The following is a 115,343-nucleotide window of genomic DNA, read 5'->3' as shown; positions in this document are numbered from 1 at the left end:
TCAGCCACTTGAAGACCTTTCCGCAGATGTAGATGCACCAGCAGTTCGGCGTGTTGTACAGAGAATTCTTGTCCGCCTGCGTCTTATATTTCATCATCGTCGGCGTACCCGGCAGACAGCTGTCCGTGATCAGGTCATCGCGGATTACGGTAATAACCATTCCCGCAGGTCCGACATTCTTCTGAACGCCGCCGAAGAAGAGACCGTATTTCTCAACATCGATCGGGCGTGACAGGAAATTGGAGGAAACATCCGCCACAAGGAGTTTGCCCTTCGTGTTCGGAAGCTTCTTGTACTCTGTTCCGTAAATGGTATTGTTTTCGCAGATGTATACATAATCCGCGTCATCATCGATGGGAAGGTCGGAGCAGTCCGGGATATAGGTGTAATTCTGATCCTCGGAGGAAGCAACCGCATTTGCCTTGCCATAGATCTGAGCCTCCTGGTATGCCTTCTTCGCCCAGTTTCCGGTGATGATGTAGTCAGCGACACGGTTCTTCATGAGATTCATCGGAATCTGCGCAAACTGAAGACTTCCGCCGCCCTGTAAGAACAGAATCTTATAATTATCCGGAACTCCGACAAGCTCGCGGAAATCCTGCTCGGCTTCATTGATAATATCATCGAACATTTTAGATCGGTGACTCATCTCCATGACCGACATCCCGCAGCCGCGGTAGTCCATCATCTCTTCCTGTGCTTCCTTCAGAACCTCCTCCGGAAGAACAGCCGGTCCGGCCGAAAAATTATAAACTCTGCTCATTTTGATATCCTCCTGGTAAAATTCTAGTGTGCAGTCTCTCGTATGAAAGACACTTTAATATGATAAACTTCTGACAAACGCTTGTCAATCTCCGAACACGCAAAATCCGGAGATCCGGGGATAACCGGAGATAACAGAACAACCGTGTAATCCCATCCCTGCCATTTACACGTGATCAGCAGGGCAGAATTGCTAAAACTCCGATGAATATAACACGCCTCTGCCGTTTTTTCATGATCAGGCACCTCTTAAACGAGATAAAACACGCTGCGCGAGTTTTATCTCGCTATCGCGACGCTCGCGTAAAAAAACGGCAGAGCCGCAAATACTGCTGCCCTGCCGGATATACAATGCGCAGATTCTATTTGTTCCAGTTCTCCATGTCTTTCTGATCGTAGATTTCATCATTCGGCTTGCCGGCCGGGATCATCGGAGAAACCTTATCGTCCGGATCAATCACGCAGTCGAGCACGACAGGCTTCTGATCAGCAATTGCCTTCTCAAGAGCAGGCGCAAATTCCTCTGCCTTCGTGATGCGTACACCTTCTGCGCCGAGCGCTTCCGCCACCTTGACGAAATCGACCTTGTCATCCAGTATTGTGTTGGAGTAACGCTGTCCGTAGAACAGGTTCTGCCACTGGCGGACCATTCCGAGCACATGGTTGTTGATCACAACCTCAATCACCGGAATGCCGCTCCGAGCAGCCGTGGCAATCTCGTTCATATTCATGCGGAAACAGCCGTCCCCGGCTATGTTGATGACCGTTTTGTCCGGTCTTCCACACTTCGCTCCAATCGCCGCACCGAGTCCATATCCCATCGTTCCAAGTCCTCCGGAGGTAATCAGAGTCCTCGGTTCCGTATACTTGTAATACTGAGCCGCCCACATCTGGTGCTGTCCCACATCAGTGCAGATAATCGCCTGCCCCTTTGTGATCTCATAAATCTTCCGGATGACAAACTGCGCCGTGAGACGGTCCTCCGGCACATAGTCATTGACCAGTTTCTGCTTCCGGTGCATCTCCTCCGTCCACTGCGGATTCGACTTTTCCCTGATCTCCGGAAGGAGTTCATCCAGAACTGTCTTCATATCGCCGGATACGCTCGCATCAACGACAACATTTTTGTTCACTTCTGCAGGATCTACATCAATCTGAAGAATCTTTGCCTGCTTCGCGAAGGTCTTCGGTGAACCCACATCCCTGTCTGAAAAGCGGGCTCCCAGAACGATCAGAAGATCACACTCCGAAGTGAGGAGGTTCGCGCCCTTCGTGCCGTGCATGCCGAGCATTCCCATATACTGATCATCCGTACCCGGGAAGGTTCCCTTTCCCATCAGGGTGTCACAGACAGGCGCCTGAATCCGATGCGCGAGTTCGATAACTTCCTTCTGCGCGCCGGAAATTGCCGCTCCACCTCCGACAAAGAGATACGGCCGCTTTGAAGCATTGATCATTTCCACAGCTCTTGCGAGATCTTTCTGATTTACGTTTCTGTCCGGTTCCGGATTTTCCGGTTCTTTTCTCTCGAAATCACAGACTGCCGCCGTGATATCCTTCGGGATATCTACAAGCACCGGTCCCGGTCTTCCGCTCTTTGCGATGGCAAACGCGCGCCGGATGGTGTCAGCAAGGCGGGTCACATCCTTGACAATTGAGCTGTATTTCGTGATGGGTGTGGTGATTCCGGTGATATCAACCTCCTGAAAGCTGTCTTTTCCGAGGTAGCTGGTTCCGACGTTCGCGGTGATTGCCACGATCGGAACAGAATCCATGTAGGCCGTCGCGATGCCGGTTACCAGGTTTGTCGCTCCGGGTCCGGATGTTGCCATGCATACGCCAACCCTGCCAGTCGCTCTCGCATAGCCGTCCGCTGCGTGAGAGGCTCCCTGCTCATGAGAAGTCAGAATATGATGGATTTCCGGATGTTTATATAATTCGTCATAGATATTCAGAATGGCTCCGCCCGGATATCCGAAGACGGTATCCACTCCCTGCTCCTTCAGGCACTCGATGACGATCTGTGAACCATTTAACTGCATGTCAATATCCCTCTTTCATGTAGCGCTGCACGGGTGCGCCGCACCCGGCAGTCTGCGTCTTTTTCTGTGAGCTTTGTTGAGATTAATTCTATATACAGCAGGATTTATTTCTGATATATCCTGCGTCCGGCGAGATCTATTCCTGAGATTTAAATATATCCTGCGTCCGCGATATCTATTCCTGAGGTTTAAATAAACCCTGCGTCCGCGAGATCTATTCCTGAGATTTATTCTGCATCCGGCGTCTTAAGAATTGCTCCGCGGTTTGCGCTGGTCACCATAGCCGCATAACGCGCAAGATATCCGGTAGTCACATTTGGCTTTCTCGGAACCCACTCTGCCTTTCTTCTGGCGATTTCCTCATCGCTCACCTTCATGTCGAGCTTGTGATTCGGAATATCGATGCTGATGATGTCTCCCTCGTGCACAAAGGCAATCGGTCCTCCAACCGCTGCTTCCGGGCTGACATGACCGATGGAAGCTCCTCTGGAAGCGCCGGAGAAACGCCCGTCTGTGATCAGCGCGACACTGGAGTCAAGACCCATTCCGGCAATCGCCGAGGTCGGGTTCAGCATCTCTCTCATGCCCGGTCCGCCCTTTGGTCCTTCATAGCGAATCACAACCACGTCGCCGGGAACGATTTTCCCGCCCTTGATCGCAGCGATCGCGTCCTCCTCACAGTCGAATACCCTTGCCGGGCCCTCATGCACCATCATCTCCGGAAGTACAGCGGACTGTTTTACGATTGCAGTGTCCGGTGCCAGGTTGCCCTTGAGTACAGCAAGTCCGCCCTTCTCCATAAACGGATGATCGATCGGACGGATGATCTCCGGATCCTTATTGATGCAATTCTTGATATTCTCGCCGACAGTCTTGCCGGTTACGGTCATGCAGTCGAGATTCAGAAGATTCTTCTTGGAAAGCTCATTCATCACCGCATAGACACCGCCCGCCTCGTTCAGATCTTCCATGTAGGTGGCGCCAGCGGGTGCGAGATGGCAGAGATTCGGTGTCTTCTCACTGATCTCGTTTGCCAGTTCTGTGTCAAAATCAAATCCTGCCTCATGTGCGATCGCCGGGATATGAAGCATGGTATTGGTTGAACATCCGAGCGCCATATCAACGGTCAGCGCGTTCAGGAATGCTTCCTTTGTCATGATGTCGCGGGGACGGATATTTTTCTCCAGCATCTCCATGACCTTCATGCCAGCGTGCTTGGCGAGACGGAGCCTCTCGGAATATACCGCCGGGATCGTGCCGTTGCCCTGAAGTCCCATACCAAGCGCCTCGGTGATGCAGTTCATGCTGTTCGCGGTATACATGCCGGAACAGGACCCGCAGGTCGGGCAGACCTTTCTCTCATATTCCGATACCTGTTCCTCGGTGAACTTGCCTGCCGCATAGGAGCCTACCGCCTCAAACATGGAAGAGAGGCTTCTCTTCCTGCCGTAGACATGTCCGGCCATCATCGGGCCGCCGCTGACGAAAACGGTAGGGATGTTGATGCGGGCAGCCGCCATCAGGAGACCCGGAACATTCTTGTCGCAGTTCGGAATCATCACCAGTCCGTCGAACTGATGCGCGATTGCCATGCACTCCGTGGAATCGCAGATCAGATCACGGGTAACCAGCGAATACTTCATTCCAATGTGGCCCATGGCGATACCATCACAGACCGCTATCGCCGGAAACATCACCGGCATTCCGCCGGCCTCGGCGACACCCATCTTCACCGCCTGAGCGATCTTGTCCAGGTTCATGTGGCCCGGAACGATTTCATTGTAGGAGCAGACAATGCCGATTAACGGCTTCTTCATCTCCTCCGGTGTAAATCCAAGTGCATTGAACAGGCTTCTCGCAGGCGCCGCCTGCATACCCTTCGTAACATGATCACTATTCATAATCCGTTCTCCCATCTAATCGTACTTATCTATCCTTTTGCGCCGGAGAAACCCGGCATCTCGATTTTGTTTCTTACGCTTCCTTCAGAATCGCCGTGATGGCATCTCCCATTCCGGAACAGGTCACCTTCGTCGTGCCCTCGGAATAGATGTCTCCTGTCCGGTATCCGTCGGCGAGAACTCTCTCAACCGCCGACTCCACATCATCCGCCTCCTCATCAAGATTCAGGGAATAGCGGAGCATCATTGCCGCCGAGAGAATGGTCGCAATCGGGTTCGCGATATTCTTGCCGGCGATGTCCGGCGCGGAGCCATGCGACGGCTCATACAGGCCGAAGCTCGTCTCGTTCAGGCTGGCGGAGGAAAGCATTCCGATGGATCCGGTCACCATGCTTGCCTCGTCCGAAAGGATGTCGCCGAACATGTTCTCCGTCAGGATGACATCAAACTGCTTCGGGTCGCGGACCAGCTGCATCGCGCAGTTATCGACCAGCATATTCTCATAGGTAACCTCCGGATATTCCTTCGCGACCTCTGCTGTCACCTTTCTCCACAGTCTGGAGGAATCCAGCACATTTGCCTTGTCCACCTCGGTCACCTTCTTGTTCCGTTTCATGGCAATCTCGAAGGCTCTCTTCGCGATCCTCCGGATCTCATTCTCATTGTAGCTGAGTGTATCGACCGCTGTCTCCACGCCGTCAACGTCCTTTGTCTCTCGCGCGCCAAAATAAAGACCTCCGGTGAGTTCCCGCACAATGATCAGATTGAAGCCCTCATCCCCGATGATCTCATCCTTCAGGGGGCAGGCGTCCCGAAGTTCATTGTACAGGTAAGCCGGGCGAAGATTCGCAAAAAGCCCCAGTGCCTTGCGGATACCAAGCAGACCCGCCTCCGGGCGTTTCGACGGCTCCAGCCTGTACCACGGAGAGGTCTTCGCGTATCCTCCAATCGACCCCATCAGGACCGCATCGCATGTCTTTGCCTCCGCCACGGTCTCCTCTGTGAGGGGAAGTCCTGTTGCGTCGATGGATGCTCCTCCGAGCAGAAGATTTGTATAATGAAAGGTGTGATGATACTTCCCGGCAACCGCATCCAGAACCTTCTGTGCCTCATTTACAATTTCGGGTCCGATGCCGTCCCCGTGAATTAAACCAATTTTAAACTCCATGAATCAGGTTCACCTCTTCTTTTGATATTTTGATAATTTAATATAAGTCCTGTTAAACCATCTATGTGTACATTCATTCAACTTATACTTGATTCGTAGTTTATATAATACTTCAATTCAAGTATCATTTCAACCGGCAAAAAAAGCCGAATCTCCGAAATAACCCGACAAAAAAAGAAAAGCACAGAAACCTGCGCTCCTGTGCCTGAAAATCTGATCTTCCGATTATTTCTTTGCGTCCTTCTCCGCAGTCTTTGCCGCAGCAGCCTTTTCTTCCTTCGCTGCAGCCGCCTGCTCCGGCTTCTCAACCTGTGCAATCGCCTCTTTGCGCATCGGAATCCGGCAGTTCTTGTTGTTGCCGAACTCTACGATGACATCGTCCTCGCTGATATCGATGATGATTCCATAGAATCCTCCGGTCGTCACAACAGCGTCGCCGATCTCCATGGCACTGAGCATTGCCTGCATCTTCTTCTGCTCTTTCCGCTGCGGACGGATCATCATAAAATACATCAGCGCGAACATAGCGACCAGCAGGATGATCATGCTCAGCGCGCTGCCTGAACCCGAAGCTGAACTTGCAAAAATCATAACGATTCCTCCCTGTAATTGATTTCGGATATAACTGTCAAAAAATAATAATACATGATATTAAACCGGGTGACAAGCTATTTTATGGAGTTTTCACAAATTTCGCACCCGTCTAAACTGACTTTTGTTCATTTCTCCGTCTCCTGACGGACTGCCTGTTCCTCTTTCATCTGTTCTTCCTTTACGGTATCATGCGGATCCCTCATGGTATCTCCCTGTTCCTTCCGGAATATTCTCTCATTGGCAACCTTCTGGTAATACTTCGGCTGCTTCATCGCCTCATGCTTCTCTTCCTCCTCCCGAAGATCATCCAGTGCTTTTCTCTTCCAGGAATCCCAGCGGTCCTCCTCGATCGCGCTGCGGATCTCCCGGGTCAGATGGTTGTAGAAGTACAGGTTGTGCTCCGTGCAAAGACGCATTCCCAGCATCTCCTTTGCTTTCAGGAGGTGACGGATATAAGCCCGGCTGTACCTGCGGCACACCGGACACTGGCATCCCTCTTCTATTGGCCGGCTGTCCAGCTCATACTGCGCGTTGATCAGATTCAGATGGCCCCTGTGGGTATACACATGCCCGTGACGCCCGTTCCGGCTCGGATAAACGCAGTCGAAGAAATCCACGCCACGGTCCACCGCCTCGATGATGTTCGCAGGCGTGCCGACTCCCATCAGGTATGTTGGCCTGTCCTGCGGAAGCTCCGGCACCACATGATCCAGAATATCATACATCTGCTCATGTGTTTCACCGACCGCCAGTCCACCGACCGCGTAGCCGTCGGCATCCAGCTCCCGGATTCTTTTCGCGTGCTCAATCCGGAGATCCGGATAAACCGCCCCCTGATTGATCGCGAACAGAAGCTGTTCCTTATTAATGGTGTCTTCTCTCTGATTCAGCTCCCTCATTTTCTTCTGGCAGCGGATCAGCCACCGGTACGTCCGGTCAATGGACTCTTTCACATATTTTCTGGTCGCAACGCTGGACGGGCACTCATCAAAGGCCATCGCGATCGTTGAGCCGAGATTCGACTGAATCTGCATGCTCTCCTCCGGCCCCATGAAGATCAGCCTTCCATCCACATGAGAGTGGAAGGTGACGCCCTCTTCCCTGATCTTTCGCGAATCTGCCAGGGAAAAAACCTGAAACCCGCCCGAATCCGTCAGAATCGGTTTGTTCCAGGACATGAACTTATGAAGGCCGCCGAGCTTTTTGACCACCTCGTCTCCCGGACGCACATGAAGGTGATAGGTGTTGGACAGCTCGATCTGCGTCCCGAGACGCTCCAGATCTTCGGTCGAGACAGCCCCCTTGATGGCACCCACCGTACCCACGTTCATGAAAACCGGCGTCTGCACCGTACCATGCACGGTTTTGAACTCCGCCCGCTTCGCTCTGCCGCTTACCTTTATCAATTTATACTCTGCCATAATACTCCGTTTCCGCAGAAAAGACCTGCAATATCATCTGTTTACAATTTATCATAACGGATTTACCCGATGCCCGCAAGTGTCTCACTCCCTTCCCCGGTGTCTGCGCTGGCAATGCCAAGTGCTCCATTATATTGTGCAAAATCAGAACCCCAGTTTTACGGATGTGTCCTAAACCCTGCGTTTCCGCCCATGTTTTTTACCATTTTTTCATTTTTGGCCGATACCCTTGCTGTTGTTTTTAAAAAATCCTTGTCGTATAATCGTTCTGAATATAAAGGAGTAAAATTGTATGTCAGATTTAAACTATACATTAGGTATTGATATCGGTTCCACAACGGTCAAGATTGTCGTCCTGGACCTGGAAAAACACATCCTGTTCTCCGACTACCGGAGACATTTTGCTAAAATTCAGGAGACCCTCGCGGATCTTCTCGAAGAAGCGGAGAAGATAACGGGGAACGTCCAGATTCATCCGGTCATCACCGGATCCGGCGGCCTTGCCCTCGCTCAGAACATCGATGTTCCGTTCATGCAGGAGGTTATCGCCGTTTCCTCCGCCCTGCAGTTCCAGGCTCCTCAGACCGACGTTGCCATCGAGCTCGGCGGCGAGGACGCGAAGATCATCTACTTTGAGAATGGAAATATCGAGCAGAGAATGAACGGCGTCTGCGCCGGAGGAACCGGTTCTTTTATTGACCAGATGGCCTCTCTTCTGCAGACGGACGCAACCGGACTTAACGAATACGCCAAGCACTATCAGGCAATCTACCCGATCGCCGCACGCTGTGGTGTCTTCGCCAAGACAGATATTCAGCCGCTGATCAATGAGGGCGCGACCAAGGAAGATCTGTCTGTATCCATTTTTCAGGCGGTGGTAAACCAGACCATCTCCGGTCTTGCCTGCGGCAAACCGATCCGCGGCCATGTTGCCTTCCTCGGAGGTCCGCTCCACTTCCTCTCCGAGCTTCGCAAATGCTTCATCCGCACTCTGAACCTCGACGAGGAACATACCATCGTTCCGGAAAATTCCCATCTTTTTGCTGCTCTGGGTTCTGCCCTGAATGCAAAGGAAGACGTGGAATATTCTCTGACTGATATGAAGGAGCGCCTGCGCCACGGTGTCAAGATGCAGATGGAAGTTGCCCGCATGGCTCCGCTCTTCGCCAATAAAGACGAATACCGGGAATTTATTGAACGCCACAACCGGGATAAGGTCGAAACCGGCAATCTCGAGGATTATAAGGGAAACTGTTATCTCGGCATCGATGCCGGATCCACCACAACAAAGGCGGCGCTGATCTCCGAGGACGGAAAGCTCCTTTACTCCTTCTACGACAATAACCACGGAAATCCTCTGGCCACCTCGATCCGCGCCATCCAGGACATCTACAGCAAGCTTCCTGAGGGCGCGCGGATTGCCTATTCCTGCTCCACCGGTTACGGGGAACAGCTGATCAAATCCGGCCTCATGCTGGACGAGGGCGAAGTCGAAACCATCGCGCACTATACTGCCGCTTCCTTCTTTGATCCGGATGTGGACTGCATCCTGGATATCGGCGGTCAGGACATGAAATGCATCAAGATCCGCGATCACGCCGTCGACAGCGTCCAGCTGAACGAGGCCTGCTCCTCCGGCTGCGGGTCTTTTATCGAGAACTTCGCGAATTCTCTGGGCTATGACGTCAAGGACTTTGCGCAGGAGGCTCTGTTCGCAGAGAACCCGATTGACCTCGGAACACGATGCACGGTATTCATGAACTCCCGCGTGAAGCAGGCCCAGAAGGAGGGCGCGACCGTAGCCGACATCTCTGCCGGACTCGCGTATTCCGTCATCCGGAACGCTCTTTATAAGGTAATAAAGGTCTCCGACGCGAAAGAGCTTGGCCGCCACATCGTCGTACAGGGAGGTACCTTCTACAACAACGCAGTGCTCAGAAGCTTTGAGCGCATTGCGGACTGCGAGGCAGTCCGCCCGGACATCGCCGGAATCATGGGTGCCTTCGGCGCCGCCCTGATCGCCCGCGACCGCTGCGAAGGCAGGGAAACCACAATGCTTCCCATCGACAAGATCAATACTCTGCAGTACTCCACAAAGAGCGCCTACTGCAAGGGCTGCACAAACCACTGCCGCCTGACCATCAACCGCTTCTCCGGCGGCCGCCAGTACATCAGCGGAAACCGCTGCGAGCGGGGAATCGGAAAGCAGAAAAACGCGCACCATATCCCGAATATGTACGAGTGGAAATACAACCGCATCTTCGGCTACACGCCACTGACCGCGGATGAGGCTCCGCGCGGAAAAATCGGAATCCCGCGTGTTTTGAACATGTATGAGAATTACCCGCTGTGGTTCACCTTCTTCACAAAGCTCGGATACAGCGTTGTCCTGTCCCCGACCTCCACGAGGAAGATCTATGAGCTTGGCATCGAGTCCATCCCAAGTGATACCGCCTGCTATCCCGCCAAGATCAGCCACGGCCACATCACCTGGCTGATCCGTCAGGGTGTGAAGAATATTTTCTATCCATGTATTCCCTATGAACGTCAGGAATTCGCGGAAGCCGTAAATCACTACAACTGCCCGATCGTTACCTCGTACGCCGAAAACATCAAGAACAACGTCGACGAGCTGAAGGATCCGTCCATCCACTTCATGAATCCGTTCCTGGCCATGACCACGGAACAGACCCTGGCAGACGAACTGGTAAAGGTCTTTCATGACATTCCCGAGAAGGAAGTCCGCGAGGCCTGCCACGCCGGATGGGTCGAGATGGCAAATGTCCGCGATGAAGTACGCAAGAAGGGAAGGGAAGTCCTCAAATGGATGGAAGAAACCCATCATCACGGCATTGTTCTCGCCGGACGTCCGTATCATATTGACCCGGAGATTCACCATGGAATCCCGGATATGATTACCTCCTACGACGTCGCTGTCCTGACCGAGGATTCGATCTCCGACCTTGCTCCGATCGAACGGCCTCTGCGCGTAAACGACCAGTGGATGTACCACACCCGGCTTTATGCCGCCGCCAACTTCGTCAAGACAAGAGACGACCTGGAGCTGATCCAGCTGAACTCCTTCGGCTGCGGTCTGGATGCTGTAACGACGGACCAGGTGTACGAGATTCTCTCCGGCAGCAACAAGATCTACACCGTTCTGAAGATCGATGAGGTGAACAACCTGGGAGCTGTCCGGATCCGGATCCGTTCCCTTCTCGCCGCCGTTCGTGCGAGAGAGAAAAATCCACAGCCGCGCGAGATTCACAACTCTGCCGCGGAGCGGGTCGTATTCACAAAGCAGATGAAGGAGGAGGGATATACCATCCTGGCTCCGCAGATGTCGCCGATACACTTCAGTCTGCTTGAGGCCGCCTTCAACACCGGAGGTTATCATCTCCACGTCCTGGACAACGACAACCGGCACTCCATTGATGAGGGCCTGCGCTATGTAAACAACGATGCCTGCTACCCCTCTCTTCTGGTCGTCGGGCAGTTCATGGATGCCCTGGATTCCGGAAAGTATGATCCGGATCATACAGCTATCATCATGAGCCAGACCGGAGGCGGCTGCCGCGCGTCGAACTATATTGCTTTCATCCGCCGCGCACTGAAGAAGGGCGGATATCCGCAGGTGCCGGTTATCTCCCTGAACCTTGTGGGCCTGGAAGACAATCCGGGATTCAAGATTACACCTGATATGGCGATCCGGATCGTTTATGCCGCAATCTTCGGTGATATCTTCATGAAGTGCCTGTACCGCATGAGGCCGTATGAGAAGGTTCCCGGCTCCGCGAACCGCCTGCATAAAAAATGGGAAAAAATCTGCATCAACTATCTGACCAACAAGAGGGTCGGATGGCACAGCTACACCAATCTCTGCCGCTCGATCATCCGTGACTTCGACCGCCTGCCGGTTGATGAGAGTCTTCGCAAGCCGCGGGTCGGCATCGTCGGAGAAATCCTTGTGAAATATGCTCCTGCCGCCAACAATCATCTGGTCGATCAGCTGGAGAAGGAAGGCGCCGAGGCCGTCGTGCCCGACTTTGTAGATTTCTTCATGTACAGCTTCTACAATGCGAAGTTCAAATACCGCCATTATGGCACAAAGAAGAAATCCATGCTTCTGACACAGGCCGGAATTGCCGCGGTCAACGTGCTGCGCAAGGCTGCAAACGATGAATTCATCCGGAGCACGCATTTCACGCCGTCCGCGAAAATCGATGAGCTCGCTCATTACGCGTCTCCGATCGTCTCCGTCGGCAACCAGACCGGCGAGGGATGGTTCCTGACCGGCGAGATGATGGAGCTCATTCACGGTGGTGTCAACAACATCGTATGTATTCAGCCGTTTGGCTGTCTCCCGAACCACATCGTCGGCAAGGGCGTCATCAAGGAAATCCGCGCCGAATACCCGAAGGCAAATATCGTCGCCATCGACTTCGATCCCGGCGCTTCCGAGGTCAACCAGCTCAACCGGATCAAGATGATGCTGACAAATGCTATGAAAAATATGCAGGCCGAAAACTGATCTGAAAATTTTGTTCATGCAAGTGGCTGCCACACTATTTCGTGTGACAGCCACTTGTTTATCTTTCACTAAAACGATTCCTCCTTGCCATTCACCGAAACGGTTCCTCCTTGCCATATTTGACAATCGGCGCACAGATAACCGCCTTCTTCTGCTTTATCCCTCCCTTTACAAATGGAAAACAAGCCTTATCCCAAAGCCTGTATCGAACGAAATCCCCTTTAAGGCTTCCGTCCTGCTCTCTCCTTTTCCATATGTCTTTTTCAGACGGTCCACCTGTAAAATATTGCTCATAATGTTCACCGCCATCCTTTCATATTATCTATTGTAATGATGGCGCACCTCATATACCACTTACAGTTGATGTAAGGTTTCTATTTCAAACAGCCTTTCTGAAAGATACCCTCTTCTTGATTTTCCGCACAGTACAAAAAAGCGCCAGCTTCGTGACAACTATGCCACTGACTGACGCTCCTTCAGAAAATCCTGTTTTATTCTGTCTTGCCAATTACCTTTGCAGTCTCTCTTAACTTTGAGCGGATTGCCTCGAAATCACCATCATCCAGCTCTTTCTGCGGAACCATCCAGCTTCCACCGACAGCAAAAACCTTTTCATAATCAAGATATTCACGCATATTTACCTGCGTTACACCTCCCGTCGGCATGAATGCCATGTCCGGATACGGTGCACTCAACGCGCGGATCATCGGCAGGCCTCCTAATACTCCTGCCGGAAAAATTTTAACTGCCCGATAGCCCATTTCAAATGCCTTCTGCAGCTCAGTAGCCGTCGCAATACCCGGGATGTATGGAATTCCTGCCGCCTTACAATACTCCCCTACTTTATTATTGAAGCCTGGAGATACAACAAACCTGGCGCCTGCTCTTCTCGCCAGTTCCGCCTGATCCACTGTAAGAACGGTCCCCGCGCCAGCCATAAAATCTGGCCTTTTCTTTAACATCCTTGCGATCATCTCATCAGCTCTGCCTGCACGAAACGTCACTTCCGCAACCGGGAAGCCCTCCTCGGCAAGAACATCCGCCAGTCTTTCCGCTCTTCCCGGTTCGCTCGATGTAATGACCGGAATCGCCCGAAACCGATGGAATTTTTCTACCATCTCAATTTCTGTCTCTTCAAAATATTGATCACCAGTGTACATGCGTTGCCTCCTCATTCGATGTGTGATCCCTGCGGCTCAGCATAAGGCAAACTGCATCCAACGTAATATGAAGACTCTGGTCAAAAAGAGAACTGAGCAGCTGAATTGATTTTCTTGCATTTCCGGAATCACCCTTGACCGTTCCCGGAATAATCAAAGTTGTTTCTGCTGCTGCTGCAAGCGGGGAGTCTTTTTTACTCGTGACCGCAAGAATAGTACAACCATGGTCCTTTGCCTTTTGGGCATCATTCAAAACGACAGCGCTTGCACCGGAGCCGGAGACACCGATGAAAACGTCTCCTTCTCCCATTGCCGGTGTTATAGTCTCACCGACAAAAAACACCTCATATCCTATGTGCATCAGCCGCATAGCGAAACCTCTCGCAGAGAATCCAGAGCGGCCTTCTCCGTCAACGAAAATCCTATGCCCCTTACGGATATTATCCATAAACGCCTGAAGCTCCACTTCTTTTACCTGATCGATGGTTTCTTCGATCTCATCCATAATCTGACGCAATGTCTCTGTCATACCTGTTCCTCCCAAATCTCATACTCTAATCAGATCCGCAAACACCGCAGCCGCTGTCCTAGGATCTTCAGCCTTTGTAACTGCACTTCCGACAACAACAATGTCCACATTGTTTTCCTTCAAAACCGGGACTGATTCTGGTTTTATTCCGCCCGCTGCTGAAATTTCGATTCCGTCCGGGAACTGCCCGCACATATTCCGCACGAGATCATCCAGCCCCTGGCCATGGCTGTCAGATGGAAGATGGACGCCGAACACCGCATCTGGAAAACAGCTTTGAAGTTCTAATACACGGTTCTCGTCAACCCCCATCATATCAATAACATATTTTTTCCCAAATATTCTCGCTTGTTTTCTGCAGGCATCAATAGTTGCATCGCTTGAAAACCCCATAACAGTCGCCAAATCAGCTCCGGCCTCATAGCATTTCCGGAATTCGTATTCTCCTTCATCACAGGTCTTGATATCGGCGAGAATCACCTGTTCCGGAAGCTCCTTTTTGAAATAGCCAACACTGCCGGACAATCCATAATCCTTAATGAGTGAAGTCCCGACTTCCACAATATCCGCATACCGGGTTATGCTTTGAATCATCTCTTCTGCATCATTGATCGTCATCCGATCAATCGCGATCTGAAGTTTCATTTCCGATTACCCTCCTGAAATTCTGACAGCTCATCTCTGGTCGGAAGCCCCTCGTTATCACTCTGTACCGAAACCTGAATGGCCCCGATTGCATTCCCCCGATCTGCTATTTCCTCAAGAGAAAGCCCTTCAAGACAACCGCTCAGCACACCAACGGCAAATCCGTCACCGGCACCGACCGTGTCTACCACTTCTGCGACATGATATCCCGGGCGGATGAATGCCCTGTCCCCAGTTGCCACATAAGCGCCCCTCGGTCCGTCCTTCACGATTACGGTTTTGGCCCCATTTTTTAAATAAAAATCCGCAATTGCAGAAGGATCGCTGCTGCCCATCAGCATTTTACCCTCTCCTGTACCAGGAAGAACAAGATCTGCCCGGAAGGCAAGATCGTTGACCACCTGTATCATGGTCTCTTCATTTTCCCACAGAGAAGGCCGTAAATTCGGATCGAAGCTAATCTTCATTCCATTTTCACGCGCCCGCTCGATCAGCCGGTATGTAGCCTTTCTACAATCTGCCGAAAGTGCCGGCGGGATCCCTGTGACGTGCAGCACTTTTGCATCCTCCAGATTTACTTTTTCAATGTCCTCGGTTGTAATGTGAGATGCTGCACTGTTTTTACGGAAATACACCACTTTGGGATCTCCCTTTGACACCTTGCTTTTCATCTGGAACCCGGTCCAGTGCTCCGAATCATACGAAATATCTGGATTGATCCCTTCTTTTCTCAGTTTTTTCTCAATATAACGTCCGAACGGATCCTTTCCGAGCTTCGTAACATAAGAAACACTGTGCCCCAGACGTTTCAGGCCGATCGCCACATTAACCTCCGCCCCGGCAAGCAGCTTTACAAAATTTTCAACGTCTGCAAGATCGCCCTCACTCTGCGCTACAAACATTGCCATCGGTTCTCCAAATAAAATAACTTCCGCCATAATTTCCTCCAATGCAAGATTGCGGAACTGACGGAAGTCTGAAAACATCTATATAGGCAATTGGCGTTACCGGGCTGTATCAGCTTGTACAGCAGCGCCTCAGGAGGTCTCTCTTACGACGAGCTCCGGGATTACCATAATAGAAGCTTTTTCTTCATTTCCCGTCAGCAGATCAATTAACAGTTTTACTGTCAGTTCAGAGAGTACTTTTCCTTTATTGTCAACACTTGTAAGCATCGGATTGCATACCGTAGCATATTCGGAATTATTGCAACCCGTCACAGCGATTTGTTCCGGCACCTTTATACCGTGGTTAACCAGTTCATGAACCGCGCCGACGGCAGTAAGGTCTTCGCCAAAGACAATTCCGTCATAACCCTTTGCGGCGATTTCTGCCGCAGCATGCTGGCCTCCCTCCATACCATACTTCGTATGAAAGACATCTTTTTCTGGATGCGCCACACCAAGAATCTTCATCTCGTCCAGAAAGCCCTTCAGCTTTCGGTCTGCGGATTCGGTATCAAGATCTCGAACAAATGCAATCTTCCGCTTCCCTCGGTTATGAAGATGCTCCGCAGCCAAAGCCATCCCTCTTCCCTCGTCAACAAGAACCGAATAGAATCCCGGCCTATCGAGATACCCATTCGCCATGACGATTGGAATATTCTGGATGTTCTTCGGAATATCGTCTATGGTCAGCCTTTCATAAATCGATCCAGTAAGCACAATACCATCTACATGCCGTTCAGCAAGCTGTGTAAGGTACTTCTTCCATCCTTCCGGTCGCTCCCCTGTGTTGCAGAGCAGAACCATATATCCCAGTTTTGACATCATTTCCTCCATGACGTAGGAAGTCATGGCATAATGTGGTACTCGGACATCAACCGTCAGAATGGCAACCGTTTTCATGGAACCGGCCACGAGCCCTCTTGCTATGGCGTTCGGCTGATAATCATTCCTGTCTAAAACATCCTGAATTTTCTTTTGTGTTTTTTCGCTTACATTTCCTTTGTTGTTTAGGACTCTCGAAACTGTTGCAATTGAAACGCCGGCTTGCTGCGCAATATCATAAATGTTCATGTGTATGGATCCTCATTTTCCGGAAACAGTTTGCTGTTTCATCGATCCCCATGATACATAATCCTGAAAATTTTTTCAAGAAATCCGGCGTCCGGAATTCTCAGTCAACAGCTACTTTTACCACAATTTTCTTCACCTTCTGCCTCATGCTGCAGATACTTCTCGGCATATGCCCATCGTCCGGTGATACGACAGCAAAATCACCTGTCCGAAGCAAAATCCTGCCATAATCCTTCGGCATATGATAAAACTGCAGATCATTCTTATCATCATAGGATGTATCTTCCTCCAGGTATTTCAGAGGGTAAAATCCCATGTACTCCTCACCATCCGCCATAAACTGAATATCAAAGTATTTTCTGTGTGCTTCAAACCGGCACTCCTCTGCAGGCTTTGTTTCATAGACCTGAACCTGTGCAAACACATAGTCCCCGTCAATTGGAATCACCCCTTCCAACAGCCTGCTGAAATCCGTATTTTTCAGAAAATCAAAAGCTTTCTGAAAGCGCTCTGACAGGTAATCATATTTCTCAGCAATATCAATCGTCGTTGTCAGCATTTTTTCTCTCCTTGATCCCGGCCGCTTCCAACATTTCCTCATATAAAGCCGATGCAGCCTTTTTGTTATAACCATAAATAAGAAGCACATCCAGAACATACGGGCTATATGGCAGATCGAGTAATTCTTTTGCAAAGGCCATCGCAGCCATCTCACTCAATGCAACAATCCGTGACCGGTTTGAAAACGGTCTTTTCAACAATTCAATTGTCTCGGTCATCGTATAAATAGATTCTCTTTTCTGATATTCCATAGCGTGAAAGAATTCATGGGCGAGAAGAATCTTCTCCAGATCTTTTCCCTTCAAAAGCCCTTCCAGATGCTCATTCTGGATAAGTGCCGCAGCCTTTTTTGTGCAGTCTCTGAAAACTGTAATCTTATCCGGTTCGGTAAATTGAGCAAATATCACATGTCCTCCGCCATTCGGCATGTCCGGAAATTCCATATTGAAGCCATGTTTTTTTATCAGAGCCAGAATTCCATACTGCTCTAATTCCGCTTTCAGCACCCCCGCCTCTTTCCGTCCACAGGTATTCGCTTCTGCAATATAATGTTTTCGCGCTTCCGCGTCAAATTTTCTCTCAAGCGGCTCATGGTAAAAGGCATATTCTCCCCACTGCTCATCCGTCAGTTGCACAAGCACGCTGATCATTTCGCGGATCGGATAAACCGTCTGTTCTTGTTCTTTATTTCGATACGTATGAATGAAACTGATTATTTTTTTCATGGATTATATCTGCGCTTTTGCACCGACCACGATGATGTCATCATCACCTTCAAAAGATTGCATTTCAACTTCCATCAACATCAGGACCTGATCGAGATCTGTACCTGTAAAATCCATCACACGGCCACCTGCACAAATGTAAAAATCTGGTCTCAAAATAGCATCTGCTGTGTAAACTGCAAGGCTTTCCCAAAAAGCAGACACAACATTCCGATAGCCTGATGCCTTACAAATCTGTGCATCACCGTCTGCGCGCTGTACACGGATAAATCCTTTCTTATCAATAATCCGTATCAGAACATGTCCTTTCTCATCCCTATGCTGGAATACCCAGAAATTTCGAATCTGTGCAGCCATCATGACATCCTCTTTGCTGCATCTCATATCCTTCGCTGCAATCCCCACAGCTTCTTCTTCTGTGCACGCAGCCATAAGATCCTGTGTCTTGACCTCTGTAGACCCAGTCGCAATAGCGGTCAACTTAGACGTCTGAGAATCAATTTCAATGTGCACCTCGACCGTCTCCGGCGCTGCACCGCTCTCAACGGCTTTTTCAATCGCTTCTCTCTTAATTACACGGATATCACCTGCCGTCGGGTTCGGAACTACTCTCTCCACGACATCTCTTACCATCGCCAGTGCTACACCGATCGAGGAAATAACCTCCGCATTCTCCGGCACACTATAATGGATATCCATTTTTTTGGAAATAAACCCGATCAGAGACGTCGCTCCTCCGCCGACACCGACTAGAGAAATCTGATCATGTTCAAGCTTGTATTTAGCCGCGAGTTCCAAAATGATCGGACTGATTTTCTCATATGCTCTTGTCAGAATCTGCTCTGCGACATCCTCAACCGTCGTACCAAGGTAATCGGCAACCGGCTGCATCGCTTTCCGGCAAGAAGCGACATTTCCGTAGGAATAATCCTTCTCTGTGACAAGTCCGAGCACATTGGCAGCACAAGTATTGGTAATTGTAATCCGCTTTCCGTTCTTTAGGCGGATTGCTACATAATCTGACGGATCGCTTTCCTTCGGAGAAAAGAGTTCAAGTTTGGGATCTATAATCTCTTCTTCCGGCGTAAATGCGGAATAATCAAGCCCTGCGATATGTGCGGACCTTGGTCCGACATCTTCAACACGATTTTTACTCAGACGGATCATCGATCCTCCTGCCACACCAAGGACACGAACATCCAGAGATGATATATATGTGCGATGTCCGCCGACAATGGAATAGTCGATCGCGGGCCGTCCATCCTTGATGACACCGATATTTGTCGTTGTACCGCCGACCTCAAAATACACCCCATTAGAAGCTCGAAGATACATCAAGGATCCCATGACAGAAGCTGCCGGACCAGAGAGCATAGTCAACACCGGTCTTTTCTTCATCTCATTGATCTCCATGACACCGCCGTCGCCCCGCATAATCATAAGCGGAACCTTAACGCCAGCCTCACGCACACTGTTCTCCGTGTCGTTTGCTGTATTGAGCATTTTGGGCAGGATACTAGCATTAATAGCAGCTGTTCTCGTACGCCGTGTCAACCCGTAAAGTTTCGTGATATCCGAAGCGACGGTTGTCTCCATACCCATCTCACCTTTCGTGATCTCCTCTATGTTCTGTTCTGCAACCGAGTCATCTACTCCAAACGCACAGCTTGCGACGAATACCTTTGCTCCTTTTTCTTTCAGGTGTTTTGCCGCTGTTCGGACATTTTCCGGTGTAAATTTTTTATTTGGAATATATTCACTACAAATCTCAATCTTTTTTCCGGAACCAAGGTCGATATCTTTCAGATAGGTCTGTGCCCTGGCCATTAGTCCTTCAACCCCTCCCAGAGAAGTGCTTATAATGCCAACCTTTGTTACGTCACCTTCAATAAGCGCATTCGTTGCCTGTGTCGTACTATGAGCAACAAACACAACATCCTCGGGTTTAATGTTGTTTTCTTTCATGCATTTTTTAAACGCCAAAACAACGCCGGAGGAAACACCTTTTTTATCGTCGTGGGTTGTTTTTACTGTTGCTTTTCCGATAATCTCCTGTGTATCATTATCAATTGCGACTGCCTTTGTATGGGTTCCGCCAACATCAATACCCATTCTTACTTTTCTGCTCATCCTAATCCTCCCGCTTGTTAACCAAACATAAAGTAAACCATGATCTGCAGTACCGCGCAGACGATCCATCCCGCAACCGCACTCACCTTAAGGAAATCCCTTGTCGTAACCTTCGTGTAATTAACCCCCCATACGATCCAGGACTGTGTGATACAACAGGAAACATTCATCCCTGTACTTGGAATAACCATCAGCGGTGCCAAATATGCAGTTGAGAAACCAAGGCCTTTCAGTATTCCGAGCGTTGCGGCTCCACATCCGAACAGAGTGAGCGGGCCACGGAACAGACCCAGCGGAGAAAGAATCGCAAAAACAATACTGATGATCAGTGTATTATTTGGTATTATGTTTCCGAGCAGAGCATTAAAATAGGGCACACAGAGTTCCGCAGATTTATTAAACATCGGAAGAATCAGTAAAAATCCGACAAGCGGAGCTGTATCGACAACACCGTCGAAGAAATCTTTATTGATCATACGGCACAACTGAGACCATCCCTTGATCTTTTTGCATGTAATCATAGCGTAAAAGCTTCCGATAACAAATCCGAGGATAATCGGAATTTTGAAAATAATCAGGAGCAGAACCGGAAGAACCGGTGTGATCAACGAAATACCAGGAGCGTTCTCACCCCTTCGAGCTCTTACTTCATCCGGTGTCGTCGCACCCCAGGTATGAACCTTTTTCCTTCTGGTAAGGATAAGAACCATGATTACAACAACAGCCATTTGTATCAGTAATGCGTAAATGCCCCAGCTTGTGTGCATTTCATAGGAATATGTCGTTTTTCCATCATCACCAAGGAAGAACGCTGAGTACTGCTGATAAAGAACCGGATTCACATACATACCTGCACCGACGCTCATCATAAAAGCGACAGTTGCCAGCACTTTCGGAATCCCAAGAGAAAGAAAAATCGGAAGAACGATAACACCAATTGCAACAACGGCTCCCGCTCCGAAAATTGATGAGAAACATGCCGTCGTTACGATACAGAGAAGAATGCACGTTATCTGCGGCTTATCTCCGCCAAGCTCTGTTACACTTTTGATCAGCGTCGATGCGATACCCGTTTTCATAAGAACACGTCCAAACCAAGCACCGAAAACAACATTGACAAGAGTCGCACCCCATCCTTCCGGACCGCTCTGGAATACCAATGTCAGAGCATCCTTCCAGGACCGATGGAGGATATCCTTGTTGGCTGCAATAAAATCTGGGTTGGTGACAAACTGATTACCCAACATAGGAAGTACTGTCCAAATGATCGCCATGACAAAAATACCCATCATAAGGTTTCCACCACGAACTGCGTAAACCACCAGCCCGAAAAATGAAACCAACAGCAGAATACCAATAACATATTCCATTATTAACCCTCCTCATACATCCAACACCGGCGCAACGCCGGAATTACACCGAATCTCCCGCAGACAGCATTAACGGATGCCAATGTGTTCTATTGTAACCTACGTACTATTAATAGCATAAACGAAATGTAAGCGCTTTCATATTTTTCATTATAATTATTTTTATACATACGTCAATATATATTTGTTGTTTCGCCAAATATTTATGCATGTCCTACAATTATATGCCATTCTTTTGGTTGTTTTGACTGTTTAACAGCCTTTGTCGCCCTTCATATAATGTAAGCGTTTACATTTATGTCCCATGCAAAAAAGATTCCACAGTCCATTATCTTTAGTGATGCTTTTTTATTTCTCCAGCATAATGCCGCAAATCCACCAATCAGATCAATATTCATTTATTGTTCGTGCTCCGTCATTAATACTTGTTACCCCAACCGTAGCAACGTATAATGGAAAAAAGGAGTACAAACTATGTTTAAATTGAAAAGGTGGATAACCATACTAGATTCAAGAAATAAGGATGAGATTAACAGAGCCGAGGATCGTTTAAAAAATGCCGGGCTGCGCATAAAGACTTGGGCTTCCGAACCCATGCCCGTCGGAGGGTGCGGGGCACAGATGCGGCCCGCGGACTGGAGCGGGATAAAGCCGGCAGTCCGGCCGCGAAACGAGATGCTCTATCATCTCGCCGTTACCGCCGATGAGGAAGAACATGCACGTAAACTGCTAGAATCTTCTAACGAAAAAGGTGACAGTCATGACCTTTCTCTCTGATATTCATGTCAATATTACGGATTGTTTATCTTAAAAAAGGAGGTGTTTTCCATGAAATTTTATATGCCCGTAAAGCTTTATCAGGAAGTGAATTGCGTAAAGAATCACGCATCAGAAATAGCCTCGCTGGGCAGCAGGGCTGTCCTCGTTACCGGCGGCAGCTCTTCCAAGAAGAACGGATCGCTCTCAGATGTTGAAGGTGTTCTCAATGATTCCGGAATCCCCTTCACACTTTTTGACGGTGTTGAGCAGAATCCTTCGACAGATACCGTGATGAAAATCCGGGATCAGGCCGTAGATTTCGGCGCCGATCTCTGTATCGGCATCGGCGGCGGCTCCTCGCTTGACGCGGCAAAGGCCGCAGCGCTGATGATCAAAAACCACGACAAGGGAATCGACTATCTCTACGAAAAAGGAAACCCTGTCGATACCATTCCCGTCATCGAAGTTCCCACCACATGCGGAACCGGTTCAGAGGTCACGGCAGTATCTGTCCTTACGAACCATAAGACCAATACCAAGGGCTCCATTCCATACAAGATTTTTCCGTCGCTTGGCCTTGCTGATCCGGGATATCTCAAATCGCTTCCTCTATCCGTACTGAGAAATACCGCTGTCGATGCGCTGGCTCATCTGTGGGAGAGCCTGATCAACGCACACTCTGACACCTACAGCAACATGACGGCGGAAGCCGGCCTGAAGGCATGGTCATTGAACAGAGATATTCTCTCCGGAATGGTCCGGGCGTCCGACAGGGATTTTTCGAACCTAATGACCGCATCTGTCCTGGGAGGAATGTCGATCGCCCAGGTCGGGACCACAATTCCTCACGGTCTTTCCTATGCGCTCACCTTAAACGCCGGTATCCCTCACGGACAGGCATGCGGATATTTTGAGGCCGGCTATCTGTCTCACGCAGATAAGGATCTCCGAGATAAGGCTCTCTCCCTCGCCGGATTCAAGGATCTCGACGACTGGCGCGAATTTTATTCTGAAGTAAGTGAGCAGCTCACCGTAAGTGATGATGTTCTCTCCCGTGCCGTCGATGAGCTCCAGGAATCCAAGATGGCACTCGCCCCGTTTCACTGCGACAGGAAAATCCTTAACGAGATAGCAAGGGATCTTTAATCTGCTCCGAAAAAGACTACTCAGGTTATAGACATACAGAACATAGCTATGCTGATCAATACCATGATGCGCATTGATGTGAGCCGCATGGATACGAAGTGCCTGAATACAAAGCGCATTGATATAAAGAGATAATTTTTAATGCCCTGTCCGGAATCGCTTCGTTTAACGATTCCGGACAGGGCATTTCCTTTATACGGACACCGCGAAATGTCGCGTTTTATCTCGTTGTCACGACTTTTTATCAAAATACGGTGCCAGCAGTGCTGCGACATTGGAAATGGGCATGGTCTGAAGGATAATTTTGCCCGGACCGCGGACCACCGTATTAAAGACGCCCTCTCCTCCCAGCAGCATATTTTTCACGCCGGGTACCGTCACCACTTCCATACTGCAGCTTTCATCCATGGCTGCAAGATAACCGGTATCTACAATCATTTCCTGTCCTTCCTGCAGGATGTATTCACAGCCGAAACCGTCGATCTCAATAAATGCGATTCCCTGTCCGGAAAGCTTCTGCATGACAAAACCTTCTCCCCCAAAGAGACCTTTGCCAAGGCTTTTCTGGAAGTACATAGACAGCTCCACACTTTCCTGTGCGGCAAGATATGCCTTTTTCTGCACGATTACGCTTTTACCCGGTGAAATCTCAATTGCATTGATAGATCCTGGAAAGCTGGACGCAAAGGCAATCATACCTTCTCCATTCTGCGCCGTATAACGATTCTGAAAGATGTTTTCACCAGAAAACATTCTTCCAAACATTTTCTTGATCCCTCCGCCGGAAGTCGTTTCCATTTTCATATTCGGACTCATCCAGCTCATGCTTCCGCTCTCTGTCATCATAGACTCTCCGGCCTGAAGATAACACTCTACCACAGGAAGACTTCCGCCTTTTATTTCATACCTCATAAATCTTTCCTCTCTCAGAATCCACTGACTCTGTAAACGATAAACTCTGTCGCGGAATTGTCCGCTCTGTCCTCCGTCATACCTACAAGCACGGTGCCGTCTGACAGTCTTGCAGCTGTACTGATCCAGGGATAGTTAGTTCCGAAAAGCTCACTGTCCTCTGCCGATCCCAGAAAACTGCCGTCGCTCTTCCAGAATAACAGGTTCCGCATATTTCCATCCAGACCGATAAATCCTTTTTCCGTCTCCTGGATATCTGTAATACTGCCCAGAGACTGTTCTCCTCCAAATTCCTGGTTTCCAAGCTCCATCTGTTGATTTCCTTCGGTGTTCAAAACCCAGATGGCTTCATTCTGCGTATCCGGATCCTCGCCTGCAATGAAGATGTGATTTTCACTCAGGCTCACAGTATTGATACTCTCGTTGGAAAAACCGGACCATGCTTCTTTCGAGGCCTTATTTCCGTCAAAGACTACTTTCTCCGGTTCTGACCCGAAAAACCAGGAAAGACCCCAGGTTCCGCTGCTGTGTATAACCGCCTTGTCAATATCGTCGTTTGCCGCAATGATCTGACCATCTTTTACCGTAAGCATCGGAGACATAAAGCCTGTCAGGTACAGATTTCCGTTCTGGTCAGCGGAAAGTTCTTCATAATCATCCTCCAGCTTCATGGTATTCTTCAGTGTCAGTGAGTCTCCCAGTGTGTATTCATACAAAACATTATCCAGTAATATAAACACTCTGTCACCAACCGTAGCCATTCTTCCGCTGAAAATGTCATGCGCCAGAAGCGGTTCCTCAACCGGAACCCATACAGAGGTTATCGTAGTATCCGCGATCATCTTGGAATGCTCATGATCCGTAGTGAAGGCCTCTCCCTCCCACGGCCAGGGATAATCCTCATTTCCGGTATCCTTCAGATGAAATGCCAGGTTGCTTATCAGCTTCTCCACCGCAGGATCGGAATATTCACCGGATATACTTACCTTTACCGTGGTTCCGGAACCAACATCTCTCCCCATATAGGTCAGAACCGGTTCGCCCCAGCTCGTCGTTTCAGAGAAAACACAGGGAACCCCGCCGATGTTCTTCTGCTCCACGGTCTTATCGACTGCCAGCGCGTGTGCGTCAATACCGGACGTATGGAGAAAATCCCGATAATCGTTGCAGTCTTCTACTGTCGCAGAAATATTCACAGCCGCCAGAACAGTATCCCCCTGCTTATAATCCAGCCGTCCATAGCTGCTGGTCTCGCTGTCTCCCTTGTAATCTTCGTTCTCTGTCCACCCTTCCGGATAATAGATATCCCAGAGCTTCATTTCCAGATGTGTACCGCTTGTATCCCGGCTGCCGTCTGCCTCTGATTGCGGCCCTGACACACCGGCAGAAGTGCTGTCTGCTGCGGTCACACTTTGAGAAGAGGTGCTCTCCGTTGCTATTTCGCTTACCGATTTTGACGATGAGCCTGAGCTGACGCCTTCACTCCCCTCTTTTTCAAAATGAAAGCTGACTCCCTCATATTCAATATACAGGTCTCCATCCTTATCGGTTAAGTCCATCGTGTCCGTGGAGTCTTTAATTTTTACCCCGGTCTCTGTCTCCTCCCACTTTCCTTTCTCTACTTCATCATCGATATGTGCCTCGCAGGTCCCATCTTCTTTAAATACGAAAGAAAATTCATCCATGAAATCCGACACGGCAAATTCCATCCCCGACATTTCGGCTGAGACAGCATTCCACTTCCCCAGATATTTGCTTCCCTTCATATTTTTTCCGCCGCAGCCGGCAAGAATCATTGTCGAGAGAATCAGAATACCAGCCACCAGGATAGCACAACCATTTTGTAAATATTTTCTCTTCCGTTTCATTGCAATACCTCCTTCCACATTTTTCATTCCTCGTGTATAATAGATTCAGAATCTTTAATCAGTCGTATGCGCGCTTCCGTCTTATGATTTAAATATACTGATATCAGCAGATTTGTCCCCATCTGTTTCCCCCGTTTTGATGGGAAATACTAAAAATAATAACGATTCACTCACTATCTCGATAACCTCCAGTTTTCTCAATCTCCGGAATCGTTACAAAGATTGATTCACAGGTATATGCGTATGAAAAAGCACTCAATTTTTTCTTTACTCCTCACCATGCTGCTGTTGATTGGTCAGCCGCTCCTGTCCGCCTGCTCGGGAGGCAGCCGCCTGAATCCATCGGACCCGGTAACGCTCACCTTCTGGCATGTGTACGGAGAACAGGTAGACTCTCCGATGAATCTTCTGGTGCAGCAATTTAATGAAACCATCGGTATGAAAAAAGGAATTGTCATCAACGTGACCCGGATGTCCAATGCTTCCGAGATCGGAGAACAGCTTCTGGCAGCGCAGGAGGGAAAGCCCGGTGCCGGCACCATGCCCGACCTGTTTCTGTGCTACCCCGGAACGGCTTCTCTTCTGGGACCGGAGAATCTGGTTGACTGGTCGGAATTTTTTTCACAGGACAAGCTGGATTCCTACGTGGATGCCTTCGTAGAGGAAGGGATCCTGCAGAACCGCCTCTGTGTCTTTCCTGTCTGTAAATCCACCCGTCTTCTTTATGTAAATGGAACGGAGTTTGAGCGATTTCAGGAGGATACCGGCATCACCTACAGCAGCCTCCGAACCTGGGACGGCTTTTTCCGCACGGCAGCGAAATACAGGGAATGGTCGAAGGGAAAGCCCTTCTGCGCTTTTGATTACCTGGTGCAGAATGTAGATCTCAGCGCACGCGAAATGGGAGGAACGCAGATCATAAAGAACGGCTGTTACGACTGCTCCGACCCGGTGCTGCGTAGTTCCTGGAAGCAGTTTGCGGATGCACTGATCAGAGGGGACATCATCGTCTCTGATCTTTACGCCAATACACAGATGATGACCGGCGAGGTTCCTGCCGGTACCGGTTCCAGCGCAGCCATTCTGTACTTTAATGACATTGTTACCTATTCTGACAACACAACCGAGCCCATGAATCTGAAGGTGCTTCCTCTTCCCGTATCGGACCGGCCGGAAGTCGCCTCCGCTCCACTGGCTCCACAGACCGGCTGCGGAATCTGTGCCCTCAAGACAGACAGCCTGAAGGCGGAAGCCGCCTCCGTTTTTGTTCACTGGCTGACAGAGAGCGAACGGAATCTGGATTTTGCGGCGAAGACGGGCTATTTTCCGGTAACAGAAGAAGCTTTCCAGGCAATCGACAGCTACCGCTTTCAGAGCCCCTCCTATCGTTCTGTATACAACGCCATCCGGGTCGTGAAGAACACCTGCCATTTTACTCCGCTCCCTTCGGACAGCGGGTTTATCGAAAAAACCAACCATCTTTATGACATGCTTCGTTCTATGCAGTCTTCCCTGAACAAACGCTATCTCGACGGCGAGGATCCGGACACCCTTGAGCTTGAAACCTGGGAGCAGTTCTGTTCCTGCCTGGGGTCTCCGGAAAACTGAAAGGAGATGTCTGTGAAGATGACATTTTTCTCTTTTTTACATCGTAAACCAGGCGAAAGCAGCGAACTGACCAGAAAAAGGAACAGCTTGCGCTATAAGCTCTTCCAGTATATGTTTCTTCTCGCCGTACTTCTGATGGCTGCGTTCCTGATCGGACTGTCCGTCATCGTTACCGCGCTGAGGCAAAGGAACACTTTTCGTTCTTCCCTGCAAATGCAGATGACGGTCTTTTCACAGGATATCTCTTCCGAATTTGAGACATTGGAGGCAACTGGGTTTCAGATGTCGCTTTCTGTTACAGAACAGATCCGAAACTACCTCAACGGAAGACATATCTCTTTTTCGGAGATCAATGACTCCGAAACAGATCTGAAAGCACTCCAGGAATTTTTGTTCGATACGATAAGAGATAAGCTTCTTCAGACAGACAGTTCCGGCGCATTTCTGCTGCTTGACGCTACCGTCAATACAAGCCTGACCGAAGCGGATTGCTCAAGGTCAGGCCTGTATATACGCAAAAGCTCTCCCGACTCCGATTCTGAGCTTCTTCTCTATCGCGGAATCACGGAAATCGGCAAGAAAAACAATGTCATGCCACATCGGAAATGGACCCTGGAATTTCACACACAGAACTTCCCCGGGTATGACACCTGGAAAAGCAGCGTGCAGCCGGACACCTGCAGCTTCAGTGATATTTTTGTCCTGCCCGGAACCTCGGATAAGGTACTGCTCCTGCTGTTTCCGCTTTTTTCTCCTGACGGAACTTTTATCGGCGTCTGCGGCTTTGAGGTGAATGACAGCTTTTTTCGACAGAAAATAGCCCAGCCCACTACCCTGAGTCATCTCACCTGCATTCTTGCAGATATTCACAATGCTCCGGAAGGACAGAACTCCGGCACTCTGAAAATTGATCCAGCAAATTCTATGTCCTGCGGAACCACCGACGGATACTACCTTGCCCCTGCCGGTACGCTGACCGTCACCAAAAAGCTCTCCGAAAAGCAGGTACTCTGTACGGACCGCGTTACTTCCTATCTTGGAATCACAGAGAAGGTAAAGCTTGCCGGGCTCAATGAGTGGTTCCGCGCTTATATCCTCATTCCGCTTCGTGATTATCAGCAGATGGTTTTCCGTGAAGCCGCCGAGGTCCTTCTGATCTTCGCTGTCCTCCTTTGTCTCTCTCTGCTCTGCTGCCGTTATTTCAGCCGGCGTCTTTTGAACCCGATTCTGAAAAACCTCGAACAGCTGAAGAACAGAGAGCAAACAGACACAGCTGAAATGATTCCCGAAATCGCTGAGCTATTTACTCTGTTCTCGGAAATAGAAAATGACAGGAAAGCGGAAACCTCCGCGTTGGAAAATGAAATAGAAAACGCCCGCAAAGAGCTCAGCCGTGTGAACAGGGAATATGATGATGCCAAGCGGGAACTCTCCCGCCTGGTGTACGCACGTAAAAAAGAAGTGGATCCGGAAAGCTATCAGCTGTTTCTGAACGGACTGAACACCTTAACACGGACCGAAAAGAAAATTTTCCTCCTCTATCTGTCCGGAAAGGGAACCAAAGAGATTATGGAGGAAAACAACATCAAGGAAAGCACCCTCCGCTACCATAACCGCAATATCTACAGCAAGCTCGGAATAAATTCTATGAAGCAGCTTCTGCGTTACGCTGCTATTATGAACGGAGATACTTCCGATTAATTCCAACCGCCGGTAATGATCATCTCTTACAGCATCATTACCGGTCATAAGAACGTCTTGTGAAAAAAGCTGCCCTTTATTCCTTCCTGTAGTTCATACGCAAATTCTTCAGCATCGCAATATCTGTAACCTGTATTCTTCCTCTGCCGGCGCGGATCACTCCTTCGTCAGCGAGCCGCTTCAGCATCCGCGCCACGACCTCTCTGGAAGAATTGATATCTTTTGCAATCTGATCGTGTGTGACCGTGATTTCCGTGCTCCCGGTCTGTTCACATATCTCCACGATCCAGGCGGCTATGCGCTGGTCGATACGCAGGAACAGCACTTCCTGAAAGGTCCATGTCACGTCCGAAAAGCGCCTTGAAAGCAGCTCGTAAATCATACACCGGACATAGATATTACTCTCCTTCAGCCTTGCCAGCACATGGGCAGGAACAATCAGAATCCGGCATCTTTCCTCTGCCTCCATCTGCGTGTCAAAGGTAATTTGCGACACAACGCAGGACGCGGAGAGGACATCATCCTCTCCGGTACGCAGGTGATATAGTGTAATCTCCCGTCCCTCTTCTGACGTCAGAAATGTCCGGACAGATCCGGAAAGGATACGTATAAAACCCAGGCACTCATTTCCACGTGAAAAAACCGTGCTGCCTTTATCGAAAATGCGGAGTATGATATGCTCACGAACCAGTTCTTGCTCCGCTTTTGTCAGCCTGCTCCAAAACGGCAGCGCAGCTATCAATTCTGCATTTTTCATTTTTGCAGGTATATCCTGCTTCTGTCCGTTATTCTCCATATACGCTGCTCCCTTTCACATACTCTTCCGGCATTTCTCGCTAACAGACTCTTTCTGTTTCAAATACTCTTCCAGCTTCCGTGATTATATGAAAAGATTCACATTCGACTCCTCAGCATCTCCAAGGTAAGTGCCAACCCCGCCGATTTCCACACCGTCAATCAGCTCCTCTTTCCGTATCCCCATCACATCCATGCTCATCGAACAGGCTATGATTTTTACGCCGTTTTCCATAGCCTTTTTCATCATGTCCTCTAAGGAATCAATGTTCTTATCCTGCATAATCCGGCGCATCATGGCTGTTCCGACCCCGCCCATGTTCATATGGGACAGCTTCAGCTTTCCTGCCCCCTTCGGAAGCATTTTTCCAAACATCGCCTCTGCAGGTGCCTTTTTGATACCGGGCGCCTCCGGCTTCCGCAGTGCCGTAAGTCCCCAGAAAGTGAAGAACATGGTGACCGGGCGTCCCATAGCCAGGGCCCCGTTGGCAATGATAAACGCAGCCAGAACCTTATCCATATCACCGTCGAAAACGATGATCGTCTTTCCCTGCGGTGTATTATTCATTATAACATGATCCTCGGATGTGGGAACACTGCTTCCCGGAACCGGCACAGCCGACCCTGTGCTGTTTCCCCTGCACAAAACAGCCACATAGTCCGTCCCCTTTTTCTCATTGGACAGTAGTGTATTCCCCGTGCGGCGGCACCATGAAATAATATCCTTTGCAAAGCCCGGATCCGATGCAGTCACCTCCAGAAGGTCACCATTTTCCATCTTTTCCATGGCGCGATAGACTTCCATAATCGGTCCCGGACACTGAAGCCCCGAACAGTTAATGCGGATCTGCTTCGCCTGTTTCCTCTTCTTGCAGCCCTCTGTCTCGTTCGCGCCGGATTCCGCTTCCGCCTGTCCTGTTTTTCTATCTGTGTGCATGGTTTCCGGGTTTCTGTCATCCAACGCATCGAAACGGTCCTTTGCTCTTCCATTGCCGGCATTGCCCCCGTCTTCGCAGTCCGGATGAAGAGAACGGAAAAGTCTGGCGCCTCCCGGATAAACCTTAATATGCTCAAACCCGTGCTGTGAAAGGATTCTCGCCGCTGTATACGCCCGCACGCCAACCGCGCACATCACAATATACGATTTCTTCCGATCCAGCTCATTCAGCCTACCTCGAAGCTCTCCCAGAGGAATGTTCACGGATTCCGCCGGAGCCCACGCAAGTCTCTCCGCCTCTTCCCTGACATCCAGAATGATCTCCCCGGCATCCGGTTTGGGATCGTCCCATTCAGAAAAAGCCACCAGCTTTCGGATCACGTTTTCCGCCGCAAAAGCTGCCATATTCACCGGATCCTTGGCGGAGGAATAAGGCGGCGCATACGCCAGTTCCAGATTTTTCAGCTCTGCAATTCCGCCTCCCAGCTGCATGACCGTCCCAATGGTATCAATTCTCTTGTCAACACCCTCTCCGCCTGCGATCTGGGCTCCAAAAATCTTCTTTCCGTCCGGAGAGAACAACAGCTTCAGGATCATAGGAATCGCGCCGGGATAATATCCTGCGTGAGAATTCTGGGTGATCACAACCTTCTCATAGTCCTTTCCCCGGACCATACCGCGGCGAATCAGCTTCTTTTCTCCTGCCCCGACAGAAGCAGCCGTAAGATCAAACACACGGGCAACGGAAGCTCCCTGTGTTCCTCTGTAGCTCTCCTTTCCCCCGGCGATATTGTCCGCCACAATCCTGGCCTGCCGATTGGCCGGACCCGCCAGCGGAATCATTGTCTTCTCTCCGAAGACCGGATCGGTAACCTCTATCACATCCCCGGCAGCATAAATATCCGGATCCGATGTATGAAGCTGCTCATCTACGCAGATTCCTCCTCTTTCATTGCACATCAGCCCGGCCTGTATGGCAAGCTGACTGTTCGGGCGCACGCCTATAGAAAGAACCACAAAATCCGCAGAAAGCTCTTTTCCGCTCGACAGCTTTACAAATACCGTCTGCTCCTCCGTCCGGAACGAAGCGACCCCATCAGACAGATAAAGATCCACCCCGTTCTCCCGGATATTTTCTTCCAGAAGCATTGCCATTTCCCGGTCAAATGGGGCCATAACCTGATCAAGCGCTTCCACAATAGAGACCTGCAGGCCTTCCTTTCGCAAATTCTCTGCTGTCTCCAGTCCGATAAATCCTCCGCCTACCACAATAGCCCTGCTGCTGCGGCCGTCTGCAGCCATCTCACGAATCTTTTCTGCATCTGGAACTGTCCAGAGCGTGAAAATCCGTTCCGAATCAATTCCCGGAATTCGAGGGCGCACCGGAGAAGATCCTGTCGCAATGACCAGCTTGTCGTAGTCCTCCTCATACGTACGGTTCGAAGCCAGATCAGTCACCGCAATCTTCTTCTGCTTCCTATCAATTGCTGTTACTTCATTCCGAGTTCTTACATCTACCCGGAATCTCTCCCGAAGAACCTCTTCCTTTGTCACCAGAAGCGCATCCTTTGATTTGATCACATCTCCGACATAATACGGCAGCCCACAGTTTGCGTAGGAAATATACGGTCCTCTTTCCAGAAGAACAATCTCCGCGTTCTCATCCAGTCTTCGCAGGCGGGCAGCACAGCCTGCGCCTGCTGCCACTCCTCCGATAATCACAGTTTTATTCATTTTTGTCTCCTTTTCTACCGGCTTCATACCATACTTTTTTCTTCGGGTATTGCCACAGTCCGTCTGTTTTCTTTGTCTCCGTGCAGCATTACAGACCAAGCAAATCTTCAATATTCTCCCTGGGCTGGACACCAACTGCGCTCGCCACTGCCTTTCCGCTCTTAAGAACAAGCAGGGTAGGAATACTGGAAATCCGATATGCCGATGCCAGCTCCGGTTCCTCATCCACATTTACCTTGCCGACCTTGTATTTTCCCTCTGCCTGCGCAGCCACTTCCGAAATAACCCCGGAAAGCATCCGGCAGGGTCCACACCAGGCTGCCCAGAAATCCAACAAAACCGGTACCTCGGACTGCAAAACCTCTCTCTGAAAATTATTCTTCGTGATTTTTATTTCCGCCATGATAAGCTCCTTTCTGCCCGACCGGGTCTTGAATAGGATTCAACGCTTTCTGATACACTTACTCTATACCTTCTTGCGGGACATTTCTGTGACAAGGTCACATAACAGAAAAAAGATAACAAATGATGCCGCCGGACCCTGACGGGTCCGGCGGCATCTTAAAACAATCTATCATTCAGTTTATATGATTCATTCTCATTCAATGGTATTCAGATCCACGGTATAGTCTCCCGGATCCTTGGAATGAAAGAAGACCTTTACACGCTTGCCAATGATCTCCTTTCCGGGATATTCCTTCATGGAACGGCTTGTGAAGGTGTGCTCTACATGTTCCTTGAAATCGCGATATCTGCAGATCACATAGTACTCAACCCCGGAAGAGGCATCTGCACGGAGGTTTCTCGTGATTCCGATTACGTCCGCAAAGATCCAGCCCCCGACAGGAATCCAGCTCGTATCCTCCTGCACCTGCTCTGCTCCGGAAGAATAAGAATTCTGCTCCGCAGCGCTGTTCTCCCCGTATTGCTGACGGTAAAGAATCGCCGGCGTGATTCCCAGCAACAGGAGAACCGCACCGATCATCTGAAATCCGATGTATCTTACAGTACTGATACCCGCCTCACGAAATCCAAGAACAATCAGGCCTATACCGACCGCTCCCGCTATTCCTCCGAGAACTCTTAACCTTTCTAATCTCTTCTGCTTATTATCCAAAGTCTGCTCCTCTTCTTCTGGAAATTCCTCGTATTAAACGCGGAATAAATTGTACGCTATCTATTCGTGTTAAATAATAATATAGCATCCTGCGAAAAAAAGTCAAGCCGACCGGTTCCATTTCACAATTTGTTCAGAAGCCGCTGTTCCGGCAAGGTCAAAAGAACGCCGTGTTTATCGCGATTCATCCCGCCACCTACTATAGAGGTAGGAATTTCCTGCTCACGGCGTGTTAGATTCAGCCAATCCCGGCCAGCACACCGATTCCGTGAATCAGGAGCGCCATCAGCCAGGCAATGACGCACTGGAAAATCACCATTCCAACCGCCCATTTTCCTCCGAGTTCCCTGCGAACCGATGTGATGGCGGCAACACAGGGTGTATACAAAAGGCAGAACACCAGAAGCGAAGCAGCCGCCAACGGTGTAAGCGTTTTAAGCAGAGCAGCTGTACTTCCAAACAGCACATTCAACGTCGAAACCACACTCTCCTTTGCGAGGAAACCGGAAATAAGCGCTGTAGAAATTCTCCAGTCGCCGAATCCGAGCGGCGCAAAAATCGGTGCAATTCCTCCGGCAATAATCGCGAGGATACTCCTGGATGAATCCGCCGCAACCTGAAACTGCGGGGTAAAGGTCTGAAGGAACCAGATCACAATGCTCGCAATAAAGATAATGGAAAATGCTCTCTGCAGGAAATCCTTTGCCTTCTCCCAGAGAAGCTGCAGAACGCTCTTGGCGCCGGGCATCCGGTAATTCGGAAGCTCCATGACAAACGGAACCGGTTCTCCCCGGAACAGCGTGCCCTTTGAAAGCAGTGCGACAAGAATACCGGTAAGCACTCCCAGAAAATACAGTCCGACCATGATCAGACCGCCTTTCCCCGGGAAAAATGCCGCGGTGAAGAATCCGTAGATCGGGAGCTTTGCCGTACAGCTCATAAACGGTGTGAGCATGATGGTCATCTTCCGGTCACGGTCTGACGGAAGCGTACGGCTCGCCATGACACCAGGCACCGTACAGCCGAATCCGATCAGCATCGGAACAATGCTTCGGCCTGAAAGTCCCAGCTTCCGCAGCAGCTTATCCATGACAAAGGCAATCCGTGCCATATATCCCGTATCCTCCAGAAGAGACAGGAAAAAGAATAATGTCACAATAATAGGAAGAAAGCTCAGCACACTTCCGACACCCGTGAAAATACCGTCGATGACAAGAGAATGCACGACCTCGTTGACATGGGCTGCAGTCATCGCATGATCAACCACTACAGTCAGAGCGTCTATTCCCCTTGCCATCGCATCCTGAAGAAACGCTCCGATCACATTGAATGTAAGCCAGAAAATCAATGCCATTATACCGACAAATGCCGGTATCGCTGTGTATTTTCCCGTCAGGATCCGGTCAATCTTCTGACTTCTGAGCCGCTCTTTGCTCTCTCTCGGCTTAACTACTGTCTCATCTACCAGATGCCGGATGAAATCAAACCGCATATCGGCAATCGCTGCCTTGCGGTCCAGACCCCTTTCCTTTTCCATCTGAATGATGATGTGCTCGATCATCTCCTTTTCATTCTGCTCCAGCTTCAGGGCATTCTCAATTCTCTGATCTCCTTCCACCAGCTTCGTTGCCGCGAACCGCATCGGTATACCGGCTGCCTCCGCATGGTCCTCGATCAGATGCATGATTCCATGGATGCATCTGTGTACCGCTCCGCCGTCCTCGTCCTCACTGCAGAAGTCCTGCCTTCCGGGCCGCTCCTGATATTTTGCCACATGCAGTGCATGCTCGATCAGCTCCTCAATACCCTCATTCTTCGCGGCAGAGATCGGCACAACCGGAATTCCAAGCATCTCCTCCATCTTGTTGATATGGATGGAGCCGCCGTTTCCCTGTACCTCATCCATCATATTCAAGGCAAGAACCATCGGAACATCGAGCTCCATCAGCTGCATCGTGAGATACAGATTCCGCTCGATGTTCGTAGCATCTACGATGTTGATGATGCCCGTGGGATGCTCATTCAGAATAAACTGCCGGGAAACGATCTCTTCGCTTGTATAAGGCGAAAGGGAATAGATCCCGGGAAGATCTGTGACACTCGTGTTCGGATGATTCCGGATTGGCCCGCTCTTCTGGTCCACTGTAACCCCGGGAAAATTCCCCACGTGCTGGTTCGCCCCGGTCAGCTGATTGAACAATGTTGTCTTGCCGCAGTTCTGATTTCCGGCCAGCGCAAAGGTCAGGGTTCTATCAGCCGGGAGCGGATGCTCTCCGGCCTTCACATGGTACTTGCCTCCCTCTCCGAGTCCCGGGTGCTCATATCTGCGCTGCTCTTCCCGTCTTCTCTTCGCCTCGTCATCCGCGGATACCGCGCGATTCACCGGTACCAGATCGATCTGCTCTGCATCCGAAAGCCGGATTGTCAGCTCATACCCGTGAATCTTCACCTCCATAGGATCGCCCATCGGCGCGTACTTCACCAGCGTGACCTCTGCATCCGGAATCAGTCCCATATCCAGAAAATGCTGCCGAAGCGCACCTTCACCTCCAACTCTGGTGATCCGCCCGGTTTCGCCGATCTCCAGATCTCTCAGTGTCTTTCTCTTTTCTTTTTCTATGCTTGTCTTATCAGTTTTTGCTGCCATACGAATTCCTGCTCATCTCCTGTAAAAATGTTAGCTTAAACTTACTTTTGTAAAAATCCTACAACAAGATCCTATATAAGTCAAGCCACGAATACAGGAAACAGCCATGCAATATATCGCACTGCACGCTGAATAAGCCACGGATCCATACGCTCAGCTGATTCTCCACCTCACATGACTTCCATTGTCATCCTTCACCACCTGCAGCTGATCCTCGATCTCCTGTCTCAGTTCTGTCACATGCGAAATGATGCCGATCAGCTTCGTTCCGCCGTCCATCTCCTTGAGAACACGCACTGCCTGGTCCCTGGCATGGTCATCCAGCGATCCGAACCCTTCGTCGATGAACATGATGTCCGGATGGATCGAGGCGGAGCTTTCCTGAATCTGATCCGCGAGGCCGAGTGCCAGTGAAAGAGCTGCCATAAAGGATTCCCCTCCGGAAAGTGTCCGCACCTCCCGTTCCTGACCGTTGATAAAGGAGTAGACCATGAGGTCCAGCCCACGGTTTCTCCCCTCTCCCGCCATCGAATCCTCTACCATCCGCAGCTCGTACTGTCCCGCTGACATTTCCGAGAACCGGATGTTCGCCGCGTGCAGAATCCTGCGAAGATAATATCTCTGAACAAAGGTTTCGATATCCATTCTCGCACCGGTCACCTTCCCCGCAAGGCGATTGTACAGGCTGTCAATCCGCGAAAATTCCTCCGCGATTCTTCCTCGCTCCCGCAGAACGGACGCAAGCTTCCGGTATGCCGCAGAATCCGCCCGGAAGATCTCCCTGACACGTTCTCTCTCTGCCTGAACCCTGCGATACCTCTCTTCTTCCTGATCTCTCTTCCTGCCAAGCGCATCCAGATCCGGTTTCGTCTGACCGCCGACCGCCTTGCGGGCAGTATCCAGCGCGCCCTGTGCAGATGCCTTCTCGCGCTGGAAACGTTCGATCTTCTCCTGAAGACGGGAGGCTTCCTCACGCGTATGTTCTTCCAGAACGTTCATCCATTCCTTTTCCGTCAGATTCTTCTCCTTGAGCAGCGTCCGGTAACTCACTTCCCGCTCCTTCGCTGTTTTCTTCTGCTGCGGAAGAGATCGTTCAAGCCGCGCGATCAGCGTCTCTGTCTTTTCTTTTTCTGCTCTGGCTCTCAGAGCCCCGTCTCTTGCCAGCTGATAGCCCTCTTCCGCCTTCTGCTTCTTCTCCTCTGCCTCTCGAAGAACACGCGCGGCATCTTCCTCCGTTTCGAAATCCCTGCGCTCCATCAGCTGCTGGTACTGAGCCTTCGCCGCGGCGAGAGCCGCCCTGTCGTCGGATGCCCTTCGAACAGCCTCATCCTTGATCTGAAGGAGGGCTTTGCTCTGCTCCTCCCAGGCTTCCAGAGACTGATTCAGCTCCGCAAGTCTCCGATACGACCGCTCCAGCTCTTCCTTCTTCGTTTCCAGTTCCCTCCGCCACCGCTTCATCGCTTCTGACATCTCCATAAATGACGGCTTCTCTGATAGTGACACCTCCGGGATCACCTCGATCAGATGCTTACGGAATTCTTCAAGCCCGGCGCGCGCCTGCTTTCTTTTTTCTTCCAGAAGATCCGCGGCCGCCTTCGCAGCCGCTGCCCTTTCTGTCATGATCCGGCTGCTATTCCCGACCTCCTCCGCGAGAGTGTCAATATCCTCTTTCGTCAGATTCGTATGCCGTTCCGGCAGCCGGCAAGGATCTGGGTGAATTCTTGACCCGCAGACGGGACAGGGTTCGCCCTCGACAAGCCTGGCGGCAAGAAAACCTGCCTGATCGTTCAGGAACTCTGTCTGCCGCTGGTTGTATTCACTGTTCTTTTTCTGATACTCCTGCCAGGCATCTCTGTATTCCTCCGCGGCTTTTTCCGCTGTTTTCTTCTGCTCTGAATACTCACCCGCTGCCTCTGATACCCTGGTTTTCTCCTCGAGGAGCCGGTTATATCCGGTCAGAGTATTCTCCCGGAAGAGATTCCACCGCACATCCGCATCCGCAAGACGTGATTTCTCCCCGGTCCACTTCTCCTTCTGCGTTTCAAGTCTCTTCCGTTCTTCTTCCGCCGCGACTGCTGCCTTATTTGATGCGGCTGCCTTCTTCTCCCGATCCGCTACGGCTTCCCCTGCCTCCGTAATCTGACGAAAAAGATCCCTCGCTTTTGACACATGTTCCCTTATCTTTGTAAACCGGTCCGCCTCCTGCCGGCGGTTATCATCCGCCGTCTTCTCCAGATCCATCGTCTTCTCATATGCCGTTCTTTGATCCGGCAGCGCCGCCTCAAGCCGGTTCAGCTCCTTCCCGGTTTCTTCCGCCGTCTGAGCGGCTTCCTGAAGGCTCCTGAAGACCTGTCTGACCTCGATGGCATTCTGAATCGACCGGATCAGCTCACCTTCCGCGCGGATCTCCTCCTCATGCGCCCGGCATCCGGCCAGCACCTTCTCCGCATCCTCCATCTGCCGGAATGATCGCAGAATTCCCTCGGCCTTCGCATAGGCTTCCCGCGTCAGATCTCTCGAGGTACATGAGTCCCTGTAATCCTTTTCCAGCTCTTCCTTCCTCGAGTTCATATATTCGTTCAGAAGAGAAAGTTCCTCCAGAAGGCTCTCCGCTTCCGCGACATTCAGTCTGTCGCCGTCGATCACCTGCTGTTTATCCGCCTGTATCACTCCGGCGCGCACGTATTCTTCCGGCACCTCGATGTGTCCGGCCTCCAGACGGCAGGCCGTCCGGACCTCTGCGATATCGGAGAGCTTCTCCTTCCTTCTCCTGGCCAGCTCGTCGACGATGTTCTGATATTTTTCGGTCCGGAAAAGTTTCCGGAAGATTTCTTTTTTCTTATTCGAGTCCGCCCGCAGAACCTCCATGAATTCTCCCTGCGCGATCATGGCGACCTGCGTGAACTGCGTCTTTGTAAGGCCGATAATATCGACAAGCTTCGCGTCGGTTTCCTTCTGCGGATATACGGATCCGTCCGGCATCTCCAGCGATACGGATTCCGATTCCATGCGGCTTCCCTTACCGCGCTTCAGCGCTCGGAGGTGACGGGGAACCCGGCGCACCCGGTACTCCTCAGAAACGGTCCCCGCCTTTTCTGAAAAGGTCAGCTCCACATAGGGCTCTGTCCGGATATCAGAATACTGGCTTTGCAGTTCCTCACCGTCCTTACGGTTCCGGTTTGAGCTTGCCTCTCCGTACAGAGCAAAGACAATCGCGTCGAATATGGTGGTCTTTCCGGACCCGGTATCCCCGGTAATCAGAAAGAGATTCTGGTCCGGCTTTGTGAAATCTATCTCCGTTCTCTGTCCGTACGACCCGAACGATTGCATGACGAGTCTGATCGGTCTCATGGCAGTTCCTCCCCCACTGTATTGATGACATCCTCCAGAAGGCTTCTCTCCCCCTCATCCGGGTTGCCCAGGAATGAACAGCAGAGATCATAGGTATCCATGACAGCCTCTCCTGTATATTCCGCCTGATAATCAACCCCCGGCAGTCCCTCTCTCCTGATTTCCAGAAGATTAGGAAATGCGCTTCGTATACGGTCCTGCAGATCCAGCGCATCCGCCTCCTGTATATCCGTGAGCGTCACAACCGCGTAGTCCTCGCATCCCTGCCGGAGAACCTCCTCCAGATCTCCCCGCACAATGCGGATCTGCCTCAGCGGCGTAAGCGGAAGAACGGAGACAGACCGCTCTCCCTTCCTCCCCAGATTCACCTCGACAATTCCTTTCTGCTGACCGGCCTCACTGACCGAGCACGCCATCGGCGTCCCGCAGTACCGCGCATACTCACTGCCGACCCGCATCGGCTTGTGGATATGTCCAAGCGCCGCATAATCAAATCTCTGAAGAACATCCGCCGTTACACGGTCGATATTTCCGATCGTCAGGATCTCGGAATCCATGCGCTCAACATCCGTTGCATTCGCTCCCTTCGGAAGGTAGAACTGATGACTCACGAGAACATTCCGTTCCCGTGTGTCAATCTCCTCTCTGTCCAGCAGCCGGTGTATCGTCTCGTCGTAGCTGAATCCGCTTCCGTCTTCCTTCACCCCGATAACATTCCGCACCATGGAGGGCCGCACAAAAGGAAGCAGGTAAAAATGGACCGCACCGTATTCATCCCGGAGGGTCACCTGCTCCACATGATCCTCTTCCCTCTGTGGAGGAATTCCGATCATGTGGATTCGCTCTCTGTTCAGGATTCTCCGGAACAGATTCACGCGGGGCGCGCTGTCGTGGTTCCCGCTGATCATCATAATCTCAGCATCCGGAACTGCCTTCCGGAGCCCGGAGATGAAGTCATCAAATATCTCCACTGCTTCTGCCGATGGCACAGACTTGTCATAGATATCTCCGGCGATCAGAACGGCGTCCGGCTTCTCGGCCTCCGCCTTTTCAACAATCTCCCGGAGAATAAACCGCTGATCTTCACCGAGATCCCGATTGATCAGCTTCAGACCGATATGAAGATCCGATAAATGAAAAAATTTCAAGATTCCGCTCCTTCCTTCTTTCTTGTCCTTTCCCCTGAAATTTCCAGCACGGCATCATACCGCTCCGCGACCTGCCCCAAATACTCCAGATACGCCCGTCTGGTCCTCTCGGGACGCAGAATCTGAATGCCGCTCCCAAGCGCTGTCAGCCACCCGAAAAACTGAGGGCTTACTGTAACCGGAACCATCACCGTGAATCGGTCCGCACCCGCCGGGATCAGTATTGAATCGATGCCGAACCGGTCGATGATCACACCCGCAAACCGGTTGTCGCAGATCAGTGTCACCCTGACATCCTCCCCGGAGAACATCCCGAAGGTCTTCTTCTCAAAGACTGCAGGATCAAAATCCTTCGCCAGATTCTTCCCCTCTCTCGGCTCAGGTTCGATCTCAAGATTCATCATCTTGTCCACCCGATAGTGACGCATCATGTCACTTTCCTTTTCATACGCGATCAGATAATAGTTCTCATCATCCCAGATCAATGCCCACGGGCTGACGCGGTAGCGGGCGCCGTTTCTTCTGAAGCGATATTCCTTCCGCACCGTCCATTCCACGTACTGAAAGGTAATCTGCCGGTTTTCATAGATCGCGCTGTGAATGGCATCCGTCACGTAGAAAACTGTCTCATTCTTTGCTTTCGGACGGTTGTACAGAATAATCTGTTTCTCAAGCAGCTTTCGCTGAGGCTCTCCGACGAAGCCGATCAACTTCTCAATCAGCTCCCCGGATTTCTTCTCGGTGATCGACTTCGACACCTGAACCGCGTCCACCAGCATACGCAGTTCCGGAATCTCAAATTCACGCTCACCAATAAAATACCCGTGGTCTCTGCCCTTCCGTATGACAATGTCTGCGCCCCATTCTCTCAGCGTATCAATATCACTGTATATACTCCTCCTGTCGGTCTCTATATTGTAGCGCCCCTTCAGAATATTCCCCAGCTCCGAAGCGGACAGGATGTGGTCCTCATCTGTCATCTCCCGCAGAATCGAATAAATATAGAGCATTCTGAGCTTCTGTCTCTGTACAGCCATAGTACCTCCATAAAATCGAACATGTATTCTTCTAAATTATATCATCCCACTTTCCCTTCTGTCTGCATATTTTTGTACAATGTAACTAGTATATTCTTCGAATACACAGGCAGAGGCGGCGCACGCAAGAAGCGTACAGGACCCCTTCCTGACCCGCTGTTCCTGCCGTCTCCAAAGAAAGGAGCTTCACGCATCAAGCGCCCGCAGGAGCCTCAATATGAATATCCGGATCGCAGAAGGCAGGAGGCTGTCTCCTTCAGGGAAACAGCCTCCTGCCATATCATCTGATCATCCATATTTTTCCATCCGTACCGGATTCTGTACCAGATATCATGCACATCCTCTGATATGCCTGTCCGGTCTGAAACCGGCATCATGATACAATATCCCGAAAATGGAACTCCTTCTTACCGGACGCATAGTCCCCGACGATCTGGCCGTGACCGTACAGCTTGTATTTGTAGGTCACCAGCCCATCGAGTCCAACCGGCCCTCTCGCGTGAATTTTTCCGGTGCTGATCCCGACCTCCGCCCCGAACCCATAGCGGAACCCGTCCGCGAATCTCGTAGAGCAGTTCTGGTATACGCCGGCAGAGTCCACCAGTTCCATGAATCGCTCCGCCGTCTCATCATTCTCCGTAATGATGCAGTCGGTGTGATGAGATCCGAAGCGGTTGATGTGGTCGACCGCTTCTTCCAGATCATTCACCAGTTTCACGGAAACGATGAGATCCAGATACTCCCGGAACTGATCCTCGTCGATGGTCTCACCCCCGATCATCGAAGTGACCTCTTCGGTCCCGCGGATCTCCACACCCTCCTTCCGCAGTGCCTCCGCAAGCTTCGGAAGAAATGCCGGCGCAACCGACCGGTTCACAAGCAGCGTCTCCACCGCATTGCAGGCGGCAGTATACTGCGTCTTCGCGTCGATGATGATCGGAATTGCCTTCTCAAAATCCGCGTCCTTGTCCACGTAAATATGACAGATACCGTCGGCGTGCCCCATGACCGGAATCTTTGTGTGATCCATAATATAGCGCACAAAACGGTTTGATCCTCTCGGAATCAGAAGATCCACGCAGTCATCACAATCCAGAAGCTCATCGATCTCATTGTGCTGTTCCGCCTGTATCATGCAGTATTCCGGGAGTCCTCCGGCGACCGCGGCTTCGTGAATCACCCGGAAGAGGACACGGTTAGTCTCCGCCGTCTCACGTCCGCCCTTCAGGACCGCACAGTTTCCGCTCTTGATACAGAGCGATGAAATCTGAACCAGCGCATCGGGACGGGCTTCGAAGATAACACCGATGACACCAATCGGACAGGTGACGCGCTTCAGCAGCAGTCCCTTATCCAGTTCCCGTACCAGCGTTTCCCGATGGATCGGATCCGGAAGGCTTATCAGGAGCCGGATTCCCTTTTCCACATCCGCAAGCTTTTCTTCACTGAATTTCAGTCTCTTCCGAATCGCCGGCGCGACCTGTTCCGCATCGGCTCTCTCAAGATCCTTCCGGTTCGCCGCGAAAATCTCTTCCTTATGACGTTCCAGACTCTCCCCGATCAATTTCAGAACATGATTTCTCTGTTCCAGGGTAGACGAAGCGACTTGCGGCGCGACCCGCTTCATTTTGCGAACTTCTTCTCTGATCTCCATTTCTCTGACCTCTTTTCTGTCAAACTGACCGCTCCCGCAGGCGAATCCGCAGCGCCAGCCTTCCCGCCGTCCCGCGGACCTTTGAACACGGACCGCTCCCGCAGGCTTCCGGTTCATACGTGCAGCCATCCAATCATACATCATTTTCAAACGCTGGAATGACCGTCGCCGCGCGGCTGACAAGACCGACAAGCCAGCGGTTCTGCAAGGCACTGCTTTCCCGTCCGGATCTTTACAACAGTCTCTCACTCCAGATGCTTCTCGAAATTACCCGAGATATTGACACCGGAATTTTCAACGACAAAGGCATCCGGATCAAATTCACGGACCAGCCGTCTCAGTCTCGGTGCCTCGTACTTGTCTACAATTACATAGAGAATATTTACATCATTTCCGCTGAATCCGCCTTTTCCCTCCCATCTCGTCACCGATCTGCGAAGCTCCCGGATGATGCTTTTTTCCAGAGCCTCTACATCCTGCTGTGTGATGATGTGAAATTCTTCCTTGATGTTCTGCGAATAGAACCGGTCAAGCGCATACGATGTGATAAACGCGGAAAAAAGCGAATAGATCAGAATGTCAATCGGATAATTGAAGGCCATAATGGCAAATACGACAATATTGACGTACAGGTTAGCATGTCCAACGCTGGCCCCGTTTCTCTGATGTACAATCAGCACACCGATCAGATCCATTCCTCCGTCACAGGCTCCCATCCTCAGCATCAGTCCCATCATCGCGCCGCAGATTACCCCTCCGATCAGAGCGGCAGCCAGACGGTTGTCCACCAGCGCCTGCCTGGGAACCGGAAGCAGTACAAGGAACACGGATTCCGCTGTAATACCGAGAATTGTCTTCGCGAAATAGAGCTTTCCCATCAGCTTGTGTGCCAGAATCAGAAACGGAATATTGACCAGATAATAGAGGATACCCGCAACGTCAACGCTCCCGAATCTGAGTCCGACAACCGATGTCAGGAAGGAACGCAGCAGCTGACACAGTCCCAGAACTCCGCCGGTATAAAGACCCGCAGGCACGATGAAAAAATTAATACCCACCGCGTAAATAAATGTACCAAGAAGAAGCACCATAATCCGCTGAGCCTCATATCTCTTCCCGCTCTGTGATAGATGAATCCTGTGCATTCCGGCATCTCTCCTCTCATTAATCAGTTCCGTCCCGCGTCTCGAAATCCCAGCCTGCCCCGGCCGTTACAGCATTGCAAATTTGAAAACAGTCTACCATAAACCGCCATAAACTTCCATACCAAAACCTGCGCATACACCTGCCGCCCGCCCCGGCTGTTTCTGTTAACGATTATCCGGTACGGGGAATAATATCCTGCCTTTATCCGGACAGTACCTGCCTTCAGAAGTCTGCGGACGGACCGTGTCATCAAACTGTACTTTCCCCGCCTTTCAGACAAGCCGTAAATCCGTGTGCAGCAGCAAAAAATGACTGATATCGGGATGATTTTGACAAGACATTCATATATTCGTCATATATATTCGTAAAGCAGAGCAAAAGGTCTATAGACTGCCGTTATAATCCGCACGACAAAGAGAGGATAAGAGATGAAAATCAATAACATCACGAATGTTGAGAAATTTTTTGAAATCGTAGACAGCTGCAAGGGAAGAGTGGAACTGGTTACTGCCGAGGGTGACACGCTGAACCTGAAATCAAAGCTCAGCCAGTATGTATCCCTGGCAAACATTTTTTCCAATGAGGCTGCTATTCCGGAGCTCGAGATCATCGCTTCTGATCCGGAAGATATCCGCAAGCTCATGAACTTCATGATCGACGGAAATGCGTAAGAAACGCGTGCAGGAAGCCCTATGCGGCTATCTGTCCAAAAACGGCAGGATCTCCGAAAAGGCGATCCTGCCGTTTTTCTGCGTGTGCCCACATAGTGGATAAAGCCATCCGCTCTGCTACTTATCAGCTCTCACCACTGCCGCACGCGCCGGCTTCGTTAGTCTGTCGCGGCATTAGCCTCGCCGTTTCACACCCCAAAAACCCCTCTGACTTTCGAATACCGCTCTGAATATCGAATACTCTTCCGAATTCCGAATACCCCTCTGACTTTCGAATATCTCTCTGAATATCGAATATCCCTCTGAGTATTATTCAGGACAGCGCAGATGTCCCGGCAGTGTCTCCGTCCTTCACGGAACTGCCGCCGGAGAGCGAATAGGAATAAGAATAATAGCGCAGTACATGTTCCACATAATCCGGATCACCGTAGGAGCTCCATCCATTTTCATATGCCTTCATATTTGAGAATGTGGAAGCATTCTCCTCAGAGTAGCCGCCGTAATTCTTCCTGGCCCATTCAATGTAACCGGTACCGAAGTTGTATCCCTGCACAGCCAGCGAAATCCCCTTAATGTCGTCCGGTCCACGGACATCGGCAGCATCAAGAGCCGCCGCAAGTTCCCGGACACCGGCCCGGATTGAATAATCCGGATCTGTAATTGTCTGTCCGGCATAGCGCTCATTATAAAAGGAAGCGGACGCCTGCATGGGATCTGTTCCGTCACCCCTTGATTCCTGCATCATGATTGCCTTGATCAGCCCGGTATACTCGCCAATAGAGTATTCGTCTGCATATTTCCGGATTACATCCGAATAATTCTCCACCTGGTCGCTCACCAGATCCTTGCGGATCGTAATCGTGGTATCCTTTTTCGTTACTTTCCGCACATTAGCCATCTGTTCGTTCTGTTCCATTGTCCCCACAGCGATAAACACCACAATCAGGGCTGCCACAGGGATCACGACCCTGCCGCCTGCATGATAGAGATAGACGACAGCCCGCCCGAACATTCTCCAGAAACGAATAAACTTTCTCCAGAAACGTTTCTTTCTGCTGCGCCGTCTGCGTCTGGTATTCGTTTTTCTGTATCCGGATTTCTCACTCATAACATCTCTCCCCGGGTTTTAATTCCCGGTTTCTTATCTGTAACGACGCGGGAGCACGAAGGTGCGGAGCGCGCACAGCTTATACAGGAGACTAATTTTCAATCTGCCTGAGCAGATATCTCCCCACGGTGTTCGAAAAATGGTCGATTGACCGGATATACGCAAAATCCTTCCCGAAGATTTTCCGCTCTGCGGCAAGCTCGCTCTCCTCTCCTACAAAAACGCCAAGCACCGCCACATTGTTCTGTCTCAGCCGGCGGACCTCGGTGCCCGCGTCAAGGGCTGCCCTGTGACCCGCGTAAGGCTCCGGATTTCTCGCGTTCGGCCGGTTGATCATTACATCATACGGTTTCCCGTCACTCAACACAATCAGGACCTTGTTGCTCTCCTCTCTCTCCAGGAGCCCCTGCCCCACAGTCCGTATCGCCAGGCCGTCCCGGTTGTTGGAGCTTGTAGTGAACTCAAAGATATTTTCATTCGCGCTCCGGTCATCCCCATACTCCCGGAATCTGCGAAGCACCGTGTAATCCCAGAACGTACAGAAGCTCATCACGCGCATGGGAATTCCAAGATTCGACATTGCCTCGCAGATAATATACGCCTGCATTGCCACTTCCCTCTGCCGCTTTCTCTGCGATCCACTCGCGTCGATCAGAAAATCAACCACAAAATCCATGCTGTCCCTTCGCAGAACTCTCCGAAACAGCCTCGCGTCCTCCGATCTCCCTGCCTTCCACAGCTGCCGCGGATCGATCTGACCGGAATCGGACAGGCTGCTGTCCTCCTCGTTTCGAAGCGCGAATGCGCGCTTCAGCATATCCGTGAGAATCTGAATATTGTGTCGGATTGTCCTGTAATTCGTCCGGAAGTATTCCAGTGTTTTCTCTTTATTTCCCCTCGCGAGCACATACTGATTGTTCCGGACCACGGGGTTCTTCAGGATCCCGTCTGTAAAAAAAAGCCCGCAGTCGGAATGCATTCCCCTGCACATCCGGCTTGTGATTCTTTTCTCCTCTGAGAGCGAAAGATAGGATTTCCCGAAATTCCGCTGCACATACTCCCTGGATTTTTCCAGAACGCTGTCATCGATCAGTAAAAGCTTCCGGATCTTGTCTCCCCCTTCCGACGGAGCCTGCTCATCCGTTTTTCCCTCCCGGGAAGGCTCATCCGAACTCAGCATCTCCGCGGTAACTCTCTCGATAACATAGCGGACGGAATCATCCTCCAGCTCCTCCTTCAGGTAATCGCTCCAGGAAAACTCGGTAAGTTCTTCCGGTGTTACCTGAAGCACCTCCGTCAGCGTCATTGAAAAAGAAGGATCCACCACATCGTTATACAGACTGTCAATCGTGCCGATGATTTCTTCCGAAGTTTCCACGTAACGGAGGCGGTGAATCCGGTCCAGCTGACGCATGATCTGCTCCGGGCCGTGATAGCTGCCATCCAGCTTTTCTCTCCAGCTCGCCGCCATCAGCCGTCCCAGCGGATACGCGGACATTCTTCCGAAGTCCTGGTACAGCCATTTCTCCAGAGCTTTTTTCCGCAGAGACCGTACTCCCTCGCGCTCCCGGTCAAGTCTCCATCCCACCGCTTCCTCAATACACAGCCTGGCGGTGTCCATCAGTGCTCTCTGATCCGCATGACAGTAAATCTTCTTCAGAAGATACATCGCGATGGCATCCTGATCAAAATATTTCGCCAGAGCCCCCTGCTTGATCCCGTTATAGATAGCGATCTCCGGCGATCGGGAAAACTCCGCAAGATCCGGTTTCACCTCAAGACTATAATCCCCGCTGACCGTCCAGATCAGGTTCCGTATTCTGTTTTCCAGCTCGTAGGGATAGGATTCCCATACATCCATGCCAGTCTTCAAGCAAAAACATCCTTCCTCGTCCATTCCGCAGGAATCCGCGTACTCAGAACATCGCGAACGATTTCCTTTTCAAAGGTATCAAAGCATTTGTTGACAACCCCCATCTGCAGCGCCAGAAACGGAGAGATACCCTGGCGGATTGTTCGTGCCGCCGCGACAATACCACGGAGATCCAGACTCCTGGCCGAGATTTCGCCGTGCTCTGCTTTTGTCTGCAGATCGAGAAACAGCCCCGACAGCTGCTCTCTCGCCCTGTCCGTCATGTCCGGAAAAATGCGGCTGAGAATATACTCCAGTGAACTTTCTGTCTGCGGAGGCATGTCGATGACAAGGAACCGGGATACCAGCGCCTCGTTCAGCTCCTTTGTTCCGGCGTACCCGTAGTTCATCGTTCCGATAAATCTTGCCGCAGGATGAAGGTCAATCTTCTCATAACCCGGGATATCGATGCTGCGCCGGTAATCAAGCGTCGAATGCAGGACAGAAACCGCGTCATTTTTTGCCATATTGATCTCATCGAGAATGCCGAACCCTCCATGCCGGGCACAAAGGCTGATGCTTCCTTCCCGAAGCTCCACCTGATTATTCCGGAAGGTATCGGTACCGATCAGTTCTGCGCTGCTCGTATTCACATGAAAGGACACATTGTACACCGGTCTTCCGAATAAAAAAGCAAGATTCTCCGCCAGAACATTCTTGCCCGTTGCCTTTGCGCCCGTGAGCAACAGATTCTGTCCCTCCAGAAGAGCGGCGATCGCCATTTCCAGCACCTCTTTCCCGTAGAACGGAAGTGCAGGTTTTACCACACGGCTGCGGACAGCGTCATCTACGGTATAAGTCTCCCGGAATCTCTCCACGCCGCGGATCAGCTCCGGGCTCACATCCTGCTCCTCCAGAATCCTTTTCTGTTCCAGTGTCATATCTTTCCTCTCTCCGGTTCTTTCTCTCCGGAATACTCCCGGATATACCGTTTCATCAGCCCTGATGTAAACTCCATCTCGAGATCTGTATATCTTTGGACATTCGTCAGATAGCTGATTCCGTGGGCGCCGCCCCGGAATATCTCCAGTCGGACGGGAACTCCCGCTTCCTCTGCCGCCTTATACAGCTCCCGGCTCATCCGCACCGGCACATACCGGTCCGCGTCACCGTGAATCAAAAGTACCGGAACCCTGGATTTCCGGATTGAGCTTATGGCACCGCAGCTTGCGAGATCCACATGGCCAAAAAGCTTTGCCCCGGTCTTCACCAGCCACCAGACCACTCCCTCCGGATACCTCCTTGCCCTTCCAACATCCCGGACAATTGCCTCCGGTGAGGTATACCCGCAGTCCGCGATAATCCCGACAACGTTATCCGGAAGCTTCAGATCCGCCGCCATCAGAACCGTTGCGGCGCCCATTGACACACCGGACAGAATGACCGGTGTCTGCAGGCCGAACCTCTTCGCCGCGTATCTGGCCCACGTCAGACAGTCCTGCCGTTCCTTCACCCCGAAGGTTGTAACATTCCCGCCGCTTTTCCCGTGCGCCCTCTGATCCACAACCAGAGTGTTCTGCCCATGTTCCCTGGCGACACGATTTCCGCCTGCCATATCGCGGATCGCTTCACCCCGGTATCCGTGGAACTGAATCTGGAGCGGTGCTCCCTTTTTCACCTCATAATACCTGCCATACAGGGTCAGGTTGTCGAAGCTCCGAACGCTTACCTCTTCATACGGAATCTCCTTCATCAGGTCCACCAGCTCCTGCATGCTCTCCTGATGCTGATCATATCCCTCTCCGGTCGGGAGCGGAACATGACCGGACTTCCGTTCATTCGTATTGTAGAGCACGGCGCGAAATACCGCGTAAAGCCCAAAATATATAAGAACCGCTATACTGAGAATAAAAGCCACAAGAATTCCTGCAATGATACGAAACATATGATCTCCATTTTAAACCGGAACCGGTACTGCGCACACCTGCTGTTGTTTATATTCTACGGATTGCATCGCTTACAGGGTGTGTAGCCCCTGCCGATTAGTTCATCCCTGGATCCGGTCCATTCCATTCGGTTTCCCGGAGCAATGTCTTCCACTGACGAACAGGTCGGATAATGAAATCTGCCTGTATTCGTATTGACGACATAGCTGACTGTCCCGCCCGAAACGGATGGCTCCGAAGCAGGTGTCTCTGACACTTCCGTCTGCTTCGCTGTCTCTTTCCCTCCGGATGCAGAATCGGAACCGGTAAATTCCGGACCGCTGCTGTCACCGGTCGCATAGTCAATCGTGATCCCCGGCTGTACATTGTAGCAGTAGACGCAGAACCGGATTCGCTCTCCCCTGTCTTCTACGGATTCCGCCTCCATCAGAACACCGGAGGCAAGCAGATTATTGCCCTCAAAAACCGGTGTAACCCGATAAAGTACATGAAAATTAAAGTCGGTGACCGCGTAGCTCACCTCGTTTTCATAGGGAAGCATTCCCTCTACATTCATATAGCGGGTACCTGTGATCAGATTTTTTTTGTTCGCGTTCTCTCCCGCCAGCTGATATCCGATCAGATGACAGCGATTATACAGATAATTGCCGTCAATCCCATTGTACTTTACCGTGTGCCATCCGGTCGGCTTTACCGATCCGATCTTTCCCCTCTCCTCCACAGGCATTGTATCGACACAGATATCCGCCCAGGCGGTTCCGCACCGCCCGAGACTGTCCATGTCGCTGTAGAATTCAAATTCCTGTGTCCGGAGGTCCTCATCCGTGAAAAAAGGAACATTCCCGTTGACCTCTACCGACGGCGAGCCGCTGTACGCCGGAATCTCATCCGGATCAAAGGCTGTGAGCTCTTCCGCCGCTCTTTTCTCCTCGGAAGGCAGCGCCCCTCCGACAGAGGCGGTTGTCCCGTTCCGAATCCGGTCGATGACGGTCCCAACAGCTCCCGTCCGGTTCTCTCCAGTACCGGTCTGAACGCCTCCCGGGAGAACACCGACAAGAATCGTTCCGATGACAATCACCGTCATCGATCCGATCATCCATATCCGGGACCCTCGCCGGTCGCCGCTGCGTCTCTTTTTCACAATACCCGCGATCAGCGACACCGGAAATATCACAAGCGCTGCCAGAAGCAGCAGTTCTATCACAAGCATATCAAATCCCCTCAGCAGGAAACTCAAAAACCGTTCCGCCTCCGATTATAACACAGAACACACGTTTTGTGAAAATTCGCATCCTGGCCCTTACACACGCTTCGCGTGTGTCGAGCCCGTCTGCGTTTTCCTAGAGCTCTCTTTGATACTACATAAGCTACGGGATTGCTTCCCCCTTCTAATAATTTTACTAAAAAGGGCTAATGTATTGTGTGAATATTGCCTATATATAAGCAAAATAATCCATGGTATTGTCATCATATAAGAAGTAGTCAAATATTAAAATAAACGCCGAATCATTCGTCGTGAAACGACGATTATAGGTGAAAGATTAATACCAGAGAAAAGAGTTCCCATGACTATTTTAACGACCATATCCATTATAAGAATAGGAGGAAAACCAATTGGATGAAGATAAAAAGACTCAGACTAATTGCTGTTTCTGGTTTGTTGCATTAGCACAAGGAATGGTCTTCATTGACTTGTTGTGTCGTTCGCCTATCAATTTATTGATAAAAAATAATCCAATTACAATTCTTCCGTTTCTTTTAATAATGTACGATGTTTTTCCAGGACTGCTAACCGGTGTGTTCCTATTTCTGTCTGCACAGTATTATCAAAAGGCGCCGATAAAATGTAAGTTTCTAAGTGGTATCTTTACAATCTGTATAAATATCGTAATCCTTGCGGTGGCCTTTTATACCTTTAAATTAGAAATTTTTAGACATCCGCTCATTTTTGTTATGATCGGTTTTGGTATAGTTACACTGATCATTTCTGGAAAAAAGAAACGAATGGACAAAACGAATGAATCGGCGTGACTCTCTTTCATACTGTATAAGCTACGGATTGCTCCGTGCTTCGCACTCCCACAATCCTACAGGCATTCGGATTCCGCGCCTTCGCGCTTCATCCTCATACCTGTTGCCTTCGAAATCGCATCCTCGCTCTTTCATACGCTTCGCGTATGTCGAGCCCGTCTGCGTTTTCGAAGAGCTTATACAGTAAAGATCTCAGTCAATACCTCCTGTATCTTCTCCTTTTCTGCCTTGAAAGAGCCCTGGATCATCTCTGGGCTTCCGCCGCCGCGACCTTCAAGACTGGAATTGATGCTTTTCGTGAGGTTCCTGAGATTGACGGCTGAGCTGCAGATGCAGTATGCATAGACGCCCTTTTCGTCTTCCTGCGCCGTAATTACGGCACAGGTAGGCGCCATGGATTCCTTCACAAGCCTGTCGCAGAACTTCCGGCAGCTGTTCCTGTCGATATTTTCCTCAAAGTCGATCAGAAAGGACTCCTGCTTTTCGAGTTCCTTCATCTTCCCGTCAAAGTACCGACCGATCCAGTCGTTGAGCTTCTGATTCGCCTCCGCCAGCTCCTGCTGTACTCTCGCGACAGCCTCTGCTGTCTCATGGGGCTTCGCGGAGAGCATATGGGAGATCTCCGTGTTCTGGTCCACCTTCCGCTCATAATCGAGAAGGGCCTTTCTGCCGCAGACCAGCTCGATCCGCACGCCTTTCTTATAATGAATCATGCTGAGACATTTCACCATGCCGATCTCGCCGGTTCTCATCACATGGGTCCCGCAGCAGGCGCAGATATCCGCTCCCGGAATCGTGATGATCCTCACCTTCCCGGTCAGCTCCTTCTTGCTCCGGTAATCCAGTGTCTCCAGTTCCTGTCCCTCCGGAAAGCTTTCTTCTACAGGAACATCGCTGCGGATCACTGCATTTGTGTCACGCTCCACCTCCATCAGTTCTTCCCAGGTCATGACTCCGCTGATATCAATGGTGACGCATTCCTCAGTCATATGGAATCCGACATTCTCGTATCCGAAACGTCTGTGAATCAGACCAGATAGGATATGCTCACCCGAATGTGCCGTAGTATAATCCATTCGGCGCTGCCAGTCAATGACCCCGTGTACCTGAGTTCCAACGGCGATTTCCCGATCCGTCGTATGAACAATGTGATCCCCATGCTTCTGAACATCCCGCACCGGAATAACCGTCTGTGCGTCAGTCCGGAGGATGCCGCGGTCTGAAGGCTGACCGCCGCCTTCCGGATAAAATGCCGTCCGGTTTAGCTCCACGTGATAGCCCTTCCCGCACGATTCGCAGGAGATCACCTCCGCGTCAAACTCTTTCAGATATGGTCTCTGATAGTATAATTCATCGAAATTTTCCATCGTTTTCCTTTTCCTTTCCTGACAGGTGTGGAGCACTGCCCGCGCATATTCGCACTTCCGTGCAGCTTACGCGTCACTTCGTGCTCATTCCTGTTGCCTTCGAAATCGCATACAGTTTCTTACGCACGCTTCGCGGCAGGCGGCCTGTCTGCGTATTCGAAGAGCTGTTCAGTTATGCTATTGTATAAGTCCCCGCGTCACTTCGCTGCTTCGCAGCTTCCGTGCCGCTTATTATTATATCGTGCCGCATACTGTATAAAGCCAGCTGCTCCGTTGCTTCGCAACTCCCGCAGCTGCCACATGTGACCGACTTCGTCGGTCTGCCGCGGCGTTCGCCCCACCGCTTCACACTTCGTGTGAGCGGGTGTGGCTCACTGCCCGCGCATATTCGCATTCTCGCGGTGTTTCACACCGCTCCATGCTCATACATGTTAGCGTCGTTCAAGCATGCAGTTTTCTGTGCATGCTTCGCATGCCCAAAAACTGCCCGCTTGACGACGGCTTTATACAGTAAATCGGCAGATATTTATCCTTTTCCGAACAAATATCTGCCGATCTTTTAGGTCTGTTTAACACACTTTCTGAACGCTGATTATAATGCGTACGCGCTCAGATACTCTTCCATCTGTGAATTGCCCTCCGTGAACTCAATCTCTATTGGTTCAAATCCCAGAGCAAATACTCCCATGATTGATTTTCCGTCCGTCTCACTTCTGCCCTTCCGGACCGTGACATCCTCTGCGCATTCTCCGGCAAGTTTAACAAATGCTACGATATCCTCGACCCGGTTGAATTTCACCTTTGCCTTTTTCATCTCTCATGCCTCTCCTCAGATTCAATTTCGGTCTTCGATATCTACGGCCGACTTCCAAATAAATATTGTCACAGGCTCCGTGAAAACTGATGCGGTATGCTATCCTTCCGTGACCCGCGGTTCTCCGGAGACCTTACATAGATATTTTATCCTCTTGACACTGAAATGCAAATCTTTCGGGAGCTTCTGCATGAAATTCAGGACTTACTTCTATAATTTTTGTGAAAATACCGGGAAATTTTGTGCATATCTGCTACGCATTCTCATCCCTCATAATCAAATATCGCCTTCTTCTCAAGGTATTTTCCGTAGTTTCTTTTCCAGGTTTTGTGGATTTCACTGTCGTCATAGACAGGCAACGCCTCCGGTGTCATCCGGATCCGGATCAGAACATCGTACCGGTTTGCCCGGTCAATCACATTTGGAAATACCTCAACCGATTCAATTCCTTCAATTCCGGTGAGACCCGCGAACAGTTCCCGGATCTCCGGCAGAAGATTTTCCTTCTGCTTTTTGGATATTTCCGCATTATATTTGGCCAGTATGCAATGATACATTCTATTACCTCCAAAATCGAAAACTATATGTGCTTCGAAAACGCAGACAAACCGCAGCTTATACATTTTGTGGCAAGATTATCGTATGACCGTTTACCACATGCCTGCGAAGCTGCCATTACCGCCCGGATTCTGTCCCGCGAACGGATTTTTCTCGATCTTGATGGCATCGTACAGCGCGGCGCTCGTCTGCGCCATATAGGGATCTACATAGAAAATACCGACCAGCCCGAAGGTAATGCTCGAAAGAATCACCCACAGAAGAAACGAAAGGTCCAGCACAAATGCCTTCCATTTATTTCCATACATCATGTTTCTGCTGATCTGGAACGCTTCCTCCATCGGCATGTCCGGATATTCAGCCAGAAGATACGGGATCATCCGGTATTCATACCCTTTCACGATTCCCGGAATCACGAAAAGCAATGACCAGAGGAAGGTATAGAGATCACGGAAGAACATCACCTTTACCACGTTCTTGTAGGAGTGATCAAATCCGTACATGATTTCGCGAAGCTCCGCTTTCTGGTGAAGATTCGTATAAAAGAATCTCCGCACCCCGACTTCCAGCGGATTCAGCAGAAATACATCGGCCACAATCGCGATAACGGCGATCACCAGTGTCACCAAAAAGATGATTCCGGCAGCCATCAGCCACACACCAAACATCCCGCCGGGAATGCCGCCCGGTCCCGCATGAAATCCGAAAATATCCGTGTCTCTGCCGGAAACGATATCATAATTCAAAATTACGTTGCAAAATCCGGATAACGCTCCTCCGCCTGATCTGCTGTAAGATCCTCCGATCGCCAGCGAAAGAAGAAGTCCGGCAAGAACAGCTTTCCAGTAATTGCCCCTGAATACCTCTTTTGACCGGTTTTTTAATCCGATCCTAGTCCACATACTGCTCCTCCTTTTCTGTGCTGCGGCAAATATTGCAGTATATTCCAACATCCGCGGCAGCCCTGTGGCAGCTTCCGCCTCGCGGCGAAATCTGTAACCATGATTCTCAACCTTAAGTATACAGAATCCAGTGCCGGTAGGAAAGCATTTTCTTTTTTATTTATGCGACAGAAAAAAACAGGGATTTCACAGAACCTCTGTCCGGTGCTGCCGGCTGCTGACCTTAAGTCAGCCCCAGGATAACGGCAGGCTTGTGAAATCCCCGCATAATATCCTCTGATCAGAGGATATCGATATATTAGAGAATATCGATATATTCTCCCGCCAGCGCTTTATTCATGCTCCGCACCGCGCAGAACTTTCCGCACATGGAGCAGGTGTCACTGTGATCATCCTCTGGCGCCCGGCTGTCCCGAATGGACTTCGCAGTATTCGGATCAAGCGCCTCCTTGAACTGAGCATCCCAGTCAAGCTTCCGCCTTGCATCCGCCATCCGATCGTCCTGTTCCCGCGCACCCGGAATGCCCTTGGCGATATCTGCCGCGTGAGCCGCGATCCGGCTCGCTATTATTCCCTGACGTACATCGTCTATGTTCGGAAGCGCAAGATGCTCCGCCGGTGTCACATAACAGAGAAAAGCAGCGCCGCTCATCGCCGCAATCGCCCCGCCGATCGCAGCTGTGATGTGGTCGTAGCCTGGCGCGATATCTGTTACCAGAGGTCCGAGTACGTAGAAGGGCGCTCCCTTGCAGATGGTCTGCTGAACCTTCATGTTTGCGGCGATCTGATCCATCGGCACATGGCCTGGTCCTTCCACCATGACCTGGACATCCCGGTCCCACGCCCTCTGCGTCAACTCACCAAGCCTGAGCAGCTCGCCAATCTGACAGCTGTCCGTCGCGTCCGCAAGGCATCCCGGCCGGCAGGCATCACCGAGGCTGATGGTCACATCATGCTCCCGGCAGATCTCCAGAATCTCATCATAATATTCGTAGAAGGGATTTTCGTTGCCGGTCATCGCCATCCACGCGAATACCAGACTTCCTCCTCGGCTGACTATGTTCATTTTCCTCCTGCCGGCCTTGATTTCCTCAATCGTCTTTCTGGTGATCCCACAGTGCAGCGTCACGAAGTCCACACCGTCCTCTGCGTGCAGACGCACGACATCCACAAAATCCTTTGCACAGAGGGTCGCAAGATCCCTCTGATAATGAATCACGGAATCATAAATCGGAACCGTGCCGATCATCGCCGGACATTCACTGGTCAACTTTCTGCGGAACGGCTGGGTGTTGCCATGACTGGAAAGATCCATGATTGCTTCAGCGCCGAGATCGACGGCACTGAGAACCTTCTTCATCTCCACATCATAATCCTTCACATCACGGCTGATACCGAGATTTACATTAATTTTCGTCTTCAGCATACTGCCGATGCCGTTCGGATCAAGCCCCTTGTGCGCCGGATTCGCTGGGATAACCACCTTTCCCTCTGCTACCCAGTTCCGGATTTCCTCCTCCGTTCTTCTCTCTTTCCCTGCCACAGCCTTCATCTCCGGAGTGACGATCCCTTTTCTCGCCGCCTCCATCTGCGTATGATACTCTCTCATCTGTAACCTTGTCCTTCCTTTCGAATTCTCTAAAATAGAATAAAGTCACTGGCGCTTTTCGCGTGTGACGCTCCTGTCTGCGGTTTCGAAGAGCTGTTCTGGTATAATACTATATAAACTGCGGATTTCTCCGTGCTTCGTGGTTTCGAAGAGCTTATACACAAAAAAAGACGATACCCAAATGGATACCGCCTAACAGACTACATAAAAAACACCAGTGCTCGCACTTCCCTACGTTGGCATTATCCAAATCAGGTTCTCGGGTCGTATCTCATGTGATACCTCTCAGCCTTCCGGCTCCCCATGTTTTTCTATTCTATTGTTCTGTGCCGGCCCGGATGTTTCCCTGAAGCCAGGAGCAATGAGCCTCACAATGGGTTCATGATAACACATTCCCTTATTTTCATCAAGCGTACTTTTGCGCGGAAAATCAACCATTTTCAAAATTCTTTTTGATAGCCGATCTGGATTAACGACTTCCGGCACTTAGTCATACATATGCCTGTTATCTCTATTGACAACACTCAAAATCGCTAAAGGCGCATTTCATTCAGGCATTTTTCCTCAATGCAAAGTGGGGATAACCGAGAATTTTCTCCCGGTAATAACCGGTCATTGAATACACGACTTCGCGGTTCTCCACGATGCTCTTCCCCAGAACACGAAGTACAAGTCCATAACGATCAAGCAGAGACAATCCGAACCGGACCTCCTCGGAACCGGTGAATTTCTGATTCAGAAAATTTCTCAGTTCCTCCAGCATAGCCTCGTCGACACCTTCATCAATGATGACAGCGGAATTGTAGTTCATGGATCCCTCAAAGCATCCGATTTCATGCATATGATCCTCTTCCGGGTTGACGAGCAGAAAGTCATGGAACAGAAGCCGACCATCCATCCGGATATCGGTCTTCAGCCCGATATCCCGGTACTGGAATGGTTCCTCGTCCTCCGACCACCCGGCAGTCAGACCGTCGGTCATAATCAGTCTGGATCCCGAAGCCATCTGGATCTCCGTGTTCTGACGAAATCTTGCCCTGGCATATGGAATCGTCTCATCAATATAATACTCCAGGAAGGAATCCTTTCCGATCTTCACCCGATTGTTCTGACTCGTCAGTCTTCCCCCGTCGCACTTGTAGATATAGTTCGGGGTCTGTGTCGTCACAATCGCATGACACTGTTCCTCAAGCGAAACCTTCTGAAGGTACGTCTCCCCCTCGGTAAAACCGCCGCCGGTGCTGATCAGAAAGTAATAGGGAACGTCGCCTGCAGCCGGAATATTCCCGGAAATCCTGGAATTTCCCCTGCGATAGGTCGACTGTGCCACAGTTCTCCCATTTCGGTTTGTAAATCCGAGGCGGATTTCTCCGTCAAATTGACTTTTCATTCAAGGTCCTCCAGAAGACAATCCTTCTTCAGCCACCGCACAACATCCTCGAGACCTTCGTCCGTTTTCAGATTCGTAAACACAAAGGTACCGTCTCCGCGAAACTTTCGGGACGTCTCCCGCATGTTCTCCAGATTTGCTCCGACATAGGGCGCGAGATCGATCTTGTTGATGATAAACAAATCCGACTTGATCATTCCCTGTCCTGCCTTTGCCGGGATTTTCTCGCCCTCCGCGCAGTCAATGATGTAAATGGAAAAATCTACCAGCTCGGGGCTGAAGGTTGCCGCGAGGTTATCGCCTCCGCTCTCAATGAACATCAGATCGAGGGTGTGGTTGAAACGCTTCTCCAGCTTCTCCACCGCCGCAAAATTCATGGACGCATCCTCACGGATCGCCGTGTGCGGGCATCCGCCGGTCTCCACCCCGATGATTCTGTCTGCATCCAGTACAGAATGGGATACCATATACTCAGCGTCCCACTTCGTATAGATATCATTGGTGATAACCGCCATGCTGTATTCATCCTTAAGCCTTCTGGTAAGCCTCTCGATCAGCTGCGTTTTTCCGGATCCTACCGGACCTCCGACTCCGATTCTTACTGCCCGTTTCATGATTCATTGTCCTTTCTCTGTGATGCGCTGCCGGATCATATTCCTGTCAGATGATTCCGGTATCCTGATTCTCTGATTCACTGCTCCTCGAATTCCTGCTTCTCGCATATACTACGACATGAACAATCTCGCTTCCTGTGTCTCGTGACAGATCTGCGCCAGTTCGAGACCGGGAATGTTCGCCCCCAGATATTCCTCATCCAGATCCGACGTTCGGTCATAAAGATCCGTGATCAGGAGCATGACGTCATGCAAAATCACCTGTCCTTCTCTCTGACCGAGGGGGACGGAGCGGACCGCGTTCTGCACAAGCGTGGAAGCCACACTGTAGCCGTACAGCTCAAAAGCATCCCGGCAGTCAATTCCCTTTTCATGGGCAAAAACAGAAAAAACGATCGCGGGGCTGCCGAAGTATTCGTCCTCATCCATCATCTCCGCGTATCGGTTTAAAAATGCATATCTGTCCCCGTAAATTTTCCGGATCAGCGCCGCCATCTGTACAGCGATCATCCGGCTTCCCTCGCGCGTCTCTCTTGCTGCCACGGACCGGTTGATGATGTCATCGTATCTCAGAAGCTCCTCCTCACGTCCCTCATCCAGAGCGCGGCTGCATAAAATGACCAGCAGTCCCTCTCCATAGCGGTACTGAGAGCGGAAATAGTTCTCCAACCACTCCCGAAACTGCGGCGCCTTACGGATGACCCGCCTCGACAGATAATTTTCCATTCCGAAGGAGTGATTAAAGGTACCGATCGGAAAGGTCGAATCACAGATCTGAAATGCCTCCAGCAACTCTTTTTTCATTCTGCTATTGTCCTCTCTGCAATATCTAATAAAAACTCTGCTGCATCCGGTCTGCAAAAGGCAGAGATACTGTAAAGCCTTGCCTTTCAAGCAAGCCCGGGCAGAAACCTTTAATGCTCTTCCGCGTGGTGCGCATGTGTATGCGCGCCCGGCGTCAGGTTTGCGTACTGCATGGGTTTGTCCAGCTGCACTTTCTCCACGGTAAACTCTGTTCCGTTATCCTTCAGCGTCTTCAGCACAACCGGATCCATCAGAAGCGTAATCCTGCCGTCTCTGATCTGCACCGGCTTATGCAGGTTGCCGAGCATATGCGCTGTTTTTCCCATTTCATCCATATCTGAGGGAGTAATCACGATCACCTCATCCGGAATGACACTCAGTACAAGAAGTTTTCCCGGCTCCAGCATAAAGGCAGATCCGTTCTCCAGCTTCTGTGATTCATCCCCAAGCCGGATTCCATAGTCACGCCCGTGATCAGAGGTTACCCGCAGGATTGATTTCAGAAGATCATCACTCTTCACCAGAGCGGTCTCCACATGCCAGGATGCCAGATCCGGAATATCCTGGATATTCCCGTATACTTCTGTCAAAATCATGATTCTATACAGCTCCTCTCTGTCAGACTGTCCAGCTGTAACCGAGGCATGACGCATATTACGGGCGATGTCTCCCTGTCATAGTGTCCGCCCATATAGGGAAACCGGTTCCTGCGATTGCCCCAATATCCGTCTGATCATCATCGTCACAGCGTCCTCCCATATATGGAGATCGGTCCGGCTGTCATTACCGACAGTCCGGACCGCCCCATGCCGGCACATATCACGCCGGAATATCATACCTGTTTCTGTACTTCTCAGAAGAAGTAGTACCGCTGTGCCAGTGAAATGGTATCTACCGGCTCACAGCTGATCAGCTCGTCATCAATTGTCACATTGAAGGTCTGCGGATCAATCCTGATCGTCTTCGGCGCATAATTGTTCAGCTTCATATCTCTCTTTGTGAGATTGCGCGTGTTATGAACCGGGAGAACAATCTTGTTCAGGCCAAGTTTTTCCTTAATTCCGTGTGTGTACGCATAGGTGGATACAAAAGTGATGCTTGTGCTCTGCACTGCCTTGCCGAAAGCACCGTAGAGATCTCTCATCATTCTTGGTTCAGGCGTCGGAAGACTTGAGGAAGCATCTCCGACAACGCCATATACGATCATTCCGGATTTCAGAACCAGCTTCGGTTTTGCGCCGAAAAACTTCGGATCCCAGATGACCAGATCCGCGTACTTGCCGACCTCGACGGATCCCACATAATCGGAAATGCCGTTGACAATGGCCGGGTTGATGGTATATTTTGCCACATACCGCTTGATCCGGTTATTATCGTCATATTCGGAATCACCCTCGAGCGGTCCTCTCTGCTGTTTCATCTTGTCTGCCAGCTGCCAGCAGCGCATCGCCACCTCACCGACACGGCCCATTGCCATGGCATCAGAGGTCATGACGCTGAGTGCGCCCATATCATGAAGAACATCCTCTGCCGCCACCGTCTGCTTTCTGACACGGGACTCCGCAAAAGCGACATCCTCCGGAACCTTCGGATCCAGATTGTGACAGACCATGGTCATATCAAAGAGCTCATCGATAACGTTCTGCGTATATGGATTGGTCGGATTTGTAGAGGACGGAAGAATGTTCTCATCACCGGCAACAATCATGATATCCGGTGCATGTCCGCCGCCGGCGCCCTCTGTATGGAAGGTATGAACCGTGCGTCCTGCAAAGGCATTAATTGTATTCTCAACGAATCCGCCTTCATTCAGGGAATCTGTGTGCACCGCGTACTGAACATCATACTTGTCCGCTGCCTTGATGGAATTGTCAATTCCCGCCGCCGTAGCGCCCCAGTCCTCATGCGTCTTGATTGCCGCGGCACCTGCCTCGACCTGCTCTGCAATGGTCTCCGGTGTCGCGCCGGCGCCCTTTGCCATAAATCCATAGTTCAGAGGATCGTTTTCAACCGCTTCGATCATACGCTGAATATGCCATGCGCCCGGCGTGGTTGTGGCAGAGTTGGAACCGTCTGCCGGCCCTGTTCCGCCTCCAAAGAGCGTCGTAATACCATTGTCGAGAGCGGCATGAGCCAGGCCTGTGGAAAGATAATGAACATGAAGATCGATACCTCCCGCGGTAAGAATCAGCCCTTCACCTGAGATCGCCTCCGTGCTTGCTCCGACGATGAAATCGATGTTGTCCATGATATCCGGGTTTCCGCCCTTGCCGATAGCGAGGATCTTCCCGTCACGGATACCGATATCCGCTTTGTAGATTCCTGTATAATCGATGACCGTAATTCCCGTGATAATCGTATCCGCGACCTTCGGATTATCCTTTCTGGTCTGCGTCGCACTGACGCCCATTCCGTCACGAAGGACCTTGCCGCCGCCGAATTTGCTCTCCTGTCCGTGTACGGTATAATCCTTCTCTATCTTTGCGAACAGATTGGTATCTCCCAGCCGGACACTGTCTCCCTCCGCCGGTCCGAACATCTGTGTATACTGCTTCCGGTCCATTTCAAAGCTCATACCGTCACCTCCAGATCTGTGCTGTGGGCTTTCTTGTTCTTGTCCAGATACCCGTTCACACGGTTATTGAAGCCAAAGACTCTGCGTTTTCCGCCGAAATCAATCAGGCGTACCGTTCTAGTCTCGCCGGGCTCAAAGCGGATTGCCGTTCCCGCAGCGATATCAAGACGCTTTCCATATGCCTTCGCGCGGTCAAACTTCAGTCCCTGCTCGTTTGCCTCATAAAAATGGTATTCCGATCCGACCTGAACCGCTCTGTCTCCTACATTCTTTACTTCCAGCTCGATTGCATCATAGCCTTCATTGTAAGGAACCGGTTTATCTGTCGCAAAATGAACCTCTCCTGGAATCATAGACTGCTCCTTTCTGCTGTGCTCAGTAAGTCTGCATGCCCCGTGTCCGGGACATCAAAATGTATAAGTCCCCGCGTCACTGTCTTCGTGCCGCTTTCCCTAAGGAGAATCCTCCGGTCAGCGGATCGGGTCATGGATCGTGACAAGCTTTGTGCCGTCCACAAAGGTCGCCTCGACCTGAATCATCGGAATCATCTCCGGCACGCCTTCCATGACGTCATCCCTGGTCAGAATCCGTGCTCCCTCATCCATAAGTTCCGCCACGGTCTTTCCGTCTCTGGCACCCTCCAGAATATAACTGGTGATAATTGCAACGCTCTCCGGATGGTTCAGCTTTACTCCTCTGTCCTTCCGCTTCTGCGCGATCATTGCTGCCAGACTGATCATCATTTTTTCGCGCTCACGCTCTGTCAGTTGCATAAATACCTCCTTTTCTCACAGCCGGCTGTCAATTCACCGGCTTTTCAGGATGAAAACTCTGCTGCTCTATCTCTGTATCCGTTACCGGATACCTCTGTCGAAAACCGGCGTCGGAATATCTTCCGCCGGTCCGAACAGACCATTGATAAAATCTGCGCCGGAATCTGAAGAGACCGTTTATGACGGCCACATATTCACGAGCATCAGGAAGCCGGGAATCCAGGCCGTAACCACGCCCTCAATCACTCCAAGCCATGCCGGGAATTTTCCAAGATTCTTCTTCAGACCGCAGGTCAGGAATCCTGTGAACCACAGAAGTCCCCATGCCCACCAGATCAGTCCGTAGATCCAGTTCCCGCCGTATCCGACAAAGCAGAGCGCTCCCGCCGGAATCGCGTTGATGGCTACAAACAGACTGAACCATCCATACAGACGCTGATCAAATCCGAAGATCGTATTGATTGCGGAGTAAAGATAGGTGAATGCGAACAGAAGCCCCGTTGCACTTCCGTAAAACCAGAGCATGCCCTGATTGCTGACTACCCCGTATCCCAGTGCAATGATGTTCAGTACCAGACTGAGCCCGCCGGTGAAAATGTTCATGACAACCATGGACTTGTCCTTCACCTCAAGAACCCCGGCCAGGCCATTGCTGATCAGAACAATTCCCACATAAAGTAAAATGGTACCTAGCATGATTCGTTCCTTCCTTTCTGCTGTACATATGCCGGATGTCATTTCTTTGTATAAGGCCGTGCTGTGAACACCGTCCGAAAATACATAAGGGAGAAACAGGAGCTTTCTAACGCTCACCTATTTCCCCCTCGAAATGACTGATCCATTTACTTTTCAATGAGTACTATACCCTGCCGGATCCGCAATCGTAAATACTTATTTTTCAGCATGAGCGCCAGACTTAAACCTTTCCGGATTCGCTTACGGTCTTGCGCTCTGATCTACTTAGCTCATGCATGAACGGAACGATGAACGGTACTGTGACCGCTGCCGTAATTACATCCGCGAGCGGCTGTGCCAGAATAATTCCGTTAATTCCCCAGAGCCTCGGAAGGATACATACCAGCGGAATAAAGCAGAAGCCGCTTTTCAGACCGGCAAGGAATGAGGCCCGAAAGCTCTTTCCAATGCTCTGAAAAAGCATGTTGGAGCTGATGATCCATGCCTGAAGGAGGCAGGTCGCACACTGCCAGCGAAGTGCCGGCGCTCCGATCTTCACCACATCCGCATCAGGCCGGAACCAGGCGATCACAGGCGCAGCAAAAACGGCCATGACAAGGGCGATGACTCCCAGGACAACCGTCCCCGCCGCCACGGTAAATCCGTAACCGCGTTTCACTCTCCGATACTTTCCCGCGCCGTAATTAAACGCTGCTACCGGCTGGAGCCCCTGTCCGATTCCGATTGCGACGGATGCCATCAGGAACACCACTCTTCCCACGATGCTCATGCCGGCGATCGCCGCATCTCCGTAGGCAGATGCCTGAGACGTCAGAAATCCCGTCGATACACTGTTCAGCGTCTGACGCACAAAGCTCGCGAATCCCGTCCTTACAATATCCGCGGTATCCCTTCCGAGAACTCTCCACCGGAACAGTCCGGAAGCCGCCCTCCCGACCGTCCGGAGAGAGAAATAGGTCACGGTCTTTCCGCTGTAAAACATATGGAGAAGAATCAGAAAACTGATAATCTGAGATACAGCCGTCGATATTCCTGCGCCGCTGACCCCCAGATGGAAGCCGAACATCAGAATCGGGTCGCCGATCAGATTCAGGATGCCTCCCGTCGTAAGACCTATCATCGCATAAAATGCCCGTCCCTCATAGCGGAGGATGTTGTTCAGCACACAGCTTGTCGCCAGAAATGGCCCCGACAGAAAAATCCAGAACGCGTATTCTCTCGCGTATGGAAGAATCGTATCCGTCGCTCCAAGAAGGCGGAGGATCGGATTCATGAAAATCATACAGAACAGTGCGGCAAGAATACCAACGCCAAAGCTGACGAAAAAAGACGTAGACGCGAACTTTACTGCGGCATCCGGATCCTCTGCGCCCAGGTGTCTGGATATGATGCTTCCGGCGCCATGACCGAACATGAAACCCAGTGCCTGGAAAATTGCCATCAGCGCAAATACAATTCCGACCGCCCCGGACGCCGATGTTCCGATCCGGCTGACGAAATACGTGTCGCCGGTGTTATAGATGTTCGTGATCAGCATACTGATGATCGTCGGAACCGCCAGCTGCAGAATCAGCTTCGAGACCGGCGTCTCCGTCATCCTCCGGTACTGTTTCTCCTCATTTTCTTTTTCTATTGTCTCTGATTTACTAATATTTTTCATAACCAATCCGTAGCTTATACCGTATGTGACGCTGGTTACAGCATGTGGTTTATTCTTTTATCTCTTCGAAAACGCAGACAGGCCGCCTGCCGCAAAGCGTGTGTCAGAAAATCCCGATCTGCTTCAGCTTCACGCATTCCTCCTCCGTGAAGAGCTCCGCAATCTTCAATCCTCCGTTTTGCAGGATCCGGCAATAATTCTGCGCTTCCTCCATATCCTTGTTCCCAACGATATTTCCATTTACAAATCCCGCCAGATGACATTCCTCTACAGGATAATTTTCCAGAATCCTCTTCACGGCACTCACCGTCATATCACGATTTCTGTCATCGGAAACGGTCAGCAGACCGTCATCATTGTATATCCATCCGGCAGAGAAATTCTCAGGATCCCCGCTTTCTTCAGGCTCTCCACTTTCTTCAGGATCCACGCTTTCTTCTCCGTCATCCGTCTCCGTGCTCCCTCTCTTCATGTCACAGCGTGCTTCCTTCTCTTCTCTCTGTCGAATTTCTTCTTGCCGATTCAATCTGTCGGTATCCCGACAGCCTTCAGATTTATCTGCTCCCTGCATGCCGCTGTCGCCGGAACGCGCTCCCTCAACGTCTGTCTGATCTTCATCAGACTTATTGATCCACAAATAAGCCTCTGTATCCGTATCGGTGAAAACATAATCCCGCATCCTGCCAAGCGCTTCCATGAGTTTTGTCTTTGGCAGAGCCAGATTGACGCGAATATGACTGTTACCGCCGAATGCATGACCCGTCTGCCACCCGACGCCTACATTCCAGCCCGCTCTGAGAACCTCATCGATCGTTCTTCCGGTTCTTCTGCAGAAGCCGGTGCAGTCCAGAAACAGCATATAGGTGCCCTCCGGCATTGAAACATCCACGCCCTCGAAATTTTCCTGTATGAAATCAACTGCCGTGCGGCAGTTATCCTCGAGAACACTTCTGAGCTCATTGGTCCATTCCGCTCCCTCGCGGCTGTATGCCGCGATCAGTGCGTGCTCACTGAAGACATTCATTTCATTGTAATGGGTATTTGCCGAAAAATCCGTGATTCTCTGATTGAGCTTCTGATTATATATGATATGGTAGCTCCCGACAAGCCCCGCCAGATTGAAGGTCTTGCTCGGCGCATACGCCGCCATAACATGCTCACGGGCCCATTCACTGACCATCTGAGCCGGTACATGGGAATGCCCGGTATAGGTAAGATCCGACCAGATCTCATCACTGATCACGAGGCAGTCATTTCTTCGGAAAACCTCCATTGCCTTTTCGATTTCCTCTGCTGTCCAGACTCTCCCGCACGGATTATGCGGAGAGCAGAAAATTGCAAGCCGGACCTGATTCTCACGGATCTGACGCTCCATGTCCTCATAGTCCATCCGCCAGATCCCACTTTCATCCTTCTTCAGATCGCTGAACACCGGACGCCGCCCCTTGCCGATAATATCTCCGATAAAACCGACATAATATGGCCGATGAAGAAATATCCGATCTCCGGGCTGTGTCAGTACATCAATCACGCTCGAGATAAATCCGTGCACACCATTTTCATATCCGATATGTTCCCGCGAGAGTCCTGTCACATGATTGCGTTCTTCCTGCCATCGGATAATCGAGTCGTAGTAAGTGTCCTTTGGTACAAAATATCCAAACAACGGATGCTGCGCACGCCTGATGATCGCGTCTGTAATCGCCGGGCAGGTCTTGAAATTCATATCCGCCACCCACATTGGGATAAAATCGAATCCCCTCATCGGCGCTCCCGGCTCAAATCCCCAGACCCGCTTTCCGGCGGCATCCACCGCGGTGGCATCCTGTCCCCGCCTGTCAATAATCGACGTAAAATCGTACTTCATTCTTTCTCCGTCTCCACACAAAATTCGAATTATTCTCCGATGCACACCGCAGCAGCGCATTTTTCCGTATATTCCATTCATAAAAATGAGGTTTCTGCCACACTGCAGGACATTACGTCTGCCATTGTATCATATCCGGAAGGATTCTGAAATACGGTCATTTTTGGTCCTGTGAAGGAGAACACGGTTCTTTGTTTTCTCTCCCAAACGCGGTGCCTGCAAAGGTATCCGCACCTTACGCGCGTATCCTGCTGTCAGTATCCATTCAAGAGCGTGGCACTTAGAAAAGATAACCGCACCTTGCGCGCTGTATCATGCTGTCAGTATCCTTTCAAGAGCGTGGCGATTACAAATAAAACACGCTGCGCGAGTTTTATCTCGCTATCGCGACGCTCGCCGCACACGAATACTTCGCATTCGGCTGCGGCTCACTGTTCGCGTAAAAAAACAGTGCCCCCAGAGGGGCACTGAAATATCAGCTATGATCTTATGAAAAAAATCCGTTCCTGTCATTTCTCTCTCAGAATTTCGAAGCCGCCCGATACAGGAAGGTTACAGCATCTGCCCTGCTGCAGGTGATCTCCGGTGAGAATGTAGATGCCGATGTACCGCTCGTGATTCCATTCTGTACAGCCCATCCTACCGCGTTATAATAATAGGCATCTGCCGATACGTCACTGAAGTTGCTGCTGTAGCTTCCGCTGCCGGACGCATAACAGCGATAGATCATCGTGATGATCTGCGCCCTGGTGCAGTTAGCCCCTGCGCCAAACGATCCATCTGAGAATCCCACAGCGATTCCATGCGCATCCGCCCAGTTCACCGCCTGATAGTAATAGGAGGATGGAGCAACATCCGTAAAGCCGGCACTCCCGCTGACCTCTCCATTTCCGAGCAGACGGTAGATCCACGTGACAATCTGCGCCCGTGTCGTTGTATTCGACGGACTGAACGTCGTACTGCTCGTCCCGCTGGTCACCCCATTCTGATAAGCCCAGTAAACCGGCTCATAATAATACCGGGATGTATTCTGAACGTCCGTGAACACGCCATTTTCCTGAGGATCCGCCGGCTGAAGATAGGTTTGAATCCATTGATAAAAAAGACTGTGCCTGGTATTATACACAGCGCCGCTTACCGAATAAGGATTTGTACTTGCCTTCTGATCATCCGCCAGCGCTGCCATGATATTGTCCAGACTGAAATTCGATGAATAATCATTCACCACCCTGTTAAAGATCCGATTCGCCGCTGCCTCCCCGCCCAGCATGCCGATTTCCGCATACATCATGCAGGCGGCTACATCATCTGTATAGGACGACTGACAGTCCTCAATATATATCTTCGCAAATTCCTTAAATGCCTCATCCTGGCATTTCTTTCCGGTATCTGTCGTGATCAGACGTACAATCACATCCTTCTGAGCAGCTGACGGCTCCCATTTCAGCTTCTCCCAGTCCTGACTGAGCATGGCCTGAATCGATCCGTCCGTATCAATGCTCTGGAACAGAGCCGGATCCGCATTGTAAATCCTGTTCAGAAGAGCACGTCCGTTATTCCCGTAAGCCGACCACCAGCCGATGGTAATTGTCTGCTCCGCTCCCCAGCTGTCTGCCAGAGAAAGGTAAGTTGCGTAATCCCGCTGTCCGTATACCAGTCCTCCGGACTCACACGCCCCGATCATATTGATGAAAATATTAAAATCCGCATCTGTAAAATTTCCGACAGATACATCCGCATACACCGGCACCGCGGAAGATACCGCTGTCGCTGCAGGCGCAGCGAACGAAATCACACCGGTTATGCACAGACACAGTAATTTCTTGACGAGTTTGTTCATATACCTTCTCCGTTTCATTATTTCATTTTGAATCTTAAATTTTTAAACGAAATTTTAAAGGTATTGTAACATATTCTTCTTATTTCTGCAACTTCAGCAGATTTTCACCCCGCACAGGCAGATTCATCAATTAATATCTCAGGCTGATTTCGTTAATAATTGTCTCAAACCGGTCAGATCACTTTTGATACGGCACCGCTCCCTCATACATGGCGGACTGCCAGATTATCGACACCGTTCTGCTCACGCAGGCCTTCAGGTCTTCCGGTGAAAGCGTCCCGTTGTCCAGTGCCTTCCCGATTTCCTCATAATCCGACGCAGCTCCCGGCATGATCATGTCATTGCCGGCACGCATACATCCGTCCGCGGTCGCTCCCTTCGGATCCTGGAGCTGCATCGTCGTCGTCCAGTCCGTCATGACAGCACCCCGGAAACCCCATTCATTCCGCAGAACATCTGTGATCAGGTCACGGCAGTTGGCTGCATGCACGCCGTTCACCAGATTATAGCTGGTCATAAGCGACATCGGCTGTGATTTTTTCACCGCGATCTCAAATCCCCGAAGATAAATCTCCCGCAGCGTTCTTTCCGAGAGGACCGAGTCCGATCTCATGCGGTTGTCTTCCTGGTTGTTGCACGCAAAATGCTTGATGGTCGTTCCGACGCCCGGATTCCTCTGCACCCCGTTCGTCATTGCCGCGGCAATTTCTCCGGTCAGCACCGGATCTTCTGAATAGTATTCAAAATTCCTTCCGCAAAGCGGATTTCTGTGAATGCACATGCCGGGAGCCAGCCAGAGCGTCACCCCGAACCTGAGCATCTCTTTTCCGATAATCTCACCCACCTCGGAAACCAGATCCGTATCCCAGGTCTGCGCCAGTACAGTCCCCGTCGGGATTGCCGTGCAGTACTGATAATATTTATCGTCCTTCATCTCCCCCGCTTCCGGCGCGAAGAATCCGCCCTCCAGACTGAATTCAAAGGGCATGGGAACGACCTTTCCGTCCCGGACAAAATAATAGCGCATCAAACGCAGTCCTGCAGGTCCGTCCGCAAGCACGATGCTCGCAAGATTCCGATCCTCTGCGGCACGGCTTGTCTGCGCCGCAGAGCCCGGAACCGTAAACCCAGCAGAACCGAGGCTGCTGCTCCCCTGCGCCTGACCGGGATCTCCCGCCGACAGACGAATCAGCTGCTCTCTTGTCAGCGTATCCGTAAAGGAGCGCGCCTCCGTTTCGACAAGCTCCGCGTTGCTGCGGTACGTAACGGTCTTTCTCCGGATTTCAGACGCATGCAGAAGAACAACAGGAAGCCTCTTCTCGGCCGCCTCATTCCTCCATCCCTGATACTGTCTCTTCATCAGCTCCGGATCTCTGTGAAATTCCTCCAGATCTGTCTTCAGCGGACAGATGTTTCTGACCTTCTCAAGCACAGCGGTCTCATCCAGCCGGACGGCTCCGACGAGCCGGGATCCTTCCAGGCTGTTTCCGACCCAGATTCCGTAATCGCCCTCCTCCATAATCCACGCAGCACATTTCTCGTCGTAGGATGCCAGCGTCTTCAGCGGAATTTCAACCATAACCTTCTGCTCTTCCCCCGGCTTCAGCTCATCGGTTTTAATAAAACCAGCCAGGCGTCGATACTCCTTCTCCAGTTTTCCATACGGAAGCGACGCATACACCTGAACGACCTCGCGACCCGCAGTTTCTCCCGTATTTCTGACCGTCGCCGTCACACTGATTTCCTGTGTGTCCCCGCCTTCCGCCTTACAGATCTCGCCGGCACGGATGGAAAAGGAGGTGTATGAAAGCCCGCAGCCAAACCCGTAGCGAACCGGAATCTCATAGCTGTCAAAATAGCGATATCCGACATAGAGGCCTTCGTTATACTCCTCTGTGTCAGTATTACCGTTATTGTGGGAATAATTCTGTTCATTCGGGTAGTCCTCATAGCGAAACGCATAGCTGTCCGCCAGCTTTCCCGATGGATTGATTCTTCCGGAGACCAGATCCGCGAAGGCATTTCCTCCCTCCATTCCCGGCTGTGCCATCTGAATCAGCCCCCGGATGTTTGCAAATTCATCCAGGAATGACAGATCCACCTGTCCTCCCGCATTGAGCACCACAATCACATCCTTATAAATCCCGCAGATATCCCGCAGCATGTGATGCTCCTCATCCGTCAGATAATAGTCGCCCTTTTCACAGAAACGATCCGCTCCCTCTCCACACACCCGGCTGAGGATATAGAATGCCGTATTCCTGTCTTCTGCAAGATCCCTCGAAGGATCAATCGGCCGTCCCGCAGGCATATGGAACGGATGCTCCGAATAATCGCTGAAGAAATCATATTCTCCCCCGTTTGCCTTCTTCCTGCCGAGCAGATCATCTCTCCAGCGAAGCCTCGCCTCAGTATAGGTTTTTTCAAAATCACGGATCCATGCTTCATTTGTGATCACAAATCCGGCGTTTCTCATTCCTTCATAGATGCTGACGCTGGAACGCTCATTCACGTCACCGGAACCCGTTCCTCCCTTGATGGTATGGGATGCTCCGACACCGTACAGCGCGACACCGCTGCCCTTTCGAAGCGGGAGTATGTGATTTTCATTTTTCAGAAGTACCATACCGGCCGCGGCAGCCTTCCTGGCCACCGCGCGTCCGATGCGCTCCTCTGCGGTCTCTTCGGGTTCGCGTGTCCCGGAAAATCCGCGCTGTATCATTTTTCTCTCCATTTCGACATCCTCCTGTCATTTTTTCAAAAAGAGAAGCCGGCATCCTTTTCCGGTGACCGGCTTCTCGTTCTAACGCTCATGCGTGCATATTCTCGACGGTAAAATCCATATACATCTTGATTCGCTCATCGATGTCAAAGGCGAGCTCCATAGCCTCGAGCGGTACGCCCGTGCTTTCCACAAAATCCTGGAAATTATCCTTCTGCTTGTATCGCTCCCATACAAGCTCCTTGGTTCTGTTCGAATGAGATTCCCTGTGGAGCTCCCTGGCAGTCTCCGCATCCTCCGTGCTTCCTTCCACCGCTTCTACGACATTGTCCGCGTAGCGGTTCCGCACTGCCTCTCTCAGCCATCCGAAATAATTCCGGATCGTCATTCCTCCGGTCTTCGCGTAGTCGATCTCTCTCTTGATCTCGTCTGTATCTCCATTGGCATCCTGAAGCAGACGATCGTAATACTCCATCGTAAATCCGCTCGTAGCGCGGATTCCGCTCTTCTTCAGATATGTCAGTATATCCGAATATTCCCGCAGCTTCTTCGCTCCGCTCTTCTTGTCCTCAGCGGCGACTTTTTCGAACGGATCCGGTTCAGCGACCTTCACGTACTCCGGACTCAGCTGCTCAATCTTCACCTTGTTCTTGTGAATGGTCTCGAGATTCGCCTCCGGAATATTCCAGGAAATCATAAACATGATGTCGGTCGCCCGGCCTCTGTTTCCTCTCTCCACGGTGTACTCGAACGTGATGTCTGCCTTCTCGTCCATCTCGATCTTTGCTTCGTCAAGCACCTTTGTGCGGAAATCCGTAAACCGCTCATACTGCTTGTCCTCCTTCTTTGCCAGACGAACCAACTCCGACCACGTCGCGCCATCGGAAACCGCTCTCTGAAGATAGGAGGCATCCAGATTCACGAGTCCGAGCGTGCAGCGAAGTTCATCCACACTGTACACCTTCGTAACGAACTTTGATTTCGTCGTATCAATCTTGTATGCTTCCTTCTTCAGAAGCTCATAGAGACGGAAGGAGCTGTTCTTCTCGAAGGAGACAAGCGTCGCAAGTTCCATGGAAGTATAACTCTTCTGAAGACTCGTGATATGCGGTGTCATTTCCCGGTTATAGATGATCTCCAGCTTCTGGTCTTTATAGGATACGTTGGTAATCATCGTAAAGGTATGGAAATTTCCGAGACCGTCTTCAATCGTGATGATATTCCCGGCAAGCTGCTTGCTGACGCTCTTCAGCTTCTTATAAATATTGGTATCTGTCTCATTACCAAGGATACGTTTGATCTCACTCGGATACAGCGTCGCCATTACCTGCTTCGATCCCGGCTCCTGCTGCAGCTTTGTGAGAGAAACAGCGATGATCTTGTTCCCGAGAATCGAGGTTTTATATTTCGCATTGATCAGCGAATTACTCTTCCGGACGACAACGCCCTCGATCAGGTCGTTCCGTACACTGGTACTTGTCATTTCAATATCCCCTTTGTTTTGTCAGAAAGCGACAAAAATACTTTAACAGGATAATAACCTATTCTTTCCCATTTGTCTCTCAGATAACGAAAAAGTTACTGATTAACTTTTCATTAAATTTCAGTATTTTATTCGTCATCTCGCTCTCATATGGCGAAAAAAGTACTTGCCCCATTTACATAAGTCGTTTTTTCGTCTTCTGACCGCCTCTCGTTTACAGTATTTTTTTCGTCTTCTGGTTCCGTGCAATGCCTGTTTTCCCTGGAAAAACAGCCCTTAGGAAGGAAACAGCGGCTGATTTCAGTATATTATTCGTCATCAGGAAACCTTCGCGATCTATGATGATTCAGTACAAATGTCGTCATCTGAATAATTGTCCTTCCTGTTGATCTGCCTTTGCTGCTTGATTTCAGTACTTTATTCGTCATCAGTCAGTAATTTTTTCGTTTTCTTTCACCCGGTCTGCCTTCTGAATCCGGTCTGAAAAGTATTTTTTTCGCTTTCTGAGCGGAGTATTTTTTTCGTTGTCTGACATCATCACTCCTGATCATAACGACTCAGATACTTATCGGGACCGTCCGGTATTTTTTTCGTCATCTGTACCGGCATCGCTTTCTGAAGTATTCTTTTCGTCATCTGACTTAGCGGCTGAATCCGGCCGTCTGTATCTGCATTCCCCCAATCGTTGCCTCCACTCTCCGTTTTTTCGCCTTCTGACTTATCCGGAATGTTATCTGTCAGTTAATTTGATGTTCGACAGCAGTAGCTTTTTCGTTTTCTGAACCCGGAGAATCCTTTATTTGCAGGGATTTCCGGCTCTCTAAAATAAAAGAAATATAAATGTTGTTATTATATATAATATAAAGCGGCCGGATCGCTTATCTCACTTCAGCCAGATAGCGAAAAATATACTTACAACAACTGAATAGAAAACAAAAGGGAAACTTGGATGCTGTATTTTTCTATGTTCCGCAATCTGTTTTCCAGTTAGATCTGATGATCGACGAGAAAAATCAGCAGCAAAATGATAACCTTTAACAAGACATCTGACAGGATTATGCAAGAACAATGATTTTTGATGAATAAAAAGGCAGAACTTCCGGATAACCGGTTATAAAAGCCCACTTCAGCAGAGAATCATCGCAGGAATTGGTTCGGATAAATTTCAGATAACGAAAAAAGTACCTGATGAATCAGGTACTTTTTTCGTTATCTGCTGTTTGTGGATCAGGTGTCAGATCTGGAATAGGAATTCTTCATCTGATTGCTCAGTTCATAGAGAACCTTATCAAGCGTATCCGCAGCTGCTTCCTTTAATGCATCTGCCATTTCCTGGTTTGCCTGCTCGGCAAGCGCATGAATACGATCATTTCTTTCGGATCTGTCTGAGGAGGAAGCTGCAGCGGGGATTGCAGCCACTGGATCACCGAGTGCGTCCATCATCTTAGCGTCGTATTTACGGATAAGCTCATGGCCTTTTGCTCCAACCGCAAGCTGATATCGCTCAATGTGGAAGAGGCTCTTTCCATAGGAGGCATCTGTCATCGCGGCGATCATACGGCTTGTCCAGTAGAAGTTATCTGTGGAAGCGTGCTTTCCGGTGTTGGAAAGATACGCCGGGGTTCTGGTGACATTGGCGTACATCGGAGCCCATGTATTGAACGCATTCGAAGCGAATGCGAGCCATTCGATGGTCCGGAACTCCTCCGGCTGGTACGGACGGATCTGAATCAGAGCGAGGAAATCGTTGCGGTTAATACCGATAGAGCGGTATGCTCCTCTTCTGCTGCTGTCTCCATATGAGGCGTAGGGATCGTACGGAGTGCCCTGATAATGAGAGGAAAGGAGATATTTCACGTCCTCGGGCGTGACCTTCCGCTCCGGAGTCAGGCTCCATGGAATATCATCCGAATCCGGTCGATAGTCCGCGTGAGGGCCGTCCCAGGAAGCAAAATGGGGGTTCAGGTAACGGGCCATATACCATCCGCGCGGTGTATTGTATACATGATCTGCATCATCGTGACTTCCGAATGCATCTCTGGGATTGAAGGTCCAGTGCTTTGCCGCGTGAGTTCCGGAATCGGAAGCGGTGTCTGACTGTGACGGAGAATCTCCGGATGATCTGCTGAATCCGACTTCGAAATCCTGTGCCTCGTCCTTTACGGTGAGATCCAGATGATTCCAGGTAATAAATTCACGAAGATCTGCGGAGCACATATAATTCTTCTGCTCGCCAAAGGCGTCGTCCATGTCGAACTCATCGATTCCCAGCTGATTCGGCATGATGACGTACCGGTCGTCCGGTACTCTTCGGGCAATCCAGTGATGACCGCCGATGCTTTCGAGCCACCAGATTTCGTCCTTGTCCTGAAAAGCCATTCCATTGGATTCATAGGTACCGTACTTCTCGAGAAGACTTCCCATACGGGTTACTCCCTCGCGTGCGGTGTGGATATAGGGAAGGGTGAGAACCACGAGGTCCTCCTCGCCGATTCCTCCTGGAACTTCCGGCCTTCCGTCCGTTGCCGGAACAAATTCGACAAGCGGATCTGCGCCGAGTACGCGTTCGTTGGTTGTGATGGTCTCCGTGGCGGTCATGGCCACATTGGCTTCATTCACCCCGCTGGCAGCCCAGATTCCTTCGCCTTCCAGTGCATTCGGCACCGCGGTGTAGCGCATCGGATTGTCGGGAAGGTCGATTTCTACATGAGAAAGAACCGAGCGATATTTGCGCGGCTGTTCCTCGGGATGGACGACCGTGAATTTCTTCGGGGTGTATTTCCCGGAGGGAGAGTCATCATTTCGTGCAATAAAGGTAGAACCGTCATAGGTGGCCTTCCGGCCGACCAGTATAGTAGTACAGGGCATCTTATTATTCCTTTCTGTCTGCTTCAGGGATCATTATTTCTTCTTCTTCGCGTTTTTGCGCGCCAGAGCTGCAAGCTGCTGCTTCATCTTCTTCTCTGCTGCCTTCTTGCTGTCTTTGTTCTTTCCACCAAGCTTACTCATTGTATAACCTTCTTTCTTATCTATGATCTGATGTGTATTTTATCACAATTCGATGCTGTGCGTCGGCAAAAAAGAAAGCCGCACCCCTGTAAGGGATCCGGCTGCCTTCGGGATCTTCTGTGAAAAATCCGGGACGTTGATATGTCCGATCAAAGTTCTACAAAGTTATCGGCATCTCCGTCCGCAACGTAGTAAGCGCGGTTTTCCTCGGGCTTTACATAGATGGTGAGATCCTTCGCCTTGGGAGCGGCTGCCTTTACTCTGTCGATGATATCCTTCTCGGTATACTGTCTGCCGCCGTACTGAAGAATTACATCTGCCTTAACTGTGCTTTTTCTAACTGCCATTTCCATTTACCTCTTTCACTTATTTCGGTTTACAGTTGATGCCATATCATATGCAGAATATCTTAAATGATATGGTATATATAACTTTAGTAGACCATTACATTGGAAAGTGTAACACAAATATGTTCGTAATGTATACATTATTTTCCCGAATTTTGCAGGATACTATGTGCACACTGAACAAATGTCAGAGAGCTTGTGGAATGAATGGATGAAAACAGGCGGTTCAGTTGAGAGAGGATTCCTCGTCTTCCTCTTCAATATAATCTATATACTCGGATTCACACGCAAAAAGCATATACCCACCGTCAACATATCCCATAAAGCCATCGCTGATTGAATAACCTTTCATAAAAATCCTCCTTATCGTAAATGTCATCATTTGAAAAGAATTATGAATGAAGAGATGAAAAGACAGATCTTGATGTCTCTTCGTGATTAAGGATGATTTTATTATGACAGATAGCAAATGCAAAAATACGCACAATGGGCAGCAAAATATACAATTATGTAAATGCGAATTCGAACGTATCATTCAACCCGGCCGTTTCCGAAGACCGGGTTCCGGAAAAAATATTCTTATCATTTTGGATAAGATAATGGTTACAGTGAGATGTCCTTAGAAGGCCGAAGGAATCAATGGATGCAGAGGAATTTGTCAGCGTTCATGCAGGGCCGGCTGCTGTCAGACGTCCGGAATCCGGATTTTTGAGATGCCGAACGGTCCTTCTGCCTGAATGGTGAGTGTTTTTACACCGAGAATAACTTCTTCCGATCCGGGAACAATCTCCTGTTTCTCGGCGTTTTCAAGCACAGTGGAGAGAAATTCTCTGGGAAGAGCTTTCGTCGTATGACTTCCGAGGTATGTATCAAAGGGGAGGTGAAGAGCCTTTTTCAGGGATTCCTGCAGAGCCTCCATGGAGTCATGATTATCCCAGAACATAAAGCAGTCGTCACTGAAAGAATCGCCCGAGAGGAGCAGCCGGTCCTCTTCCACGAGCAGCCCGATCTCACCTCTGGTATGTCCGGGAAAATGGTGAACAGAGACATGGACGCCGCCCAGATCAAAGCGTTCGTTGCCCTGCAGAGGATGGATGACGGTGCGTGGCGCGGCGATATAGGCGTCCTTCCGCTCCCTGGGTACGCCGTAGGACGCTGTATACTGGTAAAAGGTTGAGATCCTCTGTATCCTGCTGCAGGCTCTTTCATAGGCTGGCTGGTCCGCCGGATGCATCCAGGCTTCGTCAAATTGCCAGTTTCCCTGCACGTGATCTGCATGGCCATGGGTATTGATAACGATGTAAGGGGTATTTATATGAGCTTCGATAAAACCACGGTTGTCCCCAATCCCGTAGGCAGTATCTGAGATGATCGCGAGCTTGTCTCCGTGTATGATGCTGAAAAACGTGCCGTCTGTTTCCTGAATATGAAGAACATGTCTGCCTGCCTGATAGATTTCGTGCATATCTCGTACTCCTTGTCTGCTTCAATACAGTTAACTTTAAACTCCCAACATGAAAAGTGGGCGTATTTCTTGAAAACTCAACCGTTTAACCGGGAGAATGACTCATTTTCTGACCCTATTATACCAAAGACAAAGGACTTATGCCTTTTTTATCGGCTAAACGATTGAGTTTTCAACTGAACTTTCCACGGTGGGAAGTTTATGTTTATAGTTCTCCATATCATCAACGGGTCTGCCGGTCAGGTTCCGCTCTGTCAACAAACTGTGCGCATTACCGTTTGTGTCTCCGCTTATAATCTTCACGGATTGGTGCAAGCAGCCCTTCCTTATCAAGGGCACATTCCATATCTGCTGCGGAAGGGGCGCTCCTGGCATAGCTGACCGCCTTTGACATGACTTCATAATTGAGTCTCGTACCGACCCCATCGTGTTCATACCGGACAGCACGGTTTGCCTTGATTCCAAATCTGCCGGCAACCTGGACAGCGTCGATATTTGCCCCCAGGAACAGGAACTCCAAAAGGCAGGGATCCGGTATCTGCACGGACCAGGCTCCGTGACTTTTTTCGGCGCGGTATTCTATAACCGGAGCTGAAAGAAATATTCTACCCATAAGGTTATAGGCAGGTGAATCTTAATCCTCATTGGATAAAACCGAAAATCATCCTATAATAATTAAAAAAGCCTTTTTCAACATACTTTCTCCTGTAAACAGGAGTACATTTATCTGCTGTTTAGTAGATATAGGTACATTCTTTCTTCGGGAGAATCCAGCTTAAACGGTAATAAAAAACAAGATAGGGAAACATAACATGGATGACTTATGGAAAACAATTACAGCTCTTAGACATAAACTGCATAAATATCCGGAATTATCGGGGCAGGAGTTTCAAACGAAAGAATGTCTGAAAAGCTTTATCTGTATGAACACACATCTGAAAATCAGGGATAAAGGAACCTGGTTCTATGCCCTGTATGAACCAAAATTAAATAACGGAGCATCACCAATCGCCTTCCGCGCGGATATGGATGCCCTTCCCATACCAGAAACTATTTCCCTGCCCTATGGATCGGCCAAACCCAATATCGCACATAAATGCGGGCACGACGGCCATTGTGCTGTATTGGCAGCTGTGGCCGTACTTCTGGAACAGGATGCGGCTGTCCGCTGTCCTGTGTATCTGATTTTCCAGTCTGCGGAAGAAACCGGCCAAGGAGGAAAAATCTGTGCTGATTTCGTAAGCGAGACAGGTATCAGTGAAGTATATGCTTTTCATAACCTGAGCGGTTATCCGGAAAATGCCGTGATGGTTCGTGACCGTCTGACGCAATGTGCCTCCAAAGGTCTGCTGGTGCAGTTTACCGGTGAAAGTGCTCATGCCGGAACTCCCGAAAATGGTCGCAACCCGGCTTCTGCACTTGGTTCTATGGCTCTCTATGCGGAAAAAATCAATAAAGAATCCTCTTCGTGCCTCTGCACAGTCGTCAGCATACAGGAAGGCAGCCGGGATTTTGGCATTTCTCCGGGACAAGGTGAAATTGCTTTTACACTGAGAGCAGAAGCAGATGATGTTCTGGAAAATATGGATCTCACTTTGCGCACACAGGCAGAAAAACTGGCAGATCAGTATGGGCTGACAGTCTCGTTTGAAGAATTTGATCCCTTTCCCGCCACGATCAATCATCCCCGCTGCGCAGAGAAGATTCGCAGGGCAGCGGTGAAAGCCGGCTGCTCCTGCGTAAACATGAAGCAGCCATGGAGACCCTCGGAAGATTTCGGATGGTACACGAAAATCCGCCCCGGCGCTATGTTCTACGTCGGAAACGGCACCAACTGGCCTATGCCGCATCAGCCTGCGTATGATTTTAACGATCACATTCTGCCGACAGCCGCAACTGTTTTTCTGAAACTGGCTGAAAGCGAAACGTGAAAGATGAAGTCATAAATAATAACGAGCCGTGGGAAAATCATCCTGCTTATGATACAACAGAAACAAGATTTTGTATTGTGGACGCCAATACGGGCGAAGTGCTTGATGACGCTCAAGGATATGGGTATAAGACAGCCCAAAAAGCATATGCTGGATACTCTTACAAGAACAGAGATAAGAGTAAAGATAATGAGCGTCTTGCCAAAAAGAAGCATATAAAAAATTGGATGAAACAAAATAAATCATTCGTAAAACTGATGGATGATTATGCCTTTGAAATGGCAAAAGGCACTATGGCTCCTGATGATAAATTCGATGCAGAGTTTGTAAAAAATCTGCTGAAATCAGAAGGCTTAGAGCATGATTTTACAGCAAATGAACTTTTGAAAGCATGGAGGAATTATAAATAATGGCACGTTCTAAAAGTAATAACGTACAAATCAATATTTCTATCCCGTCTGAATGGAAGACCCAGCTTGAGAACCTTGCACGCATCTATTCTGTCGAGGAAGGTGAAACCATTACATTTCTTGACCTGATGCGCAGAGGGATTCAGGAAAAATATCAATTAGGAGAAAAAGACAATGAGCGAGGAACAATATCATAGTGCTTCGCATTGTAAATATCTGACGCAGTATCATATCATCTGGTGCCCTAAGTTCAGATTTTCTGTCTTGTAGAAAGGTGCTGACGATAAACTAAAAAACATCCTTGCTGACATCTGCAATCAATACAGATATGAAATCAAAGCATTGGAAGTGATGCCAGACCATATACATATATTCGTGGATTGCTCGCAGACAGTTGCTCCCTGTGATATAGTAAGGACGCTTAAAAGTATCAGCGCTATTGAAATGTTTAAGGTTTTCCCGCAGTTGAAACAGTTTTACTCCCGTTGTGGAGTATTATGGTCAAGGGGATATTTTGTATCAACGTCAGGACATATAAGCGAAGCTACAGTTAAGAAATATATCGAGGAACAGAAAATTCATGACTGAAGAAGATAGGAAAATATTGAAGCAATTTCATAAACTTTCCGACAGGCATATCCTTGTTGCTGAAACTGATATGCCATATTCTGATGTCGTGAAGGTAGTTACTCTTTCTGATAAGATACGCAAAGCAGGCAATGAACTTGTCGGGCTTATGAGAAAGAATTATGACCAGCTCCTGCGTACGAAAAGATACCGTAAACTGCTTAAATTATATGGCAATACTCAAGACAAAGATAAACGTAGGGTTTTGGCAAAACAGCTTAATAAAATGCAGTCTGAATATAACGTCACATGGGATTTTTGCAGAAAGTCCATGATTCCGATAGGCAAGAAATATGGTATAGATGCTATATTCGCCCTCACCAAAGCTGAGGATGTATGGCGTGGTATCGAAAAATGCCTCTATGATAATGGCAAAACAATACATTTTTCAAAATATGGAGATTTACCCTGCATCAGGGCAAAACAGATAAACCGTGGCATCTCAATGTCCGTTAAGGATAATAAACTGCAATTCAGGCTTGGTAAAACTATGTTTGGAATACAGGTAAATGACAGATTTCAACAGGATGAAGTAGCTGCCGTTTTATCTTATCTTGCCGAACCAGAGAACATAAATAATAAAGCTGTTAATACACTTATCGAAGATGCCTGCTGCATAGACACATACAGACCATGCTATGCTACTCTCGTGCCTAAGCTGATAAGAGGTAAATACAGACTATATCTACATCTAACCATCGAAGGAAAAGCGATGCCTAAATATGACAAGTACGGCAATCCCCGTCACATATACGGCAAAGGTACGATAGGCGCTGATATCGGAACGCAGACGGTTGCATATACATCAGATACCGAGGTTGGCTTAAAAAATCTTTCGGAGCGTGGTAACAGTATCCAGACATCCGAAAGAAAGGAACGGCTCCTTTACCGCGCCATGGAGAGGTCAAGGCGGGCAGCGAATCCACAGAATTATAATGATGATGGCACTATTAAGAAAGGTCGTAAGACCTGGAAATATTCAAATCATTATAAGAAGCTGAAATCTAAACATGCTGAATTGTGCCGTATCAATGCAGTAAACAGGCAGCTCGCAATAAATGAGGATTCTAACCATTTGCGAAGTCTCGGAGACATATTTGTGACAGAGCCTAAAAATGCAGGCAAGCTGATGAAACGAACTAAAGAAACTACCATTAATAACAAAGGAAAGTTCAATAAGAAAAAGCGTTTCGGTAAATCCATAAAGAACCGCTGCCCCTCTGGATTTCAGACTACAGTAGAAAAGAAGTTTAAGGTCACAGGTGGTACATATATAGAAGTTCCGAACAATTACAGAGCAAGCCAGTACGACCATACGGCTGATGATTACATTAAAAAGAAATTGTCTGACAGGCTGTATAAACTTCGTGATGGTACTGAAGTACAAAGAGACTGGTATTCATCATATCTGCTTTACTGCTACGATTATAGAACACAGAACATAGATAAAGAAAAATGTATTACAGAATTTAAGGCTCAATACAACAAAGAAAAAGCCCTAATCACATGGATTAAGGCTAATAAAATCAAGATACTGAATAGCGGAATTAAAGTAGCTTAACAATTCAATATCAGGGAGATTGACTGTACTTCCTTGCTGAAAAGCAGAAATTTACCGCTAATGTGGTCGTTGGACTGCTTGGTAATGAAAGTCCTGATTCAAACAGATTTACACTTGTAACTCCAAGGCCTGAAAATGGTGTACGATTACAAGCTAAACTTGGCAACCAGAACCCCACGGGCTTGCCCGTGGGAGCAGTCAGGATACACTGCAGGTATCTGATTATTCAAAGTTTAATATGGGCAGCTTTGATGAGGCCAAAAAGAAATTATCACATGAAAAGAATTTCCCTGTGGACCTGAAAAATGCATATCAGATTGGACAGAAGCTCAGTTCAGAAACAATAGATTGACATTTTGTGTGCACTTTCTGAATGGATTGTGTTATAATAGCACCGTTAAAGCAGAACGCTTTAGAAAAATCAAGAGAAACAGACTGGGGAGCCCGATGCATCGGGCTGAGAGGACGGATTTCAGCTGTCGACCCATTAACCTGATTTGGATAATGCCAACGTAGGGAGCATCGCTGTGATCATGCGTAATTATGCAGACTGTCGTTTGGCAGTCTGTTTTTTTATGCGAGCGTCGCGATAGCGAGATAAAACTCGCACAGCGTGTTTTATCTCGTTTCGCGTCCGGACCGGTGATCATAGTGACAATCAGCCGGCGCGTCATCAATTTCTTTAAATCTTAAAAAGGAAGGGATATGATCATGAAAAACAAATGGAACACAACCACGGTTTCTGCAAAGAATGCAGCTTCTGCTGCTGCCTCGCTTCCGGAAGGGTCACGGGCAGGAAAGCTGTCTCTGAAGAAAATGGTATTTACCGCGATGCTCGCGTGTCTCGGATTTGTGCTGAATACCTTTGTATGGTTTCCGCACATGGCTCCGTTTCAGCACTTCTGCAACGTTATGGGGGCGGTTTTTCTGGGCCCGTGGTATAATTTCATCGCAGCTCTTCTGACGGGCTGCATGCGGGTGGCTCTGGTCGGCTGTGATTTTCAGGCTGTGATCGGCGCGATTTTTGGTGCCCTGCTTTCCGGTATTCTGTATAGAAAAACGCATAAGCTCTGGGCAGCATGGGTCGGAGAAGTCATCGGAACCGGATTCATCAGCGCGGTACTGGCAAGCGTGATTTTCAATCTGGCACTTCACATTAAATACGCGATTTTTTATCTTATCCCCTACTACGGCCCAGCATCTGCGATGGGGGCAACCCTCGCCATTGCGGTTCTCCTGGTGCTGAAGCGATCCAAGGCGCTGCCGAAGATGCAGGCGCAGCTGAACAAATGAAAAATTTTCCGCGGCCGGGAAGTCCACTGAAAAAATGATGAAGCATTTTATGGAAGGAATCATAACAGATGGAGTATGGAGAATCTCTTCGAAAAGTGCAGGAAACGAAGCCTGCGGTGCAGTGTATCACAAATTTTGTCACGGTCAATGACTGCGCGAATATCATTCTTGCGGCAGGAGGAACACCGGCGATGACGATGGATGTTCGCGAGGTCCGCGAGGGAGTGGAGGGAATGAATGCCCTTGTCTGCAATCTCGGAGCGATTGAATCGGTAGACAGCATGATCATTGCCGGACAGCATGCGAATGAGCTGGGAATCCCGGTTGTTCTGGATCCGGTCGCTGCCGGCAGCACAACGCTGCGGCGGTACAGCATCCGGGAGCTTCTGGAGACGGTCCATTTTACCGCAATCCGGGGAAATGCCTCTGAGATCCGTGCGATTGAGACAGGAGGCCTTGAGGCGAAAACCGGGAGGGGCGTGGATGTCAGCGCGGAGGATGAGATTACCGCAGATAATCTCGAGAAGAGTATTGTGATGGCCGAAAAACTGGCTCTGCGGATCCGAAGCGTCATAGCCGTATCCGGAGAGACAGATATCGTGACTGACGGAGAACAGACAGTGATTCTCCATAATGGGTGCGCAACGATGGCACGGATTACCGGAAGCGGATGCATGCTTACTTCGCTGATCGGAGCGTTCTGCGGTGCCGACAGAGAGAATTCCTTCCGCGCTGTCGTGAGTGCAATGACGGTGATGGGCCTTGCGGGAGAGATCGCGGAACAGAAGCGTCTGGAGAAGGGAACCGGAAACGCCACCTTCCGCACAGATCTGATCGATGCCGTCTTCAATATGACTCCGGAGAAGGTGGATCAGGGCATCCGGTGTCAGGAGGAACAGAGAAATGCGGAAAAAGTACGCGATTTTTGATGTGGACGGCACGCTGGCGGATTCGATGCGGTACTGGGATCATCTCGCGGAGGATTATCTCGGCGGTCTGGGCATTCATGCATCCCGGGAGGATCTTGCGCCGATCGAAACCATGACAATGTCCGAAAGCTCGGCGTATTTCATTCACAGATACAGTCTTGCGAAAACGCCCGGAGAAGTGATGGAAGAAATGTTCGCTCTGATACGAAAGCACTACGAGGAGGACATTCCGCTGAAGGAGGGAGCCGCCGCTTATCTCCGAAGCCTCCGGGAACGGGGTGTGCGCATGTGCGTCGCAACGGCAAATGACACCGCGCTTTCCAGGGCGTGTTTCCGGCGGAACGGAATTCTGGAATATTTTGACTTTTTTGTGAGCTGTGAGGAAATCGGCAGGGGAAAGCGGGATCCGGACATCTATGATTTCTGCAGGGAGAAAATGGCCGATGAGACAGGCACCTCTCTCCTGCCGTCCGATGTGGCGGTGTTTGAGGATGCTGCCTATTGTCTGGAAACCGCTTCAGGTGCCGGGTATTATACCGTTGCGATGTTCGAGAGCAGCTATGAAAAGGACTGGGACAGAATCCGGGGGATTGCTGACGAATCCTATGTGAGCTGGAACGACGCGATGCAGCAGGCTGGCAGAATACCGTGTGATAAGGCGGAAGGGCGCGGTGTAATAGTCTGCCAGAAAATACAGCGTGATAAGCTGTAAATACGTGATGCGAGTGGCTTTGACGGATGTATTGTAAGAAGGTGGAGAAATGCTCCCTGGAAAGTCAAAAGTACACAGCGTGAAAAATGCAAAGAGATAAAACACGCTGCGCGAGTTTTATCTCGCTATCGCGACGCTCGCCGCACACGAATACTTCACATTCGGCTGCGGCTCACTGTTCGCGTAAAAAAAGGCTGCCGCAGCGATGTGATCCGTACAGGAAAACAAGCTGCGGCAGCCTTTCTGACTGTGTCAGAATATTTGTGTCAAAATATTATATTCAGATTCTTGCGACTCCGCTCTCACGGGCTGCCTTAGCGACAGCTTCGGCAACGGCAGTCTTTACTCTCGGATCAAATGCCTTCGGAAGAATGTAATCTGCGGAAAGCTCCTTGTCGGAGACAAGGCCGGCGATTGCCTTTGCAGCGGCGATCTTCATCTCGTCATTGATGTCGGATGCGCGTACATCCAGAGCTCCGCGGAAGATGCCCGGGAAGCAGAGAACGTTGTTGATCTGGTTCGGGAAGTCACTTCTTCCGGTCGATACAACTGCTGCGCCTGCAGCCTTTGCGTCATCCGGATAAATTTCCGGTACCGGGTTTGCGCACGCAAAAATGATCGGATCCTTTGCCATGCTGCGAACCATATCCTGAGTCAGTGTGCCGGGTGCGGAAACACCGATAAATACATCAGCTCCCTTGATGACGTCTGCCAGAGTGCCGGACTCATGTGAGCGGTTTGTGATCTTCGCCATCTCTTCCTTGACCGGGTTCAGTCCTTCACGGCCCTCATAGATTGCGCCCTTGCGGTCAGTCATGATAACATTCTTGAGACCCATGGAGATCAGAAGCTTGATGATAGCGATTCCGGCAGCGCCGGCACCGGATGTGACGATCTTGATATCCTCGATGTTCTTGCCGACAACTTTGAGCGCATTCATCAGGCCTGCAAGGGTGATAACCGCGGTTCCATGCTGGTCATCATGGAAAATCGGAATATCGGTGCACTTCTTCAGCTTCTCTTCGATCTCAAAGCATCTCGGAGCAGCGATGTCCTCGAGGTTGATGCCGCCGAAGGATCCGGAAATGAGAGAAACGGTCTTTACGATCTCGTCTACATCATGTGTTTTTACACAGATCGGGATTGCGTCTACATCGCCGAAAGCTTTGAAGAGCGCGCATTTTCCTTCCATAACCGGCATTCCTGCCTCCGGTCCGATGTCGCCCAGGCCGAGTACTGCGGAGCCGTCTGTTACAACTGCGACGGTGTTCCATCTTCTGGTCAGCTCGTAACTTTTATTGATATCCTTCTGGATCTCAAGACAGGGCTGCGCAACACCCGGGGTGTATGCAAGGCTCAGCGCCTCGGCGCTGTCTACTTCAGCTCTCAGCTTGATTTCAATTTTACCCTTCCACTCATAGTGCTTTTTCAGGGATTCCTTTGCGTAATCCATTTGATTATCCTCCATATATGAATATGAATTTATGAATATGAATTGAAATTGTTACCGAATAAGAATTGCTGCTGTACAAAAATATTGGTTATCGTCAAATTAATGGTTATTGTGTGGAAACCGTTACCGTACAGAATTTGTCCAGCCGCAATATGCCTTCCGGAACAGGTTACCACTCCGGAGGCATTGCTGTAAAGGAAATCAGTAATTGCCGGCGAAGAATTTGGAATCTTTGTTGACCTGATATCCCTCAAAGTATTTGCTGAAGTCCATGTGCAGGTAGGAGCAGAGGTTGCTGAGCTCTACCATGGTATTGTCGTTTACCGGAATACCGTTTTCTCTTCTGTCTTTTTCTGCAAAAATTTCTTTTTCTCCATGCGTATAGATCTGTTCCTGACCTTCTGCCTTCGGGCTCTCACGAAGTCTCTGAAGGTAATCGGAGAAGTTCTTCTTGATGGCTTCCGCATCTCCGAAGAAGGCGGGATTGATCGCGATGAAGCCATGGCAGATTCCGGTTTTATCCTTGAAGGTGCAGCACTGATCCGAGTTCACGCCGTTTGAGAGGATGGAACTGAGGATTTCGCAGACCATGCCCCATCCGTAACCCTTGTGGCTTCCGGTCAGAGGATCATTTCCACCAAGCGGCATGATGCCGCCGCCCTTCTTTGCTACGATATTGGACAGAACGGTCGGCGCGTCGCTGCACGGATTACCGTTGGCGTCGAGAGCCCATCTTTCCGGAAGCGGTTTTCCGGCTTTATTGTACATCTCCAGCTTTCCTCTGGTGACAACTGTTGTAGATGCATCGAAAAGGAAGGGGAACGGGTCGGCAGGAACGGCAACCGCAATCGGATTGGAGCCGATCATTGCCTTTCTTCCGAACGTGGGAACCATGATCGCCTCAGAGTTTGTCGCGGCGACACCGATCAGTCCCTGGTCACTTGCCATCTTTGCGTAGTATCCGGCAATTCCGAAATGATTGGATTCGCGGACGGATACGATTCCGACACCGGTGGTCTTTGCCTTCTCGATTGCCTTATTCATTGCAAAATAAGCATTGAGCTGGCCCATTCCATTATGTCCGTCAATAACTGCGGATACGGGTGTCTCAAATACAACTTCGGGCTTTGCGGTCGGATGAATTGTTCCCTTTTCAATTCCCTTGTGGTAGCGGACCATCCTCTGCATGCCGTGGCTTTCAATTCCGTAGAGATCAGCGGTCAGCAGAACATCCTTGATGATTTTTCCCTCTTCATCGGAAAATCCGAAATTGTGAAAAACATCGGCGCAAAAACGATTCAGTGTTTCATAGCTCCATTTAACGTACCCCATTGTACTGCTCCTTCTGGTATATTTACCATGATTGTTGCTTTGATTGGTAATACCAATATAACACCGCACATATTGAAATTCAATGATGATTTCCCGGATGAACAAGACAAAAACAGCGACTGTGACCGTCTGCGTTCTGCCCGGGATCCTGGAAGCTGAAGATCAATGAGAGTAAGGAAAGCCCGAGAAGGACGAACGGAGACATGCCGGAAATGAAGCTCCCAAAGGGCCCCGAAACGAAAAAACAGAAGGAGCTCTTCTCGAAATCGGGAAATTTTGTGGTAATATAAGTAAGCGTAGAGGATATGAATCTAAACAGAAAATATGTAAACCTGCATGTCCTGCAAGGCAGGGCGTCACAGATAATATTCTGCGAAGCACGGAGCAATCCGCAGCTTATACAGTGTGTGACGCGGGGACGTATACAGTTTGTGGCACGACTTATCGCATGGGGGTTTATTGTATAAAGACAGGATGTAAAACGGGGAGAAACAGATGACAGAGCAGGTCGTTTTTCAAAAAGTAAATAAAGAAGATGCGGTGAATGATATACTCGATCAGATCATAAAGGCAATCGAAGATGGCCTGCTTCATGAGGGAGATGCGCTCCCCACGGAGAGGAAGATGGCGGAGCAGATGGCTGTGTCCCGGCCGGTGGTGCGTGAGGCACTTCATTCTCTCCGGCTGCTCGGCATCATTCATTCGGTGCAGGGGGGCGCGAATTATATTACAGACGACTTCAATCAGTGTATGATCACACCGCTTACGCTTCTGTTCCGGATGAACCGGAGCACAGTAACGCAGGTGCAGCAGCTGCGTTCTTCACTTGAAGTGGAATCCGCCTCTCTTGCGGCCGAAAAATGTACCGAGGAGGACACTGCCGAGCTGGAATGGTATCTCAAAAGGCTGGACCAGGAGGAGAATGACCGGGAGCGTGCGTCTCTTGACCGGGAGCTTCATCTGAAGATCGCCTCAATTGCGGATAATCCCATGATCTATCAGGTACTGTGCGCATCCTCCGTATTGATTGAGAACATGATCACGGATATCCGGGCTCTGGTCATGCAGAAGGAAAAATCCACAAAAGGCATTGATCAGGAGCACCGGAATCTGGTTCGGGCGATAATGTCGCACGATACGCGGGATGCTCGACGTCGGATGAACGAGCACATGTGGACGGTGACCGGCTATGTCAGAACGATTGAAGAGAATAAACGTTCCTGCGGGGAAGGCTGATATATTTACGTCCTTTACGAAGCCTCCATCACAGGAAATGCAGTCAATGAAAATCTAAAACGTAAATTCAAAATGTAAAATCAAAACGTAAATCAAGGGCGATGACAGATGTGGGCCTATTTTTATTTTACGGGGAAGTGTGAACCGGTACCGCCCTCTGCTCCACGCTGGTTGAGAAGACGATCTGGGTCTTGGTGCGGCCGAATTTCTGGAGCTCATTGATGAAATGATCCAGTTCTGTCGTACTCTGGAACATGACCTCGATGAGCATCGAGTAATCACCCGTCACACAGTTGCACTCCACCACGTTCGGGATCGACTTGATATAGGGATAAAACTCCGGTTTCTGATTTGGTTCGACCTCCAGATTGATGAACGCTTTGATATGATAATCCAGCATCATAGGGTTGATCTGTGCGTGATATCCCAGGATCACGCCCTGTTCCTCCAGCTTTTCCAGCCTTGCAGAGACGGAGGGCGAGGACAGAAAAACCTTTGCTGCCAGATCTTTGAGAGGAATTCTGCCGTCTTTCTGCAGGATATTCAATATCTTGATGTCGATGGCATCCAGCTTTTTCAAAATTTCACCTCCACGAAATCCATCCAAATACATAATTCAGGAAAAAATTCCATCTATAAAATTCAGAAAAGAAGTTCATCCATGAAATTGAGGAAAATAATCCATCTACAAAGAAATTGAGGAAAATAATCCATCTACAAAATTCAGGAAGAAAATCCATTCACAAAACAGAACAGCAATCCATCCGTGGAATCCAGGGAAATAGAAAAAGAGGCACCGGCTGATCTTTTCAGCTGGTACCTCTCTGTACTGCCCTAATTATAAACCTTCCGGCGTCAGATGCAAGTGAGAAGTTTACAAACGGCTTTATATTATTCGTCATAACGGAAATTAACTTTATTTATTTCGTGAGAACGCCCTGGATTTCTTCTCTTTCAATCTTTTCAACTTAAGATATTTACATCGGGTTTTCAGGGTGCTATTCTCGCGTCATCCGGAAGGACAGTCGGTGAAGACGTCCGAAAAGTTTAATGAGTGCTCAAATTTCATTCAGGACATTTGGAGGGAAACATCATGGAGATTTTTGAGAAGATCGCAGCAGGAACTCGTCTGGAAGCTGATTCCATCGGCACACTGGAGGTGCCGGAGGATGCCTATTACGGAGTGCAGTCTCTTCGGGCAAAGAGGAATTTTCCGATCACCGGCACCGGACTCCATCCCCTGTTTATTCGGAACCTGGCGAGAATCAAGCTCGCGGCGGCCGAGACAAACAAGAAAAGCGGAAAGCTGAAGCCGGAAAAGGCAGATGCCATCGCAAAGGCATGCCGTGAGATCATGAGAGGCAGGCTTACAGAGTCTTTCATCGTGGACGGAATTCAGGGCGGAGCCGGAACCAGTGCAAACATGAACGCGAATGAGGTTGTGGCCAACAGGGCAATCGAGCTGCTTGGAGGCAAAAAAGGCGATTATTCCGTCATTCATCCAAATGATGACGTGAACATGTGCCAGTCAACCAACGATGTGATTCCGACATGCGGCAAGCTGACTGCTCTCGATCTTCTCTCCGTCCTTGACGGTGAGCTGGAAGCGCTTGCAGACAGCCTCTCTGAAAAATCTGAAGAATTTGATCATATTCTCAAAATCGGACGCACACAGCTCCAGGATGCTGTCCCCATGCGTCTCGGTCAGACCTTCCATTCCTATGCATCGATGGTTTCCAGAGACCGCGATCGTCTTCTGCATCTCAAGAAAGAACTCTACACGGTGAATATGGGCGCGACAGCCATAGGTACCGCGATCAATACCTCCGATTTTTATTTTTACAATATTGTCCCGACACTTGCAAAAATCACCGGTTATCCGCTTACGCAGGCAGCGGATCTGTTTGACGCGACCGAAAATCTCGACAGCTTCGTGACGATTTCCTCCGGACTGAAAACCTGTGCGGTTGACCTCTCCAAGATGTGCAATGACCTTCGTCTGCTCTCCAGCGGACCACGGGCGGGAATCGGCGAGATCTCTCTTCCGGCGATGCAGAACGGATCTTCGATCATGCCCGGAAAGGTCAACCCGGTAATTCCCGAGGTTGTGACGCAGGTGGCATTTGAGGTCGCCGGCAATGATACGACCATCACCATGGCAGCAGAAGCCGGGCAGATGGAGCTGAATGCGTTTGAGCCTGTTCTGTTCTACAATCTGTTTGACTCTGTTTCTGAGCTGACGCACGCGGTGAACACGCTGCGTGTGAACTGCATCGATGGAATCACAGCGAATGAGGAAAGATGCGGGGAGCTTCTGAATGCAAGCGTTGGAATTGCCACTGCTTTGAATCCGTATATCGGATACAGGAAAGCCGCGGAAATCGCAAAGAAATCCCTGAAGACCAGCGTGCCGGTGAAGGAGCTGGTGCTTCAGGAAAAGCTGATGACAGCAGGCGATCTCGAGCAGGTGCTTGATGCCTACAGTCTGACGTCAATCCATACGGGAAGAACCGCAAGCAGCGCAGTCTGAAAACGTGATAGACGAAAAGTCCGTAAACAGGAGCGGGGCCTGAACCAATACTGATGAGAAGGGCCGCAAGCAGCACAGGCCTGGCCAGGGAAGGTGGGAGGGACCGCGGCTGCTCAGCTCCTGTCGAAAACGATCGAGAGAACCACAAAGATCAGGAGCAGGAAGGGATAGAATAAATAAGGAATGATCGATACGGTGGAGACTCCGGAGAGGCTGGCTGCAATCAGAAGCTGCGCGCCGTAGGGGATAATGCCCTGAAAGATGCAGGAGCAGGTGTCCAGAAGGGACGCGGTCTTCTGCGGCCGTATCTGATATTCGGTGCTTACGGTTTTTGCGATAGGCGCGGCGACGACGATGGCAACGGTATTGTTTGCTGTCGCGATATCCATCAGGCCGGTAAGAAAGGCAATGCCGAACATGGCACCCCGCTTGCTGTGGGAAAATTTCCGGATCAGCTCCAGGATCGCCTCAAAGCCTCCGTACTCTTCCATCAGCGCGCTGATGGAGGCGACAAGAATGGTGACGATCATGGTTTCGAACATCGACGATGTGCCGGTACCCATGGAGGAAAACGCGGTGGCAAAACTGAGTTCTCCGAGCAGACCGCCCATGATCAGGAACAGGAGAATCCCGACTCCAAGGACAACGAAGACATTGGTTCCGAGAAGGGCCATGACAAGAACCGCAAAATATGGGAGCGCAAGGCCGAACTGGAAAGGATAATTTCCGAGTTCGGCTTTTCCGCCGTTCAGGGCAATGACGCAGAGAATTGCCAGCGTGAGTACGGCGGCCGGGAGGGCGATCCGGATATTCGCGCGGAATTTATCCTTCATCTCAACGCCCTGTGTCTTGGTGGCCGCAATCGTCGTGTCGGAAATGAAGGAGAGATTGTCTCCGAACATGGCACCGCCCACGACGGTACCGACACAGAGAGGCAGGTAAAACCCGGCTGTTTTTGCGACGGAAGCGGCGATCGGCACCAGTACGGTTATCGTGCCGACACTGGTACCCATTGACATGGAAATCAGGCAGGCAATGACGAAAAGACCGGGAATGGCAAATCGGCCCGGTATGATATTCAGAAGCAGGTTGGCGGTACTCTCCACTCCGCCCGCCTGGTTGGCAATTCCGCTGAAAGCGCCTGCCATCAGGAAAATAAAGAGCATGATCGTGATGTTGTCATCGCCGATTCCTCTGGCGCAGATATGGATCTTCTCATCAAAGGAAAGAGAAGGATTCTGGAGAAAGGCGACGATCAGCGCCAGACCAAAAGCCACGACGACAGACATGATATAGAAGCCCATTTCTCCCTTAACAGGGTGGATATATTCAAAATAAATACCAGATCCCAGGTACAGGACGAGAAATACCAGGATGGGGATGAGTGCCTTTGGGTTTGACTGCTTCTTCCTGTGATTTGCAGTGTTGTTTTGTTCAGACATTTTCTTTCTCCCGAAATAAGTTAATGGTGAATACGAATATTACAGATACAGGTTTACCGATACGGGTTTACAAATACGGATATATTAATAATATTTCATAAGGAGGCGATGTTCAAGAAAAACGGCTGTTGTTCCAGCCGTTTTTTCATGAATTTTTCCTGATATTCAGCATTCTTTGGCCAGTACTTTCAGGACTTCGTACATCGACAAATTCCGGTAAAACTGTTATGATGGTTCGTTGTCAAGTTAAAAGTGTTGAATCACTGGGTTAAATCATTGCGCCAGACATGTTAAATCTGCCATAATGCAGAAGGCCACGTGAAAAATCTGCCGAAATGCAGAAGCTTACGTGAGCAAGCTTCTGAAACGCAGAAGCTCACGTGAAAAATCTGCCGATATGCATAAGCTTACGTGAGCAAGCTGCTGAAACGCAGAAGCTGAGCAGAAAGAATTTGTCTATGCACATAACAGATGTCTGGAACGGAGGAAATTATGAGTATAAAGGAAGTCCTCGGAAAGGGGAAGCACTGGTTTCTGAAGGCAGTAAGGCCGGAACCAAAACCGCCGCGGCATCCGAAACTGGTGCAGTTTCTGAACCGCTATGCCCTTATTTTTCATTTTGCCGCATCGTTTTTCGGATATCTGCTTATTGAGGCGCTGTCGAGACATTCCTTCGGGGCGGCGGTAACATTTCTGGATGATCACACCAAGGTTTTCCTGTATAATACACTGCTGATCTTTCTAAGTTCACTGATCGTATTTCTGTTCCGGAGACGAACCTTCTGGAGAATACTGGTTCTGACCTTCTGGATGCTCCTTGGAATCAGCAACAGCATATTGCTGGCGAACCGTGTGACACCGCTGACCGGACCTGATCTGACGGCGCTGAGCGAAGGAGCTTCTGTAGTCACCAAGTATCTGTCCGGCTGGGAGATCGGTGTGATATACGCGCTTATCATTGCTCTTGTGGCTGGTCTTATTGTGCTGCTGTGCCGCTCTCCGCGCTATCAGGGAAAGACGCACAGGATTCCGGTGCTGATCGGGATTGTACTCTCCTGCTTCGGTTTCTGGGGACTGACCCGGGAGATGGTGAATGTGCGCCTGCTTTCCGCTTATTTTGAAAACATTGCCTATGCGTATGAGGATTACGGTTTTCCGTACTGTCTGACGGTTACGGTTCTGGATACCGGAATATCAAAGCCGGATAATTACTCCAAGGCGATGGTGGATCAGATCATTGCGGATGAGCATGATGAGGAGAAAACCACCTCGGATACGGAAAATCTTCCGAATATTATTATTGTGCAGTGCGAGACATTTTTTGACCCGACCCGTATGAAAAATCTCACGTTCTCCGAGGACCCGCTTCCGAACTGGCATAAGCTGGAAAAGGAATACACCTCCGGTCTGTATCAGGTGCCGGTCGTGGGTGCCGGCACGGTGAACACCGAATTTGAGACCCTGACCGGAATGAGCATGCGGTTCTTCGGAGCCGGTGAGTATCCTTATAAGGGCATCCTCAGGGAAGAAACCTGTGAGAGTGCGGCTACCGTGCTGAAAAATCTGGGATTCTCCGCGCATGCGGTCCATGACAATGAGGCGAACTTTTACAGCCGCCGCAAGGTGTACGCGGATTTCGGATTCGATACGTTTACTTCGGGCGAGTACATGGACACGCAGAATGACGTGAATGAGAACGGATGGATGCGCGATGAGAATCTGATCACTCCGATCAACGACGCGCTGGATTCCACATCCGGGAAGGATTTTGTCTTTACTGTTTCTGTTCAGCCTCATGGCTCCTATCCGAGTGAGCATATCATTGATAATCCGGAGATTACAGTGACGGGGACTGACACAGACGCGGAGAACGCCGCGTGGGAGTATTACGTGAATCAGCTACACGAGGAGGATCAGTTCATCGCGGACCTGATTCAGGATGTGGAGAACCGGGGTGAACCTGCAGTGATTCTGTTCTACGGGGATCATCTCCCAACGATGGGCCTTTCCGATGAGGATCTGAATTACGGTTCGATCTACCAGACCAATTACCTTCTGTGGGACAATATCGGCCTGAAGAGGGAAAGTAAAGATATCACAGCATATCAGGCGGCAGCGGATCTGTTTGACAAGCTTGATATTCATGACGGCGTGATGTTTCGGTATCAGCAGACGATGCAGAACAGCGAGAGCTATACCTTCGACATGCAGACGCTTCAGTACGATATACTGTACGGAAAACGATATGTGTACAACAAGACAAATCCGTTTAAAAAGTCCGATCTCCGGCTGGGCGTGAAGCCGATTGTTATAAATGGAATTACAAAGCTGGCGAACGGAACGTATTACATCAGCGGTGAAAATTTCACACAGTCATGTAAGGCGGTTATTGACGGAAAGCTGGACAACGATACGATCTATGTGAACAACCAGACGCTGATGGTAAATGATCAGGATCTGAATGAAGACAGCATGATAAAGGTAGCGGTTCAGTCAAATTCCAGCACACACAAGGTATTGAGCAGCACGTACGCATATAAATATAGTTGGTTCACTGGCTAAGGATTGCGGGAGTGCGAAGCAAGGAGCAATCCGCAGCTTATCCGGTATCATAACAGAACAGCTCTTCGAAAACCCAGACAGAATAAAGATAAGAAAAGAAAAAGGGGGTGCCGCACCAGATTCGTGCGACACCCCCTTTTTAACGAATGAAATCCGGCTGGGAGTTCTGATTTTTATGAATTTTTCAGAGCCATTCAGACGTCTACGCGCACATCGGCCTCCGCTTCTGCTTCCGCCTTGAAGTCCGCGATCTGTCCGGGACTGAGCTCCGGGAGCTGATCTGTCGATTCCACACCGAAGTAGCGGAGAAATTTTTCTGTGGTGCCCAGAAGAATCGGCCGGCCCGGAACATTAAGGCGTCCGAGCTCCTGAATCAGATCATATTCCAGAAGCTTGTTGACCGCGTGCTCGGAGCTGACGCCGCGGATCTGTTCGATCTGCGCCTTTGTGACCGGCTGTTTGTATGCGATGATGGAGAGGGTCTCCAGAATGACATCGGTAAGCTGGGGTTTCTTTGGATGTCTGGCGAGCGTGATCAGCTGGCCGTAATACTGTTTCTTTGTGGAAAGCTGCCAGGAGTTGTCGAGATCGAGAAGCTGAATGCCGGATTCCGGCCGGCTCAGTCTTTCCTGCAGGGAGCGCAGAGCCTTCTCGGTCTGCGAGGAGGTGCGGCCTACGGCAGAGGCGAGACGCGACAGCTCAACGGAATCTCCCATCGCAAAGAGAAGAGCCTCAAGGGCTCCCTCCAGAGTTGTGTCCTCCGTTTCGGTGAAGCGAAGGTTATCGTCCTGCCGGGAGTCGGAGTTTTCCGGACCGGATCCGGTATCTTTACGCATATTGGGAGCGGAATGTTGTGAGTCGGAGTTTTCCGGACCGGATCCGGTATCCTTACGCATATCGGGAGCGGACTGCCGGGAGGAATCCGCTGAGTGACCGGGTTCGGAACGGGGAGCTGTATCAGCTGTTGTTTCAGGTGTAGTATCCGGGTCTGTTTCTTTATTTTCGCTTGCTTTTTTTGTTTCTATTTCTTCTGCCATCTGCAATTACCATTTTCTCAGAACAGTTCATTAAAAGGTTTGTTGCCTGCGTCCTCCCGGTAGGCGTCTCCGGCGAGGGCGGTTTCGTGTTCATTCTCCAGGGATTCAATTTCAATATCGCCGAAGAGCTCATCCTGGGTGCAGTGAATCTTGCCGAGTTTCATGAGCTCAAGCACTGCCAGAAACGTAACGACAGCGTTCATTTTCGTCGGCTGTTTTTCCAGCAGTCTCCGGAAGGAGACTTTTCTCTTCTTGCGGGTCACGATCTGGACATAATCCAGCTTGTCGGGGAGAGAAACCTCATCTCTTTCAATATGGCCGAATTTACTCCGGATCGGGTCGATTTTGTCCTTCTGCCGTTTCAGGACGAATTCGAAGATTTCGTGAAGCCTTTCCAGTGTGACGCCGTCCAGAAGCTGCGCCGGATCTACCGGCGGCGAATAGCGTGCCACCTCCTTCGGAAGGTGCTGCCTTCGCGTGACGAGCTCTCCCGCATCTTCCGCATATTCGCGCAGATGCCTGGAAATCTCCTTGTATTCCTTGTATTCAAGAAGCTGCTGAACGAGGTTTTCGCGCGGATCAATCTCCTCGCCGGTTTCTTTATCGACCTCTCTGGGAAGGAGCATCCGGCATTTGATGTCGATCAGCGTTGCCGCCATCACCATGAATTCACTGGTGACATTCATGTCTTCGTGGTCCATCTGCCGGACATATTCCAGATACTGATCGGTAATTTCAGAAATGGGAATATCATAGATATCTATTTTGTTTTTGTCAATGAGATGCAGGAGAAGATCCAGAGGACCTTGAAATACCTGGAGATTTACAGATATTGCCACTTCGAAGAGATTTCCTTTCTGAATGAAAGCTGTCAGGACTGAGAATTCTCATTTACATGAATTACTACGGTCACGATCTCCCTCGGATTATTGATCCTGACGGGGATGGTGTGTTCTCCGCAGCCGGAACTTACTATAACACTTTTTCCGTTTTTTTGGAATAAGCCGTAGGCTTTTCCGGTAAGAAGACAGAGATCAGGGCTGATCAGCCCTCCGTGCTTTCCAAAACGTGCGACTCCCCCGTGGTAATGTCCGCAGAGAGTCAGATCAGCGCCCCATTCCAGATAGGCATCCATACCGGATGGGTTGTGTGCGAGAAGAATACTGATCCGGTCTGCAGGAGGCGTCCCGGGATTCTGATCTGTGCGGAAAGCCTCTGTAATCGCGGAACAGGGGAGCTTTTCGTGATGGATTCTGCCATAGTAGCGGCGATCCATGCTGAAGCCGCAGATGCAGACCGGGAGGCCGTGCACGGTGAACCCGCGCGATTCGTTCTGGAGCAGAATGAGGTGTCCGGATTGCTGCAGAGCGCGCTGGTAGCGGGTATACATGTCGCCGTACACCTCCGGGTAGATCCGTGTGCGATATTCGTGATTGCCCATGGCGAGATAGATATTTCCTGCAGGATCTCCGTTCTCATGAACAGAGGCCCATTTCCCGGCAAGACAGGTGAGAAAATCAGCCGCGGGAGCGACAGGGTATCCGGGCTTCCCGATAATGCTGTCTCCGCCGCACAGAATGAGATCCGGGCGGTTTTTCTGCAGAATGGTTTCGATGCGGGAGATTTCCTCAGGACTGCAGCAATTGTGCATGTCAGTGAAAAAGCAGACGGTAAGCGTGCCTGAGGGAAGTCCGGGTTTTTTGAGATTGAGGTTGTAGCGGGTATCTTTGTATCTTTTCATGAATATGAATAAAACGAAGAAAGCTCTGGCATTTACATGTCAGAGCTTTTCATGTGCAAATTAATTATATTTACGTTTTCTTGCTGCTTCGGATTTCTTCTTGCGACGAACACTCGGCTTCTCGTAGTGCTCTCTCTTACGGATCTCCTGCTGGATTCCAGCCTTAGCGCAGCTTCTCTTGAAACGACGTAACGCGCTATCCAGTGTTTCGTTCTCTTTTACGATAACGTTTGCCATATGCCCAAACCTAACCTCCCTCCAGTTGTAAGATTGTGCTAAATACAACTGTTTGGGTATTTTTGCACTCACTTTATTATAGCAAATTTTTTATTTTCGTCAAGGGAAAATTTAATTTTGATGGGTTGACGGATGGGGTGTTTTTTTATTGCATATTTAACTATGCCCGGATCGGATCATTCAGCTTCATAGGACATGCCGCTTCATCCCATTCTTCCAGGGAACGGCATCCGTCTACTCGTCCGCCCCCTGTCCTTCCTGTTTCCATCCTTCAGCAATGGAAAAAAGATAATGTTCATATGCTCTTTTTGCGGCAAAAAAACCCTGTCGGTGAATATGAACCTGTTCGCCGCCCTGCATGACAAAGGTCAGCAGCTCGCGGTCTATACCGCAAATCTTCGAGAGGTTGACCAGAAAGCTCTTATGGCAGCGGAAAAAATACTTCTCCGGGAATTTGTTTATCTCGTCATCCAGTTTTCCGCGGAAGATCAGTTCTTTTCCGTCATCCATGTGCAGACAGATGCTTTTCCCTCTCTGTTCTGCAAAGAGAATGCAGTCAAAAGGCACTCGTATCCTCTCACGTACCGATTCACATTCGAAATGAGGCTCAGATTCCTTCTTGTGAATAACATCCTGGATCAGTTCCCGGATATCCTCCGGTTTTACAGGTTTCTCCAGATAACGGGCGGCACGAAGACGATAGGATTCCAGCGCAAAATCCTGACTGGTTGTGGCAATGGCTGCCACTACGCGTGTATCTTTTCTGCGGATCTGTTCCAGCGCGTCAATTCCGGTCATCCGTTCCATATAGATGTCAAGTATCAGAAGATCGAATTTCCCGGGAAAAAAATGATCCAGCAGATCTTCAGCGCTTTCAAACGCCTCTGCGGTTATTTTTTCTGCGGAATCCGTCACCATATTCAGAAGCCGGACGCGTGATTCCTTATTATCTTCACATATGCCTATCCGAAGCTGCTCCATTTGTCAACCGTTCCTTTTCGGGACTTTTATCTCGTTCACGCAGGCAGGCAAGTCTGCCTGCTGTGTATTATATTACATTTTGCTAAGTCCGACCAGTACAGCATCTATAATAAACGCGGCAGCAATAATACTGATAATTCCTGCGATCACTGTGAGGATAGACCCTTTTTTATTTACGCGAACAGTGAGCCGCAGCCGAATGCGAAGTATTCGTGTGCGGCGAGCGTCGCGATAGCGAGATAAAACTCGCGCAGCGAGTTTTATCTCGTTTTCAGATTTCCGGTTTCTTCTTGTGTGAACCGAATTTAATTGATTTACTCGGCCTCGATTTCCTTAATGATACATTCATTTCCCCTGAGGAGCCATGTCTCTCCGCTCTGACAGTAGGGGCATTCCCGGCCGTACTCTACGGTCGGGTAGGTTCTTCTGCAGTGATTGCACCAGGTCACTGCAGGGATCGTCTCAAGCTTCAGTTCTGCCGACTTTAATACGGGATGGCGCACCTTGAAGTAGTCCCAGCAGTCGGTGAAATAGTCCGTCATGATGCCGGAAACCTCTCCGACCTGCAGTGTGACAGAACCGATTTTCGTAATGTTTTGTTCCTTTGCGAGATCATCCAGTGTCTTCGCGAGATGAGTTACGATTCCCATTTCATGCATAGCCGTTCTCCGTCACCTGCGCGCTGCCTTTTTTTCGCGGGCTTCCTTTCGGATGATCTTAATCTCCCGCTTCATTGCATAAGGCGCGATCGCCTTCATCTTATCTTCAGAACGGAAGAAGCTGCTGCAGTCCGGAAGGTCCCGCTCCAGATGGATCGCATCGAATTCACAGCGGGTGGTGCACAGGCCGCATCCGATGCAGCGGTTGATATCGACTGTTGTTGCGCCGCATCCGAGACAGCGGTCCGCCTCCTGATGTACCTGCTCTTCGGTCAGCGGAAGTCTTGTATCGTCGAAACGGTCCTCGACCTTACGGGATCCGGGGACGCAGCGTTTGGCATGATCATAGCCGAGAGGAACGGTGATATCCTCTTTGTCGAGCTCGATGAATTCCCGGAGATCACGGGCAATCGTGAGAGACTGACCTTCATGTACGAAGCGGTGCATAGATTCCGCTCCCTTCTTGCCGTCGGCAATGGCGTCAATGGCGAAACGGGCGCCGTGGTTGATATCGCCTCCGGCGAAAATGTCCGGTTCTCCGGTCTGGAAGGTAACCGGGTCGCAGATAATGGTGCCGCCTCGCCGTGTCTGTGCTTTTGTACCTTTCAGAAGATCGCCCCAGACAGCAGACTGGCCGATTGCCTCCAGTACGTTCTTGCAGGGAACGGTGATTGTCGTTTCTTCGTCATACTGGGGATCAAAGCGTCCGTCGGGGTTCTTGACCCGGGTGCATTTCCTGAACACAACGCCGGTTACCTTTCCATCTTCTGTCAGGATCTCTTTCGGACCCCATCCGTTCTTCACTTCAATGCCCTCGGCCTTTGCGTCTTCAACCTCATCGGCAGCGGCAGGCATTTCATCTGCGCCTTCCAGACAGATCATGGTGATGTGTCCGTCTGTCGTACGCTGTGCTGTCCTTGCTACATCGACGGCTACGTTGCCGCCGCCTACCACCACGACATCTCCGGTCAGTTTTACGCTGTGATCGCGATTCACGCGATTCAGGAAGCCTATACCGGACTCTACACCCGCGGCATCCTCTCCGGGCACACCGGCGCTTCTGCCGCCTGAGAGACCAATGGATACGTAGAAGGCGCGATATCCCTGCGCTCTGAGATCGGCTATGCTGACATCCCTTCCGATCTCTACACCGCAGCGGAACTCAATTCCCATTTCGCGGAGCATATCGATCTCTGCATCGACAAGATCCTTTGAGAGACGGAAGGACGGCATGCCGTACGTGAGCATTCCACCGGGCTTTTTTTCTTTTTCAAAAATTGTGACCGGATATCCTTTGGTCCGGAGGTAATAAGCACAGGACATGCCGGCAGGACCGGAGCCGATCACTGCCATTTTATAATTATCGTCCCAGAAGCCGCCCTCGTCACGCTCGCATACGGGAAGGATAGATTTGCGGAAAGCGGGATCGATCTCCTGCTGCGCGACGAATTTCTTGATCTCGTCGATCGCGACAGGACTGTCCACCGTACCTCTCGTGCAGGCATCCTCACAGCGGCGGTTACAGATGGCTCCGCAGACAGCCGGGAACGGATTATCCTGACGGATCAGCTTCAGCGCGTCCTCGTACCTGCCTTCTTTTGCCATTTTCACATAGCCCTGCACCGCGATATGCGCCGGACAAGCTGTCTTACAGGGGGAAGTTCCGGTGTCATAACAATTAATCTTCGCGTCCTCCCGGTAATGAATGTTCCAGTTGTCAGCGGTCCAGCGGGTTTCATCCGGCAGCAGCGTCAGCGGGTATTTCACCTCACTTCCGTCCTTTTTGCAGAGCTTCTGACCAAGTTTGGCTGCGCCGACCGGACATACCTCCACACACTTTCCGCAGGCTACGCAGTTTTCTTTTTTTACATGCGCACGATATGCGGAACGGGACATATTGGGGGTATTGTAGAGCTGAGAGGTGCGGATCGCATTGCAGACACCGGGCGCACAGTTGCAGAGTCCGACGATTTTATCTTCGCCGTCAATATTTGTTGTCTGATGGACAAAGCCATGCCGCTCTGCCCTCTCGCAGGCCTCCAGCGCCTCCTCCTTCGTAATATAATGGCCGCGGCCGGTATTCACGCACCACTCAGCGAGATCGCCAAGGCCGATGCAGCACTCCTGCTCGATGGAACCGTCGCCCTCTCCGCGGATCCGCTGCTGCCGGCGGCAGGTGCAGACACCGATGGAAAGCTTGCCCTCATATTTATCCAGCCAATGCGAGATGTGCTCAAGCGGTACGGATGTGGAAACGGATTCGATCGCTTTTTCTACGGGGATGACATGCATGCCGATGCCCGCGCCGCCCATGGGAACCATGGGCGTAATGCCCTCCAGGGGCATCTGGGTCATCAGGTTAAAAAATGTCGCGATATTCGGGTGCTCTGCCATCAGCTTATCGTTCATGACCATGAACTCGGCGATGCCCGGAACAAAAATCGGCACATCGTACCACAGCTCTTTTGCCGGGTTCTCACGATTCGTCTCAATGCAGCCGACCCACATCAGGTGTTCCAGCATTTGATTGATCTGCGTCTCTGTAAACGCAGGGTTCATTTTCACGAGCTGCGCGTGGCTGTAGTTTGTCCTGGGTTTCTTGAAACTGAGCATGAACTTTACTTCATCCTTGTTCATGACCTCATCGAGGCACCAGACCTCCGGGTCGTCCGGACGAATGGTATGGGTGTATTTTGCCACATAACGGTCCGTAATCATACCAGCCAGACGAATCAGCAGCTTCAGCTTTTCTCTGTCCGGATAGACAAAATTTTCCGGAAGCCGGTAATCACGTTCGTTCGTCATTCGGTTCTTCTGTTCGTTCATATAAAATCCTCTCCTTTTCTTCTCTTGTGCGCGGCATTCCCCCGAAAGCCGGCACTGTTTCTGATCCGGCGGCTGTGTAAATCAGACGCTTAGATATAAGTCAGACACGGAATATCTGGCCATGAGGACTTCAGACACAGGATATCTGGTCATCAGGTTTTCAGATACAGGATATCTCCGGTCATAAGTGCTTCAGACGCCGGATTTCCAGCTATCTACGGCGTTTCGAAGCCATTCCTCCCATGCAGCCATCCCCTCTCCGGTTTTCGCGGATACGGGAAAGATCTGTATTGCGGGATGAAGAGCTTTTGCCCGCTGTACGCAGGCGTCCATGTCAAAATCAAAATATGGCAGCGCGTCAATCTTGGAGATGACGAGCGCATCGCTGGTTCGGAACATCAGCGGATACTTCAGTGGTTTGTCGTCGCCCTCCGGGACGCTGAGTATCATGACACTTTTTCCTGCTCCGGTATCGAATTCGGCCGGGCAGATCAGGTTTCCGACATTTTCCAGGAAAGCCAGATCGATGCCCTCATATCCCAGTTCATCAAGTCCCCTTGCCGTCATTCCTGCGTCCATGTGACACATGCCGTCGGTGTGGACCTGAATTGTCTTCGCTCCCAGACGGTCTATCCGCCTGGCATCCACATCGGAATCGATATCGGCCTCCAGCACGGCGATCTTCAGCTTGTCATCCGCTCTTCGGTTTCCAGCATCGCCACTGCACTCGCCCTGGAGATCGCGGATCGTTCGCGCCAGCAGTGTCGTCTTGCCGGAACCCGGACTGCTCATCAAATTGATCAGCAGCGTCCCTCTTCTCTTCATCTCTTCACGAAGTGCTTCTGCATCACGGTCATTTGACGCGGTTACGCTCTCGTGCAGTTCGATTACCTTCATCGCGCATTCACCTCCCGCTTCAGCCAGCTGATCCAGGCACCAAAGCCCTCTCCCGTCTTTGCTGAAAGAGGAAGAACCGGCATCTCCGCTGAGCGCCGGTCTGCTTTTTTCCGCTGTGCGGAGACATTTTCGCGGAGCCTGTCAAAATCAAAATCGAAGATCGTTGCCGTATCCGACTTGCTGACCACAAGTAAGTCGCTTACCTGGAACATCAGCGGATACTTCAGCGGTTTGTCATCGCCTTCCGGCACGCTGAGAATCATCACCCGCTTATCCGCACCCACATCGAACTCTGCCGGGCAGACAAGATTACCGACATTTTCGAGAAATACAAGATCCAGGCCGTCCACGCCCATCTCATCAAGGCCTTTTTGTGTCATCAAGGCATCCATGTGACAGGAGCCTCCGGTATGAACCTGAATGACCTTTGCGCCGGCTTCTGCCACCGTCCTTGCATCTACGTCGCTGTCCACATCCGCTTCCATCACACCGATGCGGTATGTGTCTTTCAGCTCCCGGATCGTGCGCGCAAGAAGTGTTGTCTTGCCGGCTCCCGGTGAGGCCATGAGATTGATCAGAAAGACTCCCTTCTCTCTCATTCTGGATCGTACAGCATCGGCGATGCTGTCATTGTCCTCCAGAATGCGGCTCTTGACTTCAATCACTTTGAATTCGTCATTATTCATGTACAATATGCCCCTTTAAATGATCGATCTTAAAATTATAACATAAATATCAGCTTTATAGAAACATATTTTGTGCATTATTTACTGATTTACGGGCTTCCCGTGAGGCGTGTTATTCCTGCCGGATCAATGGATGTGTACCGAAAGCACAGGTGAGAGATTCCGTTGTTTGCAGGAAGTTGTTCAAAGGAATAAGAAAAAAACGCAGACAGTACCGCCGCGCGTATTACGCGCGAAGCGGTTCTGTCTGCGTTCCAACGGTGTGCGCCATTTGTGTGAGTGTGTTTCACCGGTCTGTGCCGTTGTGTAAGTGCGTTTCACCGGTCTGTGCCGTTGTGTAAGTGCGTTTCACCGGTCTGTACTGTTTGTGTGGCTATGATTCACTGGTCTGTGTCATTCGTCTGACTGCAGGCAGCTTTCTGTTCCGCGGTGGGAACCTCTGTGCTGTCAGCGCCGTTTTTCCTGGCGGGAAAGATCTTTGTGAGAAGCATCATGATGACAATCAGCACAATGGTGACAATAAAGATTCCGAGCATCCCGAGGCCCATAACCTTCAGTGATCCAAGAAATGTATTCATTTTCGATCTCCTTTCAGAGTCCTCTTCAGAGAGGTATCTGTTTTTTCAATGTTTCCGCTGAGTTCTTCAGGAATTTCATCAGCCTGTTCAAAGAGAGGGCATTTATAAGTGAAACTCTATAAGAAAAACGTTAAGAAAAACGTTCGCGCGGTCATGCCAGCGGTACAAGGCTCAGGATCAGACCGCCTGCGATAACGGATGCGATCTGGCCGGAGACATTGACGCCTGTGGCCTGCATGATCAGAACATTGGAAGGATCCTCTTTGATGCCCATCTGGGTGATGACTCTGGCAGACATCGGAAAGGCGGATATGCCGCAGGCTCCGATCATCGGGTTGACCTTTTTGTTCTTTGGCAGAAACAGGTTCAGGAGTTTCGCAAAGAGTACGCCTCCGACAGTGTCAAAAATAAACGCGATGAGTCCGAGAAGGAGGATCAGCAGAGTCCTGATATTGAGGAAGTCTTCGGAACGCATCTGTGATGCCACTGTGATTCCAAGCATCAGAGTGATGATGTTGGCGAGGGAGTGCTGGGCCGTATCGGAAAGCGAATCCAGAACTCCGCATTCGCGGACGAGATTTCCGAACATCAGAAAGCCCACCAGGGCGACAGACCGCGGTGCTACAATTCCCGCGATGATGGTGATGCAGACCGGGAACAGAATTTTCACCGGTTTTGACACACTCTGCGGATTGTAGGACATGTGCATGGCGCGTTCCTTTTTTGTCGTCACCGCCCGGATGACCGGCGGCTGAATGATCGGCACAAGAGCCATATAGGAGTAGGCAGCAACGATAATCGCTCCGAGGTATCTGGAGTGAAAATAGTTGGCGACAAAGATGGAGGTCGGTCCGTCTGCCGCTCCTATGATGCCGACGGAAGCGGCATCCTGCAGGCTGAAGCCAAAGAGGGCCGCCAGACTCAGCGTGAAAAAAATGCCGAACTGGGCTGCTGCACCGAACAGCATCATCAGCGGATTGGACAGAAGCGGCGTAAAGTCGATCATGGCTCCAATGCCGATAAAGAGCAGGAGCAGAAAGATCTCGTTGGAAATTCCTGCATTGAAGAGAGTATCGAGTGGCCCCTGTGTCAGTACCCCATTGATTGTCTGCGTGACTGCTCCCGACATCGGGAGATTCACCAGAACTGCGCCAAACCCCATTGGTACCAGTAAAGAAGGCTCCATTTTTTTTACAATGCCCAGATAGATCAGTATACCTCCAATGATCCACATGACAGCCATCTGCCATGTGATGTTCCCCGCATTGGAAAACAGCTCCATAATTCCCTGCATAATTTTGAGTCCTTTCTACAATTTTTCATGCTGCGTGCATCGATCTGCATTTGTACTTCTGACTTAAGCTGACAAATTAAGCTGCTTTTATCGGAAATGAGGTCTGCCGCGCAGAGTCATCCACGGAAGACTCTGTCAGCAGCCGCCCGATACTCTGAAAGTCTTTTTGTCTTATAAAGCTTATGAATCAGACGGTCAGAATCCGGGAAATTCTCTTTCATGAATGGCCACAGCTCCAGCATATGCCGAATGGACACGTATTCATCACCCTGAAATGCATCCATGAAGGATTCCAGCATGGAATCGTGGAAAAGCTTCAGCTCCTCGGCAGTCAGAGAATCTCCTCCGCGGATTTCGCGCACCAGCGCCGGATTTCCGACGAGTCCGCGACCGATCATTATTGCATGTACTTCTGGAAATTTCTCTGCAATCTGCTCATAGTCGCGTACTGTCCGGATATCTCCGTTGTAACAGACCGGATTTTTTGATCTGCGAAGGCATTCTTCGAAGTAATCCAGATGTACCCGTCCCTGGTAGCCCTCGTCTCTCACTCGCGGGTGAATGGTCAGCTCTGAAATGGGGTAACGATTGTATATCTCCAGAAGAGAAAATACCTCTTCCGGATCGCTGACCCCTAGTCTGGTTTTGATTGAAATCTGCATTTTCCTGTCCGGATCTAAAGATCTGCCGGAAGAATTCTGTTCCGGCTCTTTGAAGTTTGAGGATCTGCCGGAAGAATTCTGTTTCGGCTCTTTGAAGTTCGAAGATCTGCCGTCAGAATGTTGTTCCGTTTCTTCGAATACACCGTCGAGAAGCCTTATCAGAAGTTCCGGTTCGTCGAGGAGGCCGGATCCCTTCTTCTTGGCGGTCACAGTCTTTGAAGGACACCCCAGGTTGATATTAATCTCGGAATACCCGAGTTTTCCCGCGTATTGAATTCCTTTGCGGAAAGCCTCCGGATCGTTCCCGAGAAACTGGGGGACCAGAAAAATGTCCGGATTTTCTGCCGGATCCAGTTCCTTTTTGTCCCTACCCTTCAGCTTCAGATCTCTGGTCACGGAAAGAAAGGGCGTATAATATTTATCTATCCCAGGGAAAAACCGGCGATGTACCTGTCTGTAAACCCTTCCGGTAATTCCTTCCATCGGTGCGAAGTATAGTTTCATTCTGCTTTCCCGTTGTGTCATGTGGTTTGTCTGTCGTTGTAAAACTCGTGAATTATTTTATGCAGCGCAGCGATCCGAAAAATCAGTACTGCAAAAGGAACGCCTCGCATCACGTGTATTTATTGCCTGCCCTGGCCGGCCGCAACTCCGGCAATAGCATATCCCATGCTGCCGCTGGGATGATTGGTGAGAAAACGAACGGGATCCAAAGCCTCTCGGGTGGGACCGGCTAAGACCGGCTGAGACCAGGATCCGCTTGCCAACCAGATCCTTTTCAAATCCTATCACATGATCAAGGACTTCGTAAAGTCTTTGCGGCGAAACCATCTTGCCCTTGCCTGTTGCTCCGTAGGCAGGATACCCGGACTCAGAGGTGGCAAGTAAACGGTAAACCGCCAGTACCTGTTGTACCTAGCTAGCCTTTGCGATAATGGAGTCGAATAAATCTAAGGTTTTTTCGACTTCTCCAAAGGAGGCTTGGTATTGATGGACAAGATCACATCCGACGTTCGCCGTCAACAATGGCTTGATATCATTCAGACCTGTAATGCCAGTGGTATTACAAAAAAGGCCTGGTGTGAACAGAATGGTATCAACATTAAAAGCTTCTATTACTGGCAGCGACAGTTGAGACATGAAACTTATGATGTACAATCTGCCGCGCTGTCTCCGGAACCCGAGGTTACTTTTGCAGAGATTGCCGTTCCATCATCTCCCCAAAACATTGTCGATCAGACGATGACGGATTCGGCAACAAGTTTTTGTCCGGATGCTGTCATTCGAACCGGTACCTTGACAATCGAAGTATCGAATCATGCATCCAGAGAGGTACTCTCACTTATCCGATCGGTGATGAAATATGCTACGTGATCTTTCCAATCTGCAAAAAATCTATATTGCCACCGAACAGGTTATCCGTCCATTTCCCTTGGCATAAAAAAAGACCGACGCCATTCTTGTTGAAAAGCAATCGGTCTAAAGTAATTGGCATCTGTTCAGTTACATGCACAAACTCTGTTTTGTCATCAAAGGTACTTACTCATCGTTACTTGCAAGTTTCTTCAACAGCCATTTTACACTCTTTACTGTCTCCTCAAACGACACGTCTGCCGCATAGGAATATTTTTTCTGATAGGATTCCCATAGTTTCTTGAGAGCAGCGCTGCTTTCAATATTTGAAAGAATTCCATCTGCATCCGCATACAGCAATTCTGTCCCTCTTTTCCGACAGGTGGCTGTAAATGCTGCTATTAAGGTCTCACGATCAATTCTGTTTCTATAAAGCTGGAGCAACACCCTGACATCATAAAAATCTCTCATCCTGGTGTTTAAAACGCCTCGAGCCAGGATAGTCTGAAACTTCTCCGCAAGTATCGTCTCCAGATTGTAACTCCAAAGAGAAATGCTACGATTCTCCAGCATCAGATGATAGCTGAATTCCATCGCGCGCGGGGTTATCACATCTCCCGTAGAGATGTCGATTTTGAGCGGGATGATCATTTTCTCCATTAGTGAATCCATCAGGACCCTGATCCCGGGATATTCCATTTCATCCATGATGTTTTCAACAGCTTTGATTGAAAATGTCATCTCATCGCCAAGATCAATATCCATGATTTCAGATATGATCTTTCTGGTATCCTCTGCAGACAGGTTTTCGTTCCTGATTGATGTGTCAATATCCATCGTGGAGCGCTGAGAAATACCAACCATCGCTGTCACAAGAATTCCGCCCTTGATGACGAAATTGTCATGATACTTCGAAACGGAAAGCCTTTCCAAAAAGCGTTCCATTGCATAAATCCGCAAAAGGTTTCTGGCATCAGCGTTATTTTTGGATGCCAGACTTTTGATTCTGCCTTTTAATTGTGCTGACGTAAGCGGCATTACAGCAGTACCTCCATATATTGCCTGATCATTTTGTCCACATGGAATGATTGTGCATAAGACATCAGCTTGTTTAGATCCTTATCCTTCCTTTGAGCATACGTCTTTAATGCCGTATTGAACTCCTGAATTTCAATATTTCTGCGGCTTCGTACGATGTCACAAATTGTCCGTTCCGCATCATAAACCGGGACTTCATTTTCATAAGTATCCTTTACAATGACTTTCCCTACATCCAGAAGATCTTTTTTCACCGTATAAACTTTGCATCCGCTATCAACCAGTCGCTTTGTGTTATACCCCGTATAAATGGTCAGTGTATGCTGTGTTGGTTCGCGATCTGTAAGGTTGTGATAATACAGTGCTTCCTCATGAGAAAAAACTGCCGCTGGGCAGCGCTTGTGAAGAACAAAAAGTTCATCGGGCCACGCATCTTCCCTGATATAGATTCCATGACCAATTCGCTCCAGATTATTCTCTTTTACATATTGATAAAAAGCATCTTTTTCAAAGCCGTTCTTTGCCGCATCTGATGCCGTAATGATCCCCGTTTCAGTAAAAAGGTCTTCAATCGCGTGCACAAGTATCACTTCCTTTGTTCTAATATTGATTATTATATTAGCACGTTAGTTGTGATTATTCAATTACTCATGACTTTTCCTGCTGTCTGCACGCAAAAAGGCACCCCTCTCAGATTGATTCTGAAAAGGAGTGCCTTGAAGGTTTTTGAAACTGGGATGTGCGTCAGACTTTATGCTGTCATTTGTTACGATGTACCGTCATTTGACTTTTTGTTGCACAAATGCTGTAAATCCGGTGTCACTGCAAAAAATCAGTTTGGATTTGTTGCAAAAATCCGCAGGTTTTCCTCCCGTGATTTTCACAGGATCAATACAGCTTCGCGCCTGCCGGGATATGGTTGTCAACCATCAGAAGATGAAGTTCTTCGTCTTCGCTGTCCTTTTTGTTGTTCACAGCGGAGAGAAGCATTCCGCAGGAGTCGATGCCCATCATCTTCCTCGGCGGGAGATTGGTGATGGCGATCAGGGTCTTTCCGACCAGCTCTTCCGACTCATAATAAGCATGAATTCCAGAAAGGATGATGCGGTCAGTGCCGGTTCCATCGTCCAGGACGAACTTCAGAAGCTTCTTGGACTTCGGAACAGCTGAGCATTCCTTTACCTTTACCGCCCGGAAATCGAACTTGCTGAAGGTGTCGAAATCGACCTGTTCCTCAAAGAGCGGCTCAATCTTCACGTTTGAGAAATCGATGCTGTCGTTCGGTGTGAAGAATCCGCTCCTGTCTTCAGAAGCGGCCTTCTCTCCGGCTACTTCTCCATCGGCATCTTCTCCGCTCTCTGCCTTCGCAGATGATGAAGAAGCTCCGTTTTCAGCCGAAGCCGCTGAGGTTCCGCTGCGGAGTGACGGGAGTGGTGATGCCGACCGAAGCAGCGCACTGAAAGCCGGCACATATATAGTGATCAATCAGGTGGTGAAGGGCCTTGGGTTGGGTGAGAAACTAGAGGCTGCTTTTGGCGCCAGAAACAGCGGGCTGATTCTTGACCTGGCTGCCTATTCCGTCATTACAGAAAATAATGCGGCACAGTACTATCCAGATTATGTGTATAACCATCCACTCTTCACACCAAATATGAGGATCTACAGTGATTCAACGATTTCTGATTTCCTGCGGAATCTCAGTGAAGATCAGCGACAGAACTTTCTGAATCTTTGGAATGAGGAACGGAATAAACGTGAACGGGTCTATATCTCCTACGATTCTACAAACAAGAATTGTGAAGCCGGTGACATCAGTATGATTGAGTATGGCGCAGCGAAGGTCGATGCCGACCTGCCGATCTTTAATTATTCCATTGGTTACGATGTGAACAACCGTGAGCCACTGATGTACGAGAAGTATCCGGGAAGCATCAATGACGTTTCGCAGCTGCAGTACATGATCGCGAAGACAAAAGGGTACGGGTACAACAACATTGGTTTTATTCTGGATCGGGGCTATTTCAGCAAAGAAAATCTGAAGTTTATGGATGAATGCAGATTGTCGAGCTAAACGGACATCTGTGCCATATTCGGCGGACAGTCTGAGACATAATTAGCGGACAAGTAAGGACACATTAACCGGACAATAGATCTTCAGATATAATAAGCGCATCTCCTTAAAATGGAGAAATATTATATCTGGAGGTCCTACTATGGATTACAAAAAAGTACTAAGGCTTCACTTTGTGAACCATCTCAGCTGCCGTGAAATCGCCGAAAGCTGCGGCGACTGCAGCAAAACAACTGTCAACGAGTTCCTGAAGCGTTTCAGAGAGAATCCGGAACTTTCATACCCTTTACCGGCAGATGTCCCGAATGAATACATCGGAAACATGCTTTATAAAAAGCCTGGTGTATCGGCGGATCAGCTCCTCTACCGGGATTTTAACAAGGAAGCCGTCTACAAGGCTCTGGCCCGCAAAGGAGAGACCCTGAAGCATCTGTGGCAGAAATACAATGCCATAGGTGTCGTAGATGGAAAGAAGCCAATGAGCTATCGCCAGTACTGCAGGCGTTACAGCGAATGGGCTGATTCCAAACAGCTGACCTTTCACATCCAGCGTTATCCCGGTGTCAATCTCGAGTTGGACTATGCAGGGAAGCAGCTCTATCTGCATAACCGCCGGAACCCGGATGAGACCACAAAGGTCACGATCTTTATCGCTGCTCTCACCTACAGTGATTACTTTTACGCTGAAGGAATGACCGAATGCGATATCCGGAACTGGATCCGGGTCAATAATAATGCTCTGACCTATTTTGGCGGCGTGACGCCGACGATCACCCCGGATAATTGCAAAGTGGCAGTTGCCCGGAACAAGGACTGGATCAGCCCTGTCCTGAATAAAGATTTCCAGGCATGGGCAGAACATAACAATACGGTTTTAACCCCTGCCAAAGTGAAATCCCCCCGCTGGAAACCAGTTGTGGAAGGCCACGTAAAGATCATTACCATGCACATCCTCATGGATATGGAAGATATGGTTTTTTATTCGCTGGATGATTTAAACCGTGTCCTGATGGAAAAGGTGGATGCTGAGAACCGGAAGTCCTTTGAAGGACTCACCTATTCCCGGTACGATCTCTTTACAACAGAAGAGAAGGAGACTCTCCTGCCTCTTCCGCCCAGCCGTTTTGAATATCTTGAACGAAAGACTGTTAAAGTAGCACAAGATTTCTCCTTCACCTTCGACAAGGTCCATTATAGCATGCCCCGGAAATATCTGCGACAGGAACTCGAGATCCGGGCAGGGGAAAAAGAAATCTATGTCTATAACAAACACGGTGACTTCATCCGGACGCATAAGCGGAGCTACACACCGAAAGACTGGGTGATTATCCCCTCGGATATGCCTGCCGAATACAAAGACTATGGCTATTGGACGGTGCCTTATTTTCAACAGAAAGCATCTGCTATCGGACCCAGCACCCGTGCTTTGATCGATGCAGTCATTCAGAAATACGCTTATCCTGTGCAGTCATTCCGAAGCTGCTTTGGTATTCTGCGGTATGCGGAAAAGTACTCGCCGGAAGCCCTGGAACGTTGCTGTAAAGACGCCGTTTTAGCTGGGAGATGCAACTATTCCTATATCTGTAACACAATCTCAACTTACCATAAAGAGCCGTTGCAAAGTACAATGCCACAGAGTAGCCCCAACGAAGATGCTGCAACAGCCGTATCCGGCGCCTACAAAGATGATGACAGCAAGTATTCCCTTAAGAACCTGCTGAAGCGTCAGGAAACGGAGGCTGGCAATGAAGAATAAGACTACTGATATCTATGAGATGTTGGACACACTATCCCTGCCGGTAGCCGCCCAGCGTTTCGCAGAACTGTCTAAAAGCCCTGAATTCGGCAGCTATACCACTTTGCAGTTCATCCGTGAGGTTCTGGAACCTCAGTACATAGAAACACTCAACAACAGGTTTGAAACAAATCTGCGGCTCAGCAGCCTGATCAATAAAGGTGCTTTGGCCGAGAATCTGAAAACCGGCAACGGACGCATCTACAATGATGCCACCGTTGAACAGATCCTGAAATTTCATTTCGCTGAG

The 115,343-nt window shown here is 49.9% G+C and carries 97 protein-coding genes, 3 pseudogenes and 2 riboswitches (1 of these 102 running past the window's edge); of the genes and pseudogenes, 23 read left to right on the top strand and 77 right to left on the bottom strand.

The genetic code is table 11. From position 1 onward, the window contains the following. From serC to tgt, 6 genes are all read right to left on the bottom strand, one after another. Positions 1-763: the 5' portion of a 3-phosphoserine/phosphohydroxythreonine transaminase gene (serC, locus tag ACTQ3A_RS03460; RefSeq protein ID WP_441100889.1), read on the bottom strand. It extends 323 nt beyond the left edge of the window; 763 of the gene's 1,086 nt are visible here — the first part of the coding sequence; the start codon lies at positions 761-763; its stop codon lies off the left edge, out of view. Between the two features lie 361 nt (positions 764-1,124). Then, a complete protein-coding gene (gene ilvB / locus ACTQ3A_RS03455) occupies positions 1,125-2,804 on the bottom strand; it encodes a biosynthetic-type acetolactate synthase large subunit (RefSeq protein WP_441474836.1) in 1,680 nt (559 codons plus the stop codon). Positions 2,805-3,031: 227 nt separating this feature from the next. Then, the gene (ilvD, locus tag ACTQ3A_RS03450; RefSeq protein ID WP_441494052.1) at positions 3,032-4,705 is read right to left on the bottom strand and encodes a dihydroxy-acid dehydratase; all 1,674 of its coding nucleotides are present in this window, start codon (positions 4,703-4,705) and stop codon (positions 3,032-3,034) included. Positions 4,706-4,778: 73 nt separating this feature from the next. Further along, the gene (gene leuB / locus ACTQ3A_RS03445) at positions 4,779-5,873 is read right to left on the bottom strand and encodes a 3-isopropylmalate dehydrogenase (protein ID WP_441494051.1); all 1,095 of its coding nucleotides are present in this window, start codon (positions 5,871-5,873) and stop codon (positions 4,779-4,781) included. A 225-nt stretch (positions 5,874-6,098) separates the two neighbouring features. Then, on the bottom strand, positions 6,099-6,419 hold the full coding sequence (gene yajC, locus ACTQ3A_RS03440; protein WP_441100943.1) for a preprotein translocase subunit YajC: 321 nt from the start codon (positions 6,417-6,419) through the stop codon (positions 6,099-6,101). A gap of 173 nt (positions 6,420-6,592) precedes the next feature. Continuing rightward, positions 6,593-7,888 carry a tRNA guanosine(34) transglycosylase Tgt gene (gene tgt / locus ACTQ3A_RS03435; RefSeq protein WP_441100893.1) on the bottom strand — a complete coding sequence of 432 codons (1,296 nt, stop codon included), beginning with the start codon at positions 7,886-7,888 and terminating at the stop codon, positions 6,593-6,595. A 292-nt stretch (positions 7,889-8,180) separates the two neighbouring features. Between tgt and ACTQ3A_RS03430 the strand changes: the two genes are divergently transcribed. Continuing rightward, the gene (locus ACTQ3A_RS03430) at positions 8,181-12,419 is read left to right on the top strand and encodes an acyl-CoA dehydratase activase-related protein (protein WP_441494050.1); all 4,239 of its coding nucleotides are present in this window, start codon (positions 8,181-8,183) and stop codon (positions 12,417-12,419) included. A gap of 491 nt (positions 12,420-12,910) precedes the next feature. On the opposite strand, the gene ACTQ3A_RS03425 is transcribed toward ACTQ3A_RS03430, so the two are convergent. The 10 genes from ACTQ3A_RS03425 to ACTQ3A_RS03380 all read right to left on the bottom strand — a co-directional run bounded on the left by ACTQ3A_RS03425 (position 12,911) and on the right by ACTQ3A_RS03380 (position 21,955). After that, positions 12,911-13,579 carry a bifunctional 4-hydroxy-2-oxoglutarate aldolase/2-dehydro-3-deoxy-phosphogluconate aldolase gene (locus ACTQ3A_RS03425; RefSeq protein ID WP_441494049.1) on the bottom strand — a complete coding sequence of 223 codons (669 nt, stop codon included), beginning with the start codon at positions 13,577-13,579 and terminating at the stop codon, positions 12,911-12,913. Further along, complete coding sequence (gene hxlB, locus ACTQ3A_RS03420) at positions 13,566-14,108, bottom strand: 6-phospho-3-hexuloisomerase (protein ID WP_441494048.1); 543 nt, start codon at positions 14,106-14,108, stop codon at positions 13,566-13,568. The genes ACTQ3A_RS03425 and hxlB overlap by 14 nt, the downstream gene beginning before the upstream one ends. Before the next feature lie 18 nt (positions 14,109-14,126). After that, the gene (locus ACTQ3A_RS03415) at positions 14,127-14,753 is read right to left on the bottom strand and encodes an orotidine 5'-phosphate decarboxylase / HUMPS family protein (RefSeq protein WP_441494047.1); all 627 of its coding nucleotides are present in this window, start codon (positions 14,751-14,753) and stop codon (positions 14,127-14,129) included. Beyond that, positions 14,750-15,691 (bottom strand): sugar kinase, encoded by a 942-nt coding sequence (locus ACTQ3A_RS03410; protein ID WP_441494046.1) that lies wholly within the window; start codon positions 15,689-15,691, stop codon positions 14,750-14,752. The genes ACTQ3A_RS03415 and ACTQ3A_RS03410 overlap by 4 nt, the downstream gene beginning before the upstream one ends. A 99-nt stretch (positions 15,692-15,790) precedes the next feature. Continuing rightward, positions 15,791-16,771, bottom strand: coding sequence for a LacI family DNA-binding transcriptional regulator (locus ACTQ3A_RS03405; RefSeq protein WP_441494045.1), 981 nt, complete (start codon positions 16,769-16,771; stop codon positions 15,791-15,793). Between the two features lie 100 nt (positions 16,772-16,871). Continuing rightward, positions 16,872-17,330 carry a YhcH/YjgK/YiaL family protein gene (locus ACTQ3A_RS03400; RefSeq protein WP_441494044.1) on the bottom strand — a complete coding sequence of 153 codons (459 nt, stop codon included), beginning with the start codon at positions 17,328-17,330 and terminating at the stop codon, positions 16,872-16,874. Continuing rightward, on the bottom strand, positions 17,311-18,057 hold the full coding sequence (locus ACTQ3A_RS03395) for a hypothetical protein (RefSeq protein ID WP_441494043.1): 747 nt from the start codon (positions 18,055-18,057) through the stop codon (positions 17,311-17,313). The genes ACTQ3A_RS03400 and ACTQ3A_RS03395 overlap by 20 nt, the downstream gene beginning before the upstream one ends. A 3-nt stretch (positions 18,058-18,060) precedes the next feature. Further along, entirely contained in the window at positions 18,061-20,187 is a 2,127-nt protein-coding gene (locus tag ACTQ3A_RS03390) for a hydantoinase/oxoprolinase family protein (protein ID WP_441494042.1), read from the bottom strand. A gap of 17 nt (positions 20,188-20,204) precedes the next feature. Beyond that, the gene (locus ACTQ3A_RS03385; protein WP_441494041.1) at positions 20,205-21,557 is read right to left on the bottom strand and encodes a citrate transporter; all 1,353 of its coding nucleotides are present in this window, start codon (positions 21,555-21,557) and stop codon (positions 20,205-20,207) included. Positions 21,558-21,829: 272 nt separating this feature from the next. Beyond that, entirely contained in the window at positions 21,830-21,955 is a 126-nt protein-coding gene (locus ACTQ3A_RS03380) for a hypothetical protein (protein WP_441494040.1), read from the bottom strand. A 76-nt stretch (positions 21,956-22,031) separates the two neighbouring features. Here ACTQ3A_RS03380 and ACTQ3A_RS03375 point away from each other — a divergent pair, with 76 nt between their 5' ends. Then, positions 22,032-22,334 (top strand): hypothetical protein, encoded by a 303-nt coding sequence (locus tag ACTQ3A_RS03375; RefSeq protein WP_441494039.1) that lies wholly within the window; start codon positions 22,032-22,034, stop codon positions 22,332-22,334. Between the two features lie 51 nt (positions 22,335-22,385). Next, entirely contained in the window at positions 22,386-23,462 is a 1,077-nt protein-coding gene (locus ACTQ3A_RS03370) for an iron-containing alcohol dehydrogenase family protein (RefSeq protein ID WP_441494038.1), read from the top strand. Between the two features lie 231 nt (positions 23,463-23,693). Here the strand turns inward: ACTQ3A_RS03370 and ACTQ3A_RS03365 are convergent, their stop codons facing one another. After that, positions 23,694-24,374, bottom strand: coding sequence for a TIGR00266 family protein (locus ACTQ3A_RS03365; protein WP_441494037.1), 681 nt, complete (start codon positions 24,372-24,374; stop codon positions 23,694-23,696). A 14-nt stretch (positions 24,375-24,388) separates the two neighbouring features. Beyond that, positions 24,389-26,242, bottom strand: coding sequence for a hypothetical protein (locus tag ACTQ3A_RS03360; protein ID WP_441494036.1), 1,854 nt, complete (start codon positions 26,240-26,242; stop codon positions 24,389-24,391). 279 nt (positions 26,243-26,521) lie between these two features. Here ACTQ3A_RS03360 and ACTQ3A_RS03355 point away from each other — a divergent pair, with 279 nt between their 5' ends. Both ACTQ3A_RS03355 and ACTQ3A_RS03350 read left to right on the top strand, forming a co-directional pair. Further along, the gene (locus ACTQ3A_RS03355; protein ID WP_441495242.1) at positions 26,522-27,850 is read left to right on the top strand and encodes an extracellular solute-binding protein; all 1,329 of its coding nucleotides are present in this window, start codon (positions 26,522-26,524) and stop codon (positions 27,848-27,850) included. An 18-nt stretch (positions 27,851-27,868) separates the two neighbouring features. Continuing rightward, positions 27,869-29,551, top strand: coding sequence for a LuxR C-terminal-related transcriptional regulator (locus ACTQ3A_RS03350; protein WP_441494072.1), 1,683 nt, complete (start codon positions 27,869-27,871; stop codon positions 29,549-29,551). A gap of 76 nt (positions 29,552-29,627) precedes the next feature. On the opposite strand, the gene ACTQ3A_RS03345 is transcribed toward ACTQ3A_RS03350, so the two are convergent. The 11 genes from ACTQ3A_RS03345 to ACTQ3A_RS03295 form a co-directional block, all read right to left on the bottom strand. Next, positions 29,628-30,347 (bottom strand): Crp/Fnr family transcriptional regulator, encoded by a 720-nt coding sequence (locus ACTQ3A_RS03345; protein WP_441494034.1) that lies wholly within the window; start codon positions 30,345-30,347, stop codon positions 29,628-29,630. Between the two features lie 84 nt (positions 30,348-30,431). Further along, complete coding sequence (locus ACTQ3A_RS03340) at positions 30,432-33,044, bottom strand: FAD-dependent oxidoreductase (RefSeq protein ID WP_441495241.1); 2,613 nt, start codon at positions 33,042-33,044, stop codon at positions 30,432-30,434. Positions 33,045-33,105: 61 nt separating this feature from the next. After that, a complete protein-coding gene (gene trxA, locus ACTQ3A_RS03335; protein WP_441100902.1) occupies positions 33,106-33,420 on the bottom strand; it encodes a thioredoxin in 315 nt (104 codons plus the stop codon). Between the two features lie 195 nt (positions 33,421-33,615). After that, the gene (locus ACTQ3A_RS03330; RefSeq protein WP_441494032.1) at positions 33,616-34,134 is read right to left on the bottom strand and encodes a hypothetical protein; all 519 of its coding nucleotides are present in this window, start codon (positions 34,132-34,134) and stop codon (positions 33,616-33,618) included. A 238-nt stretch (positions 34,135-34,372) separates the two neighbouring features. Further along, on the bottom strand, positions 34,373-36,781 hold the full coding sequence (feoB, locus tag ACTQ3A_RS03325; protein WP_441494031.1) for a ferrous iron transport protein B: 2,409 nt from the start codon (positions 36,779-36,781) through the stop codon (positions 34,373-34,375). A gap of 153 nt (positions 36,782-36,934) precedes the next feature. After that, entirely contained in the window at positions 36,935-40,132 is a 3,198-nt protein-coding gene (locus tag ACTQ3A_RS03320) for an AAA family ATPase (protein WP_441494030.1), read from the bottom strand. Beyond that, positions 40,129-41,280: an exonuclease SbcCD subunit D gene (locus tag ACTQ3A_RS03315; protein ID WP_441494029.1), complete on the bottom strand. Its 1,152-nt coding sequence runs from the start codon at positions 41,278-41,280 to the stop codon at positions 40,129-40,131. Before ACTQ3A_RS03315 ends, ACTQ3A_RS03320 begins: the two co-directional genes overlap by 4 nt. Continuing rightward, positions 41,277-42,317 carry a helix-turn-helix transcriptional regulator gene (locus ACTQ3A_RS03310; protein ID WP_441100907.1) on the bottom strand — a complete coding sequence of 347 codons (1,041 nt, stop codon included), beginning with the start codon at positions 42,315-42,317 and terminating at the stop codon, positions 41,277-41,279. The genes ACTQ3A_RS03315 and ACTQ3A_RS03310 overlap by 4 nt, the downstream gene beginning before the upstream one ends. Positions 42,318-42,529: 212 nt before the next feature. Continuing rightward, positions 42,530-42,694 carry a hypothetical protein gene (locus ACTQ3A_RS03305; protein ID WP_441495240.1) on the bottom strand — a complete coding sequence of 55 codons (165 nt, stop codon included), beginning with the start codon at positions 42,692-42,694 and terminating at the stop codon, positions 42,530-42,532. Continuing rightward, the gene (locus ACTQ3A_RS03300) at positions 42,691-43,971 is read right to left on the bottom strand and encodes a glutamate-5-semialdehyde dehydrogenase (RefSeq protein ID WP_441494071.1); all 1,281 of its coding nucleotides are present in this window, start codon (positions 43,969-43,971) and stop codon (positions 42,691-42,693) included. The genes ACTQ3A_RS03305 and ACTQ3A_RS03300 overlap by 4 nt, the downstream gene beginning before the upstream one ends. A gap of 245 nt (positions 43,972-44,216) precedes the next feature. Then, on the bottom strand, positions 44,217-45,116 hold the full coding sequence (locus tag ACTQ3A_RS03295; RefSeq protein ID WP_441494028.1) for a YitT family protein: 900 nt from the start codon (positions 45,114-45,116) through the stop codon (positions 44,217-44,219). 429 nt (positions 45,117-45,545) lie between these two features. Here ACTQ3A_RS03295 and ACTQ3A_RS03290 point away from each other — a divergent pair, with 429 nt between their 5' ends. Continuing rightward, positions 45,546-45,788, top strand: coding sequence for a polya polymerase (locus ACTQ3A_RS03290; protein WP_441100910.1), 243 nt, complete (start codon positions 45,546-45,548; stop codon positions 45,786-45,788). Between the two features lie 313 nt (positions 45,789-46,101). Here the strand turns inward: ACTQ3A_RS03290 and ACTQ3A_RS03285 are convergent, their stop codons facing one another. From ACTQ3A_RS03285 to ACTQ3A_RS03265, 5 genes are all read right to left on the bottom strand, one after another. Further along, complete coding sequence (locus ACTQ3A_RS03285; RefSeq protein ID WP_441100911.1) at positions 46,102-46,896, bottom strand: lysozyme family protein; 795 nt, start codon at positions 46,894-46,896, stop codon at positions 46,102-46,104. A gap of 91 nt (positions 46,897-46,987) precedes the next feature. Further along, positions 46,988-48,769: a cobaltochelatase CobT-related protein gene (locus tag ACTQ3A_RS03280; RefSeq protein ID WP_441494027.1), complete on the bottom strand. Its 1,782-nt coding sequence runs from the start codon at positions 48,767-48,769 to the stop codon at positions 46,988-46,990. Next, positions 48,766-49,689, bottom strand: coding sequence for an AAA family ATPase (locus ACTQ3A_RS03275; RefSeq protein WP_441494026.1), 924 nt, complete (start codon positions 49,687-49,689; stop codon positions 48,766-48,768). The genes ACTQ3A_RS03280 and ACTQ3A_RS03275 overlap by 4 nt, the downstream gene beginning before the upstream one ends. Beyond that, positions 49,686-50,693 carry an alpha/beta hydrolase gene (locus ACTQ3A_RS03270; protein ID WP_441494025.1) on the bottom strand — a complete coding sequence of 336 codons (1,008 nt, stop codon included), beginning with the start codon at positions 50,691-50,693 and terminating at the stop codon, positions 49,686-49,688. The genes ACTQ3A_RS03275 and ACTQ3A_RS03270 overlap by 4 nt, the downstream gene beginning before the upstream one ends. Before the next feature lie 56 nt (positions 50,694-50,749). Beyond that, complete coding sequence (locus ACTQ3A_RS03265; protein ID WP_441494024.1) at positions 50,750-51,931, bottom strand: DNA/RNA non-specific endonuclease; 1,182 nt, start codon at positions 51,929-51,931, stop codon at positions 50,750-50,752. Between the two features lie 377 nt (positions 51,932-52,308). On the opposite strand from ACTQ3A_RS03265, the gene ACTQ3A_RS03260 reads away from it, so the two are divergent. Further along, a complete protein-coding gene (locus tag ACTQ3A_RS03260) occupies positions 52,309-52,725 on the top strand; it encodes a hypothetical protein (RefSeq protein WP_441494023.1) in 417 nt (138 codons plus the stop codon). Positions 52,726-52,901: 176 nt separating this feature from the next. Here ACTQ3A_RS03260 and ACTQ3A_RS03255 read toward each other — a convergent pair whose 3' ends face one another. From ACTQ3A_RS03255 to ACTQ3A_RS03145, 23 genes are all read right to left on the bottom strand, one after another. Then, positions 52,902-54,092: an alanyl-tRNA editing protein gene (locus ACTQ3A_RS03255; protein ID WP_441494022.1), complete on the bottom strand. Its 1,191-nt coding sequence runs from the start codon at positions 54,090-54,092 to the stop codon at positions 52,902-52,904. A 592-nt stretch (positions 54,093-54,684) separates the two neighbouring features. Then, entirely contained in the window at positions 54,685-54,906 is a 222-nt protein-coding gene (locus ACTQ3A_RS03250) for an HPr family phosphocarrier protein (RefSeq protein WP_441100917.1), read from the bottom strand. Positions 54,907-55,169: 263 nt separating this feature from the next. Next, positions 55,170-55,463 (bottom strand): Dabb family protein, encoded by a 294-nt coding sequence (locus ACTQ3A_RS03245; protein ID WP_441100918.1) that lies wholly within the window; start codon positions 55,461-55,463, stop codon positions 55,170-55,172. A gap of 93 nt (positions 55,464-55,556) precedes the next feature. Further along, on the bottom strand, positions 55,557-56,366 hold the full coding sequence (locus ACTQ3A_RS03240) for a DUF975 family protein (RefSeq protein WP_441494021.1): 810 nt from the start codon (positions 56,364-56,366) through the stop codon (positions 55,557-55,559). Positions 56,367-56,664: 298 nt separating this feature from the next. Beyond that, positions 56,665-57,975 (bottom strand): phosphomethylpyrimidine synthase ThiC, encoded by a 1,311-nt coding sequence (gene thiC / locus ACTQ3A_RS03235; protein ID WP_441100920.1) that lies wholly within the window; start codon positions 57,973-57,975, stop codon positions 56,665-56,667. 211 nt (positions 57,976-58,186) lie between these two features. Further along, a riboswitch (TPP riboswitch) is annotated at positions 58,187-58,289 on the bottom strand. Positions 58,290-58,525: 236 nt separating this feature from the next. Further along, positions 58,526-59,365 (bottom strand): urease accessory protein UreD, encoded by an 840-nt coding sequence (locus ACTQ3A_RS03230; RefSeq protein WP_441100921.1) that lies wholly within the window; start codon positions 59,363-59,365, stop codon positions 58,526-58,528. Continuing rightward, entirely contained in the window at positions 59,362-59,979 is a 618-nt protein-coding gene (gene ureG, locus ACTQ3A_RS03225; protein ID WP_441100922.1) for an urease accessory protein UreG, read from the bottom strand. The genes ACTQ3A_RS03230 and ureG overlap by 4 nt, the downstream gene beginning before the upstream one ends. A gap of 111 nt (positions 59,980-60,090) precedes the next feature. After that, positions 60,091-60,783: an urease accessory protein UreF gene (locus tag ACTQ3A_RS03220; RefSeq protein WP_441100923.1), complete on the bottom strand. Its 693-nt coding sequence runs from the start codon at positions 60,781-60,783 to the stop codon at positions 60,091-60,093. Between the two features lie 110 nt (positions 60,784-60,893). Beyond that, positions 60,894-61,379 carry an urease accessory protein UreE gene (locus ACTQ3A_RS03215; protein ID WP_441100924.1) on the bottom strand — a complete coding sequence of 162 codons (486 nt, stop codon included), beginning with the start codon at positions 61,377-61,379 and terminating at the stop codon, positions 60,894-60,896. Between the two features lie 257 nt (positions 61,380-61,636). Continuing rightward, positions 61,637-63,358, bottom strand: a complete 1,722-nt coding sequence (ureC, locus tag ACTQ3A_RS03210; RefSeq protein WP_441100925.1) for an urease subunit alpha — start codon at positions 63,356-63,358, stop codon at positions 61,637-61,639. Beyond that, positions 63,355-63,711: an urease subunit beta gene (locus ACTQ3A_RS03205; RefSeq protein ID WP_441100926.1), complete on the bottom strand. Its 357-nt coding sequence runs from the start codon at positions 63,709-63,711 to the stop codon at positions 63,355-63,357. The genes ureC and ACTQ3A_RS03205 overlap by 4 nt, the downstream gene beginning before the upstream one ends. Positions 63,712-63,828: 117 nt before the next feature. Then, positions 63,829-64,131 (bottom strand): urease subunit gamma, encoded by a 303-nt coding sequence (locus ACTQ3A_RS03200; protein ID WP_279201379.1) that lies wholly within the window; start codon positions 64,129-64,131, stop codon positions 63,829-63,831. A gap of 177 nt (positions 64,132-64,308) precedes the next feature. Further along, positions 64,309-64,827 (bottom strand): AmiS/UreI family transporter, encoded by a 519-nt coding sequence (locus ACTQ3A_RS03195; protein WP_441100927.1) that lies wholly within the window; start codon positions 64,825-64,827, stop codon positions 64,309-64,311. Positions 64,828-65,047: 220 nt separating this feature from the next. After that, entirely contained in the window at positions 65,048-66,487 is a 1,440-nt protein-coding gene (locus ACTQ3A_RS03190) for an MATE family efflux transporter (protein ID WP_441100928.1), read from the bottom strand. A 103-nt stretch (positions 66,488-66,590) separates the two neighbouring features. Then, positions 66,591-68,354: a MalY/PatB family protein gene (locus ACTQ3A_RS03185; RefSeq protein WP_441494020.1), complete on the bottom strand. Its 1,764-nt coding sequence runs from the start codon at positions 68,352-68,354 to the stop codon at positions 66,591-66,593. A 520-nt stretch (positions 68,355-68,874) separates the two neighbouring features. Continuing rightward, complete coding sequence (locus tag ACTQ3A_RS03180; RefSeq protein WP_441100930.1) at positions 68,875-70,194, bottom strand: S-layer homology domain-containing protein; 1,320 nt, start codon at positions 70,192-70,194, stop codon at positions 68,875-68,877. 178 nt (positions 70,195-70,372) lie between these two features. Continuing rightward, complete coding sequence (locus ACTQ3A_RS03175) at positions 70,373-72,928, bottom strand: glycoside hydrolase family 3 protein (protein ID WP_441494019.1); 2,556 nt, start codon at positions 72,926-72,928, stop codon at positions 70,373-70,375. Positions 72,929-73,004: 76 nt separating this feature from the next. Next, a complete protein-coding gene (locus ACTQ3A_RS03170; RefSeq protein WP_441100932.1) occupies positions 73,005-74,399 on the bottom strand; it encodes a replication initiation protein in 1,395 nt (464 codons plus the stop codon). A gap of 1,227 nt (positions 74,400-75,626) precedes the next feature. Next, positions 75,627-77,267, bottom strand: a complete 1,641-nt coding sequence (locus tag ACTQ3A_RS03165; RefSeq protein WP_441100934.1) for a C69 family dipeptidase — start codon at positions 77,265-77,267, stop codon at positions 75,627-75,629. Positions 77,268-77,557: 290 nt separating this feature from the next. After that, positions 77,558-77,755, bottom strand: coding sequence for a DUF6465 family protein (locus ACTQ3A_RS03160; RefSeq protein ID WP_441100935.1), 198 nt, complete (start codon positions 77,753-77,755; stop codon positions 77,558-77,560). Positions 77,756-77,981: 226 nt separating this feature from the next. Continuing rightward, positions 77,982-78,107 carry a hypothetical protein gene (locus ACTQ3A_RS03155; RefSeq protein WP_441100936.1) on the bottom strand — a complete coding sequence of 42 codons (126 nt, stop codon included), beginning with the start codon at positions 78,105-78,107 and terminating at the stop codon, positions 77,982-77,984. A gap of 333 nt (positions 78,108-78,440) precedes the next feature. Further along, positions 78,441-79,220, bottom strand: coding sequence for an MBL fold metallo-hydrolase (locus ACTQ3A_RS03150; protein WP_441100937.1), 780 nt, complete (start codon positions 79,218-79,220; stop codon positions 78,441-78,443). Between the two features lie 271 nt (positions 79,221-79,491). After that, the gene (locus tag ACTQ3A_RS03145; protein WP_441495239.1) at positions 79,492-79,833 is read right to left on the bottom strand and encodes a hypothetical protein; all 342 of its coding nucleotides are present in this window, start codon (positions 79,831-79,833) and stop codon (positions 79,492-79,494) included. A 199-nt stretch (positions 79,834-80,032) separates the two neighbouring features. On the opposite strand from ACTQ3A_RS03145, the gene ACTQ3A_RS03140 reads away from it, so the two are divergent. From ACTQ3A_RS03140 to ACTQ3A_RS03100, 9 genes and pseudogenes are all read left to right on the top strand, one after another. After that, positions 80,033-81,151: a M20 metallopeptidase family protein gene (locus ACTQ3A_RS03140; protein ID WP_441494018.1), complete on the top strand. Its 1,119-nt coding sequence runs from the start codon at positions 80,033-80,035 to the stop codon at positions 81,149-81,151. After that, a complete protein-coding gene (locus tag ACTQ3A_RS03135; protein WP_441494017.1) occupies positions 81,148-81,561 on the top strand; it encodes a hypothetical protein in 414 nt (137 codons plus the stop codon). The genes ACTQ3A_RS03140 and ACTQ3A_RS03135 overlap by 4 nt, the downstream gene beginning before the upstream one ends. After that, positions 81,561-81,758: a hypothetical protein gene (locus ACTQ3A_RS03130; RefSeq protein ID WP_441474043.1), complete on the top strand. Its 198-nt coding sequence runs from the start codon at positions 81,561-81,563 to the stop codon at positions 81,756-81,758. Before ACTQ3A_RS03135 ends, ACTQ3A_RS03130 begins: the two co-directional genes overlap by 1 nt. A 94-nt stretch (positions 81,759-81,852) precedes the next feature. Beyond that, a pseudogene (gene tnpA, locus ACTQ3A_RS03125) lies at positions 81,853-82,149 on the top strand (IS200/IS605 family transposase); the annotation flags it as partial. Further along, complete coding sequence (locus ACTQ3A_RS03120) at positions 82,142-83,749, top strand: hypothetical protein (protein WP_441494016.1); 1,608 nt, start codon at positions 82,142-82,144, stop codon at positions 83,747-83,749. The pseudogene tnpA (ACTQ3A_RS03125) and the gene ACTQ3A_RS03120, both read left to right, overlap by 8 nt. Before the next feature lie 62 nt (positions 83,750-83,811). Beyond that, complete coding sequence (locus ACTQ3A_RS03115; protein ID WP_441495238.1) at positions 83,812-84,051, top strand: hypothetical protein; 240 nt, start codon at positions 83,812-83,814, stop codon at positions 84,049-84,051. 124 nt (positions 84,052-84,175) lie between these two features. After that, positions 84,176-84,285, top strand: a riboswitch (TPP riboswitch). A 175-nt stretch (positions 84,286-84,460) separates the two neighbouring features. Next, positions 84,461-85,042, top strand: coding sequence for an energy coupling factor transporter S component ThiW (gene thiW, locus ACTQ3A_RS03110; protein WP_441494015.1), 582 nt, complete (start codon positions 84,461-84,463; stop codon positions 85,040-85,042). 68 nt (positions 85,043-85,110) lie between these two features. Further along, complete coding sequence (thiM, locus tag ACTQ3A_RS03105) at positions 85,111-85,971, top strand: hydroxyethylthiazole kinase (RefSeq protein WP_441100284.1); 861 nt, start codon at positions 85,111-85,113, stop codon at positions 85,969-85,971. After that, on the top strand, positions 85,946-86,683 hold the full coding sequence (locus tag ACTQ3A_RS03100) for an HAD family hydrolase (protein WP_441100286.1): 738 nt from the start codon (positions 85,946-85,948) through the stop codon (positions 86,681-86,683). The genes thiM and ACTQ3A_RS03100 overlap by 26 nt, the downstream gene beginning before the upstream one ends. Positions 86,684-86,963: 280 nt before the next feature. Here ACTQ3A_RS03100 and ACTQ3A_RS03095 read toward each other — a convergent pair whose 3' ends face one another. Both ACTQ3A_RS03095 and ACTQ3A_RS03090 read right to left on the bottom strand, forming a co-directional pair. Continuing rightward, the gene (locus ACTQ3A_RS03095) at positions 86,964-88,136 is read right to left on the bottom strand and encodes an NAD(P)-dependent malic enzyme (RefSeq protein WP_441100287.1); all 1,173 of its coding nucleotides are present in this window, start codon (positions 88,134-88,136) and stop codon (positions 86,964-86,966) included. Between the two features lie 201 nt (positions 88,137-88,337). After that, complete coding sequence (locus tag ACTQ3A_RS03090) at positions 88,338-89,468, bottom strand: Ldh family oxidoreductase (RefSeq protein WP_441100289.1); 1,131 nt, start codon at positions 89,466-89,468, stop codon at positions 88,338-88,340. 495 nt (positions 89,469-89,963) lie between these two features. Here ACTQ3A_RS03090 and ACTQ3A_RS03085 point away from each other — a divergent pair, with 495 nt between their 5' ends. Beyond that, a complete protein-coding gene (locus ACTQ3A_RS03085; RefSeq protein ID WP_441100290.1) occupies positions 89,964-90,704 on the top strand; it encodes a FadR/GntR family transcriptional regulator in 741 nt (246 codons plus the stop codon). A gap of 127 nt (positions 90,705-90,831) precedes the next feature. Here ACTQ3A_RS03085 and ACTQ3A_RS03080 read toward each other — a convergent pair whose 3' ends face one another. Beyond that, on the bottom strand, positions 90,832-91,275 hold the full coding sequence (locus ACTQ3A_RS03080; protein WP_441100414.1) for an Lrp/AsnC family transcriptional regulator: 444 nt from the start codon (positions 91,273-91,275) through the stop codon (positions 90,832-90,834). Positions 91,276-91,797: 522 nt separating this feature from the next. Here ACTQ3A_RS03080 and ACTQ3A_RS03075 point away from each other — a divergent pair. Then, the gene (locus ACTQ3A_RS03075) at positions 91,798-93,234 is read left to right on the top strand and encodes an aspartate ammonia-lyase (protein ID WP_441100291.1); all 1,437 of its coding nucleotides are present in this window, start codon (positions 91,798-91,800) and stop codon (positions 93,232-93,234) included. A gap of 113 nt (positions 93,235-93,347) precedes the next feature. Here the strand turns inward: ACTQ3A_RS03075 and ACTQ3A_RS03070 are convergent, their stop codons facing one another. Further along, complete coding sequence (locus ACTQ3A_RS03070; RefSeq protein WP_441100292.1) at positions 93,348-94,676, bottom strand: Na+/H+ antiporter NhaC family protein; 1,329 nt, start codon at positions 94,674-94,676, stop codon at positions 93,348-93,350. A 492-nt stretch (positions 94,677-95,168) separates the two neighbouring features. On the opposite strand from ACTQ3A_RS03070, the gene ACTQ3A_RS03065 reads away from it, so the two are divergent. Next, positions 95,169-97,238 (top strand): LTA synthase family protein, encoded by a 2,070-nt coding sequence (locus ACTQ3A_RS03065; protein WP_441100293.1) that lies wholly within the window; start codon positions 95,169-95,171, stop codon positions 97,236-97,238. Between the two features lie 194 nt (positions 97,239-97,432). On the opposite strand, the gene scpB is transcribed toward ACTQ3A_RS03065, so the two are convergent. From scpB to ACTQ3A_RS03000, 13 genes are all read right to left on the bottom strand, one after another. Next, the gene (gene scpB, locus ACTQ3A_RS03060; protein ID WP_441494070.1) at positions 97,433-98,074 is read right to left on the bottom strand and encodes an SMC-Scp complex subunit ScpB; all 642 of its coding nucleotides are present in this window, start codon (positions 98,072-98,074) and stop codon (positions 97,433-97,435) included. Between the two features lie 218 nt (positions 98,075-98,292). Next, positions 98,293-99,114: a segregation and condensation protein A gene (locus ACTQ3A_RS03055; RefSeq protein WP_441494014.1), complete on the bottom strand. Its 822-nt coding sequence runs from the start codon at positions 99,112-99,114 to the stop codon at positions 98,293-98,295. 32 nt (positions 99,115-99,146) lie between these two features. Beyond that, positions 99,147-100,016 carry a metallophosphoesterase gene (locus ACTQ3A_RS03050; protein ID WP_441494013.1) on the bottom strand — a complete coding sequence of 290 codons (870 nt, stop codon included), beginning with the start codon at positions 100,014-100,016 and terminating at the stop codon, positions 99,147-99,149. 60 nt (positions 100,017-100,076) lie between these two features. Beyond that, the gene (gene rpsU / locus ACTQ3A_RS03045; protein ID WP_004602251.1) at positions 100,077-100,253 is read right to left on the bottom strand and encodes a 30S ribosomal protein S21; all 177 of its coding nucleotides are present in this window, start codon (positions 100,251-100,253) and stop codon (positions 100,077-100,079) included. A 234-nt stretch (positions 100,254-100,487) separates the two neighbouring features. Continuing rightward, positions 100,488-101,234: a LytR/AlgR family response regulator transcription factor gene (locus ACTQ3A_RS03040; protein ID WP_441494012.1), complete on the bottom strand. Its 747-nt coding sequence runs from the start codon at positions 101,232-101,234 to the stop codon at positions 100,488-100,490. A gap of 314 nt (positions 101,235-101,548) precedes the next feature. Continuing rightward, complete coding sequence (locus ACTQ3A_RS03035) at positions 101,549-101,893, bottom strand: hydrogenase maturation nickel metallochaperone HypA (protein ID WP_441475174.1); 345 nt, start codon at positions 101,891-101,893, stop codon at positions 101,549-101,551. Positions 101,894-101,905: 12 nt separating this feature from the next. After that, positions 101,906-104,698, bottom strand: coding sequence for an FAD-dependent oxidoreductase (locus ACTQ3A_RS03030; RefSeq protein WP_441494069.1), 2,793 nt, complete (start codon positions 104,696-104,698; stop codon positions 101,906-101,908). Between the two features lie 213 nt (positions 104,699-104,911). Then, the gene (gene hypB, locus ACTQ3A_RS03025; RefSeq protein ID WP_441494011.1) at positions 104,912-105,616 is read right to left on the bottom strand and encodes a hydrogenase nickel incorporation protein HypB; all 705 of its coding nucleotides are present in this window, start codon (positions 105,614-105,616) and stop codon (positions 104,912-104,914) included. Beyond that, entirely contained in the window at positions 105,613-106,302 is a 690-nt protein-coding gene (gene hypB / locus ACTQ3A_RS03020) for a hydrogenase nickel incorporation protein HypB (RefSeq protein ID WP_441494010.1), read from the bottom strand. Before hypB (ACTQ3A_RS03020) ends, hypB (ACTQ3A_RS03025) begins: the two co-directional genes overlap by 4 nt. Before the next feature lie 380 nt (positions 106,303-106,682). Then, complete coding sequence (locus tag ACTQ3A_RS03015; protein WP_441100300.1) at positions 106,683-106,880, bottom strand: OadG family transporter subunit; 198 nt, start codon at positions 106,878-106,880, stop codon at positions 106,683-106,685. Between the two features lie 151 nt (positions 106,881-107,031). Next, positions 107,032-108,165, bottom strand: coding sequence for a sodium ion-translocating decarboxylase subunit beta (locus ACTQ3A_RS03010; protein ID WP_441100417.1), 1,134 nt, complete (start codon positions 108,163-108,165; stop codon positions 107,032-107,034). A 125-nt stretch (positions 108,166-108,290) separates the two neighbouring features. Further along, a complete protein-coding gene (locus ACTQ3A_RS03005) occupies positions 108,291-109,319 on the bottom strand; it encodes a tRNA dihydrouridine synthase (protein ID WP_441495237.1) in 1,029 nt (342 codons plus the stop codon). A 140-nt stretch (positions 109,320-109,459) separates the two neighbouring features. Next, complete coding sequence (locus ACTQ3A_RS03000; protein WP_441494008.1) at positions 109,460-109,603, bottom strand: phosphopantothenoylcysteine decarboxylase domain-containing protein; 144 nt, start codon at positions 109,601-109,603, stop codon at positions 109,460-109,462. 223 nt (positions 109,604-109,826) lie between these two features. Between ACTQ3A_RS03000 and tnpA (ACTQ3A_RS02995) the strand changes: the two genes are divergently transcribed. Beyond that, on the top strand, positions 109,827-110,210 hold the full coding sequence (tnpA, locus tag ACTQ3A_RS02995) for an IS66 family insertion sequence element accessory protein TnpA (RefSeq protein WP_441494007.1): 384 nt from the start codon (positions 109,827-109,829) through the stop codon (positions 110,208-110,210). A gap of 165 nt (positions 110,211-110,375) precedes the next feature. Here the strand turns inward: tnpA (ACTQ3A_RS02995) and ACTQ3A_RS02990 are convergent, their stop codons facing one another. From ACTQ3A_RS02990 to ACTQ3A_RS02980, 3 genes and pseudogenes are all read right to left on the bottom strand, one after another. Next, positions 110,376-111,227, bottom strand: coding sequence for a nucleotidyl transferase AbiEii/AbiGii toxin family protein (locus tag ACTQ3A_RS02990; protein ID WP_441494006.1), 852 nt, complete (start codon positions 111,225-111,227; stop codon positions 110,376-110,378). Continuing rightward, entirely contained in the window at positions 111,227-111,808 is a 582-nt protein-coding gene (locus ACTQ3A_RS02985) for a type IV toxin-antitoxin system AbiEi family antitoxin domain-containing protein (RefSeq protein WP_441494005.1), read from the bottom strand. The genes ACTQ3A_RS02990 and ACTQ3A_RS02985 overlap by 1 nt, the downstream gene beginning before the upstream one ends. Before the next feature lie 307 nt (positions 111,809-112,115). Next, positions 112,116-112,526, bottom strand: a pseudogene (locus ACTQ3A_RS02980) (lysine--tRNA ligase); the annotation flags it as partial. A 178-nt stretch (positions 112,527-112,704) separates the two neighbouring features. Between ACTQ3A_RS02980 and ACTQ3A_RS02975 the strand changes: the two are divergent. From ACTQ3A_RS02975 to ACTQ3A_RS02965, 3 genes and pseudogenes are all read left to right on the top strand, one after another. Continuing rightward, complete coding sequence (locus tag ACTQ3A_RS02975) at positions 112,705-113,298, top strand: IS1634 family transposase (protein ID WP_441495236.1); 594 nt, start codon at positions 112,705-112,707, stop codon at positions 113,296-113,298. A gap of 142 nt (positions 113,299-113,440) precedes the next feature. Next, positions 113,441-115,054 (top strand): Mu transposase domain-containing protein, encoded by a 1,614-nt coding sequence (locus ACTQ3A_RS02970; RefSeq protein WP_441101564.1) that lies wholly within the window; start codon positions 113,441-113,443, stop codon positions 115,052-115,054. Next, a pseudogene (locus ACTQ3A_RS02965) lies at positions 115,044-115,343 on the top strand (ATP-binding protein); the annotation flags it as partial. The gene ACTQ3A_RS02970 and the pseudogene ACTQ3A_RS02965, both read left to right, overlap by 11 nt.

Origin of the sequence: Bilifractor sp. LCP21S3_F8, from assembly GCF_052117805.1 — a bacterium.
In the GTDB taxonomy this organism is placed as follows: domain Bacteria; phylum Bacillota; class Clostridia; order Lachnospirales; family Lachnospiraceae; genus Bilifractor.
This window is presented reverse-complemented; position numbering and strand designations above follow the sequence as displayed.

What these genes read in the sequence shown, in the direction of transcription:
- ilvB (WP_441474836.1), bottom strand. Translation starts at nt 2,804, where the DNA reads ATGCAGTTAAATGGTTCACAGATCGTCATCGAGTGCCTGAAGGAGCAG.
- ilvD (WP_441494052.1), bottom strand. Translation starts at nt 4,705, where the DNA reads ATGAATAGTGATCATGTTACGAAGGGTATGCAGGCGGCGCCTGCGAGA.
- leuB (WP_441494051.1), bottom strand. Translation starts at nt 5,873, where the DNA reads ATGGAGTTTAAAATTGGTTTAATTCACGGGGACGGCATCGGACCCGAA.
- yajC (WP_441100943.1), bottom strand. Translation starts at nt 6,419, where the DNA reads ATGATCATCCTGCTGGTCGCTATGTTCGCGCTGATGTATTTTATGATG.
- tgt (WP_441100893.1), bottom strand. Translation starts at nt 7,888, where the DNA reads ATGGCAGAGTATAAATTGATAAAGGTAAGCGGCAGAGCGAAGCGGGCG.
- ACTQ3A_RS03430 (WP_441494050.1), top strand. Translation starts at nt 8,181, where the DNA reads ATGTCAGATTTAAACTATACATTAGGTATTGATATCGGTTCCACAACG.
- ACTQ3A_RS03425 (WP_441494049.1), bottom strand. Translation starts at nt 13,579, where the DNA reads ATGTACACTGGTGATCAATATTTTGAAGAGACAGAAATTGAGATGGTA.
- hxlB (WP_441494048.1), bottom strand. Translation starts at nt 14,108, where the DNA reads ATGACAGAGACATTGCGTCAGATTATGGATGAGATCGAAGAAACCATC.
- ACTQ3A_RS03415 (WP_441494047.1), bottom strand. Translation starts at nt 14,753, where the DNA reads ATGAAACTTCAGATCGCGATTGATCGGATGACGATCAATGATGCAGAA.
- ACTQ3A_RS03410 (WP_441494046.1), bottom strand. Translation starts at nt 15,691, where the DNA reads ATGGCGGAAGTTATTTTATTTGGAGAACCGATGGCAATGTTTGTAGCG.
- ACTQ3A_RS03405 (WP_441494045.1), bottom strand. Translation starts at nt 16,771, where the DNA reads ATGAACATTTATGATATTGCGCAGCAAGCCGGCGTTTCAATTGCAACA.
- ACTQ3A_RS03400 (WP_441494044.1), bottom strand. Translation starts at nt 17,330, where the DNA reads ATGCTGACAACGACGATTGATATTGCTGAGAAATATGATTACCTGTCA.
- ACTQ3A_RS03395 (WP_441494043.1), bottom strand. Translation starts at nt 18,057, where the DNA reads ATGAAAAAAATAATCAGTTTCATTCATACGTATCGAAATAAAGAACAA.
- ACTQ3A_RS03390 (WP_441494042.1), bottom strand. Translation starts at nt 20,187, where the DNA reads ATGAGCAGAAAAGTAAGAATGGGTATTGATGTTGGCGGAACCCATACA.
- ACTQ3A_RS03385 (WP_441494041.1), bottom strand. Translation starts at nt 21,557, where the DNA reads ATGGAATATGTTATTGGTATTCTGCTGTTGGTTTCATTTTTCGGGCTG.
- ACTQ3A_RS03380 (WP_441494040.1), bottom strand. Translation starts at nt 21,955, where the DNA reads ATGAATATTGATCTGATTGGTGGATTTGCGGCATTATGCTGGAGAAAT.
- ACTQ3A_RS03375 (WP_441494039.1), top strand. Translation starts at nt 22,032, where the DNA reads ATGTTTAAATTGAAAAGGTGGATAACCATACTAGATTCAAGAAATAAG.
- ACTQ3A_RS03370 (WP_441494038.1), top strand. Translation starts at nt 22,386, where the DNA reads ATGAAATTTTATATGCCCGTAAAGCTTTATCAGGAAGTGAATTGCGTA.
- ACTQ3A_RS03365 (WP_441494037.1), bottom strand. Translation starts at nt 24,374, where the DNA reads ATGAGGTATGAAATAAAAGGCGGAAGTCTTCCTGTGGTAGAGTGTTAT.
- ACTQ3A_RS03360 (WP_441494036.1), bottom strand. Translation starts at nt 26,242, where the DNA reads ATGAAACGGAAGAGAAAATATTTACAAAATGGTTGTGCTATCCTGGTG.
- ACTQ3A_RS03355 (WP_441495242.1), top strand. Translation starts at nt 26,522, where the DNA reads ATGCTGCTGTTGATTGGTCAGCCGCTCCTGTCCGCCTGCTCGGGAGGC.
- ACTQ3A_RS03350 (WP_441494072.1), top strand. Translation starts at nt 27,869, where the DNA reads ATGACATTTTTCTCTTTTTTACATCGTAAACCAGGCGAAAGCAGCGAA.
- ACTQ3A_RS03345 (WP_441494034.1), bottom strand. Translation starts at nt 30,347, where the DNA reads ATGGAGAATAACGGACAGAAGCAGGATATACCTGCAAAAATGAAAAAT.
- ACTQ3A_RS03340 (WP_441495241.1), bottom strand. Translation starts at nt 33,044, where the DNA reads ATGAAGCCGGTAGAAAAGGAGACAAAAATGAATAAAACTGTGATTATC.
- trxA (WP_441100902.1), bottom strand. Translation starts at nt 33,420, where the DNA reads ATGGCGGAAATAAAAATCACGAAGAATAATTTTCAGAGAGAGGTTTTG.
- feoB (WP_441494031.1), bottom strand. Translation starts at nt 36,781, where the DNA reads ATGGCAGCAAAAACTGATAAGACAAGCATAGAAAAAGAAAAGAGAAAG.
- ACTQ3A_RS03320 (WP_441494030.1), bottom strand. Translation starts at nt 40,132, where the DNA reads ATGAGACCGATCAGACTCGTCATGCAATCGTTCGGGTCGTACGGACAG.
- ACTQ3A_RS03310 (WP_441100907.1), bottom strand. Translation starts at nt 42,317, where the DNA reads ATGGCTGTACAGAGACAGAAGCTCAGAATGCTCTATATTTATTCGATT.
- ACTQ3A_RS03305 (WP_441495240.1), bottom strand. Translation starts at nt 42,694, where the DNA reads ATGATGCCGGTTTCAGACCGGACAGGCATATCAGAGGATGTGCATGAT.
- ACTQ3A_RS03300 (WP_441494071.1), bottom strand. Translation starts at nt 43,971, where the DNA reads ATGGAGATCAGAGAAGAAGTTCGCAAAATGAAGCGGGTCGCGCCGCAA.
- ACTQ3A_RS03295 (WP_441494028.1), bottom strand. Translation starts at nt 45,116, where the DNA reads ATGCACAGGATTCATCTATCACAGAGCGGGAAGAGATATGAGGCTCAG.
- ACTQ3A_RS03290 (WP_441100910.1), top strand. Translation starts at nt 45,546, where the DNA reads ATGAAAATCAATAACATCACGAATGTTGAGAAATTTTTTGAAATCGTA.
- ACTQ3A_RS03285 (WP_441100911.1), bottom strand. Translation starts at nt 46,896, where the DNA reads ATGAGTGAGAAATCCGGATACAGAAAAACGAATACCAGACGCAGACGG.
- ACTQ3A_RS03275 (WP_441494026.1), bottom strand. Translation starts at nt 49,689, where the DNA reads ATGACACTGGAACAGAAAAGGATTCTGGAGGAGCAGGATGTGAGCCCG.
- ACTQ3A_RS03270 (WP_441494025.1), bottom strand. Translation starts at nt 50,693, where the DNA reads ATGTTTCGTATCATTGCAGGAATTCTTGTGGCTTTTATTCTCAGTATA.
- ACTQ3A_RS03255 (WP_441494022.1), bottom strand. Translation starts at nt 54,092, where the DNA reads ATGGAAAATTTCGATGAATTATACTATCAGAGACCATATCTGAAAGAG.
- ACTQ3A_RS03250 (WP_441100917.1), bottom strand. Translation starts at nt 54,906, where the DNA reads ATGAAAAAGGCAAAGGTGAAATTCAACCGGGTCGAGGATATCGTAGCA.
- ACTQ3A_RS03245 (WP_441100918.1), bottom strand. Translation starts at nt 55,463, where the DNA reads ATGTATCATTGCATACTGGCCAAATATAATGCGGAAATATCCAAAAAG.
- ACTQ3A_RS03240 (WP_441494021.1), bottom strand. Translation starts at nt 56,366, where the DNA reads ATGTGGACTAGGATCGGATTAAAAAACCGGTCAAAAGAGGTATTCAGG.
- thiC (WP_441100920.1), bottom strand. Translation starts at nt 57,975, where the DNA reads ATGAGAGAGTATCATACGCAGATGGAGGCGGCGAGAAAAGGGATCGTC.
- ACTQ3A_RS03230 (WP_441100921.1), bottom strand. Translation starts at nt 59,365, where the DNA reads ATGAAAAGTCAATTTGACGGAGAAATCCGCCTCGGATTTACAAACCGA.
- ureG (WP_441100922.1), bottom strand. Translation starts at nt 59,979, where the DNA reads ATGAAACGGGCAGTAAGAATCGGAGTCGGAGGTCCGGTAGGATCCGGA.
- ACTQ3A_RS03220 (WP_441100923.1), bottom strand. Translation starts at nt 60,783, where the DNA reads ATGAAAAAAGAGTTGCTGGAGGCATTTCAGATCTGTGATTCGACCTTT.
- ACTQ3A_RS03215 (WP_441100924.1), bottom strand. Translation starts at nt 61,379, where the DNA reads ATGATTTTGACAGAAGTATACGGGAATATCCAGGATATTCCGGATCTG.
- ureC (WP_441100925.1), bottom strand. Translation starts at nt 63,358, where the DNA reads ATGAGCTTTGAAATGGACCGGAAGCAGTATACACAGATGTTCGGACCG.
- ACTQ3A_RS03205 (WP_441100926.1), bottom strand. Translation starts at nt 63,711, where the DNA reads ATGATTCCAGGAGAGGTTCATTTTGCGACAGATAAACCGGTTCCTTAC.
- ACTQ3A_RS03200 (WP_279201379.1), bottom strand. Translation starts at nt 64,131, where the DNA reads ATGCAACTGACAGAGCGTGAGCGCGAAAAAATGATGATCAGTCTGGCA.
- ACTQ3A_RS03195 (WP_441100927.1), bottom strand. Translation starts at nt 64,827, where the DNA reads ATGCTAGGTACCATTTTACTTTATGTGGGAATTGTTCTGATCAGCAAT.
- ACTQ3A_RS03190 (WP_441100928.1), bottom strand. Translation starts at nt 66,487, where the DNA reads ATGAAAAATATTAGTAAATCAGAGACAATAGAAAAAGAAAATGAGGAG.
- ACTQ3A_RS03185 (WP_441494020.1), bottom strand. Translation starts at nt 68,354, where the DNA reads ATGAAGTACGATTTTACGTCGATTATTGACAGGCGGGGACAGGATGCC.
- ACTQ3A_RS03180 (WP_441100930.1), bottom strand. Translation starts at nt 70,194, where the DNA reads ATGAACAAACTCGTCAAGAAATTACTGTGTCTGTGCATAACCGGTGTG.
- ACTQ3A_RS03175 (WP_441494019.1), bottom strand. Translation starts at nt 72,928, where the DNA reads ATGGAGAGAAAAATGATACAGCGCGGATTTTCCGGGACACGCGAACCC.
- ACTQ3A_RS03170 (WP_441100932.1), bottom strand. Translation starts at nt 74,399, where the DNA reads ATGACAAGTACCAGTGTACGGAACGACCTGATCGAGGGCGTTGTCGTC.
- ACTQ3A_RS03165 (WP_441100934.1), bottom strand. Translation starts at nt 77,267, where the DNA reads ATGCCCTGTACTACTATACTGGTCGGCCGGAAGGCCACCTATGACGGT.
- ACTQ3A_RS03160 (WP_441100935.1), bottom strand. Translation starts at nt 77,755, where the DNA reads ATGGCAGTTAGAAAAAGCACAGTTAAGGCAGATGTAATTCTTCAGTAC.
- ACTQ3A_RS03155 (WP_441100936.1), bottom strand. Translation starts at nt 78,107, where the DNA reads ATGAAAGGTTATTCAATCAGCGATGGCTTTATGGGATATGTTGACGGT.
- ACTQ3A_RS03150 (WP_441100937.1), bottom strand. Translation starts at nt 79,220, where the DNA reads ATGCACGAAATCTATCAGGCAGGCAGACATGTTCTTCATATTCAGGAA.
- ACTQ3A_RS03145 (WP_441495239.1), bottom strand. Translation starts at nt 79,833, where the DNA reads ATGGGTAGAATATTTCTTTCAGCTCCGGTTATAGAATACCGCGCCGAA.
- ACTQ3A_RS03140 (WP_441494018.1), top strand. Translation starts at nt 80,033, where the DNA reads ATGGATGACTTATGGAAAACAATTACAGCTCTTAGACATAAACTGCAT.
- ACTQ3A_RS03130 (WP_441474043.1), top strand. Translation starts at nt 81,561, where the DNA reads ATGGCACGTTCTAAAAGTAATAACGTACAAATCAATATTTCTATCCCG.
- ACTQ3A_RS03120 (WP_441494016.1), top strand. Translation starts at nt 82,142, where the DNA reads ATGACTGAAGAAGATAGGAAAATATTGAAGCAATTTCATAAACTTTCC.
- thiW (WP_441494015.1), top strand. Translation starts at nt 84,461, where the DNA reads ATGAAAAACAAATGGAACACAACCACGGTTTCTGCAAAGAATGCAGCT.
- thiM (WP_441100284.1), top strand. Translation starts at nt 85,111, where the DNA reads ATGGAGTATGGAGAATCTCTTCGAAAAGTGCAGGAAACGAAGCCTGCG.
- ACTQ3A_RS03100 (WP_441100286.1), top strand. Translation starts at nt 85,946, where the DNA reads ATGCGGAAAAAGTACGCGATTTTTGATGTGGACGGCACGCTGGCGGAT.
- ACTQ3A_RS03095 (WP_441100287.1), bottom strand. Translation starts at nt 88,136, where the DNA reads ATGGATTACGCAAAGGAATCCCTGAAAAAGCACTATGAGTGGAAGGGT.
- ACTQ3A_RS03090 (WP_441100289.1), bottom strand. Translation starts at nt 89,468, where the DNA reads ATGGGGTACGTTAAATGGAGCTATGAAACACTGAATCGTTTTTGCGCC.
- ACTQ3A_RS03085 (WP_441100290.1), top strand. Translation starts at nt 89,964, where the DNA reads ATGACAGAGCAGGTCGTTTTTCAAAAAGTAAATAAAGAAGATGCGGTG.
- ACTQ3A_RS03075 (WP_441100291.1), top strand. Translation starts at nt 91,798, where the DNA reads ATGGAGATTTTTGAGAAGATCGCAGCAGGAACTCGTCTGGAAGCTGAT.
- ACTQ3A_RS03070 (WP_441100292.1), bottom strand. Translation starts at nt 94,676, where the DNA reads ATGTCTGAACAAAACAACACTGCAAATCACAGGAAGAAGCAGTCAAAC.
- ACTQ3A_RS03065 (WP_441100293.1), top strand. Translation starts at nt 95,169, where the DNA reads ATGAGTATAAAGGAAGTCCTCGGAAAGGGGAAGCACTGGTTTCTGAAG.
- scpB (WP_441494070.1), bottom strand. Translation starts at nt 98,074, where the DNA reads ATGCGTAAAGATACCGGATCCGGTCCGGAAAACTCCGACTCCCGGCAG.
- ACTQ3A_RS03050 (WP_441494013.1), bottom strand. Translation starts at nt 100,016, where the DNA reads ATGAAAAGATACAAAGATACCCGCTACAACCTCAATCTCAAAAAACCC.
- rpsU (WP_004602251.1), bottom strand. Translation starts at nt 100,253, where the DNA reads ATGGCAAACGTTATCGTAAAAGAGAACGAAACACTGGATAGCGCGTTA.
- ACTQ3A_RS03040 (WP_441494012.1), bottom strand. Translation starts at nt 101,234, where the DNA reads ATGGAGCAGCTTCGGATAGGCATATGTGAAGATAATAAGGAATCACGC.
- ACTQ3A_RS03035 (WP_441475174.1), bottom strand. Translation starts at nt 101,893, where the DNA reads ATGCATGAAATGGGAATCGTAACTCATCTCGCGAAGACACTGGATGAT.
- ACTQ3A_RS03030 (WP_441494069.1), bottom strand. Translation starts at nt 104,698, where the DNA reads ATGACGAACGAACGTGATTACCGGCTTCCGGAAAATTTTGTCTATCCG.
- hypB (WP_441494011.1), bottom strand. Translation starts at nt 105,616, where the DNA reads ATGAAGGTAATCGAACTGCACGAGAGCGTAACCGCGTCAAATGACCGT.
- hypB (WP_441494010.1), bottom strand. Translation starts at nt 106,302, where the DNA reads ATGAATAATGACGAATTCAAAGTGATTGAAGTCAAGAGCCGCATTCTG.
- ACTQ3A_RS03015 (WP_441100300.1), bottom strand. Translation starts at nt 106,880, where the DNA reads ATGAATACATTTCTTGGATCACTGAAGGTTATGGGCCTCGGGATGCTC.
- ACTQ3A_RS03005 (WP_441495237.1), bottom strand. Translation starts at nt 109,319, where the DNA reads ATGGAAGGAATTACCGGAAGGGTTTACAGACAGGTACATCGCCGGTTT.
- tnpA (WP_441494007.1), top strand. Translation starts at nt 109,827, where the DNA reads ATGGACAAGATCACATCCGACGTTCGCCGTCAACAATGGCTTGATATC.
- ACTQ3A_RS02990 (WP_441494006.1), bottom strand. Translation starts at nt 111,227, where the DNA reads ATGCCGCTTACGTCAGCACAATTAAAAGGCAGAATCAAAAGTCTGGCA.
- ACTQ3A_RS02970 (WP_441101564.1), top strand. Translation starts at nt 113,441, where the DNA reads ATGGATTACAAAAAAGTACTAAGGCTTCACTTTGTGAACCATCTCAGC.